The organism is Acinetobacter septicus (assembly GCF_019355975.1).
In the GTDB taxonomy this organism is placed as follows: domain Bacteria; phylum Pseudomonadota; class Gammaproteobacteria; order Pseudomonadales; family Moraxellaceae; genus Acinetobacter; species Acinetobacter ursingii.
Genome location: NZ_CP079898.1, coordinates 862459 through 977801, shown reverse-complemented (window position 1 = coordinate 977801; position 115343 = coordinate 862459). Strand labels below are relative to the sequence as shown.

The 115343-nt window shown below is 39.5% G+C and carries 106 protein-coding genes, 4 tRNA genes and 6 pseudogenes (2 of these 116 only partly in view); 59 read left to right on the top strand and 57 right to left on the bottom strand.

Features of this window, described 5'->3' with window-relative positions:
• Positions 1-1480: pseudogene (locus I6L31_RS04785) on the top strand (FdhF/YdeP family oxidoreductase); its annotated part reaches 165 nt to the left of the window's first position; the annotation flags it as partial.
• A 59-nt stretch (positions 1481-1539) separates the two neighbouring features.
• Positions 1540-2337 (top strand): formate dehydrogenase accessory sulfurtransferase FdhD, encoded by a 798-nt coding sequence (fdhD, locus tag I6L31_RS04780; protein ID WP_004986874.1) that lies wholly within the window; start codon positions 1540-1542, stop codon positions 2335-2337.
• A 53-nt stretch (positions 2338-2390) separates the two neighbouring features.
• Here fdhD and I6L31_RS04775 read toward each other — a convergent pair whose 3' ends face one another.
• The 5 genes from I6L31_RS04775 to pyrC form a co-directional block, all read right to left on the bottom strand.
• The gene (locus I6L31_RS04775) at positions 2391-3314 is read right to left on the bottom strand and encodes a lipase family protein (RefSeq protein ID WP_005004904.1); all 924 of its coding nucleotides are present in this window, start codon (positions 3312-3314) and stop codon (positions 2391-2393) included.
• Between the two features lie 130 nt (positions 3315-3444).
• Positions 3445-4863, bottom strand: coding sequence for an amino acid permease (locus I6L31_RS04770; protein WP_004986870.1), 1419 nt, complete (start codon positions 4861-4863; stop codon positions 3445-3447).
• Positions 4864-4985: 122 nt separating this feature from the next.
• Positions 4986-5061, bottom strand: a tRNA-Glu gene (locus I6L31_RS04765).
• Positions 5062-5079: 18 nt separating this feature from the next.
• Entirely contained in the window at positions 5080-5745 is a 666-nt protein-coding gene (gene rnt / locus I6L31_RS04760) for a ribonuclease T (protein ID WP_035245403.1), read from the bottom strand.
• Complete coding sequence (gene pyrC, locus I6L31_RS04755) at positions 5730-6764, bottom strand: dihydroorotase (protein WP_004986865.1); 1035 nt, start codon at positions 6762-6764, stop codon at positions 5730-5732. Before pyrC ends, rnt begins: the two co-directional genes overlap by 16 nt.
• Positions 6765-6915: 151 nt before the next feature.
• Between pyrC and I6L31_RS04750 the strand changes: the two genes are divergently transcribed.
• Positions 6916-8172 carry a GGDEF domain-containing protein gene (locus I6L31_RS04750; RefSeq protein ID WP_005004903.1) on the top strand — a complete coding sequence of 419 codons (1257 nt, stop codon included), beginning with the start codon at positions 6916-6918 and terminating at the stop codon, positions 8170-8172.
• A 37-nt stretch (positions 8173-8209) separates the two neighbouring features.
• Here I6L31_RS04750 and I6L31_RS04745 read toward each other — a convergent pair whose 3' ends face one another.
• From I6L31_RS04745 to I6L31_RS04725, 5 genes are all read right to left on the bottom strand, one after another.
• On the bottom strand, positions 8210-8608 hold the full coding sequence (locus I6L31_RS04745) for a DUF3106 domain-containing protein (protein ID WP_004986859.1): 399 nt from the start codon (positions 8606-8608) through the stop codon (positions 8210-8212).
• A complete protein-coding gene (locus I6L31_RS04740) occupies positions 8598-8918 on the bottom strand; it encodes a hypothetical protein (protein ID WP_004986858.1) in 321 nt (106 codons plus the stop codon). The genes I6L31_RS04745 and I6L31_RS04740 overlap by 11 nt, the downstream gene beginning before the upstream one ends.
• Positions 8905-9528 (bottom strand): RNA polymerase sigma factor, encoded by a 624-nt coding sequence (locus tag I6L31_RS04735; protein ID WP_004986856.1) that lies wholly within the window; start codon positions 9526-9528, stop codon positions 8905-8907. The genes I6L31_RS04740 and I6L31_RS04735 overlap by 14 nt, the downstream gene beginning before the upstream one ends.
• 169 nt (positions 9529-9697) lie before the next feature.
• The gene (locus I6L31_RS04730) at positions 9698-10474 is read right to left on the bottom strand and encodes a TrmH family RNA methyltransferase (RefSeq protein WP_005004902.1); all 777 of its coding nucleotides are present in this window, start codon (positions 10472-10474) and stop codon (positions 9698-9700) included.
• Positions 10475-10524: 50 nt separating this feature from the next.
• Entirely contained in the window at positions 10525-11496 is a 972-nt protein-coding gene (locus I6L31_RS04725) for a class 1 fructose-bisphosphatase (protein ID WP_004986849.1), read from the bottom strand.
• A 179-nt stretch (positions 11497-11675) separates the two neighbouring features.
• Here I6L31_RS04725 and I6L31_RS04720 point away from each other — a divergent pair, with 179 nt between their 5' ends.
• On the top strand, positions 11676-11867 hold the full coding sequence (locus tag I6L31_RS04720) for an NF038105 family protein (protein WP_005004901.1): 192 nt from the start codon (positions 11676-11678) through the stop codon (positions 11865-11867).
• 57 nt (positions 11868-11924) lie between these two features.
• On the opposite strand, the gene pal is transcribed toward I6L31_RS04720, so the two are convergent.
• The 11 genes from pal to I6L31_RS04665 form a co-directional block, all read right to left on the bottom strand.
• Entirely contained in the window at positions 11925-12494 is a 570-nt protein-coding gene (gene pal, locus I6L31_RS04715) for a peptidoglycan-associated lipoprotein Pal (RefSeq protein WP_004986839.1), read from the bottom strand.
• 62 nt (positions 12495-12556) lie between these two features.
• The gene (gene tolB / locus I6L31_RS04710; RefSeq protein ID WP_035272143.1) at positions 12557-13840 is read right to left on the bottom strand and encodes a Tol-Pal system beta propeller repeat protein TolB; all 1284 of its coding nucleotides are present in this window, start codon (positions 13838-13840) and stop codon (positions 12557-12559) included.
• 98 nt (positions 13841-13938) lie between these two features.
• Entirely contained in the window at positions 13939-15288 is a 1350-nt protein-coding gene (tolA, locus tag I6L31_RS04705) for a cell envelope integrity protein TolA (RefSeq protein WP_125269729.1), read from the bottom strand.
• Between the two features lie 3 nt (positions 15289-15291).
• Complete coding sequence (gene tolR, locus I6L31_RS04700) at positions 15292-15738, bottom strand: protein TolR (RefSeq protein ID WP_005004891.1); 447 nt, start codon at positions 15736-15738, stop codon at positions 15292-15294.
• Positions 15738-16436 carry a protein TolQ gene (gene tolQ / locus I6L31_RS04695; RefSeq protein ID WP_005004888.1) on the bottom strand — a complete coding sequence of 233 codons (699 nt, stop codon included), beginning with the start codon at positions 16434-16436 and terminating at the stop codon, positions 15738-15740. Before tolQ ends, tolR begins: the two co-directional genes overlap by 1 nt.
• Before the next feature lie 26 nt (positions 16437-16462).
• Complete coding sequence (ybgC, locus tag I6L31_RS04690; protein WP_004986831.1) at positions 16463-16870, bottom strand: tol-pal system-associated acyl-CoA thioesterase; 408 nt, start codon at positions 16868-16870, stop codon at positions 16463-16465.
• Positions 16871-17083: 213 nt separating this feature from the next.
• The gene (locus tag I6L31_RS04685) at positions 17084-17380 is read right to left on the bottom strand and encodes a Bor family protein (RefSeq protein WP_005004885.1); all 297 of its coding nucleotides are present in this window, start codon (positions 17378-17380) and stop codon (positions 17084-17086) included.
• A gap of 15 nt (positions 17381-17395) precedes the next feature.
• Positions 17396-17683, bottom strand: a complete 288-nt coding sequence (locus I6L31_RS04680) for a Bor family protein (RefSeq protein WP_005004884.1) — start codon at positions 17681-17683, stop codon at positions 17396-17398.
• Positions 17684-18018: 335 nt separating this feature from the next.
• Complete coding sequence (gene ruvB / locus I6L31_RS04675) at positions 18019-19020, bottom strand: Holliday junction branch migration DNA helicase RuvB (protein WP_005004883.1); 1002 nt, start codon at positions 19018-19020, stop codon at positions 18019-18021.
• Between the two features lie 6 nt (positions 19021-19026).
• The gene (ruvA, locus tag I6L31_RS04670) at positions 19027-19632 is read right to left on the bottom strand and encodes a Holliday junction branch migration protein RuvA (protein ID WP_004996820.1); all 606 of its coding nucleotides are present in this window, start codon (positions 19630-19632) and stop codon (positions 19027-19029) included.
• 56 nt (positions 19633-19688) lie between these two features.
• Positions 19689-21029 (bottom strand): deoxyguanosinetriphosphate triphosphohydrolase, encoded by a 1341-nt coding sequence (locus I6L31_RS04665; RefSeq protein WP_004986824.1) that lies wholly within the window; start codon positions 21027-21029, stop codon positions 19689-19691.
• Positions 21030-21303: 274 nt separating this feature from the next.
• Here I6L31_RS04665 and tauA point away from each other — a divergent pair, with 274 nt between their 5' ends.
• From tauA to I6L31_RS04640, 5 genes are all read left to right on the top strand, one after another.
• On the top strand, positions 21304-22332 hold the full coding sequence (gene tauA, locus I6L31_RS04660) for a taurine ABC transporter substrate-binding protein (protein ID WP_005004881.1): 1029 nt from the start codon (positions 21304-21306) through the stop codon (positions 22330-22332).
• 12 nt (positions 22333-22344) lie between these two features.
• On the top strand, positions 22345-23148 hold the full coding sequence (locus I6L31_RS04655) for a taurine ABC transporter ATP-binding protein (protein ID WP_005004877.1): 804 nt from the start codon (positions 22345-22347) through the stop codon (positions 23146-23148).
• A complete protein-coding gene (gene tauC, locus I6L31_RS04650) occupies positions 23145-24020 on the top strand; it encodes a taurine ABC transporter permease TauC (RefSeq protein WP_005004876.1) in 876 nt (291 codons plus the stop codon). The genes I6L31_RS04655 and tauC overlap by 4 nt, the downstream gene beginning before the upstream one ends.
• 15 nt (positions 24021-24035) lie before the next feature.
• The gene (gene tauD, locus I6L31_RS04645) at positions 24036-24881 is read left to right on the top strand and encodes a taurine dioxygenase (RefSeq protein WP_005004875.1); all 846 of its coding nucleotides are present in this window, start codon (positions 24036-24038) and stop codon (positions 24879-24881) included.
• Between the two features lie 422 nt (positions 24882-25303).
• Positions 25304-27739, top strand: a complete 2436-nt coding sequence (locus tag I6L31_RS04640) for a membrane-bound PQQ-dependent dehydrogenase, glucose/quinate/shikimate family (RefSeq protein ID WP_005004873.1) — start codon at positions 25304-25306, stop codon at positions 27737-27739.
• A 117-nt stretch (positions 27740-27856) separates the two neighbouring features.
• Here I6L31_RS04640 and I6L31_RS04635 read toward each other — a convergent pair.
• Together I6L31_RS04635 and cysS are read right to left on the bottom strand one after the other, a co-directional pair.
• Positions 27857-27932: transfer RNA gene (locus tag I6L31_RS04635), tRNA-Gly, on the bottom strand.
• A 64-nt stretch (positions 27933-27996) separates the two neighbouring features.
• Complete coding sequence (cysS, locus tag I6L31_RS04630; RefSeq protein WP_005004872.1) at positions 27997-29418, bottom strand: cysteine--tRNA ligase; 1422 nt, start codon at positions 29416-29418, stop codon at positions 27997-27999.
• A 211-nt stretch (positions 29419-29629) separates the two neighbouring features.
• Between cysS and I6L31_RS04625 the strand changes: the two genes are divergently transcribed.
• From I6L31_RS04625 to I6L31_RS04565, 13 genes and pseudogenes are all read left to right on the top strand, one after another.
• Complete coding sequence (locus I6L31_RS04625; RefSeq protein WP_005004869.1) at positions 29630-30607, top strand: KpsF/GutQ family sugar-phosphate isomerase; 978 nt, start codon at positions 29630-29632, stop codon at positions 30605-30607.
• 3 nt (positions 30608-30610) lie between these two features.
• Positions 30611-31150: a KdsC family phosphatase gene (locus I6L31_RS04620; protein ID WP_004986805.1), complete on the top strand. Its 540-nt coding sequence runs from the start codon at positions 30611-30613 to the stop codon at positions 31148-31150.
• A gap of 38 nt (positions 31151-31188) precedes the next feature.
• Positions 31189-31737 carry an LPS export ABC transporter periplasmic protein LptC gene (gene lptC, locus I6L31_RS04615; RefSeq protein ID WP_004986801.1) on the top strand — a complete coding sequence of 183 codons (549 nt, stop codon included), beginning with the start codon at positions 31189-31191 and terminating at the stop codon, positions 31735-31737.
• Entirely contained in the window at positions 31721-32269 is a 549-nt protein-coding gene (gene lptA, locus I6L31_RS04610; RefSeq protein WP_004986800.1) for a lipopolysaccharide transport periplasmic protein LptA, read from the top strand. Before lptC ends, lptA begins: the two co-directional genes overlap by 17 nt.
• Complete coding sequence (gene lptB / locus I6L31_RS04605) at positions 32269-33015, top strand: LPS export ABC transporter ATP-binding protein (RefSeq protein WP_004986798.1); 747 nt, start codon at positions 32269-32271, stop codon at positions 33013-33015. Before lptA ends, lptB begins: the two co-directional genes overlap by 1 nt.
• Positions 33016-33467: 452 nt before the next feature.
• A complete protein-coding gene (locus tag I6L31_RS04600) occupies positions 33468-33893 on the top strand; it encodes a hypothetical protein (protein WP_004986796.1) in 426 nt (141 codons plus the stop codon).
• A gap of 302 nt (positions 33894-34195) precedes the next feature.
• On the top strand, positions 34196-36190 hold the full coding sequence (locus I6L31_RS04595) for an Ig-like domain-containing protein (RefSeq protein WP_219349272.1): 1995 nt from the start codon (positions 34196-34198) through the stop codon (positions 36188-36190).
• Positions 36133-36771 (top strand): annotated as a pseudogene (locus I6L31_RS04590) (TolC family protein); the annotation flags it as partial. The gene I6L31_RS04595 and the pseudogene I6L31_RS04590, both read left to right, overlap by 58 nt.
• A complete protein-coding gene (locus tag I6L31_RS04585; RefSeq protein ID WP_005004858.1) occupies positions 36768-38921 on the top strand; it encodes a type I secretion system permease/ATPase in 2154 nt (717 codons plus the stop codon). The pseudogene I6L31_RS04590 and the gene I6L31_RS04585, both read left to right, overlap by 4 nt.
• Positions 38918-40108 (top strand): HlyD family type I secretion periplasmic adaptor subunit, encoded by a 1191-nt coding sequence (locus I6L31_RS04580; RefSeq protein ID WP_004988690.1) that lies wholly within the window; start codon positions 38918-38920, stop codon positions 40106-40108. Before I6L31_RS04585 ends, I6L31_RS04580 begins: the two co-directional genes overlap by 4 nt.
• A 115-nt stretch (positions 40109-40223) precedes the next feature.
• Positions 40224-40820 carry an IMPACT family protein gene (locus I6L31_RS04575; protein ID WP_005004857.1) on the top strand — a complete coding sequence of 199 codons (597 nt, stop codon included), beginning with the start codon at positions 40224-40226 and terminating at the stop codon, positions 40818-40820.
• A complete protein-coding gene (locus tag I6L31_RS04570; RefSeq protein ID WP_005004856.1) occupies positions 40813-41427 on the top strand; it encodes an acyltransferase in 615 nt (204 codons plus the stop codon). The genes I6L31_RS04575 and I6L31_RS04570 overlap by 8 nt, the downstream gene beginning before the upstream one ends.
• Positions 41428-41571: 144 nt before the next feature.
• Complete coding sequence (locus I6L31_RS04565; RefSeq protein ID WP_005004855.1) at positions 41572-42414, top strand: universal stress protein; 843 nt, start codon at positions 41572-41574, stop codon at positions 42412-42414.
• Positions 42415-42533: 119 nt separating this feature from the next.
• Here the strand turns inward: I6L31_RS04565 and I6L31_RS04560 are convergent, their stop codons facing one another.
• From I6L31_RS04560 to mutS, 5 genes are all read right to left on the bottom strand, one after another.
• Positions 42534-43202, bottom strand: coding sequence for an O-methyltransferase (locus tag I6L31_RS04560; protein ID WP_005004850.1), 669 nt, complete (start codon positions 43200-43202; stop codon positions 42534-42536).
• Positions 43203-43347: 145 nt separating this feature from the next.
• Positions 43348-44067: a D-Ala-D-Ala carboxypeptidase family metallohydrolase gene (locus I6L31_RS04555; RefSeq protein ID WP_005004842.1), complete on the bottom strand. Its 720-nt coding sequence runs from the start codon at positions 44065-44067 to the stop codon at positions 43348-43350.
• Between the two features lie 129 nt (positions 44068-44196).
• Complete coding sequence (gene fdxA / locus I6L31_RS04550) at positions 44197-44526, bottom strand: ferredoxin FdxA (RefSeq protein WP_004652744.1); 330 nt, start codon at positions 44524-44526, stop codon at positions 44197-44199.
• Between the two features lie 159 nt (positions 44527-44685).
• A complete protein-coding gene (locus I6L31_RS04545; RefSeq protein ID WP_004988673.1) occupies positions 44686-44862 on the bottom strand; it encodes a hypothetical protein in 177 nt (58 codons plus the stop codon).
• Between the two features lie 156 nt (positions 44863-45018).
• Positions 45019-47658: a DNA mismatch repair protein MutS gene (gene mutS / locus I6L31_RS04540; protein WP_035272328.1), complete on the bottom strand. Its 2640-nt coding sequence runs from the start codon at positions 47656-47658 to the stop codon at positions 45019-45021.
• A gap of 224 nt (positions 47659-47882) precedes the next feature.
• Here mutS and I6L31_RS04535 point away from each other — a divergent pair, with 224 nt between their 5' ends.
• The 7 genes and pseudogenes from I6L31_RS04535 to I6L31_RS18540 form a co-directional block, all read left to right on the top strand.
• On the top strand, positions 47883-49244 hold the full coding sequence (locus tag I6L31_RS04535; protein WP_005004835.1) for a tyrosine-type recombinase/integrase: 1362 nt from the start codon (positions 47883-47885) through the stop codon (positions 49242-49244).
• A 589-nt stretch (positions 49245-49833) separates the two neighbouring features.
• Positions 49834-52782, top strand: coding sequence for a hypothetical protein (locus I6L31_RS04530; RefSeq protein ID WP_005004830.1), 2949 nt, complete (start codon positions 49834-49836; stop codon positions 52780-52782).
• Positions 52783-52905: 123 nt separating this feature from the next.
• Complete coding sequence (locus I6L31_RS04525; RefSeq protein WP_005004829.1) at positions 52906-53145, top strand: helix-turn-helix transcriptional regulator; 240 nt, start codon at positions 52906-52908, stop codon at positions 53143-53145.
• 23 nt (positions 53146-53168) lie between these two features.
• Positions 53169-54611: pseudogene (locus I6L31_RS04520) on the top strand (hypothetical protein); the annotation flags it as partial.
• Positions 54612-54615: 4 nt separating this feature from the next.
• Positions 54616-55149, top strand: a complete 534-nt coding sequence (locus tag I6L31_RS04515; RefSeq protein WP_004988651.1) for a prepilin-type N-terminal cleavage/methylation domain-containing protein — start codon at positions 54616-54618, stop codon at positions 55147-55149.
• The gene (locus I6L31_RS04510) at positions 55143-55598 is read left to right on the top strand and encodes a type IV pilin protein (RefSeq protein ID WP_004988647.1); all 456 of its coding nucleotides are present in this window, start codon (positions 55143-55145) and stop codon (positions 55596-55598) included. Before I6L31_RS04515 ends, I6L31_RS04510 begins: the two co-directional genes overlap by 7 nt.
• Before the next feature lie 392 nt (positions 55599-55990).
• Positions 55991-56122: pseudogene (locus I6L31_RS18540) on the top strand (IS3 family transposase); the annotation flags it as partial.
• Between the two features lie 211 nt (positions 56123-56333).
• Here the strand turns inward: I6L31_RS18540 and I6L31_RS04505 are convergent.
• From I6L31_RS04505 to lipA, 3 genes are all read right to left on the bottom strand, one after another.
• A tRNA-Val gene (locus tag I6L31_RS04505) sits at positions 56334-56410 on the bottom strand.
• A gap of 18 nt (positions 56411-56428) precedes the next feature.
• Positions 56429-58432 carry a transglutaminase family protein gene (locus I6L31_RS04500; protein WP_005004823.1) on the bottom strand — a complete coding sequence of 668 codons (2004 nt, stop codon included), beginning with the start codon at positions 58430-58432 and terminating at the stop codon, positions 56429-56431.
• A gap of 251 nt (positions 58433-58683) precedes the next feature.
• Positions 58684-59697, bottom strand: coding sequence for a lipoyl synthase (lipA, locus tag I6L31_RS04495; protein ID WP_005004821.1), 1014 nt, complete (start codon positions 59695-59697; stop codon positions 58684-58686).
• A gap of 199 nt (positions 59698-59896) precedes the next feature.
• On the opposite strand from lipA, the gene sthA reads away from it, so the two are divergent.
• Positions 59897-61312 (top strand): Si-specific NAD(P)(+) transhydrogenase, encoded by a 1416-nt coding sequence (sthA, locus tag I6L31_RS04490; RefSeq protein WP_005004819.1) that lies wholly within the window; start codon positions 59897-59899, stop codon positions 61310-61312.
• Between the two features lie 149 nt (positions 61313-61461).
• On the opposite strand, the gene I6L31_RS04485 is transcribed toward sthA, so the two are convergent.
• The 5 genes from I6L31_RS04485 to map all read right to left on the bottom strand — a co-directional run bounded on the left by I6L31_RS04485 (position 61462) and on the right by map (position 66143).
• The gene (locus tag I6L31_RS04485) at positions 61462-62418 is read right to left on the bottom strand and encodes a TauD/TfdA dioxygenase family protein (RefSeq protein ID WP_004988635.1); all 957 of its coding nucleotides are present in this window, start codon (positions 62416-62418) and stop codon (positions 61462-61464) included.
• 159 nt (positions 62419-62577) lie between these two features.
• Positions 62578-62709, bottom strand: a complete 132-nt coding sequence (locus tag I6L31_RS18435) for a hypothetical protein (RefSeq protein WP_004996870.1) — start codon at positions 62707-62709, stop codon at positions 62578-62580.
• The gene (locus I6L31_RS04480) at positions 62702-63916 is read right to left on the bottom strand and encodes an MFS transporter (RefSeq protein ID WP_005004816.1); all 1215 of its coding nucleotides are present in this window, start codon (positions 63914-63916) and stop codon (positions 62702-62704) included. The genes I6L31_RS18435 and I6L31_RS04480 overlap by 8 nt, the downstream gene beginning before the upstream one ends.
• A 133-nt stretch (positions 63917-64049) precedes the next feature.
• Positions 64050-65102: an OmpW/AlkL family protein gene (locus tag I6L31_RS04475; protein ID WP_005004815.1), complete on the bottom strand. Its 1053-nt coding sequence runs from the start codon at positions 65100-65102 to the stop codon at positions 64050-64052.
• Between the two features lie 213 nt (positions 65103-65315).
• Entirely contained in the window at positions 65316-66143 is an 828-nt protein-coding gene (gene map, locus I6L31_RS04470) for a type I methionyl aminopeptidase (RefSeq protein WP_005004812.1), read from the bottom strand.
• 209 nt (positions 66144-66352) lie between these two features.
• On the opposite strand from map, the gene rpsB reads away from it, so the two are divergent.
• From rpsB to I6L31_RS04440, 6 genes are all read left to right on the top strand, one after another.
• On the top strand, positions 66353-67102 hold the full coding sequence (rpsB, locus tag I6L31_RS04465; protein ID WP_004988625.1) for a 30S ribosomal protein S2: 750 nt from the start codon (positions 66353-66355) through the stop codon (positions 67100-67102).
• A gap of 137 nt (positions 67103-67239) precedes the next feature.
• Positions 67240-68115, top strand: a complete 876-nt coding sequence (tsf, locus tag I6L31_RS04460; RefSeq protein WP_005004811.1) for a translation elongation factor Ts — start codon at positions 67240-67242, stop codon at positions 68113-68115.
• Between the two features lie 78 nt (positions 68116-68193).
• On the top strand, positions 68194-68700 hold the full coding sequence (locus I6L31_RS04455) for a DUF3465 domain-containing protein (protein ID WP_005004809.1): 507 nt from the start codon (positions 68194-68196) through the stop codon (positions 68698-68700).
• A 131-nt stretch (positions 68701-68831) separates the two neighbouring features.
• Positions 68832-69680, top strand: a complete 849-nt coding sequence (locus I6L31_RS04450; protein ID WP_005004805.1) for a helix-turn-helix transcriptional regulator — start codon at positions 68832-68834, stop codon at positions 69678-69680.
• Between the two features lie 83 nt (positions 69681-69763).
• Positions 69764-70468, top strand: a complete 705-nt coding sequence (locus tag I6L31_RS04445; protein ID WP_005004804.1) for an AzlC family ABC transporter permease — start codon at positions 69764-69766, stop codon at positions 70466-70468.
• On the top strand, positions 70465-70785 hold the full coding sequence (locus tag I6L31_RS04440) for an AzlD domain-containing protein (protein WP_005004801.1): 321 nt from the start codon (positions 70465-70467) through the stop codon (positions 70783-70785). Before I6L31_RS04445 ends, I6L31_RS04440 begins: the two co-directional genes overlap by 4 nt.
• Before the next feature lie 37 nt (positions 70786-70822).
• On the opposite strand, the gene I6L31_RS04435 is transcribed toward I6L31_RS04440, so the two are convergent.
• The 8 genes from I6L31_RS04435 to I6L31_RS04400 all read right to left on the bottom strand — a co-directional run bounded on the left by I6L31_RS04435 (position 70823) and on the right by I6L31_RS04400 (position 78131).
• Positions 70823-71275, bottom strand: coding sequence for an Mpo1 family 2-hydroxy fatty acid dioxygenase (locus I6L31_RS04435; protein WP_005004798.1), 453 nt, complete (start codon positions 71273-71275; stop codon positions 70823-70825).
• A 440-nt stretch (positions 71276-71715) separates the two neighbouring features.
• Positions 71716-72327, bottom strand: coding sequence for a septal ring lytic transglycosylase RlpA family protein (locus tag I6L31_RS04430; protein WP_004988609.1), 612 nt, complete (start codon positions 72325-72327; stop codon positions 71716-71718).
• 295 nt (positions 72328-72622) lie between these two features.
• Positions 72623-73624, bottom strand: coding sequence for a lytic murein transglycosylase B (mltB, locus tag I6L31_RS04425; RefSeq protein ID WP_005004797.1), 1002 nt, complete (start codon positions 73622-73624; stop codon positions 72623-72625).
• A gap of 33 nt (positions 73625-73657) precedes the next feature.
• A complete protein-coding gene (rodA, locus tag I6L31_RS04420; RefSeq protein ID WP_004988605.1) occupies positions 73658-74800 on the bottom strand; it encodes a rod shape-determining protein RodA in 1143 nt (380 codons plus the stop codon).
• Positions 74801-74937: 137 nt separating this feature from the next.
• Positions 74938-75588, bottom strand: a complete 651-nt coding sequence (locus I6L31_RS04415; protein WP_004988601.1) for a hypothetical protein — start codon at positions 75586-75588, stop codon at positions 74938-74940.
• A 22-nt stretch (positions 75589-75610) separates the two neighbouring features.
• Positions 75611-76426 carry an NADPH-dependent 7-cyano-7-deazaguanine reductase QueF gene (gene queF / locus I6L31_RS04410; protein ID WP_005004796.1) on the bottom strand — a complete coding sequence of 272 codons (816 nt, stop codon included), beginning with the start codon at positions 76424-76426 and terminating at the stop codon, positions 75611-75613.
• Positions 76423-77196: an ABC transporter permease gene (locus I6L31_RS04405; protein ID WP_004988590.1), complete on the bottom strand. Its 774-nt coding sequence runs from the start codon at positions 77194-77196 to the stop codon at positions 76423-76425. Before I6L31_RS04405 ends, queF begins: the two co-directional genes overlap by 4 nt.
• On the bottom strand, positions 77193-78131 hold the full coding sequence (locus I6L31_RS04400) for an ABC transporter ATP-binding protein (protein WP_004988582.1): 939 nt from the start codon (positions 78129-78131) through the stop codon (positions 77193-77195). The genes I6L31_RS04405 and I6L31_RS04400 overlap by 4 nt, the downstream gene beginning before the upstream one ends.
• A gap of 240 nt (positions 78132-78371) precedes the next feature.
• Between I6L31_RS04400 and I6L31_RS04395 the strand changes: the two genes are divergently transcribed.
• Positions 78372-78447, top strand: a tRNA-Arg gene (locus I6L31_RS04395).
• A 376-nt stretch (positions 78448-78823) separates the two neighbouring features.
• Positions 78824-79285: pseudogene (locus tag I6L31_RS04390) on the top strand (IS982 family transposase); the annotation flags it as partial.
• Between the two features lie 215 nt (positions 79286-79500).
• Here I6L31_RS04390 and I6L31_RS04385 read toward each other — a convergent pair.
• Positions 79501-80064, bottom strand: coding sequence for a TetR/AcrR family transcriptional regulator (locus I6L31_RS04385; protein ID WP_005004795.1), 564 nt, complete (start codon positions 80062-80064; stop codon positions 79501-79503).
• Positions 80065-80176: 112 nt separating this feature from the next.
• Between I6L31_RS04385 and I6L31_RS04380 the strand changes: the two genes are divergently transcribed.
• The 3 genes and pseudogenes from I6L31_RS04380 to I6L31_RS18635 form a co-directional block, all read left to right on the top strand.
• Positions 80177-80962, top strand: a complete 786-nt coding sequence (locus tag I6L31_RS04380; RefSeq protein ID WP_005004794.1) for an SDR family NAD(P)-dependent oxidoreductase — start codon at positions 80177-80179, stop codon at positions 80960-80962.
• A 27-nt stretch (positions 80963-80989) separates the two neighbouring features.
• Positions 80990-81595, top strand: coding sequence for a nitroreductase family protein (locus I6L31_RS04375; protein WP_005004793.1), 606 nt, complete (start codon positions 80990-80992; stop codon positions 81593-81595).
• A gap of 249 nt (positions 81596-81844) precedes the next feature.
• Positions 81845-81973, top strand: a pseudogene (locus I6L31_RS18635) (transposase); the annotation flags it as partial.
• 96 nt (positions 81974-82069) lie between these two features.
• Here the strand turns inward: I6L31_RS18635 and I6L31_RS04365 are convergent.
• On the bottom strand, positions 82070-82246 hold the full coding sequence (locus tag I6L31_RS04365) for a hypothetical protein (protein WP_162897700.1): 177 nt from the start codon (positions 82244-82246) through the stop codon (positions 82070-82072).
• Between the two features lie 379 nt (positions 82247-82625).
• On the opposite strand from I6L31_RS04365, the gene I6L31_RS04360 reads away from it, so the two are divergent.
• From I6L31_RS04360 to I6L31_RS04350, 3 genes are all read left to right on the top strand, one after another.
• A protein-coding gene (locus tag I6L31_RS04360) for an IS3 family transposase (RefSeq protein WP_223235881.1) occupies positions 82626-83758 on the top strand; the annotation gives its coding sequence in 2 pieces (ribosomal slippage) (positions 82626-82878 and positions 82878-83758; 1134 coding nt in all).
• Between the two features lie 126 nt (positions 83759-83884).
• Positions 83885-84748, top strand: coding sequence for an alpha/beta fold hydrolase (locus I6L31_RS04355; protein ID WP_005004791.1), 864 nt, complete (start codon positions 83885-83887; stop codon positions 84746-84748).
• Between the two features lie 204 nt (positions 84749-84952).
• A complete protein-coding gene (locus I6L31_RS04350) occupies positions 84953-85156 on the top strand; it encodes a hypothetical protein (RefSeq protein ID WP_004988443.1) in 204 nt (67 codons plus the stop codon).
• Between the two features lie 180 nt (positions 85157-85336).
• Here the strand turns inward: I6L31_RS04350 and I6L31_RS04345 are convergent, their stop codons facing one another.
• The 4 genes from I6L31_RS04345 to I6L31_RS04330 all read right to left on the bottom strand — a co-directional run bounded on the left by I6L31_RS04345 (position 85337) and on the right by I6L31_RS04330 (position 89783).
• Positions 85337-86728 (bottom strand): sensor histidine kinase, encoded by a 1392-nt coding sequence (locus tag I6L31_RS04345; protein WP_005004789.1) that lies wholly within the window; start codon positions 86726-86728, stop codon positions 85337-85339.
• A gap of 8 nt (positions 86729-86736) precedes the next feature.
• Positions 86737-87423 (bottom strand): response regulator transcription factor, encoded by a 687-nt coding sequence (locus I6L31_RS04340; protein WP_004988436.1) that lies wholly within the window; start codon positions 87421-87423, stop codon positions 86737-86739.
• Between the two features lies 1 nt (position 87424).
• The gene (locus I6L31_RS04335) at positions 87425-89083 is read right to left on the bottom strand and encodes a phosphoethanolamine transferase (protein WP_005004788.1); all 1659 of its coding nucleotides are present in this window, start codon (positions 89081-89083) and stop codon (positions 87425-87427) included.
• Between the two features lie 100 nt (positions 89084-89183).
• A complete protein-coding gene (locus tag I6L31_RS04330) occupies positions 89184-89783 on the bottom strand; it encodes a phosphatase PAP2 family protein (RefSeq protein WP_228128607.1) in 600 nt (199 codons plus the stop codon).
• Positions 89784-90068: 285 nt separating this feature from the next.
• Between I6L31_RS04330 and I6L31_RS04325 the strand changes: the two genes are divergently transcribed.
• A complete protein-coding gene (locus I6L31_RS04325) occupies positions 90069-90611 on the top strand; it encodes an undecaprenyl-diphosphatase (protein ID WP_005004783.1) in 543 nt (180 codons plus the stop codon).
• A gap of 199 nt (positions 90612-90810) precedes the next feature.
• Here the strand turns inward: I6L31_RS04325 and I6L31_RS04320 are convergent, their stop codons facing one another.
• The 4 genes from I6L31_RS04320 to I6L31_RS04305 all read right to left on the bottom strand — a co-directional run bounded on the left by I6L31_RS04320 (position 90811) and on the right by I6L31_RS04305 (position 94749).
• Complete coding sequence (locus I6L31_RS04320; RefSeq protein ID WP_005004781.1) at positions 90811-91248, bottom strand: META domain-containing protein; 438 nt, start codon at positions 91246-91248, stop codon at positions 90811-90813.
• 744 nt (positions 91249-91992) lie between these two features.
• Positions 91993-92436 carry a universal stress protein gene (locus I6L31_RS04315; protein WP_005004779.1) on the bottom strand — a complete coding sequence of 148 codons (444 nt, stop codon included), beginning with the start codon at positions 92434-92436 and terminating at the stop codon, positions 91993-91995.
• Between the two features lie 286 nt (positions 92437-92722).
• A complete protein-coding gene (locus I6L31_RS04310; protein WP_004988415.1) occupies positions 92723-93205 on the bottom strand; it encodes an FKBP-type peptidyl-prolyl cis-trans isomerase in 483 nt (160 codons plus the stop codon).
• 233 nt (positions 93206-93438) lie between these two features.
• Positions 93439-94749, bottom strand: coding sequence for a D-alanyl-D-alanine carboxypeptidase PBP6B (locus I6L31_RS04305; RefSeq protein ID WP_005004778.1), 1311 nt, complete (start codon positions 94747-94749; stop codon positions 93439-93441).
• Between the two features lie 170 nt (positions 94750-94919).
• Here I6L31_RS04305 and I6L31_RS04300 point away from each other — a divergent pair, with 170 nt between their 5' ends.
• From I6L31_RS04300 to rapA, 6 genes are all read left to right on the top strand, one after another.
• The gene (locus tag I6L31_RS04300) at positions 94920-96620 is read left to right on the top strand and encodes a M61 family metallopeptidase (RefSeq protein WP_005004777.1); all 1701 of its coding nucleotides are present in this window, start codon (positions 94920-94922) and stop codon (positions 96618-96620) included.
• A gap of 76 nt (positions 96621-96696) precedes the next feature.
• Entirely contained in the window at positions 96697-97314 is a 618-nt protein-coding gene (gene thiE / locus I6L31_RS04295) for a thiamine phosphate synthase (protein ID WP_005004776.1), read from the top strand.
• Between the two features lie 96 nt (positions 97315-97410).
• Positions 97411-98709: a glutamate-1-semialdehyde 2,1-aminomutase gene (hemL, locus tag I6L31_RS04290; protein WP_005004775.1), complete on the top strand. Its 1299-nt coding sequence runs from the start codon at positions 97411-97413 to the stop codon at positions 98707-98709.
• A 45-nt stretch (positions 98710-98754) separates the two neighbouring features.
• The gene (locus I6L31_RS04285) at positions 98755-99171 is read left to right on the top strand and encodes a GlcG/HbpS family heme-binding protein (RefSeq protein ID WP_005004774.1); all 417 of its coding nucleotides are present in this window, start codon (positions 98755-98757) and stop codon (positions 99169-99171) included.
• Positions 99172-99324: 153 nt separating this feature from the next.
• Positions 99325-99966 carry an RluA family pseudouridine synthase gene (locus I6L31_RS04280; protein WP_005004773.1) on the top strand — a complete coding sequence of 214 codons (642 nt, stop codon included), beginning with the start codon at positions 99325-99327 and terminating at the stop codon, positions 99964-99966.
• A gap of 143 nt (positions 99967-100109) precedes the next feature.
• Positions 100110-102947, top strand: a complete 2838-nt coding sequence (rapA, locus tag I6L31_RS04275; protein WP_005004772.1) for an RNA polymerase-associated protein RapA — start codon at positions 100110-100112, stop codon at positions 102945-102947.
• A gap of 82 nt (positions 102948-103029) precedes the next feature.
• Here rapA and dps read toward each other — a convergent pair whose 3' ends face one another.
• Both dps and fabR read right to left on the bottom strand, forming a co-directional pair.
• Positions 103030-103536: a DNA starvation/stationary phase protection protein Dps gene (dps, locus tag I6L31_RS04270; protein WP_005004771.1), complete on the bottom strand. Its 507-nt coding sequence runs from the start codon at positions 103534-103536 to the stop codon at positions 103030-103032.
• 155 nt (positions 103537-103691) lie between these two features.
• The gene (gene fabR, locus I6L31_RS04265) at positions 103692-104384 is read right to left on the bottom strand and encodes an HTH-type transcriptional repressor FabR (RefSeq protein WP_004996933.1); all 693 of its coding nucleotides are present in this window, start codon (positions 104382-104384) and stop codon (positions 103692-103694) included.
• Positions 104385-104524: 140 nt separating this feature from the next.
• On the opposite strand from fabR, the gene I6L31_RS04260 reads away from it, so the two are divergent.
• Together I6L31_RS04260 and I6L31_RS04255 are read left to right on the top strand one after the other, a co-directional pair.
• On the top strand, positions 104525-105586 hold the full coding sequence (locus I6L31_RS04260) for a ferredoxin reductase (protein ID WP_005004770.1): 1062 nt from the start codon (positions 104525-104527) through the stop codon (positions 105584-105586).
• Positions 105587-105599: 13 nt separating this feature from the next.
• Positions 105600-106694: a fatty acid desaturase family protein gene (locus I6L31_RS04255; RefSeq protein ID WP_005004769.1), complete on the top strand. Its 1095-nt coding sequence runs from the start codon at positions 105600-105602 to the stop codon at positions 106692-106694.
• 64 nt (positions 106695-106758) lie between these two features.
• On the opposite strand, the gene I6L31_RS04250 is transcribed toward I6L31_RS04255, so the two are convergent.
• Positions 106759-107463 (bottom strand): SIMPL domain-containing protein, encoded by a 705-nt coding sequence (locus tag I6L31_RS04250; protein ID WP_005004767.1) that lies wholly within the window; start codon positions 107461-107463, stop codon positions 106759-106761.
• 473 nt (positions 107464-107936) lie between these two features.
• Here I6L31_RS04250 and I6L31_RS04245 point away from each other — a divergent pair, with 473 nt between their 5' ends.
• The 6 genes from I6L31_RS04245 to pstB form a co-directional block, all read left to right on the top strand.
• On the top strand, positions 107937-109307 hold the full coding sequence (locus I6L31_RS04245) for a diaminobutyrate--2-oxoglutarate transaminase (protein WP_004988376.1): 1371 nt from the start codon (positions 107937-107939) through the stop codon (positions 109305-109307).
• A 4-nt stretch (positions 109308-109311) separates the two neighbouring features.
• A complete protein-coding gene (locus tag I6L31_RS04240) occupies positions 109312-110844 on the top strand; it encodes a pyridoxal phosphate-dependent decarboxylase family protein (RefSeq protein WP_004988374.1) in 1533 nt (510 codons plus the stop codon).
• Positions 110845-111133: 289 nt separating this feature from the next.
• Positions 111134-112165: a substrate-binding domain-containing protein gene (locus I6L31_RS04235; protein WP_004988371.1), complete on the top strand. Its 1032-nt coding sequence runs from the start codon at positions 111134-111136 to the stop codon at positions 112163-112165.
• A 114-nt stretch (positions 112166-112279) separates the two neighbouring features.
• Positions 112280-113659, top strand: a complete 1380-nt coding sequence (gene pstC / locus I6L31_RS04230; protein WP_004988369.1) for a phosphate ABC transporter permease subunit PstC — start codon at positions 112280-112282, stop codon at positions 113657-113659.
• Positions 113656-115053 (top strand): phosphate ABC transporter permease PstA, encoded by a 1398-nt coding sequence (gene pstA, locus I6L31_RS04225; protein WP_004988368.1) that lies wholly within the window; start codon positions 113656-113658, stop codon positions 115051-115053. The genes pstC and pstA overlap by 4 nt, the downstream gene beginning before the upstream one ends.
• Positions 115054-115064: 11 nt before the next feature.
• Positions 115065-115343, top strand: the beginning of a protein-coding gene (pstB, locus tag I6L31_RS04220; RefSeq protein WP_370684998.1) for a phosphate ABC transporter ATP-binding protein PstB. It continues 636 nt past the right edge of the window; 279 of the gene's 915 nt are visible here — the first part of the coding sequence; the start codon lies at positions 115065-115067; its stop codon lies beyond the right edge, outside the window.

Below are 115343 nucleotides of genomic sequence, written 5' to 3'. Positions count from 1 at the left end.
GAGTGGGATCAACAGGCGATTGCCAAATCGAAGGAAAGTGTATTTGATCGCTCATTTATTGTGGTGAATACGATTGGTTTTGAAGAAATGCGTGCAGAAGTGCAAAATACTTCATGGTCAGACATTCATCCGCATACGGGTCTTAGCCCTGAACATCTGGAGGCATTAGCCAAGCTTTATCTTGAATCCAAACGTGCCATTTTCTGTTGGGGCATGGGCATTACCCAGTACAGCCAATGTACATATGCTTGCCAATCTCATGTTAGCGCGGGGGCATATCGGTCGTCCTGGTGCGGGTTTGGCACCGATTCGTGGTCATAGTAACGTTCAGGGTGACCGAACCATGGGCATTAATGAACTGCCAAGTCCTAAAATGCTGGACAATATTGATCGGGTATTTGGTATTCAATCTCCGCGAGAAAATGGCATGGGTGTGGTTGAAACCATTAAAGCGATGGCAGAAGGGCGAGTCAAAGTTTTCATTGGCTTAGGAGGGAATTTTGCGGTTGCCACACCTGACACTGAATATACTCAGCAAGCCTTACGTGCTTGTAATTTGACGGTACACATCACCACGAAAATGAATCGAAGTCATCTGGTTTGTGGACAAGATGCCTTAATGTTGCCCTGTTTGGGGCGTACTGAAGTTGATATCCAAAAACATGGGCCACAGTCAATTTCCGTTGAAGATTCTATGAGTAATGTACATTTGTCTGCTGGACGCAATGAACCGATTTCATCAGATTTACTCTCTGAGCCCGATATTATCGCCAGAATTGCCGAAGCAACCTTGCCTAAGAGTCAAATCAAATGGCGTTGGTATATCGAAAGTTATGATCGTATTCGTGATGCGATTTCGGAAGTCTTTGATGAGTTTCATGACTTTAATCAGCGTGTTTATCAACCCGGCGGTTTTCATTTGGAACACCCTGCCAATCAACATATCTGGAATACGCCAAGTGGCAAGGCGCAATTTTTAATTACTCCGATTTCGGAAGTCTATGCAGATCACGAACATCGCTATGCAGATGCTTACACCGAGGCTAAAGTCTATACACTCATGACCACACGTTCGCATGATCAATACAATACGACTTTGTATGGTCTGGATGACCGTTATCGAGGGGTATATGGACAGCGCCGTGTCTTATTTATGAATGAACAGGATATTGAAGCAGCAGGTTTTCAGCCTGATCAATGGGTCGATATTGAAAGTATTTATTCAGATGGGATAAAGCGCATTGTGCATAGTTTTCGGATTGTGCCTTATAACATCCCGCGTGGAAGTTTGGCGGCTTACTATCCTGAAACTAATCCACTTGTGGCGCTGAGTAGCCATGACAAATACGCCAAGATACCAGCTTCTAAAAGTGTGCCAGTGATTTTGCATGTAGGACATGCGCCTGAACATTTTAATCTGGCGGCAGAGGTTGATCCTGAGAAAGCCGATCAAATTATTGCTACGACGAAAGTCAGTTAGTGTTCTATTCATGTGGAAATGGCGTGTCAAAAGCGCCATTTTCTGATAAGGAAAAATCGATGGATGATACCTTACAGTCGCCATTAGGTTATGAACCTTTGATCGTTCAGCGTTATAGTCATGGAAGTGTTCAGGAGCAGTTAGACGACGTCGTGCAAGAAACCCCTGTAGCACTGGTTTACAATGGGATTTCTCATGCCGTGATGATGGTGACTCCGACGGATCTTGACGTCTTTGCCAAAGGTTTTAGTTTATCGGAAGGTATTCTGCAACATCTCGCTGAACTCTACACACTTGACATTGTAGAAAATGAGCTAGGGATTCAGGTAGGCATGACGATTTCATCGCGTGCTTTTGCGGCATTGAAGCAGCATCGTCGTGCTATGACTGGTCGTACTGGTTGTGGACTTTGTGGGATAGAAAGTCTACAACAGCTTCATCAGGATGTAACGTCAGTCAGTACCAAATTTTTATCGACATGGCTCAATGATATTCCACAAGCAGTTTTACAGTTAAATGCAAAACAAAAAATCACAGCATTGACTGGAGGAGCACACGCCGCTGCATGGGTAGTGAATGGTGAAATTTGCATTTTGTTTGAAGATGTAGGACGACATAATGCACTGGACAAGTTACTTGGATATATTGCACAGCAACAATTGGATGTTTCCAATGGTTTTGTGCTCATGACCAGTCGAGCCAGTTATGAATTGGTACGAAAATGTGCTCGACTGAACATTGCCTTACTCGCATGTATTTCTGCCCCCACCAGTTTGGCGATTGAGATGGCTAAACATTCAGGTTTGGCTTTGGCTGCATTTTGTCGAGGACACGGCTATGTGCTATATAACGATTAAAATGTAAAATTTACTTTGTGCTGAATTTTCAATTTCACTGTCAAACTTGAGTTTTAACTCGCTTGTTCTGGATCTAGCCTCAAGGCTTCATTTGGACAAATCGATTCAATAATGCTTTGTACCACTAAAGGATGCTGTAAATAACCTACGATCTCATGAGGTTTATGCGCAAAAGTCGAAATTCCTTGATTGATAATCGACGGTTGAAAATTGAAAAAGCTATGATCAAGCGGAAAAGTGGTCAAATAGTCTTCATGCGAATAAAAATTATGCCAATCTCCTTGCAAGGCTTCGAGTTGTTCTGTTGGACGATTCAGTCTGGATTGCACTACTCGAAAAGCCAGTGGTGAAGCAAGAGTAATGAAGCGCTTTATTTTTACTTTCTTTGAAAGCTGTTGCAGTAAATTATAGGCAATCACCGTTCCGAGTGAATGTGCCACAATGATGTATTCTTCATCTTCGTCAAAAGATTGAATCACACGCTGATGTACATCATTCATAAAGTCTGGATTGGCGAGATACAAATACACTTCCAGAATATATCGATGCAACATATTTTCATGCAATTTGGGAAATTTGTTTAATAACATCACAAATTCACGTAATACATGATCTTTGGCTAAATGCGAAAACAAATATAAACGCGAAGTCAAACTTAATTCCTCATGGTGTTTCGCCAATAAAGGAATTAATTTTCGATCCTGATCAATCTGTTGCGGTTCAGGATTTTGTAAATAGGGTAAATGCCAGTCTTGCCATGCTTGTGGCATAAAAGCATCTAAGGGCGTATCTAATTGCGCCAATCGATGTTGATGGATTAAATCGCCATAGTAAGGAAAAGCTAGATTAAGATTTTGAAATGGAACCTGAACATCAAGATGATCTAAACCGAGTTTAAAAATATTTAACCAGTGATTTTGTAAGCCTTGAGCATCAAAGCCTTGTTGTTGTGCACCGTGTATAAAAATTAGTTTCATTTTCATGGTATCAATTATTCTTATGCTTGATTTGACTGTAGCACTGAGAGGTCTGGAGATACCAGCCATACAAATAAAAAAAGTGTAGCGATTTGCTACACTTTTGCTAGAAAAATGAAGTTATTAGCGTTTAATGATTCGAATTACGATAAAATATAAAATGGCTCACATAGCACAAAGCAATAAAAATTAGACAGCAAATAAAACCTGTCAGCATTTCAGGATCCGCCGCCATACTTAAGCAAGTAATCAGGCAGAAGAAAAACCCTAAAATCGGCACAATTGGAAAAAGTGGCGCTGCAAATTTCAAATCCTGAACTGTATGACCTGTCTTATACCATTGTCTTCTGAAATTAAACTGACTTAAACAGATACTCATCCAGACCACAACCATGGTAAATGCTGCTACACCCAAGAGATTTTTAAAAATCGTTTCAGGTGCAAATTGCTCAGATAATAGTCCTGGAATTGCACCGAACATAGTCACAATTAAGGCAACAATAGGTGTACCACTTTTGGTGAGTTTAGAAAAAATACGTGGTAAATGTTGCTGTGAGGAGAGTGACCACATCATCCGTGAAGCAGCATATAAACCTGAATTGGCTGCGGAAAGTAGCGCAGTGATAATCACGAAACGAATAATATCATCCGCATAAGGAATCCCAATGTAGTTAAATACCGTAACAAACGGACTATTACTCACACTATGACCGCCTAAACCTGCTTGTTCAAAAGGCAGTAGGGCACTGATCACAATAATTGTACCCACAAAGAAGATCAATAAACGCCAGATTGCTGCATTAATCGCTTTGGGGACATTATCCGCAGGATCTTTGGTTTCGCCTGCTGCAACACCAATCAGTTCTGTACCCGAAAAAGCAAAGTTCACAATCAGCATGGTAGCGAAAATCGGCATGAATCCCTGAGGAAACCAGCCTTGTGCAGTTAAATTACTAAATAGAGGAGCTGATTCATAACCATGAAATGAAATGAAGCCCACAATAGCCAGCAAGCCTAAAATAATAAAACTGATGACGGTTATGACTTTCACCAGTGAAAGCCAAAACTCCGATTCAGCAAAAATTTTGGTCGAGCTGAGATTGAGTGTGAAAATAGTGGCTGCAAAGATCAGTGTCCAGATCCACATCGAAATATGAGGAAACCATTCCTGCATCAGTAATGCCGCGGCGGTAAACTCGGTTCCGAGCGTTGCTGTCCATGTCAGCCAGTAGAGCCACGACACCATATAGCCTGTACTTGGGCCAATATATTTGGCTGCATACGCCCCAAAAGAACCAGAAACAGGCATATGTACAGCTAATTCGCCTAAACACAGCATCACCATGTAGGCAATCAATCCACCTAAAATATAGGCAAGAATTGCTCCAACTGGGCCTGTTTGAGAAATGACTTCACCTGAGCCTAAAAAAAGACCTGTACCAATTGCACCGCCTAAAGAAAGCATAACCAAATGGCGCGTACTCATTGCTCGTTTTAATGGAGCAGAATCACTGGATGAGGTGATATTTGAAGATTCAGATGGTTGCATACACAACGTCACGTTCAAAATGGACAAGCGCGCTATTGTAGAGAAAAATTAGAAATGTGCAATCTTGAGGCAGACAAACAATAGCCAATAGGCACAATAAAAAAGAAAGGATTTTAAAAATATGGCGTCCCTACGGGGATTCGAACCCCGGTTACCGCCGTGAAAGGGCGATGTCCTAGGCCTCTAGACGATAGGGACGTTGAGGATGGCGGTATCTTAAGAATCCGCCGGTAAAGTGTCAAGTAAGTAAGGAGCGAGTTTGTTCAAAATATAGCAAAACAGTTCAGCCGTCTTTTGTGTATCGTACAAAGCCGAATGTGCTTCTTTACCGTCAAACTCGATTCCAGCCTGAATACAGGCCCTTGCCAATACTGTTTGACCAAACATGACAGCGCTTAAAGTTACGGTATCAAACACCGAGAAGCTATGAAATGGATTCTGATTTTTGGTTGAAGTACGTGCAATCGCTGCTTGTAAAAAACCAAGATCAAAATGCGCATTATGACCAACCAGTACCGCATGGGTACATTGTTGTTGACGACGCACCTCATTGAGCGATTTAAAAATACGGCGTAGCGCTGTTTTTTCATCTTCAGCCATGGCAACACGCATGGGGTTAAAAGGATCAATCCCAATAAAATCTAAAGATCTTCGATCAAGATTAGCGCCTTCAAATGGATTGATGTGCGCATGATAAGCCTCACCAGGTACAAACTGACCTGCTTCGTTATAAACAATCGGAATACAGGCGATTTCGAGTAAAGCATCTGTTTGTGAATTAAAGCCCGCTGTTTCGACATCGACTACAACAGGCAAAAAACCACGAAAACGCTGCCCAATCACGGGTGGAGCGCTGATTTGTTGGTTCACACTTTCCTCCATTGAAGAGTTTTACCTGCATACAGCGGAATAATTTTTTCACCATCCAGATAATCGAGCTGTTCTGGAATGGTTTGTTCCTCTTTGACCAAGGTAATGGTTGTCGTATTGCGCGGTAAACCATAAAAGTCTGCCCCAAAGTGACTGGCAAAGCCCTCAAGTCGTTCAATTTTACCGACTTGATCAAATGCTTGCGCATACAGCTCAATTGCAGTGGGGGCACTATAGCAGCCTGCACAGCCACATGCATTTTCTTTAGCATTTTTCGAATGCGGTGCACTATCTGTACCCAAGAAAAACTTTGGATTACCACTGGTTGCAACTTCAATCAATGTTTGTTGGTGCGTTTGACGTTTTAAAATCGGTAAACAATAGAAGTGTGGTTTAACTCCACCGACCAACATATCATTACGATTAAACAATAAGTGCTGCGGGGTAATAGTTGCAGCCACATTGCGATCATGTTCAAGTACAAAATGTGCAGCTTCGCTGGTGGTGATGTGTTCAAGAACCAGTTTAAGCTTTGGAAATTGTTTTAATAATGGCGATAAAATTTCATCAAGAAAACGTTTTTCACGATCAAAAATATCTACATGATGATGAGTGACTTCACCATGCAGTAATAATGGAACCTGATGTTCTTCGAGTTGTTCAATCACCGCATAGACTTTGCGGATATCACTGACCCCATTGTCTGAATTGGTGGTTGCACCAGCAGGATAGAGCTTAATTGCATTGACATGTGCTGAAGCTTTAATTTTACGGACTTCATCTGGAGATGTTTGATCAGTGAAATACAACACCATACGCGGATCAAAATTTATCCCTTCAGGTACATGCGCCATGATGCGTTCACGGTAGGCCAGTGCTTCTTCAACAGTTTTTACTGGTGGAACCAGATTAGGCATACAGATTGCGCGGGCAAATTGTTGAGCTAAATCAGGAACAGTACGTTGTAGGGCTAAACCATCACGTAAATGAGCGTGCCAGTCATCGGGCTGAAGAAGAGTAATAGTATCCAAGGCGATTCAAACTGAAAAATAAAACAGATGATAATCCATATATGCTCAAAATGGTAAACAGTTTTATGGATAAAAAGCGAAATCAGGTTGATAAAAGTCATGTTAAGTGTATTATTTTTATTCAAATAAGGATGATTTCTTGCAGGGTGTAATGGATTATAAATACAACCTTGACGAGCTTCATAAAAGAAAAGAAGAAGTTGAACAGCTTTCACATGTACGTGAAAAACAGACCAATCGGGCTTTACCAAGGGTATTGGAAAAGCAGTTCTGGAATATGCATATTGAGCGTACACGGCTAAATACTATTCAATTTTTTTGGAGCGGTCTCGTCACCTATATTATTTTTATGTTATTGACGGTTCCTGGTGATTATATGGTCATCGAGAAACAATATTTTATTTCAGATTTTGTTCGATGTCTTTTAAGCGTGATCAATGGGGCGGTATGTTTATTGGTTTATGTCGCTTTTGCCAAAATTTCATCATTAAGGCCATATTTTTATCAGGCAGCCTATACGATCGTGCTTTGGGCAATTGTTGTCACATCAATTCTGATGATGACTGTACAGAGCGAGGCACTTAAAAATCAGGCGATGTTATTGATCTCATTTATATATATGTTGGGTTTTATTCTGAGTGGGCTAAAACCTATACATATGTTAATGGTCGGAATGCTATCTGCATTGATTACGTTGACGTGGCTTACAGTTTTTAATATTGATTTTCATCTGGTGATTTTAACGCGCGCTTTAATCGGGAGTTGTTTATTAGGTTTTGCCATTAGTTCAATGTTGGTATCTAAAGAAAGAATGTTGTTTTTAAATGCAAAGCTTTCTGAAATTAATGAAAATATTCAGCGCATTCATGCCTCTGAATTTTTACATCTGAGTCAGCATGATGGATTAACCCAACTTTCTAACCGACGAACTTTCGATGAAATGTTAGATGTGTTCTATTTACAGACCCGAAGGGATAACAGCTCTTTAGGAATTTTGTTTATCGATATCGATTTTTTTAAAAATTATAATGATTTTTATGGGCATCAGATGGGTGATCATGTCATAGCCAGTCTGGCAAAAGCCATAAAAAATTCGATTCGGCACATGGACTTCGTGGCTCGCTATGGGGGCGAAGAATTTGTGGTGTTATTACCTGAAACCGATACACAAGGGGCTTATGCAGTTGCATCGAATATTTATCGTTCGATTGAACGGCTTGAAATTCATCATGAAAAATCGCTAGTTTCGAAGCAAATCACGATTAGTTTAGGAATAACAGTATATCGGGGTGAAGCCAATATTGATCAACAAGAACTACTCTCGTATGCGGATCAAGCCTTATATCGTGCAAAAAAATTGGGTCGTAATCAGATTTATTATCATTCACTACGTGGTAATCAAGTTTAGTCAATAAAAAACCAGTCTTTAACGACTGGCTTTTTGATCAGTGAGATTGGGGCGTCAAATATTTTTCTATGTATTCTTCACGTATTGCAGCACGCTCCTCTAAAGGGGCCTTTTGCATACGTTTACGCAAATCATTTCTTTCCTGAGTGCTCATCTTTTGCCATGCGTCACGCATTTTTTGCTTTTCTTGCTCAGGCAATTGAGTAAACCAATCCATTCTTTGCTGTAAATCAACAGATTGATCTTTGGGTTCATCTTTTAAAGACTCATAACGTTTGATCAATGCACGTTGTTCATTTTCGGATAAGGTATTCCACGTTTCATTGACTTTGGTATCTGCACTTTTTGAAAATATCCAAAAGCGTTCAAAACCAGCAAAACTGGTTTGTAAAAAACTAAGCGCACAGAGTGCCAGCGCTATTTTTTTAGCTACCATGTGGAACTTTATCCTCACCTAAAACACTCAGCATTTCCAAATCTTCCACCATTTGTGGTGAAAGTTTTGGACTTGCCATCACCTGATTTTGTGATTGATCCGACGTATCAAAGCTAGCAGGTAAAATGACAAATCCTGTAATCGCCGCAGCGAGAGCAAAGCCAGACATTTTCCAGATATGATAAAAAGATCGTGGTTCCCGCTTAATCGTATCCAAAACGTTGGCGATGACCTGAGGTTTATGCTTATGGTGACGTGCAAGTCCATCAAGCTTGGACGTTACCTGCTTGGTAAAATCATCTCGATTCATCTGATGAACCTCCCAAAGATGGATTTAAATGAGCTAAAGCAGTACGAAGCCCTTGAATAGCGCGATGATAATGCGTTTTTACACTGCCTTCGCTACAATTCATGATCTGTGCAGTGGTTTGTGTATCAAAGCCTTCCCACGCACGTAACATAAATGCTTGCTGCTGACGTAGCGGAAGTTCTGCAATGGCTTCTTGAATTTCTTCAATGGTGACTTCCTGACTTAAAAAATCTGAAGGATTCAGTGTTGTTTCATCAACAACCTCAATGACTTCATCATTATCACTATCAAGACTCACCTTTTTAAAAAAAGAAAAAGGATTAGATCGGCGCGCTTCTTTACGTCGCCAGTCCTGTAATTTGTTATTTAAAATCGTATAGAACAGGGGATACCATTCATCAAGAGTTTTATCGGCATAAGATTTGTGTAAAGAAATAAAAGCTTCCTGTACCAAATCCATCGCTATACCTTGTTGCCCCTGTGTTGCACTTTCCATCATGACCAGCGCGCGTCCTGTGACTTCATTCATAAAATGTTTTAGGCGATGTTCAGCCGTATTCACATGAACACTATCAACTTCTGATCCAGACTGCTTTGGCGCTAAGTCCATAGAAATGGAAAATCCTGTCATTCGATCCCCATTCTTCCTTTTTTACAGTTACCTACTATATAACGCAGAAAAGAAAGAATAGGTTGACAATATAAGATGTTATTTTGACAGATTTAAGTTTAAATGATTTTTTTCAAATGATTGAGCCGCTTTAATATAAATTAACGATTTAAAGACGTTGTCGAACCATTTCAAAAAAGCAAATTGAGCCTGCAATTGCGACATTAAGAGATTCCTGTCCGCCAGGCTGTGGAATCGCGACTGCTTGCGCATGGCCGAGGGCATAATCAGAGGCCCCTTGACCTTCGTTACCTAAAATCCAGACGCAAGGCTTAGTTAAATTTTGTTCGTATAAACTATTTGAACGATGTGAACTGGTAACAAATACTGGGATGTTAAATTGATCTAGTAAGCTTTCAAGTTCAATATTTTCAAAGGTATGTAAACTAAAATGCGCACCCATACCTGCACGGAGTACGCGAGGTGACCAAAGCGATGCAGAGCCTTTAGTACAAATAACTTGTTTGATATTGGCAGCAGCAGCGGAGCGTAAAAGAGTACCTACATTACCTGGATCCTGAATATTTTCCAAAATAAGCGTATCTGCCTGAAAATCCAGTGCTGTGCTACTTTGCGGTAAATCTATCACCGCGAGACAAGCTAAACTGGTGCCCAATGTACTAATGTCTTTGTACAAAGTTTCACTAATGACAAAAACAGCGCCATTATATTGTTCAATAATCGCTTGTAAATCTGAATGCTCTAAAGCAGCTTCAGTAGTAAAAAGCGAGACAAGTTTGCCTTTTTCCTGCAACCATGACAGGCACAGATGAGTTCCATCAAGCACCGTTTGACGTTGTTTTTTTCGGTAGGCTTGTTGCTCAATGAGACTGCGCAAATGCTTAATTTTAGCGTTGTCTTTGGATTCAAGAAAAATAATAGCCATAAAAGAAAATCCACGATGATGCGGTGAAGCATCATCGCTATAAAAAATAATTAATGGTAACTGGTTACCAGCTCAACTTCTTGTTTAGAGCCAATGATCACAGGGACACGTTGATGTAATTCAGTGGGCTGAATCTCTAAAATACGGACACGGCCTGTCGTAGATGCGCCACCAGCCTGTTCGATCAGCATGCTCATCGGGTTGGCTTCATACATTAAACGTAAACGTCCTGCTTTCTTTGGATCCTTTAAATCATAAGGATAAAGGAAAATACCGCCACGACATAAAATACGATGAATATCACCCACCATACATGCGACCCAGCGCATATTGAAGTCTTTTGCACGAACTGAGGTTTTTCCTGCAAGAAGTTCATCAATATAACGTTTTACAGGCTGCTCCCAATGACGCTGGTTAGAAGCATTAATGGCAAATTCTTGTGTCTCTTCACTGACTTTGACTTGATCAGCCGTCAGAATAAATTGCTGACTTTCTGGATCATAAGTAAAGAATGCAACACCATTGCCAACAGTTAAAGCCAACATCGTAGATGGGCCATACAAAACATAACCTGCTGCAACTTGTTCAGTTCCAGCTTGCATGAAATCAGCCGCTTGAGTGACTGCATTTTTGGCAGGTAAAATTGAAAAGATGGTACCGACGCACATATTGATATCAATGTTACTAGAACCATCAAGTGGATCAAATAACACCAAATATTTACCATTTGCTTGAGCGGGTGTGAAATCATCGAGTTCTTCAGACGCCAAACCACCGACATGTGGGTGAACTTTTAATGCATCAATTAAATAATCATTTGAGATAACATCCAGTTTTTTCTGGGTTTCACCTTGAACGTTTTCATTTTCTGCACTCCCCAGAATGCCTGCCAAAGCACCTTTTTGTAATGCCTGATCAATGGTATTACAAGTAGCGGCAATGGTTTCAATCACTTGAGCAAGTTCAGGTGTCAAATGGCCTGATTGTTGTTGTAAATATTGCGTCAAATTCAGGTTTGACATACAGGAAAACTCCAAAATGAAAAGGGTCGTTTAGAAATGGCTATAGTGTAGATGAGATCGACCTAAAAGAAAAATTATATGACTTTATTTGTTGCGATTTTATGCTTGCAAGTGTTTGGCAACGTGCTATGTTGAATAGCAATAAGGACATGAAAAATCTGTACCAGAGGAGACGAGGCATGACGACCAAAACTTTCGGTGCGATGCCAACCCCAAACGAAGCGATTAGTCTCGATGAAATTTCAAAAGAGTCTGTAGATGAAGCGTGGAAGGGGTATGAGGCAAAACCTGAATATAAAGAGTTTAATAAACACGATTTAATTGAATCCATGCATCCGCCTAAGGCAGAGCAGGAACAACAAAGTCCCTAAATTAAAAAATCGCTTAGAGTCTGAGACTTTAAGCGATTTTGATGATCTAAAGAATCATTATTTCAATAGGGGTGGAACAGCTTCGTAGTTAATTTCTACACGGCGGTTTTCTTTCCACGCTGCTTCATCATGCCCTGCATTTACAGGCATTTCTTTACCATAGCTCACCGCTTCTAATTGTTGCGGATTGACACCATTGGTAATCAAAAAGCTTTGAACGGCTTTGGCACGACGTTCACCTAAAGCCATGTTGTATTCACGTGTACCACGTTCATCGGTATGCCCAGTGAGCGCAACACGTGAATTTGCATTTGCCATTAAAAACTGAGCATGCGCTTGTAGCGTTTGATAATCTTCAGAAGATAAGTCACTGCTGTCATAATCAAAGTGAACCACACGTTTTGCAAGTGCAGCACGATTTGCGGCAGTCACACCTTTTGATGACGCACCTGTTAGGTTCTGAGCATTTAATGCAGCATCGTCACTCAACCCAGATGTATTGACAGTGCCAGCACTATTTGGATTATTTCCTGCTTGAATTTCAGCAGCAGGTTTACGGCTTGCGCAGCCTGTCATAATGACAGCAGTTGCGAGTACGGGTAAAACGAATAATTTAACGGCTTTCATTGTGATCTCCATCTAATTCAGTTAAAAAATATAAGTGCTTTATCGTCATTTAGGCGACCAATTTATTTAGGTGCCCAAGCAGGTTCACGAACTTCGCCTTGTTCACTTGGTAAATTCATGCGGAATCGACCATCTGTGGACATCACAGAGAGTAGCCCACGATTACCTTCGCGAGTGGCATAAACCACCATTTGGCCATTTGGTGAAAAACTTGGCGATTCATCTAAACTGGTTGGGGTCAAAATATTTACGATGCCCGTCGAAATATTCATAATAGCCACTTTGTAATTGCTACCCGATGGGCGATGTACCAGTGCAATATTTTTTCCATCTGCACTTAAAGTTCCACGGGCATTGAAAGCACCTCGGAAAGTGAGTCGGTTAACAGAAGCATCATCAAAACTATAGCGATAAATTTGTGCTGAACCGCCGCGATCAGAAGTAAAAATAAAAGACTTTCCATCTGGCGCATAACGAGCTTCTGTATCAATCGCACTGTCATTGGTCATCCGTTGCAGTTGACGGGTTTCCAGATTCATTTGATAGACTTCTGGGTTGCCATGCATAGATGCAGTAAACAACATCGACTTACCATCAGGTGAAAAACTTGGCGCGCCGTTTAGACCTTTAAAGCTAGCCAACACTTCACGTTGACCTGTTGCCAAATCTTGTAAATAAATCGCTGGACGTTTTGTTTCAAACGAAACATACGCGATTTTTTTTGCGTCAGGTGTCCATGCAGGTGAAAGAATCGGATCACGCGAAGACAACACCGTTTTAGGCTGCTCGCCGTCAGTATCTGCGATTTGTAAAGTATAGCGCTGTTCAGGTGTGGCGGGGTTACGTAGGACATAGGCAATACGGCCACTAAAGTCACCTTGAATCCCTGTTAATGCCTGATAAATGGCATCACTGATCATGTGTGCAGCTTGACGCACACGCGAATTGGGTACGGTTAATAATTCATTCAACAAAAACTGCTTTTTTTGTACGTCATAAAGTTGATAATGCACTTCAGAGCTATTATTGGCGGCAGGCTTGATATTTCCCACAACAACATAAGGAATACCCGCCGCTTGCCATGCATCTGTCTGAATCTGATCAATGGCACCTGTAACAGGTAAATTATTGGATGCACTGGTAAAACGACCCGAACGGTTTAGGTCATTTTCAACAATAGGATAAATGGATTGATCATTGGCAAAGGGAACAATCGCAATTTTAGGTGCTTGTTCTGGTGCTTTGGCGATTTCAAGATGCAGTTGTGCAAATGCTTGGGGAACAAAAGCTGAACTCAGTGCAGTAATGATAGCGATTGATAAGAGATGTTTGCGATTCATATCCATAGTCGTATTGTGAGAGCGGCTCATTTTTGTGGAATAAAAGTATTTAGCATAATTACAGGGTCAAAATCCATTTAAACCATGTAATTATGACCAAAATATTATTTAGCAGTAAATGTTGATGTGAAAGTTCTTGCTTCACGACGTGCATCTGCATCAGAAGGCATCGGGTAAGGTGCGGCTGAACGAACAGCAGCTTCTACACTCGCTTTCATATCTGGATCACTTGCATTTACAATCACGGAGGCAACAGCACCACTGTCGGTTAAGGTGACACGAGCAGTTGCTTTTTTACCCGATGATCCCATTGGAATATCCCAAGTGCGATAGATTTTCTGCTCAAAATCACGTTTTGCTGTGGATGCAATTTTTTTAGCGTCAGCTTTTTTCTGAGCCGCTTCTTCAGTGGCTTGCTTGGCAGCCGAGGCTTTTGCTTCCGCATCTGCCTCAGCTTTTCGTTTGGCATCCGCTTCTGCTTTCGCTTTGGCATCTGCTTCATGTTTTGCTTTTGCTGCTGCATCGGCTTTAGCTTTTGCATCTGCTTCATGTTTCGCTTTTGCCGCAGCATCGGCTTTAGCTTTTGCATCTGCCTGTTGTTTTGCCTTTGCTGCCGCATCTGCTCTAGCTTTTGCATCTGCCTGTTGTTTTGCCTTTGCTGCCGCATCTGCTCTAGCTTTTGCATCTGCCTGTTGTTTTGCCTTTGCTGCTGCATCAGCTTTGGCTTTGGCATCCGCTTCATGTTTTGCTTTAGCTGCTGCATCAGCTTTAGCTTTGGCATCCGCTTGTTGTTTTGCTTTAGCTGCTGCATCAGCTTTAGCTTTGGCATCCGCTTGTTGTTTTGCTTTAGCTGCTGCATCAGCTTTAGCTTTGGCATCCGCTTGTTGTTTTGCCTTTGCTGCTGCATCAGCTTTAGCATTCGCCTGTTGTTTCGCTTTTTCCGCGGCCTCTGCCTTAGCTTTGGCATCTGCCTGTTGTTTCGCCTTTTCCACTGCTTCTGCTTTAGCATCCGCTTGTTGTTGTGCTTTAGCCGCGGCCTCTGCTTTGGCTTTCACGTCAGCTTGCTGTTTTGCTTTAGCAGCAGCTTCAGCTTTCGCGTCGGCTTGTTGTTTCGCCTTTTCTGCTGCTTCCGCTTTGGCTTTTTCAATGGCTTCAGTGGATTTGGTTAAAGCAGGGGGAGGTGTTGGACTGCTTGGAATAACAGGTGCTGTAACTTCAGGTTCTTGTGTAGTTTGAATTTGTTCAGCAACTTGGGTGCTCGTTGTTTCTGTTTCTTGAACAGGAATCGCTAAATCCGCAGGATTGACCAGCACAGTTGTGATTTTTTTAGGTGGTTCAGGCGGTTTACTTAAACCTAAATAAAGCAAGCCGACAATTGCAAGGGCATGTACGCCAAGCGTAAAACCAATTGCAATTGCTTTTTCCTGAAAAGGTGGCTTTTGAAAATTCTTCATAACTTACTTTAATGGCTCAGTGAGTAGACCAACTTGGGTTAAACCCGCTTCTTGCAAGCTTGACATTAAAGAAACCACATCACCATATGGTCTGGTTTTTTCACCGTTAACCAATACCGTTATTTTTTGATTGCTTTCGTCTGCTTGAGTTTGTGCATCACCTAAAATTTCTTTTAACTGAGATAAAGAAACTTGTTCTTCGTTATGTTCTTTATATTTCAGATAAATATTGCCGTCTTGTCCTAATGTGACAATCGCGGGTTCTTTGGTTTCAATCGGAGTATTGGTCGCTTGCGGTAAATCAACTTTGATCCCACTGGTAATCATCGGTGCTGTTACCATGAAAATCACCAGTAATACGAGCATCACATCGATATACGGCACGACATTCATATCACTTTTTAATGGTTTTTTGATACGCTCAAAGCGTCCTGAACGCTGAATGGCCATTAAACTTCTTCCTGTGTAGAACCCACAGACTGACGTTGTAATAATGCCACCATTTCCTCAGCAAAAAGCGCACGATCTGAATAAATCGCTTCGCCTTTCGCGGTATAGTGGTTAAAAGCGAGTACCGCAGGAATGGCTGCAAATAAACCGATTGCAGTGGCAATCAAGGCTTCGGCAATCCCTGGCGCAACGGTAGCAAGTGTTACCTGATCGACATCAGCCAAGCCAATAAACGCATTCATGATGCCCCAAACGGTTCCAAATAAACCGACATAAGGCGCAACTGAACCAATACTGGCCAATGCACCAAGCCCTTGTTCAAGGATACTTTGATCGCGGCTTAAACCGACACGTAAAATACGTTCAGTTCCTTCAATGGTCTGGTTTGCAGTAGCATGACGTTTTTTTAGTTTAAAAAACTCGCCTAAGCCTTGATAAAAAATATCTTCCAGACCATGACGTTTTGAATTTAACTGAGCATTGTTATAAAGCGTATTGAGTTCAGCACCCGACCAGAACATTTTTTGGAAATGCTCATCTTGTTGTGCCGCTTTCTTATAGCCCATATGTAACTTGGCGATCAGATACCAGCTATAAATTGATGCCAAAAGTAATAAAAGCATGACTGCCTGAACGACAGGGCTTGCTTGTAAAATAAGATCAGAAATATGTAGAGAAGATTGGATCTGTGTTGCCATAGTTACATGTGCCAAAGTATGTTTTTTTAATCTTGTTCCAGTTCTTGAAGAATAAGATTGCGAATTTCATCAGGGAGTCGGCGTGGCCGCATTTCTGTGTTTAAACATGCCAGTTCAACCTCGCCAGAAGCAAGCATGATTTCACCACGATAAATATTTTGTTGCAATACAAATGACGAAGCTTTACATGAAAGTACACTCGCTGTAACAGTAATCATATCGTCCATCATAATCGGACGCATGTATTTCAATGCGATTTTATGTACGACAAAATTATAATCTTTTTGATGCCAATAATGATCGATGCCAGAAGCACGTAGCCATTCTGTACGAGTCCGTTCCATAAAGCGGATATGATTGGCATGATAAACGATACCACCAGCATCTGTATCTTCAATATATACGCGAATTTTGAACTCAAAAAGATTAGCCATATTTTTAACCTATTTCTACATACTGTGAGCAATTGAGGGAATGATATTGCTTCAATGACAGGATGGAAATAGTAATAAATAACATCTTGTTGGTGGAGATGATAATTACGTCTAATAATTAAACAAGCTCGATTCAGTTGATTTTAATTTTAAGATTATCTGTGGATTAAGATGTAATAACTACCTTAGTATGATTAAGGTAGTTTTAAAAAATTATTCTTGACAATATACATTTGCTGTATGTGGTGTATAAATGCCTAAAGTAATGATTCCAAAGAATAAGTCCTTTGGTTCAAGTTTACTTTGAACTTTTGCAACTTTATCTGCTCCACCGCAGATATTTGCTGCATTAACTTGTTTTTCCTGTCCAATACCAGAAAGAAAAAATGATTGTGATTCAGAGTATTTAGGTGTTACAGATGCACTTTTATGAATTAGGCCAGTTTGTGTTGCACAGCCTGTAGTTAATACTATACTGCCAATCATTAGTATTGCCATGATATTTTTCATATTTTTTCTCCAGTGCTATTTGCAATAAACTAAGATTTGACGTGGTGTATATACACCATATGAAATTTGTCCAAGAAGACCATTCAAAAAGGTTATTTTGGTTTGAACTTTTGCAACTTTATCTGCGCCACCACAGATATTAGTTGCATCAATTTGTTTTTCTTGCCCAATGCCTGAAACAAAAAAAGCTTGCATTTTATTATATGATGGCGCGCTATTTCCTTGATTGGATAGTAAATAAGTCTGAGTAGCACACCCAGAACTCAATAAACTTATAAGGCCTACAAAAACTAGTTTTTTCATTTTTACTCCAGATTGTACTATTTTCTTTTAAAACAGGGCTTTAAAAGCGACTGGATTGTAAGTTATTGTAAAGATAATTACTAGGTTTTTGAATTTAAAAACAAAAGTTACACTTTGCTAGGGAATAACATTTTTAGTTTTGATTTCCAAAGTTACTCTTCGTTTTGCGGAAGAAAGCTTAAAGCGATGCATGAAGTTTATTTAACGCTTTTACTCAAAGCATAGCTGTTCGTCTTGCGCCGCTAAAAAGCCTTAAAAAGATGCTTGAAGTTTTCTTAACGCGTTTACTCGAAGCATAGCTTCTCGTCTTGCGCAGCGGCAAAACGTTGTTTTGCTTATCGCTGCTCAGGTGGGGTGATTCCAAATTGCGCATAAGCTTGATTGGTCGCAATTCGGCCTCGTGCAGTTCGCATCACGTAGCCTTGTTGGATCAAATACGGCTCAATGACATCCTCCAAAGTCCCACTATCTTCAGCCATTGCGGCAGCAAGGGCTTCAACTCCTGCGGGACCACCTTCAAAGCGTTCCAGTATCATACTCAGGTAACGTCGGTCGAGTGTATCTAAGCCAGATTTATCGACATTAAGCATGTCCAGTGCGCGTTGTGCCATGTCCTGAGTGACTTCACCTGTGCCTTTGACCTGAGCATAGTCACGTACACGACGTAATAAACGATTGGCAATACGTGGTGTACCACGCGAACGTCGCGCAATTTCTTCGGAACCTGTTCGGGTAATCGGTACATCCATTAAGTTGGCAGAGCGAGTGACAATATGCGTTAAATCTTCAACCGAATAAAATTCCAAACGTTGCACAATCCCGAAACGATCACGCAACGGTGAGGTGAGCAAGCCTGCGCGTGTTGTTGCAGCAACCAGTGTAAACGGCGGTAAGTCCAGTTTAATTGAACGTGCCGCTGGACCTTCGCCAATCATAATATCCAGTTGATAGTCTTCCATCGCTGGATATAAAATTTCTTCAATAACAGGAGAAAGACGATGAATTTCATCGATAAATAACACATCGCCTTCTTCAAGATTGGTGAGCATGGCAGCCAAATCACCAGCCCGTTCCAGCACAGGCCCAGAAGTGGATTTTAAATTGCCTCCCATTTCTCGGGCAATAATATTGGCAAGTGTGGTTTTACCGAGTCCGGGTGGACCAAAAATCAGGGTGTGATCCAGTGCTTCACCACGACCACGCGCAGCACCAATGAAAATTTCCATTTGCTCACGTACCACGGGCTGACCAATATAGTCTGCCAAAGAAGTTGGTCGAATGGCACGATCGAATTGATCTTCTGGTTTTTCTTTGCCACTAATTAAACGGTCATGCATGATTGGTTACTTCATCATTGATTTGAGTGCAGCACGAATTAAGTCTGCGGCTTCAGTATAATCAGCTTTCACCGCAGCCACTGCTTTTTGTGCTTCAATCGGTTTGTAGCCTAATGATTGTAATGCAGCTTCCGCTTCGGCAACAGGAGAGTTAGATACAAACTGAATTTGCGAAATACTATTGTTTGAGGTCGCACTGCCTTGATTTGCAAGTGCTTTGAAACGGTCACGAAGTTCGATCATCAAACGTTCAGCAGTCTTTTTACCCACACCCGGAACTTTCACCAAGGTATTGATATCATCATGTTCAATGGTTTGGATCAAAAGCTCAACGCTTAAAGTCGATAAAATACCCAGTGCCATTTTAGGGCCAACACCATTAACCTTCAGCAAGGTACGGAAAATGGTCTTTTCCTGTGCTTCTAAAAAACCATAAAGTTGTTGAGCATCTTCACGCACCACTAAATGCGTCCACAAGGTTGCTTTTTGCCCTTTTTGGAGTTGGCAAAATGTTGAAAGTGGCGTATCAATTTCATAGCCAACACCATTGACATTCAGGAGTACCGTAGGTGCTTCCAGTGCAAATACTTCACCAATTAAACAACCGATCATTGAAAACTTATTTCCTAAAATAATATAAAAATTAGATGTCCGAAATCATCCCGACATTACATAAAACTGGCACGACGACCTTGTAGTACCTGAGCGAGATCATAAGCTTGGTGATCTGAAAATTTACTAATAATATCCAATATTTGCATAATATTTTGGTAGTGATTGTCCTGAAAATTGGCACCAAATTGCTGCAAAATGGACATCAGCCGTTTCTCTTTAAAACTCAAAGCTTTTTGCGGTACGGACAATGGAATAAATGCATCCAGAATCGATTGCAAACTACTATGTGCAATTATTTCCAGATCGGACTTTTGCCGATGCTCAAAAATTTTATTGCGCGCCAAATCTTTGGCTTTTTCGATTCCCACGCCAATATCCGCAGGGCAATATTCTAAAAGTGTTCCCTGTAATTGTCCTGATAATATTTCAACATGATGTCGGGCAAAGGCACTGGAAACCTCAGCAACCAGGCGTTTCATGACTCGTCCACGCAAAGCGGCAATTTTTTGTTGCCAAGTGGTATTACGTTGACCCAATTCGTCAGGAATCCCATAATCTGCAATTAAATTTAGAAAAATAGGCTCAACTTCTTCATAAGTCAGCATATTTAAAATAATACCATCTTCCAGATCAATCAGTGCATAACACATGTCATCTGCTGCTTCGAGCAAATAAGTCAGAGGATGACGACAGTAATGATATTCACCCAATTGAATCAGTCCAAGCTGATCAGCAATTTCGACCAAAATTTCTTTTTCAGTCTGATAGCAACCAAATTTTGCACGTTGGTTGGAAGGACGGTCGCCTTGTGACTCAATGGTTTTAGACAACCAAGGATATTTTAAATAAGCACCTAACGTAGCGTGAGTCAGACGCATACCGCCATCATCAGGATGATAATCAATACGTGTTAATAAGCGTAAACCTTGTGCATTGCCCTCAAACTGGCGCACATCAGCTTCTTCTTCGGGGCTAAGTTCTTTTAAAAAATCATTGTGAGAGGCGTCATCAAACCATTCGCGAATCGCATATTCGCCTGCATGTCCATAAGGTGGATTGCCAATATCATGGGCTAGACACGCAGCTTGAATAATGGCACCGACATCAGAGGGTGAAATCCACGCGGGTAAATCGTCTTTTATTTTTTCGGCGGTCATCATGCCTAGTGAACGACCAATGCAAGATACTTCAAGAGAATGGGTCAGGCGAGTATGGATACCGTCTTGCAGTGCAAAGGGGTGAACCTGCGTTTTACGATTAAGCTGACGAAAACTTTGCGAAAATATGATCCGATCATAATCTTTATGAAAAGGGCTTCGTCCCAGTTCTGTTGTACTTTTTTTACTACCTAAACGAACTGCTGAAAGCAGCTCCATCCAACGCATTTGTTCCATTTATAACTGTTCTTGAGAGATCTACTTTGCATCATGCCAAAAAAATATTGAAAGCACTAGGGTAGTGCGACATGATTTGTCTGCTATCTGTATTTTTATCAATTTATCCAAATACTTTATAGACATTTTATAAGCTTGGGAAGAATGATTGAATCGAGCCATTTTTTATAATTTCTATTTTAAAAATATTTATAAGTAATCCATTTTTTATTATTTTAAATTATAAAGTAGAGTGCCATACCATTGATAACAATAGCGACTTTTATCAAATGTTATGAGTAAGAAAAATTCTAAACCTTTATGGATTACAACAATCGTCCTAGTGGCGATTGTTACATTTATTATTTATCAAAATCGTAAAGGTCAAGATCAAACATCTGCTGCGCAAACTGTCGGTGGTCAATCGGTGATTGTTGCCTACCAAACTGGTGTTGATCCGAGCAAAGTTGCACAGGCAAACGGTGATTATGAAAAAGACAGTAATCAGCACATTCAATGGAAAAAATTTGATGCAGGTTCAGATGTCGTCAATGCGCTGGCTTCAGGCGATGTGGTGATTGGCAATATTGGATCAAGTCCCTTGGCTGCGGCAGCCAGTCGAAATGTCCCTATTGAAGTATTTTTAATTACTGCAAAATTGGGTGGATCAGAGGCATTGGTGGTCAGTCAAAAATCTAATATTCAGTCGCCACAGGATTTAATAGGTAAAACCATTGCAGTGCCTTTTGTTTCAACCACCCATTACAGTTTATTGTCTGCGCTGAAACATTGGGGGATTCCTGAAAATCAGGTCAAAATTATTAATTTACGCCCACCAGAAATTGCTGCGGCTTGGGAACGTGGCGATATTGACGCTACTTATGTCTGGGAACCCGCTTTAAGCAAAGCCAAAGCAACAGGGAAGGTACTTACTGACTCTAAACAAGTGGGGGAATGGGGTGCACCGACTTATGACCTATGGGTCGTGCGTAAAGACTTTGCAGAAAAGAATCCAGATTTCATCAAATCTTTTGTTAAAACCACATTGAAACAAATCGATGCTTATCAGCAAAATCCACAAGCATTTGTGCAAGATCAAGCAAATATCGACAAGATTGCCAAACTGACAGGTTCAGATCCAAAAGATATTCCATTGTTATTGTCAGGAAATGATTATCTCAATCTCGAACAGCAACAAAAAACATTATCAGGTGAGTTTGCTAAAAATATTTTCGATACAGCGACTTTTTTGAAAAGTCAGGGCAAGGTCGATCAAGTTAAAGCAAGTTATGCCGAAAATGTCACGACCGCCTTTTTGCAATAATTGGAGTGTGCCATGAGTACCTTGAAAGCTGAACATGTGCAATTACAGTTTCCAAAGCAATCATTACCTGTTTTGCAGGAAGTCAATCTCTCGATCGAATCGGGCTCTTTGAATGTAATTTTGGGCGAATCTGGCTGTGGTAAAACCACATTGCTCAATATTTTGGCGGGCTTCCAAAAAGTAGATGCAGGCCAAGTCAAAATTGATGATGAAGTTTTGAACGGCCCTGATGCACGTCGTGCGGTGGTCTTTCAGGATCATGCCTTATTGCCTTGGCTCAATGTCGAGCAAAATGTTGGTTTTGCTTTGGAGCTTAAAGGGTTAAGGGAAAGTGAAATCGAACAACAAGTGACTTCGATTTTAAACATTGTGGGGCTGTCTCACGTAGCCAAAGGCAATATCTGGGAGCTTTCAGGGGGCATGAAGCAGCGTGTGGGGATCGCGCGTGCTTTGGTCAGTCATGCGCCTTTTATTCTATTGGATGAACCTTTTGCAGCGCTGGATGCCTTTACACGTGAAACTATGCAACAACTGGTTTTGGATTTATGGATTCAGCAAAATAAGGGCTTTTTCCTGATTACGCATGATATTGAAGAAGCCTTATTACTGAGCCAACAGTTGGTGTTGATGACCGCTCATCCTGGAAAAATTGTGCAGACATTGCATTTAAATTTTGCGGAGCGTTATCGGGCAGGAGAGTCGATTCGTTCGATTAAATCTGATCCTGAATTTATCGCTTTGCGGGAACAGTTGTTTGAGCGACTACGCGAACAAAAGCAACAACGAAAACAACCTAGCTATGAGGTGTTGACATGAATATTCGAACTGAGTCGGTCAGTTACAAAAATCAGATCGCAAAGAGTAATACGACAGCACGTCCAACACAGCGTTCTTTCGGAAATTTTCGCGTGTGGTTCACTCGACATCATCGTCTGGCATTAAGTGCGCTAAGTGTTTTTAGTGTGTTATTGCTGTGGTTTTTGATTACTGCTTTACATCTTGTGCCTGCATTATTTTTACCGAGTCCCCAAGCAGTCTGGCAAAAGTTTTTGGAAGTCAGTCAGCAGGGATTTATGAAAGCCACACTTTGGCAACATTTGGCGGCCAGTATTTCTAGAGTTTTATTTGCTTTGCTTGCTGCGATTGCAATCGGTGTTCCCGTTGGATTATGGATGGGGCTGAATAAATATGCGCGAGCGGTGCTTGATCCCTTGGTTGAATTATTACGACCTATCCCACCTTTGGCATATTTACCATTACTCGTCATTTGGTTTGGTATTGGCGAAACCACCAAAATTTTACTGATCTTTTTTTCGATTTTGGCACCTGTGATTATCAGTAGTACACATGGCGTGATCAGTCATCAGCTGAATCGTGAACGTGCTGCTTTGTCACTCGGTGCAACACAGGCACAAGTGTTTTGGAAAGTGATTTTACCTACAGCCTTACCACACATTTTAACAGGAATCAGAATTGGACTTGGTGTGGGTTGGTCAACATTGGTCGCAGCAGAATTGGTGGCGGCTGATCGTGGTATTGGCTTTATGGTGCAATCGGCTGCGCAATTCCTGATTACCGATACGGTGATTTTAGGGATTATTGTGATTGCTGTGGTTGCGGTCAGCTTTGAATTATTTTTACGTTGGTTACAACAGCAATTATCTCCCTGGTATGGCCAGCAGTTATAGGGTATAGGCGATAAAATGAGTTTAATTATCGAAACAATCAAACCAGCCATTGGCGCAATCATTACTGGCGTTGATTTAAATCATTTGAACAAACAGCACACCACTGAAATTCAACAGGCTTTATTAAAACATCATGTGATTTTTTTTCGTGAGCAGCAATTAGCACCACAAGCTCAGGCAGCATTGGCACGTAGTTTTGGTTCTTTGCATATTCATCCGATTTATCCTTCCATTGAAGGTGTACCTGAAGTGTTAGTTTTAGATAGTTGGCAACAGGATTTACGCGATAACGAGCTTTGGCATACCGATGTCACTTTTAGTCAAACTCCGCCATTAGGCTGCGTACTGCAAGCCATCAAAATCCCCGCAACAGGTGGTGATACACTGTGGTCAAGTGGCGTTGCTGCGTTTGCTGGACTTGATATCAACTTGCAGCATAAGCTGAGAGGATTAACGGCAACTCACGATATTCGAAAATCCTTCCCGATTGAACGATTTGCAACCAATGAGATAGAACGTGAAAAACTGCTACAAACGTTTAAACGTAATCCACCTGTTGTTCATCCGGTCGTGAGGACACATCCTGTGACGGGACAATCGGTTTTATTTGTGAGCGAAGGTTTTACTACCCGAATAAATGAGTTAAGCCAACAGGAAAGTGATGAATTATTAGAGTTTTTATTTGAGAACTCCACTCAGGAACAATTTCATTTGCGCTGGCAATGGCAAGAAGGTGATGTCGCGATTTGGGACAATCGCTGTACACAGCATAAGGCATTGTTTGATTATGGAGATGCACATCGAATTATGCATCGCGCAACCATAAATGGCGATACACCTTATTATCAACAAGCCAGTTAACCTTATAAAAATAGCAAATAGCCCTATCTGAATGATGGGGTTTTTTATTCACATCATAATTTTAATGGATGATTAGACTTCTTTCATAATTGTTTGAACTCTCTTTATTTTTCCTCCAAAGGAAGAAATAAAAAGAACTGATGAAAGAAGGCTATTAAACTTTGCGAAAACATATTTATGGCCTGTGTCATCCTATTTTATTGCAGATAAGATAAAAGGCTTAAATGAGTGTTTTTTGGATAAATGTTTTTAATTTTTTGAATATAAAAATATTTTTTATTTTGTAGCTGAAGTCATTTTATTTTTTAAGAAAAATTTAAGTTTCAGAACACATTTAAGCAACGATACCATGAGCGTTTTTAATTTTTAAAATGATGTAATAGCCACTCCCATACTAAATAAAATTAATAAGGTTTAAAGCTATGGTTCATTCTTCCATCTATAGAAAAAACAGCAGTATACCCGTAAAAATATTTTCGGTGATCTTACTGTTATTTGCCCTTACATTATTCATTGGCGGTATCTATTTAGCGTATTTAGGAGGTTCGTGGTACTACGTCATCAGTGGAGTGATCTTAATCGCTTCTAGTGTTTATTTGCTTAAAAATGATCAATTAGGTGTAAAACTTTTTTGGCTGTTCTTCTTCTATACGCTGATCTGGACAATATGGGAAGCGGGTACACGCTACTGGGGCTGGGTGCCTCGGCTCGCGATAGTGGCTGTTTTTGCATTTTTTATGAGCTTACTTATGCCAAATATTGGTTCAGGAGCAAGTAAGAAAATTTCATATAGTTTAACTGGCTTTATTATTCTATGCTTTGTTATTGCAGGCGGTCTGGCCTTTTATCCCCATTCATCTTATGTTTCTGGAGAGGAAATTTCAGCGCAGTCTTTTAGCACCAATTCATCAAATGCTGCAATAATTCAACCTGACACTGACTGGCAATATTATGGTCGTGATGAAAATGCGACCCGCTATTCACCGCTTAACCAAGTTACTCCAGACAATGTCAATAAACTTGAGGTGGCATGGACGTATCGGACAGGTGATGTGCCTCAGGCAGGTCAAACCAATAAATGGGCTGCTGAAACCACGCCAATTAAAGTGGGTAACGCCGTATATTTATGTAGTGCGACCAATAATATTATTAAATTGGATGCAGCTTCAGGCAAAAAAATCTGGGAACACAAGTCTGGTGTGAAATATGAAAATATTCCATATACCGCTGCGTGTAAGGCCGTTACTTTTTATCAATCAAAAACTATTCCCGAAGGACAGGCTTGTCACAACAAACTTATTGTTGGTACTTTAGACATGCGTTTGCTGGCGGTTGACGCTGAAACAGGTGAGTCGTGTCAAGGTTTTGGTCAGCATGGTCAAACTGATTTATCTGTAGGTATTGGTAAGTGGGTACCTGGTCAACTTGCGGTTACTGCGCCTGTACCAATCATTAATGGTGTAATTGTAGTCAATCATCAGGTTCTTGATGGACAGCGTCGATGGGCACCTTCTGGTGTAATCCGTGGCTATGATGCAGATTCGGGTCAGTTTAAATGGGCATGGGATGTCAATCGTCCAAATGACAACACTGAACCTAAAACAGGTGAGCAATACAGTCGCGGTACACCAAACTCATGGGCTGCCATGATTGGCGATGAAAAATTAGGATTGGTTTATGTTCCAACAGGCAACTCGGCTGCGGATTATTACAGTGCGATGCGCAGTGCGAATGAAAATCGTGTGTCTTCAGCAGTTGTTGCGCTCGATGTAAATACGGGACGTGAAAAATGGGTCTTCCAGACTGCACATAAAGATGTGTGGGATTATGATATCGGCTCTCAGCCAACATTGGTGGATTATCCAGATGCTTCAGGGAAAAAAGTTCCAGCCTTGATTATGCCAACCAAGCGTGGTCAGACGTTTATTCTTGATCGCGCTACTGGTAAAGCTTTAACCAAAGTTGAAGAGCGACCAGCACCTGTACCAAGCGATGCAAAGGCTTATCATGCTGTGCCAAATGATCCTCGTGCTAAAACTCAACCGTGGTCTGTCGAGATTCCACGTTTAGGTTTGCCTGATCTTCAGGAAAAAACCATGTGGGGAATTTCTCCAATTGATCAAATGCTATGTCGTATTAAATTTAAACAGGCAAATTATCTTGGAGAATTTACACCCCCAAGTATCGATAAACCATGGATTGAATTCCCTGGCTACAATGGTGGAAGTGATTGGGGCAGTGTAGCGGTAAATCCTCATTCTGGTTTAATGATTGCAAACTGGAATGTGACACCAATGTACGACAAATTGGTTACCCGTACAGAAGCCAATAAGCAGGGCTTAAAGTCAATTGATGATCCAAGTTATAAATCAGGTGGCGGCGGTGCTGAAGGAAATGGTGCGATGGCTGATACCCCTTATGGAATTAATGTATCACCATTTTATGCTCCAATTTCTCAAGTCCTTTGTAACGAACCACCTTATGGCATGATTACGGCTATTGATTTACATAGCAAAAAAGTGCTCTGGCAACATCCATTTGGTAGTGCTGAACACAATGGCCCATTTGGTTTGCCAACTTACTTGCCAATTAATATTGGTACACCAAATAACGGCGGTCCAATTATTACAGCAGGTGGTTTAACATTTGTTGCTGCTGCAACAGATAATAAATTACACGCCTTGGACAACCGTACAGGTAAACTCGTCTGGACTGCAAATTTGCCTGCGGGTGGTCAAGCAACACCGATGACTTATGCCATCAATGGAGAACAATATATTGTGATCATGGCGGGTGGACATCACTTTATGAAAACACCAGTAGGTGATTATGTAATTGCCTATAAACTGAAAAAATAATCGTATTTTACATGGAAAACGGGCTGTTGATCAGCCCGTTTTTTTATTTTAGTCTGCATGGTTTTGGTATAGATAAATAAAAAGCCCAAATCTTTTGATTAGGGCTTTTTAAAATTTTGGAGCGGGAAACGAGACTCGAACTCGCGACCCCAACCTTGGCAAGGTTGTGCTCTACCAACTGAGCTATTCCCGCAATGTGAGATGCATTATAGACAGTTTCATTTAACTGTCAACATCCATCCATTTTAATTGTCGATTTAATCAGCACGTCGCCAAACAGTTCCTTGACGGGTATCTTCTAGTGCAATACCTTTTTCAAGTAAAGACTGGCGAATACCATCGGCTTTGGCAAAATCTTTTGCTTTTTTTGCGTCATGACGTTGTTGAATCAAAGCTTCAATTTCATCGTCATTCAAGCTGAGTGCTTGTTGGCCAATATCTGATTTTAAGAATTCATCAACATTATGCTGAACTAAGCCTAAAATTGAAGTTAAATGGCGTAAAGTTGCATAATAAAGCGCCGCTTGTTCAGCGCATTGCTCTTTCACCGCTCGATTGAGTTCACGATTCAAATCAAACAGAACCGCCATGGCTTCTGGTGTATTAAAGTCATCGCGCATGGCTGAGTTAAAACGTTCTATAAACTCATGATCTAACTGGTCAGAATGAATTTGACCATAGGTTTGTTCATAAGCTTTAAAAGCATGATAGAAGCGAGTGAGTGCAGTTTTCGCTTCTTTTAACGCAGTATCTGAAAAGTTCACAGGACTACGATAGTGCGAAGACACAATAAAGTAGCGAATCACTTCAGGATGAAACTTTTCCATTACATCACGAATGGTAAAGAAATTGCCCAAAGACTTTGACATTTTCTCGCCATCGACATTGATAAAGCCCACATGCATCCAATAATTCACATACTGTTCGCCTGTTGCAGCCTCGCTTTGCGCGATTTCATTTTCATGATGTGGAAATAATAAGTCTGATCCACCACCATGAATGTCAAAGTGATTGCCTAAGCAGCAAGTTGACATGGCCGAGCATTCAATATGCCAACCCGGACGACCATTGCCCCAAGGGGATTGCCATGACGGTTCGTTGGCTTTGGCATGTTTCCACAGCACAAAGTCAAACGGATGTTTTTTCTCGACTTCGACATCAACACGCTCACTGGCTCCTGCTTGCATATCATCCAGTTTACGTCCAGATAGGCGACCGTATTTGGCAAATTTAGTGACTTCATAATAAACATCACCATTGGAGGAAGGATAAGCGGTGCCATTTTCGACCAAAGTCCCAATCATATTTTGCATTTGGTCGATGTATTCGGTGGCTTTGGGCGATTCATCAGGTTCAGCACAACCGAGACTGGCTGCATCTTCATTCATAGCAGTGATAAAACGCGCGGTTAGTTGCTGAATCGTTTCACCATTTTCATTGGCACGACTGATAATTTTATCGTCAATATCGGTGATATTACGGATATACCGTACTTTCCAGCCCTGACTACGCAGAAAACGAATAATATAGTCAAAAGCAACCATGACTCGAGCATGTCCAATATGACAGTAGTCATACACCGTCATGCCGCAGACATAGATATCTATCTGGCCATCAACACGTGGGACAAATTCAACTTTTTTACGTTGCTCTGAGTTATATAAAACGAATGGTTGCATAAGACTCTTAAAAACATTCACCAAAAATAGTGTTACATCTTAACGTAAGCCACATATTTCACAAAGGTTTATCCATAATTTTTATAAGTAAGTGAAAACTTGTACATTTAAAAACGTGACAGGAAATGAGATGTGCTAGAATAGCGCAAATTTTTTAGTTAAAAAGTCTATTGTCGGTTTGGCAGTAGCGAATTGTTTGAGCTCATATTTTATGACCAGTACCACCGATTTTAAGAAAATTGCACTGGAAACCATTGCGATAGAACAACATGCCCTAGATGTATTGGCAAGTCAAATAGACGATCGTTTTGATCAGGCTTGTGAAATTATTTTACAGTGTCAGGGTCGTGTAGTGGTGACAGGTATGGGTAAATCTGGTCATATTGGTCGAAAAATGGCAGCCACTTTTGCTTCCACAGGTACACCTTCGTTTTTTATGCATCCTGGTGAAGCGGGGCATGGTGACTTGGGAATGTTAGTACGGGGTGATGTACTCATTGCCATTTCCAATTCAGGCAAAAGTGATGAGATCATGATGCTGATGCCTTTGATTAAACATCTGGAAGTACCATTGATCACCATTAGCCGTGATGATACAGGTCCAATGCCAAAAAATGCAGATGTAGCTTTAACTTTGGGTGAGTCAAACGAAGCTTGTCCATTAGGGCTTGCACCCACCTCAAGTACCACTGCGACATTGGTATTGGGTGATGCGCTCGCGGTTGCATTGTTGGAAGCGCGAGGCTTTACTGCCGACGACTTTGCTCGCTCGCATCCAGCAGGTGCTTTAGGTAAACGTTTACTTTTACATGTAAAACATTTAATGCATACCGGTGAGGAGCTTCCAAAAGTATCTCCTGATACCCCAATGAATCAGGTCCTTTACGAAATTTCAAACAAACGTTTAGGTTTGACGACCATTGTTGATGAACAAGATCATTTATTAGGTATCTTTACGGATGGTGATTTACGTCGTCTAATTGATAAGCAACAAGGTTTTGATGTCAAATTTCCTGTGTCTGCGGTGATGATTGAACATCCTGCGACGATTTCTCAGGAAGCTCGTGCAGTAGAAGCATTACAACAACTGAATGCTAAAAAAATTAGTCAGTTTGTCGTTGTTGATGATCAAAATAAGGTGATTGGTGTGATCAGTATGCATGACCTAATTCAGGCAGGGGTAAATTAATTCATGGCATCTTATGCATTACTTGAACAGGCTCGTCATATTCAGGCACTGGTTTTAGATGTGGACGGTATCTTGAGTGATGGATTTGTGACATTGACCAATAGTGGTGATGAAATCAAATCTTTTGATATTCGTGATGGTTTGGGGATGAAACTGGTTCAGCAAGCTGGTCTTAAAGTCATTATCATTACAGGTCGTAAAAGTCAGATCGTTGAAAAAAGGATGTCTGATTTAGGCGTCGATCTGATCTTTCAAGGCCGTGAAGATAAAGGCGTGGCATTGCGTGAAGCATGTGCGCAATTTAATTTAGCACCTTCTGATTGTTTATATATGGGTGATGATTGGCCTGATTTATCGGCTTTTTCACTTGCAGGAATGTGTGTGACTGTTCCAAATGGACATGTAGAATTACGCCGTCGTGCTCATTTGGTAACTCAAGCGATGGGCGGTCGTGGAGCAGTGCGTGAAGTCTGTGATATGTTACTGAATGCAAAAGGAGTTTACGAAGAACTTCTTGCAAAATATCTGACTGTACCCCATTAATATTCTAAGCCAGAGAAAAAGGTGATATTACGCCGCTTATGGATACTAGAGTTTTATATATCGTGGCGATTGCAATCGCAGCTGTAAGTGGTGGCTATTATTACTACAGTGGCAGTGCGAACAAACTGGATGCTGATGATAGTCGCAATATGACTTATACAGCAAATGATATCAATTTGACTCAGACGAACGATCTTGGTCATTTGTATATTCGTGCAAAGGTCGATCGACTTGAACAGGATATGCAGAAACAAACGTCAAAACTTGAAAATTTACATGCGTCAATGTATGAAAATGGACAAGTGAATGCTACTTTTTCTTCAAAAGTTGCAAATGGTTATGATGATAACGAAAAGGTTATTCTTTCAGGTGATGTCATTGCAACAAGACTTGCTGAAAAAGGTGAAATTGTTTTTCGAACGGATGAGCTGACGACCTATCCGAAAACAAAAAAAATTGAAACGACACATCAGGTGGATGTGCAATCACCACAGGCTTCTTTTGTCAGCAATGGTTTAAAAGCAGATCTGGAAAATAGCCAATACGAATTCTTTAATATTCGAGGAAAGTATGCACCAAACTCTTAAATCGATTTCTTGTTCGACTTTCCTGAAACAAGTAACAGGTTTCACGATCTTTGCCGTGATGTCTGCATCTGCATTGGCGCTCCCTTCAGATCGTAGTCAGCCTATCTCATTGGTCGCTGACAAAGCTACCTATAATGATAAAACAGGCATTACAACCTATACCGGAAATGTGGTGATCGAACAGGGCACTATGAAATTACAGGCGGATTCGATTGTTGCACAACTGAATTCCAAACGTGAAATTCAAACCATTACTGCCAATGGTCGACCATCCAAATTTCAGCAACAGATTAGTGCTGAAAAAGGGGTCGCACGTGGTGAAGCACAGAAAATTATTTATAACGCAGATACAGGCATTATTACTTTAACAGGCAATGCTTATTTATTTCAGGATGGAGCCAGCATTCGAGGCAATAGCTTAAAATATAGTATGAATAAAGGTGATATTGAAGCACAAGGTTCAAGTTCAAATCGTGTTCAACTGATTATTCCACCATCAAGTTCTAAAAGTTTTCCGGGAGCACGTGATTAATGGAGCAAACACGTCAAAAACCACAAACCCTTTGTATCAAACACTTGGCAAAAAACTATAATAAACGCTGGGTGGTTAAAGATGTGTCCTTTCAAATGCAAAGTGGACAAATTGTGGGATTGCTTGGTCCAAACGGTGCAGGGAAAACGACCAGTTTCTATATGGTGGTTGGCTTGGTTCGTATGGATAAAGGAGAAATTCATTTAGACAATGAAGACTTATCTCACCTTGCCATGCATGAACGTGCTAGAAAAGGTATTGGTTATCTACCACAAGAAGCCTCTATTTTTAGAAAACTCACCATTGCCGAAAATATTATGGCAATTTTGGAAACTCGTAAAGATTTAAATAAACAGCAACGTCAACAGCGTTTAAATGAATTATTGGCGGATTTTAAAATTGGTCATATCAAAGATTCGCTTGGCATGAGTGTTTCTGGTGGTGAGCGTCGCCGTGCTGAAATCGCTCGCGCTTTGGCGGCTGATCCAAAATTTATGTTGCTGGATGAGCCTTTTGCGGGGGTTGATCCTATTTCAGTGGGTGATATTAAAGAGATTATTCGTAATCTTAAAGAACGAGGGATTGGTGTTCTGATTACGGATCATAATGTACGTGAAACATTGGCAATTTGCGAGCATGCTTATATTGTGAGTGAGGGATCCGTCATCGCAGAGGGCTCTCCGCAGGATATTCTCGAAAATGAACAAGTTCGCAAAGTCTATTTAGGTGACGATTTTACAGTTTAACTTTTAAATAACTGCACTTGTTGGATTGAAATAATCCTCTTTTTGTTGAAAAACAGAAAGGGGATTATTTTTTAATATAAAAACACCATGATTATTAAGATTATATTAATGATGAATTGTATATTTATTCTATGCAATTTTTTAGTTAAAATGAATGTAATTCAATTTTTATATTATATTTGAATAATCATATAAATTTTAACTAAATAAAAAATAATATTTGTTTATAAAATAAAGACTCATCTTTTTTTTAAAATAAATTTTTGTAAAAAATATTCGAAAATAAATCCTACATATCAATAAAACTTATAAATAAAAGTGATGACTTTTTAGTCAGATTATAAGCGTATCACTGTTAGTCTTTTTTTAAAAAAATGTGATTAATTTATCTTTTTATTGTAATTTTTATGTTGTAATATCTATACAAAATTTAACATTTTATGGGGGTTCTTATGATTCGTAGCGGTAGTCTTGTTCTTCTTAGCCTTTTACTCACGGCTTGTGGTACACCTTTAAGTACATATAACAAGCCTTCAAATTTATTATTTCAACAAAAAGATGGAAATAGTAATCAGGTTATTCATGTTTATCGTGATAATAAGCTTTGTTTAAACGATGATAAAAATAGACAGGTCTGTCCAATTAATTTTTATATCGATGATTTTAAGGCTGGAACTTTCTATATTAATAATAAAGCGAATTATTATTTAAAACCTGATGCCTATGTCCTAAAAGTTAAGAGTTGTAAAACAGAATGTGCAACTTATGTATTCAAATTGGATTTAAATAATCAGCTTAAAGCTCCAGATTTTAAAATTTCAATTGATGAAAATGACAAGCCATTTATTACGCAAATTAGCACTCAAGGAGTTAGCTGATTTCTATAAGTATATCTAAATTTTGATGCAAAAAATCTTATCTATAGATATGAAATTTTGAAGTAAGTGCTTTATTTGGCTGCAAATTTTAAAAAATCAGATTCAATTTTTCAAAAGAATGATTGTATCTAAAAAATGTAATCGTTTTTAAGTGAAATTTGGCGGCTCAAAAATGGTTAATGGACGAATTCGAGCTTTCTTAAGCAACTCATGTTCAGAAATCTGAGCCGTTAAAAGAAAGTAAATCATAAATTATTTATCAAGGGTTTAGTAATGGGTTTACTCATTATTGGGGATAAGACATGACAAAATTTGTAGTAACTGAAAAAAAATCTTTAGTAAAGAATACGATAGATAATTCGCAAGTCATATTAAAAGCGGCGGCTATTGTTCAGGTTAACTTACATCGAGAAGATGTTGCTGAGTTTATTCAAGATGGTAATAATTTAATTTTAAAACTGCAAAATGGCGATGTCATTACCATCCAAAATTTCTTTGTACAATATGAAGATAAGATCGTTTCAGATTTAGTTTTTGAAGATAATGATTGTGCTTTCTTGTGGTTTGACTGGAACAATGGTGCTCCATTATTTAAAGATATTTCTGGTTTAGAAGTTCTTTTGCCGATTGCGAGTGGCAGTAGCTCAGGTGCGCTTCTTCCATGGATTGCTGGTGGACTCGCCGTGATAGGTGGAACTGCTTTGGGAAGCAGTGGAAGTAGTGGGAAAGATAATAATGAATCAGTCAATAAAGCACCACAAGTTCTCGAAATTAATAAACAACAACCTATAAGTGTCATTGAAGATGTACCTAAAACTGGTGTAATTATCAATGTCACTGATCCAGATGGTGATCATCTTACTTATAGTGTTTCAGAGAAGCCGACGCACGGTACCGTCAGCATTGACTCAGCAACAGGTGGTTATACCTATACCCCGAATGCCAACTACAACGGTTCAGACAGCTTTGAAGTGACGGTTGCTGATGGCAAAGGTGGCAGCACGACAGTAACTGTTCCAGTTACCGTAACTGCGGTGAATGATGCACCGACAGCGACTGCCAATTCAGTGACTACAGATGAAGATACCGCAGTGACTGGCAATGTGGTTGGACAAGATGTTGATGGAGATAGCTTAACCTATACAGTAAGCACCAATCCAAGTCATGGTACCGTCAGCATTGACTCAGCAACAGGTGGTTATACCTATACCCCGAATGCCAACTACAACGGTTCAGACAGCTTTGAAGTGACGGTTGCTGATGGTAAAGGTGGCAGCACGACAGTAACTGTTCCAGTGACGATTGCCGCAGTAAACGATGCACCGACAGCGACTGCCAATTCAGTGACTACAGATGAAGATACCGCAGTGACTGGCAATGTGATTGGACAAGATGTTGATGGCGATAGCTTAACCTATACAGTAAGCAGCAATCCAAGTCATGGTACCGTCAGCATTGATCCAGCAACAGGTGGCTATACCTATACCCCGAATGCGAACTACAACGGTTCAGACAGTTTTGAAGTGACGGTTGCTGATGGCAAAGGTGGCAGCACGACAGTAACTGTTCCAGTTACCGTAACTGCGGTGAATGATGCACCGACAGCGACTGCCAATTCAGTGACTACAGATGAAGATACCGCAGTGACTGGCAATGTGGTTGGACAAGATGTTGATGGAGATAGCTTAAGCTATACAGTAAGCACCAATCCAAGTCATGGTACCGTCAGCATTGATCCAGCAACAGGTGGCTATACCTATACCCCGAATGCGAACTACAACGGTTCAGACAGCTTTGAAGTGACGGTTGCTGATGGCAAAGGTGGCAGCACGACAGTAACTGTTCCAGTTACCGTAACTGCGGTGAATGATGCACCGACAGCGACTGCCAATTCAGTGACTACAGATGAAGATACACCAATCAATGGCAATGTGGTTGGACAAGATGTTGATGGAGATAGCTTAACCTATACAGTAAGCACCAATCCAAGTCATGGTACCATCAGCATTGACTCAGCAACAGGTGGCTATACCTATACCCCGAATGCCAACTACAACGGTTCAGACAGCTTTGAAGTGACGGTTGCTGATGGTAAAGGTGGCAGCACGACAGTAACTGTTCCAGTTACCGTAACTGCGGTGAATGATGCACCGACAGCGACTGCCAATTCAGTGACTACAGATGAAGATACACCAGTCACTGGCAATGTGATTGGACAAGATGGACGATTCCAGAAAATCTGGTGCAATCCTCTGATCTCTTTAGAGACCCGGAATTTAACACCATCCCAAAAATGATTTCAGCACAGGCAGAAGTAGAAGTTGCCAAATCCCAAAAAAAACAAACTCAGCTCAGCCTCTATCCGACCTTATCTGTCAAAGGTTCACTGAGTCAGGCCCTAAATGGGGTCAATCCCAATAACAACAAAGACGATGGCTTTTATAACAGCATCATGCTGGAAGCCTCCAGTAACTTCTTTCAGGGGGGTGCAGTGGCTGCCCAAGTAAAATTTGCCAGCTATGCAGAAGAAGCGGCACGCTCCAAAGTCAACACCGTGTATCTAGATGTACTGGATCAACTGCGTACCACACGCGAAAACATCGAAAACAAACAAAGACAAATACAAGTATTGTCAGAACGACAAGCAACCACGGTCAGAACCCGTGAGCTATATCAGGAACAATATAAACTGGGGACGCGCTCAGTACTGGATTTGCTCAACGCAGAAATGGCTATTCATGCGGCCAACAACGAACTTGAAACTGCACGTTATGACATTTACAACAGTTTGGTGCAATTTATCCAGACCACGGGACGGACTCGTCAGGCCTACCAACTAAACCATCTTTCAATTCAGGGATTTGAGGTGCAACCATGAGTCAAGCATTCAATTATCAGCCGTGGTTACAATCCGTCCTTGTGATCGCCAAACACTATCGGATCGAACCGTCAGAAGAACGCATCCGCCTTCAACTGGACTGGAACCAGAACCACACGGTGGATGACGTACTATTACTGATTTGCCGACAAATGGGACTGAACTATCGCAAACTTACCTTTTCAGGCGAACTCTTAAACCCATGGCGCTTGCCCGTCATCGCAGAATTTCATGATGGACAAGTCGGGGTTATAGACAAAGCGGATGGAGAAGGACAGGTCAGCATCCAGCTCAGTGGAGAACAAGGCTTAGCCCAAAGCTTTCGGCTGGATCAACTCAATAGCCTGATCAAAAACATCTATATCGTACGTCCAGAAAGCTCAATTCCTGATGCACGCGTCGATGAATACATCAAACCCTATGAACCGAGCTGGTTCTGGTCGATTGTTCTCAAAGACTGGAAACGCTATATCGATATCATGTTCGCCTCACTGATTGCCAATATTCTGGCATTGGCGACCATTATCTTTTCCATGCAGGTGTATGACCGTGTGGTTCCCTCCCAGTCTTATCCAACCCTATGGGTCTTGGCAGGTGGAGTATTACTGGCAGCGATCTTTGAATTTGTATTACGTGTTGCCCGAATTTATCTGTCCGATATCATTGGAAAACGAGCGGATCTGAAAATCTCAGATCGGGTATTTGGCCATGCACTACGCATCAAAAATAAAGAACGCTCCAAATCAACAGGGACTTTTATTTCACAAGTTCGTGAATTAGAAGGAGTGCGTGAACTGGTGACCTCAACCACCATCAGTGCCATTGCTGATTTGCCATTCTTCTTCCTGTTTCTGGTGATTTTCTGGTTGATTGGCGGAAACTTATTCTGGGTGATGGTCTTGGTGGTGCCATTGATGATTGTGCCAGGACTGCTGGTACAAAAAAAATTAGCCAAACTGGCACAAGAAGGCATGCGCGAATCCTCAATTCGTAATGCCATTCTGGTGGAAGCGGTACAGGGCATTGAAGACATCAAACTACTGCGCGCTGAATCCCGCTTTCAAAACCAGTGGAACCACATGAATGAAGTCTCTGCTGATATCAGCATGCGGCAGCGGAAGATCGTGGGGATACTCACTGCCTGGACCCAAAAAATACAGGGTCTGACCTATGCGATAGTGGTATTAGTGGGATGCTTTGCTGTGATTAAAGGAGACATGACCACAGGTGCATTGGTGGCCTGTTCGATTCTATCCTCTCGAATGCTGGCACCGATTTCACAAATCACGGGGGTATTGGGACGTTTACAACAAGCCAAAGTCGCAAAAACCAGTCTGGATGAACTGATGAAAAAGCCAGTAGATCAACCAGATCAGGCACATCTGATTCATAAACCTGTGATCTATGGTGACTATGAACTTAAGGGCGTAGTATTTCAATATGGACAGGATGATCCCAAACCGACCTTGATCATCCCGAATCTGAGCATACAGGCAGGAGAAAAGATTGCGGTACTTGGGCGCAATGGCGCAGGTAAATCGACCTTATTACAACTGCTGTCTGGCATGCAATTTCCACTACAAGGCAAAATCAGTCTGGATGGTTTGGACTTAAGCCTGATTGATCCATCAGATATCCGTCGTGACATGGGACTTTTAAACCAAAATGCTCACCTGTTCTACGGCACCATACGAGAAAACTTAACCCTTGGCGCACCTTTGGCCAATGATGAAGACATTCTCAAAGTTCTGAAAATGACAGGTGCTTTAAGCTTCGTTGAAGAGAAAAAAGAAGGACTGGATCATCTGATTTTAGAGGGAGGTGTGGGTTTCTCTGGTGGACAACGACAAGCCTTATTGTTGGCACGACTACTGATTCGACAACCGAACATCTTACTACTGGATGAACCAACTGCATCAATTGATGATGTTTCAGAAAAAATGTTGATTGATCACTTAAAAACATGGCTCGGGCATCGTACCTTAATTGTGGCAACACATCGACGTGCAGTATTGGAGCTGGTTGATCGGATTATCGTGGTCAATGAAGGCAAAATTGTCATGGATGGACCGCGTGACCAGATCCTCAATGGCCAGAACGCCGCCACAGCAGCCCAACAGATTCAAACAGGACCAGGAGCACGTTCATGAGTGACGCACTACAACACCCAAAACGCGCGACAAAAGTGTCCTATAAAGAACCGCCTTTACCGCGCGCCAGTTTAGTGATCTGGATTATCGGTATCGGCTTGCTGATATTATTGCTTTGGGCAGGACTATTTCAACTTGAAGAAGTCTCTACGGGTACAGGCAAAGTCATCCCATCTTCTAAAGAACAAGTGATTCAATCACTGGATGGTGGAATCCTGACCAAGCTAGATGTACAAGAAGGTGATATTGTCGAAAAAGGACAAGTGCTGGCACAGCTTGATCCGACCCGCTTTGAATCGAACGTAGGCGAATCGCAATCCTTACTGATTTCAGCACAGGCAACAGCAGCGCGATTACGTGCAGAAGTAAATGGTACCCCATTGGTGTTTCCCGATGAGGTGAAAAAAGATCCGAAACTGGTACAAGAAGAAACTGCCTTATATAATTCCAGACGCGAAAATTTGGAACAGTCAATTTCGGGTTTAAAACTGGCTTTACAACTGGTTCAGCAGGAACTCACCATGACCGAACCCTTAGTTGCCAAAGGCGCTGCCAGTGAAGTAGAAGTATTACGCTTAAAACGTGAAGCCAATGACCTGCAAAATAAAATCAATGATGCACGTAACCAATATTACGTCAAATCACGTGAAGAATTATCAAAAGCCAATACCGATACCGAACAACAAATGCAGATTGTACGTGGTCGTACTGACACTTTAAACCGCACCACATTTAAAGCCCCGGTACGTGGTGTGGTCAAGGAAATTGCGGTGACCACCCAAGGTGGGGTGATTCCACAAAATGGCAAGTTGATGACCATTGTGCCACTGGATGAACAACTGCTGATTGAAGCACGTATTTCTCCACGAGATATTGCCTTTATCCATCCGGGTCAGGAAGCACTGGTCAAAATCACCGCCTATGACTACTCGATTTATGGGGGGTTAAAAGGCAAGGTGACGGTGATTTCGCCAGATACGATTCGAGATGAGGTGAAGCAGGATCAGTTTTATTATCGGGTGTATATCCGTACCGATTCTGACAAGCTTTATAACAAAGAAGGCAAGTCGTTTAGTATCACGCCGGGGATGGTGGCAACGGTAGATATTCGTACGGGTGAGAAGACGGTACTGGATTATTTATTAAAACCGTTTAACAAGGCCAAAGAGGCGTTAAGAGAGCGGTAAATAGTAATAAAGAATTGAAGAGATGCTTAAATCCCCGCTATTGCGGGGATTTTTGTCATTACCAACTTTAATTCAGGCTATAATGTTAATTTTATGATTGATCTTTTTTGCTGCTATGCCTTTTACCATCGCACAACTGGTTTGTTTTGAAGAAGAAATCAAAAAAAGTCGATTTCAGGCATTTGCAACTCCTGTTGAAAACGAAGAACAGGTTAAAGCTTTTTTGGAAAACTATAAAGATATCAGCACGACTCATCAGTGTTGGGCTTGGAAAATAGGGCATCAGGTACGCTTTAATGATGATGGTGAACCTTCTGGCACAGCCGGTCGACCGATTTTGGCAACCATAGAAGGCAATGAACTGACCAATGTTTTAGTTTTGGTTAATCGTTGGTTTGGTGGCGTAAAACTCGGAACGGGTGGTTTGGTACGCGCCTATGGAGGCTGTGCAGGACAATGCTTAATACTCGCAGAAAAAATAGAACTCATTGAAAAAAAACAGGTTATTTTCTCTTGTTATTTTAATGAATGGCCAATTCTTCAATATGAATTGAAACATCAGCAAATGGAATATACTGAAAATTACACGGCTGAAGGTGTCATTGTAGAAGCTGCTTTACAGATTCATCAGATTGACCCATTAAAATTAAAACTTCAGGATATCACCCGTGGGCGAGAACAATTAAAAATTGTGGAGCCTGAACATGAATGATGAACGCTTGCTGAAATATCGGGAACAGCATAAGCACCGGCTCAACTATATGCCATGGCTTTATTGGTCATTAAAACCCAAACACCGTGAATGGGCAGAAGCATGGCAGATGGAATATCAAACCTATTTGATGGAAATGGAAACTGTTGAAATTGGGAAAAACTGTTTTATTTCTCCATTGGCACATATCTTTGCGGAACCTGGACGCAAAATTAGCATTGGTGATAATACCTTTATTGCAGCCGATTGTACCTTACATGGGCCTTTAAGCATTGGCAATGAAGTGGCGATCAACCATCATTGTATATTGGATGGCGGTCGTGCAGGGATTGTGTTGCATGATCAAGTGCGAATTGCCGCGTATTGTCATCTCTATGCTTTTGATCATGGTATGGAATTAGATCGTCCAATTTATCAGCAACCTGTGACCTCCAAAGGCATTGAAATTGGTCAGGATGTCTGGCTTGGCGCGCACGTCGGTGTCAAAGATGGCATTTCAATAGGGCAAAATGCCGTCGTGGGTATGAATAGTATGGTGACGAAAGATGTAGAGGCTTATCATGTTGTTGCAGGGAATCCTGCACGCTGGATTAAAAATAGAAAATAGCTGGTTTTTTAATCATTTAATTGTTTTATATACAAAATAATTTAAACCATATAAAAAATTACCGTAGTTTTAGCCGAATTATGCTAAGTTAAAAGTAACAAACAAAATCTCCAAGGCATCAGACCTTAATGAAGAGAGGCTATTATGAGTCGTGTTATTGCATGTATTGATTCTTCACCTTGTATTAATGCAATTGCAGAAGCTGCCGCTTGGGTGGCTAAACAAACCAAGCGTGAACTGGTGTTATTACAAATTCTTGACTACTATCCTGCCAGTTATCATCTCGGTGAAATTAGTGGTGTCATTGGTTTTGAGAGTAATGCCATGTTGCTCAAAGAACTTGCCGAGCTAGAGCAGAAACAAAGTGAACTGGCTTTAGACTATAGCAATAATTTACTTAAACATATCTCTGAAATGATAGAAGAAAAATATGGTTTAAGCAGTTCAAAGATTCAGGAAAAGGGGGACTTTCTTGAACAAAGTTTTAGTATTTTAAAAGAAGATGATTTTGTGGTGATTGGTCGCGTGGGGGAGCGTGCAGCAGAAAAAAACAAACCCATTGGTAGTAATGTTGAAAATTTTATTCGCGGTGCAAACTGTACTGTCATGACCGTTGGTGAAACTTTTAAAGCGCCAACCCGTTTTATTTTTGCTTATGAATACTCTCCAACTTGCGTCAAAATGATGCATCGGATTGCGCAGAGTGATTTGCTTAAAACTTTACAATGTCATTTACTTTATGTGGGTGATCATCCTCAAGTCTTAAAAGATCCAGAAGAATTTTTAAGCCATGCGGGCATCGAGGTGGTCACGGTTTATCGTTATGGCGATGTGGCAGAAAATATACTCGAATATCAACGTGAACATGGTATTCAGATGATCGTGCTAGGTGCATTTAGTCACAGTAAAATCCACCAGTTCTTTTTGGGTAGTATTGCCACCTCGATTTTCCGTAATGCGACGGTACCACTCTTGGTCGCGAAATAATGTAATGCCTTATCCATAGTTATCCGCAAATCTTGTGGATAACTATATGGACAAGCAATGTAAATAAAAATAGGTTATTGTTTTTAAATAAAAAATAAATAAAGCATATTTTTTGATCATCATTTTACAATGGCAATTGCAAAGCCATCATGACCTTTACTGCCTACTGTTTGTAAAGCGGTACAGGATAAAATTCGAGGATGATTTTGCAAAGCTTCAAAGGTCTGACGAATACCTTCAATACTTGGTTTTTTATTATTTTCATCCAGAATATCACCCGCACGGATCACATTATCCAGTACCAGAATCGTACCCGAATGTGAAAGATTCAAGGTTAATTCTAAATATTCAGGATAACTTTGTTTATCTGCATCGATAAAAATAAAATCAAATGGTTCAAATGTCGTAGGGTCTATTTCACGTAAAATATCTGCGGCACGTCCGACTTTGAGTTCAACAGGCATTTCGAATTGAGCATGATCAATATTTTGTTGTGCCAGTGCTGCATGGCTATCTCGTCCTTCAATGGTAAGTAAATAGCCATCCTTAGGTAAAGTGCGCGCTAGCCAGACTGTACTATAGGCCGCAAATGTTCCTAACTCCAAAACACGTTTACACTGATTCATCTGAATCAACATTTGTAAAAGCATACCCTGATTAGGTGCAACGGCCAAATGATCTGGAAATCCCTGATTGGCAGTATTCTCCAGTGCAAATTGCAGGTTTGGATCTTCGGGAATTAAATGTGAATCGATATAGTGATCAATGTCTGTCCACATCTGTTGCATAACGGGTGTTACCTATACTGAGATAGCAGCATTTTAACCATTTCTATTCGATGTGCAATTTTAAGTGACAGGAAAATCAAAACTTCACTCTCTAATATTGAAAAAGAGACTCATATGGTCTCTTTCAAACAAAATAAAGATATTTTTAATAATTACACATTGAACTATTGCGACTATGATCGGGTCCCCAAGTTCGATAGCCTTGAGTATCAATATGAATCTGTCCTGAAGCATAAATACCGATGCCCATATCCAGACTTTGTCCATGTTGTGCCCAGAATTGGCATAACTTAAATTTGGTATTTTCAATGAAAGCGTAATCTTGCGACTCTGGATACTCAGGGCCAATACGAAAATCGATGGCTGAATTAAATAAATGTCGCGAAGAGTTCGCTCCGCCTGCACATTGATTCAAAGGTAAATCCCGATAAACGGAAGTGACTTCAAAATCAGTGAGAACTTTTTGGGCGACTAAAGCTTTGAAAATGCGCAAGGTTGGGATGGCATTGTTCCAGAGTTCACGATTGGGAACTGCATATTGTGAACGGCCACATTTTTGCCAGTCCCGTGCCGTTTTTAATAATTCAAAATTAGGGACAACATTAGCGACATTATTACGCTCAAGAAAACGTTCATATTCTTGAACACGTGAACGATTATCACCCATGCTTAACCATGCTAAATAGGCGGCAGGAACGGTTTTCACTGGAACAGGACGTTCAAGTATGACTTTTTCCTGCGGAATATAAATACGATGTCCCGTGGAAGGTGTGACTTTTCCAGTTTTTTGAGGGGAGGTGGTACAAGCAACCATGAACATAGGTGCAAGGCTTATCGCAAGCAACCCCTTCAAAAATTTCGGCATAATACAATCAATTGCTTACTTTAAATTGGGCTTATTCTAATCGAAAAGGATGGATAAAATGAGGAAAAATTGCAATGAAATGTGTGATTCAGATACAAAAAGACCAGCTTTTGCTGGTCTAATGTGCAATTATTTCTCTAAATACTGAAGCTTATCTGGTTTACCGTTCCATTCTTCACGGTCAGCAGGTTGTTCACCAATTTGAGTAATATTATTGCCTGCCCATTTTTCAGACAGTTCAGCATTAAGTTCAATAAAGACTTCCTGACCTTCTGGTAATTCATCTTCTGAGAAAATTGCATTGGCAGGGCATTCAGGTTCACATAGCGCACAGTCAATACATTCATCAGGATTGATCACCAAAAAATTTGGGCCTTCGTAGAAACAATCAACTGGGCATACTTCTACGCAATCTTGGTATTTACATTTAATACAGTTTTCAGTGACAACGAAGGTCATGGCGACAGCTACCTAAAAAATATGGTTCTAATTCCGAATGCTGTATTTTAGGCAAAAAAGGGGGCGACTAACAATTCCTTTTATTGATATTTATTATTCGGATTGATGAAAAGGACTGATTTATATCACTGTAGTTGATAGTAACTCTCAATTAAACCATTATTTACTGGTTTTATGTGAGTTTTTTAGACCACCGCCATCTTGTTTATTTACCGTTGCCCATGCAATTCGTTCAGCTTCTTCTTGAGAATGTCCACGTTCTCGTTCACTTTCTTCAATATGTTGAGCTTGGCGTTTTTGTTTATCGGTATAGGCTGATTTATCTCCGCGTGACATTTTTATTTTCCTATTTTGAATATACGTTTATTTTTATCATTACCTCGTTATAAGCGGGTAAAAAGTTGTCAAAGATTTGTCCTTGTATGTAAATTGAAATGAATAAGATAAATGATCAGAACAGACCACTATGTGTGATCTGTTCCATAAGCTATTTCAAGAATTGAGAGTCGCTTTTAATGAATAAAGCTGTTCAAGTGCCTGACGAGGTGTCAAGTTATCGACATCAATTTGTTTCAGCATTTCAAGTGCAGGCGATTGAGCTTCAACTTCGATGACTTTTTCAATCACTGGTGTTTCAATTTCATGTTCAACCGCATTAAATAAATCATTTTGTACTGCGGATTGAATATGTTGCTGCTGCTGTTTTTCCAGTATTTTTAAGCGTTTCTGTGCTTCTTTAATCACGGCTGCTGGGATACCCGCTAGTTTTGCGACTTGTAAACCATGACTTTGGCTAGCGGGGCCATGTTGTACTTTATGAAGCAAGATCAAATTGCCATTCATTTCTTTAGCCGTCACATGATAATTATCAATCCCTGCTTCGCTGCCAAGCTCAGTCAACTCGAAATAATGCGTCGCAAATAAACATAAACATTTGATACGTTTAGTCAGGTCTAGCACACAGGCCCAAGCTAAGGACAAACCGTCATAGGTACTGGTACCACGCCCGACTTCATCCATCAAAACTAAAGATTGATGGGTAGCATGGTGTAGAATCTGTGATGTTTCGGTCATCTCCACCATAAAGGTCGATTTACCGGTCGATAAATCATCTGCTGAACCAATACGGGTAAAAATTCGATCAATCGGACCCAATTTGGCTGATTGAGCAGGCACATAACTACCACAATATGCCAATAAGCTAATCAATGCGGTTTGACGCATAAAAGTAGATTTACCCCCCATATTCGGCCCTGTGATGATCGCCATACGATGATGACTATCTAAAAAGGTATCATTAGGGGTATAGGGTGTTTTACTTAATGCTTCGACCACTGGATGACGCCCTGCATGAATTTTAATCCCGATCTCAGGGCTAAACTCAGGACGATTCCAGTGTTGCAAACGTGCTTGATGCGCAAAATTTGCCAAGACATCAATCTGGGCAATCGCTGCACTCATCATTTGTAAATTGGCAATATTCTGCCTAAGCGTTTCAAGCAAGTTTTCAAATAGTAGTTTCTCGCGGGCAAGCGCGCGGGATTCACTGGAAAGAACTTTATCTTCAAAACCTTTAAGTTCTGGTGTGATATAACGCTCGGCATTTTTTAGGGTTTGGCGACGAATATAATGCTCTGGAGCTTGCTCTGCCTGCGCGCGTGTCAATTCGATATAATAACCACTGACCCGGTTATAGCCAATTTTTAACGTCGGGATACCACTGAGTTCCCGTTCTTTAATTTCAAGATCAATCAGAAATTGTCCTGCATGATCACGTATTTTGCGTAGCTCATCCAGTTCACCATCATAACCTTCGGCAATCACATTACCATCACGCAGTAATACGGGCGGATTTTCGACAATTGCAGATAAAAGTAATTGATGGAGTTCTTTGAAATCGCCCAATTGCTGGTCGAGGTCAGCGAGTAAGGTCGAGGATTTTGCCTGAATTACAGGCAGTAATGCATGTCTCAGAAATGGAATTTGAGCACATGCATGACGTAATTGCACTAGATCACGTGGACGCGCACTGCCCAATGCAACACGACTTAGCACACGTTCAATATCACCAATTTCCTTTAATACTAAGCGCACGGGTGATTCGTGATAACCGGTTAATAACTGCTCCGTCGCGTCCAGTCGCGCATCTAGAAGTGCAGTATCACGGATGGGTTGCATTAAGGTACGACTGAGTAAACGACCGCCCATAGCAGTTTGGCAGTCATTGATTAAATTGAACAAAGACATCCCATGTTCAAATAGCGGGTCGATAATTTCCAGATTGCGGCGAGTGATCGGATCAAGAGCAATAAAATCTGAACTTTGTTCAAGTTGAATCGAGCGAATATGTGGCAGAGCAGTTTTTTGGGTTTCTTTGGCGTAGTGAATTAAGGCCGCAGCAGAGGCTTTGGCAAGGGGTAAATGATCAATTCCAAAGCCAGAAAGTGTTGCAACAGCAAACTGATCACATAAGGTCTTTTGGGCATTATTTAAATTAAAATCAACATTAGGGCGCTTGGTAATCGGGCAGTCTAATTGTTTTTTGATCTGTTCCAAAATATTCTGATCGACTAAATCTTCATCAACAACAATTTCACTCGGCATTAAGCGTGAAAGCTCAATTGCTAATTGTTCAGTTTTAAATTCGTGTTCCTGAACCTTAAAAATACTGGCACTTAAATCTAGTAAAGCCAGTCCAATTTTATTTTGTTGAATACACAGCGCGACCAAATTTGAAGATTGATAACTGCCTAGCAATGCATCATCAGTAATGGTCCCTGGCGTAATAATACGAACGACTTTACGCTCAACAGGTCCCTTGCCTGTAACTTCTCCCACCTGCTCACAAATTGCAACCGTTTGTCCTGCTTTGACCAGACGTGCTAGATAACCTTCGGCAGCATGATAAGGTACGCCAGCCATAGGAATAGGTTCACCATTGGTTTTACCGCGATGGGTCAGGGTAATACCTAATAACTTGGCTGCCTTACGTGCATCGTCAAAAAAAAGTTCGTAGAAGTCACCCATGCGATAAAAAAGTAAAGCATGCTGATGTTCCATTTTAACTTTTAGATATTGTTGCATCATAGGGGTATGGCTAGATAGGTCTGCTATGCTATTATTATCTTTCATCATCATTAAAGCCTTTATATTCAATAAGTTTGATAGTGTTTAACATAAGCAGAGTATCCAAGGGAGTAGTATAAAGTCTAAACAAATCTAACTTAATCTAAAACGTTAGTGTAGGTTTTAGTGTAGGTTGTTTTAGTCTAAACTAGGCATCATTCCCGATCAATATTGAAAAATAGACAGCTTGAAAGGATAACAAATAATTTAGTATGCCTGTGAGGATTAAAATGGCTCATTCGAGAGAGCAACAGACGATTATTAAAAAAGCGCTTTCAGCCAAAGCGATTGAGAAAATGAAAATAGGTGATCCTGATAAAGCGGATATTGGAGAATATGTAGGGCTACGTGTACATTGTGGCAAAACGGGAATGAAAACCTTTTTTTACCGTTATCGCAGTCCTGTTGATGATTCCATCAAACAATACAAGATTGGTACTTTTCCTCAAGTTTCGTTAGCTGAGGCAAGAATAGAACTTGGTCGTTTAAAAGCTGAAAGAAGTCAAGGGGTTTGTCCAAAGCAAAAAAAAGAGCAGGAGAAATTGCAGCAACAAATCGAACAAGAGCTTGCACAAAAAAATATGTGCCAACTCACTGTACATCAAATGATAGAAATGTATTTGACTGAGGTGATCGAAGACCATTGGATTACTGATCCCAAAACAGGTGAAAAGAAAAAGGTTTTAGGGGTACGCAAGCCAAAAGGTCAGGCTGAAACACGGCGAACTCTTTATGGTGACGCAGTGAGGGTTTTGGGGAATCTAGTCGCGTTAGAGGTTACTCGAAAAGATGTGGTAGCTTTAACCAAAGAAATTATTAATCGTGGGTCTAATGTGCAGGCTGGACGAGTATTGTCTGAGCTAACGTTGGCTTATGAGTATGCAATCGGCTTAGAGCAATTTCCTTCAAATTTTGCCAATCCAGCCTTATTGGCGAAAATGAGCATCAAGCAGTCAAGACTGAAAGTTACCTGTAAAAAGGGTACACGAGTTTTAAATGATCAGGAATTAAAACATGTATGGGCTTGGCTGCCAACATCAGGATTTACAACACATCAAAAGCATATCCTATTTTTGACTTTGTGGACGGGATGCCGTACAGGAGAGTTATGTGATGCACGGTGGAGAGATTTTAATTTAGATCAAGGAACATGGCATCTAAAAGCTTCAAAAAATAGTACCGAGCGTTATGTGCAGTTATCAAGGCAATGTATCAATTTTTTACTAAATTTATATCGCCCAGATCAGGAATATTTATTTGCATCGTCTCGAACTGGGTTGCCTATTCAGCAGAAATCTCTAACAGAAATAAAGTGGCAAATGAAAAATCCAGACAAAGTTCAGGCGAATTTTCGTCCTGAACAACTTTGGTTAGATAATATGGATGACTGGAATCCGCATGATTTGCGACGGACGGTTAGAACAGGTTTGTCTCGATTGGGGTGTCCTTCGGATATTGCTGAAGCAGTTCTGGGGCATTCCAAAAAGGGTATTGAAGGTACGTATAATTTACATAATTATGAAAAAGAATGCGCTGAATGGTTGCAAAAATGGGCAGATTATTTAGATGAGATAATTGAAAATAAATTTTAGGGTCAGTTTATGTGTTATTACAGAAAGTAAAAAACATAGTTTTTATAATAGGATTTTAAAAATGTAAATATATTCTAAAACTCATATCAAACTAGCTTCTCATTATTATGTTAATACAATAATTGAACCTAATACTACTACATATTGGCATAAAGGCATCGAAATTTCAGGATAGTATTAATACTAAAATTATAATTATTTAGAGTTTTTATATATCCATTTCTCTTTGTGATGTTGAAAAAACTTAGTAATTTTTAGCACGTCTCTCGTCTTTTTTTCACATTTCTCTGAAGATATGTCTCAATTTGAAATCTTAGTTCATAGCCGATTTAAAGTGTACTCCCCCTTACTAAAAGTAGCGGGGATAGGTGAAGTTTATGGAAATTAATTACTAAAAATACGTTTTATAATTGATCATATTATGGAATTTTAATATAAAATAACAAATGTTTGTCGGGGGCTATGTGCCGTTATTTGGTGGTTTAAATTAAACTTAAGGTACAAAATCTACTTGTACTTGTAAAAAAATACGATGTTCAACATATATAGTGAACCTCAACGAATAATTTATTTTTCTGAGAACTTAAAAATGCATCATGATCAGCAAGAATTAGCAAAGCAAAGAAGACATGATAAGCAAGTTAAAAGGGATGCTGAGATAAAAGATAGAAGGCAAAAACAACGTGAAATTGATGATGAAGAAAAATATAGGCTATGGCAAAACAAAATAAAAACAATGAGGCGTCTTGGCGAGAATGTAATTAAAGATGAAGATCTTTTTAAATTACTAAAAAAAATATACAACAATAAATATGATTATGTAAAAGCTAATGTAGATTACGTAAGGGGAGGAATATTTAATGAAACAATATCCGTGATTGTAAATCTTGAACAGAAACTATTATCAATTCATAAAAAGGCTTATCCGACAAAAGAAGAGTTTTTACTGGCAAAACAAAATAATGATCAAAGGACCTTAGATAAAATTTTGAAGTTTTATTGGTCTATGCGTGTTGATCTTGAGTTGTTGCGTTGCGGTTTGGGTACTCATCAGTTCAGCCAAAATATTAGAGTTTATATTCTTTCTTTACAAAAATCTAAATATGGAAGGCCTTTATTGATTGAAGCGGATGAATGGAATATTGATACATTTCCAGCAGATGATATTTTTAAGTTTATCGATGAGTTGATAATTTTTACTTCGAATATCGCATTGAAACAACGTCAGCGAGAAGAGAAGGAGAAGCAAGAAGAAAATGAAGCAAGTCATAAAGCGTTGGGTGGTGTTAGTGGACAGTATGAAGAAAAATCATTATTTGAATTACAAAATCAATTTTCACTTAATGAAATAGCTTGCGAAGCTGGAGTACAGTTAGATCCAGAAAGAGGCTTAACTCTCTCTTTTCTAGAAAGATTTGCTAGAGAAAAGGAAAATTTTAGAGAAAATCTATTAAAGTATAAAAAGTTACAAGTCCTATTTCTTGAGATCACATTGCAACCACAGGAATGTATAGCAGAGAAAAGACGTATTCTTTTATTGGAGAATCGGTTTAAATTAACGGGTTGTTGTAATGCCATTTTAGCTTCGTATGACTTATTAACCAGTTACTCTACACTTGAGCTTGGAGTAAATTTCTGTATTATTTTGAAAGTTGTATTGATTTTTAGAGAAAAGCGAAATTTAAATTTTGATGTCCTCAAATTGTCTATAAAAAATAACTTTATAAAACAAATGAATGATACACATGAGGGTAAGGAACAGGATTTCAAGATCGCAATTCGAGATATGGGAGAGCTAATAAAATATTTGGATGATCGATATTCTGACGTAATTTTGTATCGATCAACGGCTGCTAGAAACGCATTTGAATATTGGCTTCTTGGGTATTTCTATCGAGCTGACTATTTTCTAAAACCAGAGCTAGGGTATATTGGTGATACGCTATTTATAGATAATCATATAGACAATATTTTTTTGTATTCATCTAAGCTTGTGCCTGATGAGAAAAAAGCACTAAAACAAAAACAAAATTCAACTGTCCAGCAAGATGAATTCTTTTCGCAACTTGATTTTAGTAAACAGCAAAAACACATCTGGAGAATAACTGACCTTCCAAAGCATGTAGAAGAGGAGCTAAGGCTCATCACATTCATGTATTCCCAAAAATATATACAACGGGATGATCAAGCGAAACTGAGACTATTAACGTCAATTGAACATTTTATGCGCTTGTTACAGTACAAGTCTGATTCAACTTGTATTGGATTGCATCCAAATACTTCTGCGCTTGAAGTTTCAAAAAATCCATTAAAAAAATTATCTAAGCAAGCTAAACAATATTTAACTATCTTTAATTCGATGCCACAAGAATCAAGATATTTAAATGAGATGCTTATATCACCTGAGATTGGTTGGCGTGTAAAGTTTTTTGTGACTATTTTTAAAAAAAATAATGATGAAATTCGATTAAATATAAAAGGTGTACATGAACTAGAGCGCCGATTAAAGCGGTTTAAGGATTTGACACAAGATACGGTCGACCAACAGACCATTCCTGAATTATTTAAAATGGAAAAATTAGCAGCTATCCTGCTTCGAAGGAACCGGCAAGAGGCTTTAGGTTATTTAAAGAAGTCATTGGTTGAAGATGTGTTTGCCTTCCGTTTGCAGCTTTCATACGATCAAGCTGAGGATAAGAGTAGTGATTTAACTTTTGCTGAAGAAAAAATTGCCTTTAATGAGTTATTAACTCATTTTTTAAAAGATTTAAAACGAACTAAAAAAAATAGTAATGCTGTACTTCTTGCCTTCATTGGAACGCGTTTGCTTAAAGCAAAACGTTTGTCTGCCGATATCACGTTCTTTTTTAGTGCTAAAGAGTTATCAGACTATGATGATGAAGAAAACAAAACGCGCATCAACGAAACGATTGAAAAGGTACAATCTTATTGGAAAGAATACATAAAAAATAAGCAGATAAATAGAAAACAGACTAGTCAACAGTCTGAAGGTGAAAATGTTGAAAACATTGCTGAGCAAAATAAGGTCAGTCAACATGCCCCTGAGATGTATGATTTAAGCAATTTTGTTTTTCAGGCGATATCTAAATATGTAACTATTTCAAAAGAAAAGCAGTTCTCTACTATTTTAAAATTATACGAAGATAAGACGTTAAAACAATTACAATCATCAATTGTAGATTTCTATGTTGCTCATGCTTTGTTGTGTACATGGGAAACCCCATTGCCAGCAGAGACGATTACACAAGGTACAGAAACGAATAAACAGGATATAAAAGATTCTAATAAAGACAACTCTAATGAAGAAAAGGGTAAGAATGGACGCCCTAGAAGAATTGATCAATTTATTAAAGGACATGTGATTTCAGCTAAAAAGCAAAAAGATAAAAACAACAAGCAGAATAAAAAATCAATACCGGTGAAGAGACCTACTCAAGTTAAATACATTAAGTTCTGGTTTGAGATAAAACCGGATACTCTGGGTCAATTCGTATGGAGTGTTCGGCAGCAAAGGTAATAGAACATAAGCTTATTTTATGTTCTAAAAATGATTGAAAATTAGACTGAAATTATAAATTTACGGAATTCCCAAATTATTCGAGCGAAATCAGCTCAATTTAATCATTGAGGAGAATTCCAAATGAATAGTGCAAATCATGCATTTGTAGGTCAAACTTTTACCATGCATCAGATCATCGGCCTGAAACAAGTTGTGAATTTTACGGGAATAGGTAAAGCCACGATTTATAATATGATGAATCCTAAAAGTAAATATTACGATGAGGCTTTTCCGAAACAGGTCAAACTGACAACAGGTCGGGTAGGATGGCTCGCTTTTGAGATTCATCAGTGGATAGAAAGCAAGATGAAAAATCGGTAATTTAATGGGGACTTTGGTCCCCTCCAAAGGGTAAATCATTCCCAGAAATTAAAAATATGGGACAAAGTTGGTCCAAACCAAAATTAGATTATGTGAATTGGAAAGGTAAACGCAAATTAGTCATGTTGGTCAGCGGTGGCTACGATGCTGGCGGAGAAAATGGTGATGGCTTATGGACGCATGGCAAGCGTACTGGTTTTGCAGGTTATGAATATTTTAATTTTCGACAAGGACAAGCGGAATCTGACTGTAAGCCGGAAGGTGAATCGGAAGACATCACCTGTAGTACTAAAAACATAGGTTCTGGCGTTTATATGTTCGATGCGGACAATGGCGATTTGCTATGGTTTGCAGATAGTAGACCTTCTACTGGAATAACCCAGGATGTAATTCATTTACAAAGCAAAGACTTAAGCTATAGTACAGTCACTGATATCAAAACAGTCGATCGTAATAATGATGGAATTATCGATCATCTCTATTTGGGTGATTTAGCGGGTCAGGCGTTTCGAATAGATCTAAAAAATAATGGTCTTAAATCAACATATGATACTCAGATTACTAAAATTTTAGACTTACATAAGTCTAACGGAACAAGCCCAAGATTTTATATGTCTCCAGTATTTACTGCACATCGAAGTGGAGGTAAAGCTGAAGGTGGAGATATTGTCACTGTCACATTTATATCTGGCAATAAAAGCTCGCCACTTCTTGCAACGAGCGATTCTTTAGAGTCGACGGGTCAAGAGAACTCTAATAATCTTGAGTATGATGCAGTTTATGCGATTTATGATTACGACATTTATCCTAATGGTTATTATTATCCCGATCATACTAAAAGTTTGGGGGCTAGAACTTTATCATCCCAAGCTTCAGATACGATGAGTATTACCAAGTTAAAACTAATCGAGAACACTGCAAAAAGTAATGCAACGATTACGGGGGCTCAAGTTGGTAAATTTACCCAAGAAAAAGGCACAGATAATAAGTTGATTACTTCGGTAGATAAAAAAACGGGATGGGGAGGATGGTATTATCCATTCAAAAAAACATACTTAAAAGCAAGCGCTAATCCTGCGGTGATTAAAGGTTTGACGCCCTTAATCGCAATGCAAAATAGCTTATATGTCACCATGTATGACGCTGCCCTTGCAGGTACAACATCGGGTTGTGGTGCGGGAGTGAAGGGACAAAGTTTTACGAAGAGATTATGTCTGCCAACAGGTGTCTGCCCAGAGGATGCTGACTATACTTACAATCTTGGTTCTGGAATTGTTAGTGTCACCGTTGGGCCAGATGGTAAGGGTGGAAGGGTGATTATAGTACCTGAGCCAAATCCTGATTCAAATATGACTAAGCCTTGTGAGGGGGCAGGCTGTAAAGAAGGAGAAGATTTAGTTCCTGCTGGAGGAGCAATCAGATTTATTCCAAATCGATGGTATGAACGTTATGCAAAAACGAGTTGATATCATGAAAAAAGAAACTGGGAAAATACGCTCTCACCACGGCTATGGTTTTACTTTAATTGAGCTGATGGTAACAGTTGCAATTGTCGCGATTTTTGCTGCAATTGCATTCCCAAGTTATCAAGCTTATACAAGAAAAGCTTATGCTGCACAGACTCAACAGGAAATTGAAAAACTGGCTGAGCAATTAGAACGACACAAAGCCCGTAACTTTAATTATAAAGGCTTTGATGCAAGTTTTTTGTATAAAGATGCAAGTGGTGTTTTAATTTCAAATTTTAATAACAATAAACAAGAGCTTAGTCTTCCAGTGGATGGCTCTTCTACGAAATACATACTTTCTATTGTAGATCAAACGGAGGGGAATCCTCTGTTGATTAACTCAACATCTTTGGGGCAGGGCTGGGCAATTAAGGCATTAAGCACTGATGATAAGAATGATAGTTTTTTAAAAACTAGCAACGGTATTCAATGTAAAAATAAAACCAAAGCAAATATCACTTTTTCGGGATGTGGTGTGGGGAGCGAGATATGGTAGCACATCATCAATTTTCAATAGATCGCGGGTTTACTTTAATCGAGCTCATGGTGGTGGTCGCTATAGTGGCCATCTTAGTGTCGATAGCTTATCCAAATTATCAAAAGTATGCACAACGTACTAAAAGAACAGATGCGCAGGCGGAAATGTTAAATATAGCTAAAAGCATGATGCAATATAAAAACAGCAATTCATCTTTTGCAGGAGCAACGGTTGCTAACGTATATGGCGGAACTGTCACACCTCAACAAGGGACTGCTTTATATCGTTTAACATTTAATCCTAGTCCTGCTATTGCAACTGGATGGACATTAGTCGCTACGCCAATAGAGAATACGTCGCAGGATGGTGATGGAATCATTTGTCTCAATGATCAAGGTCAAAAATATTGGACCAAAGGTGCGACTACTTGTGTTCTTTCAGCGATCTCTACGTGGGACGGTCGCTAAGATAATTTGTGGACAGTAAAATGGCTGCGCTTAACAAAATTTGAATAAAATGGTCATTTAAAATTCGTAAAAAGTGTAGGGTTGAAAAGATTATCGCCGTATTCGGGACGCGTTTAAGCTTTTTACTGCATGAGTGCTGCGGTTTTACGATCGTATGTACTCGGCTTGGCTTTTCACAAATGACCCTAGATTAAACGTTCAATCTTTTATAGAAGCTTCTAATTATATAAAGAAAGGAGTAACAATATTACAGATTTTAAGTAATAATGAAAAAATGCAAAAAGAGATTTTTATTGATTAGTCGTTATTAATATAAGATCAACAGGTAATCCTCATGTAAAATAATTGAATTCAAAAGTAGGAAATCGCATAATCCTGTTAAAGAATTTTTTTTGAAAATATCTAAATATTCAGACAGCTTAAACATAAGTATTTTAAAGTAAGCTGAATCAGGAACACTTGCTCCTAACTTATGCCGTGAACTTGGCATGAGTTCTACTATAAAGTTCAATTGGATGAGCAAAATGAGACTATTGCCGGCTTGCCACATGAAGCTTACCAATGGAAATAGGACTTGAGGCTTTCAGCAATTATAGAGGCGTTAAAAAATATAAGTGAAGTCTAATCAAACAACTCTAAAGCAGTTAGAGTATGATTTCGTCAATTCCAAATACCACCAATAAAAAAAGCCCACTTTATAGGTGGACTTTAATCTACTGATAAATCAGTATATCTTGGTAGGCATATCCAGACTCGAACTGGAGACCTCTACGATGTCAACGTAGCGCTCTAACCAACTGAGCTATACGCCTAAGTGTGAGCAATCATATTCAGTTTTCAGCAGGATGACAAGTTTTTTCTGCACGCTTTAATTCAGATGAACAGTCTTTAAGCAATTGCTTGAATTTTATATGGTCTTCAGGTGTAGATTGCCCAGAAAAGGTCAGTTTTTCATATGTTTTTATAATTTCATCAAAAGACTCTTGTTGTTGAACATTTTGCGCTAATCTAAACATCCAGCGTTTAAAGGTTTCACTAGTGCGTCTTTTGAGAGATTGTGGTAACTTTTTCTGAAACTTTAAAATGTCACGCTCAATTCTAGACCTTTGCTTTATGTTTCTAAACCAAAGCCACACGGCAAACAGCGCAACCAAAACGATAATAGTTATTATCATAATCAGTGCATAAGTATAGATAGAAAAAATACCTAATTTCGATAAAAAACTTTTCTGACGATCGACATCATAACCGACAACTTTACTTTGCCATTGATAGCCTAAGTAATCACTCCAAACCCTTAAGTTTTTAACAAAGTTAAAATTCTGTTGCTTCCAAAAATGATTTGTTTGCTCACCCCAAATATGATCATTTTGTTGTAGGTATTGTTGCATGCCTTCATCTACACGCTGAGGCGCAATGGCAGCTGTTGGATCGACACGTTGCCAGATTCCATCGATATAAACTTCGCTCCACGCATGAGCATCCAGCTGTCGAACTTCCCAACTTTGACCATCAGGTGCCATTTGCCCTCCTTGATAGCCAATGACAACTCGAGCGGGAAGACCTGCATAACGCATCAGCAATACAAAGCTTGAAGCGTAATGTTCACAAAATCCTTTTTTTGTTTCAAATAAGAATTGATCCGTTCGATTTCCACTTAAAATTCCAGGTGATAGGGTATAAACGAAGTTTTGTTGTCGATACCACTGTAAAACATTCTTGATATAAAGTTCAGATTGCGCATGACTTTGTTGCCATAGCTGTTTTGCCAATATTTGAGTGTTGGGTTGGAGTGGAAAATTAAGCTGTTGTGTATGTTGAAGGTTAGTTTCAGCATTTTGATATTTAAGATCTTTTGAACCTATCCAACTCAGATGAATAGGCTGATTGCTTTGAACCATTCGACGTGCTTTTATGCTGCCATCCGCATACATTTGATAAGTTGACTCAGCAGGGACAGAGTGTTCCAGTGACATGATCCATGTTTGTTGAGGATCAGCTGACAAATATTGATAATCTATGGCTTTTAAGCGTTCATTATCATAATGAACAGGTGTTTGATTGATCGCGTTATTTGTCCAAACTGCACCGTCGTAGTCATCCAGTACCATCGCTCTCCAATACATATCCTGCCGTTGTGGAAGTTGCTTGAGATCACCAAGAATCCGAAAAGCCAATGCCGAAGATTGTGATAATTGAGCAATATCCCCTGGAGACATACGATCACTCATTCCTGTGACAGCTTGACCAGATGCTATAGGAACTCGCCAAAGTGGGGGGAGGCGCGGGAAGAAAATAAAAAGCACAATAAAAAAAGGAATTGCGATGGTTAAAAATTTTGTCACAAGTTTTAAATCGTTTTTTATGGATATTTTTTTATTGTGTTGCGATAAAAATTTTGTGGTCTGAATTCGATATAAACCAATAAAACAAAAAATTAAGCAAAAAAGTACTGCACATGTCATTACAAAAGACTGACTATGTAAAAATAAACTTGCGCTAACAAATAATCCAAAGTTAAAGGAAATTAATAAATCTCTAATATTTTTACTTTCCAAACACTTTGCAAATAAACAAGTACTAAGTAACGCGACGCCTGCCTCTACACCCCAAAAACTTTTAAATTTTATATAAATCGCAGCAAGACAGCATAAGACAAATACAGCAGTAATCCATTTTGAAACGGGTACAATTTTACCTTGTGAATAACGCCAAATCATGGTGACAAGCATGACGCCCCATACACTGAGCAAAGTGAAGGGCATATAAACCAATTGCGTGGTAAAAATCAGTACCAATAATGGGATCAGACAAAAATAAACAACAGAGGTCATGATGTCAGCTTTTGAAATATAGAATGAAACAGCATCTTTAATGATCTCTTGTACTGTGTTTTTACTATACCATTTCAAATTTATATTTAAACAATAAGATCAATGATGCTGGCTCGCTCTTTTAATCCATCACTTTGCAATCGCATCGTCTTATGCCAAAAGTCGTTATCAATCCATCATCCTTTTAAAATTTCAGAGATGAAAAAAAGACCTCTCATTTATGAAAGGTCTTTATCTATTAGATTAAATGGTTAAGCTTCGATCGCTTGAACTGCAATCTTTTTGGCAGGATCCACTTTACGACGTACAGCAGGAACAGGCTCACCATAATACTGACGGTCTGCAAAATAGCTCGAACGTACCATCGGTGCCGACCAAATATTTCTAAAGCCGAGTTTGCGACCATGCTCTGCATAGCGTTCAAATTCTTCTGGTGTTACGAAACGATCAATTGGTGCGTGTTGTTTAGAAGGCTGTAAATATTGACCAATGGTGACATAGTCGACATCATGTGCGCGTAGATCATTCAATAAAGAAATCACTTCTTCTTCAGTTTCACCAATACCTACCATCAAGCCACATTTAGTTGGAATGTCAGGACAATATTCCTTAAACATTTTGAGCAAGTTTAAAGAGTGCTGATAATCTGAACCCGGGCGCATGGCTTTATAAAGACGTGGTACCGTTTCAATATTGTGGTTAAACACATCGGGTGGGCATTCGGTCATGATACGTAGCGCAATGTCCATACGCCCACGAAAATCAGGAACTAAAATTTCTAATAAGGTATTTGGACTTAAAGCACGTGCTTCTTTAATACAATCCACAAAATGCTGAGCGCCACCATCGCGTAGATCATCACGGTCAACAGAGGTAATCACCGCATATTTTAGTTTTAAGTTCGCAATCGTTTCCGCCATGTGACGCGGTTCGTCTGCATCCAATGCATTCGGACGGCCATGTGCTACATCACAAAATGGACAGCGACGAGTACAAATATCGCCCATAATCATAAAAGTGGCAGTACCACCACCAAAGCATTCTGGTAGATTTGGACAAGCAGCTTCTTCACAAACGGTATGTAATTTCTGCGAACGAAGCGTGGTTTTGATACGTTGCACCTCTTCAGGCGCGGTCATTTTTACGCGGATCCAGTCAGGCTTACGCGGGACTTCAACCGTAGGGACAACTTTTACAGGAATTCGGGCAACTTTTTCTGCGCCACGTAGCTTTACACCCTGTTCTGGTTTACGGTTTTCAGACATAGTCAACTGTTCCACTGTGATTCGAGAGGATTTCATTTGACTATTATAACGGACTTAGCGGTAAATTGGGCAAATTCACTATTCATTTAAAAAATGTCGTTATGCAAAGATATTGGCTTGAGAAATACATTATTGCACAGCATATTAGCTATAGTTTGTTATAAAATAGCAGCATAATTAGATTGCACAGGAGCTTTAAATGCCACGTAAGAAAGAGGTCATTAGTGGGAATTTCGTTAGATATGATGCGGTAGTTCTCGGTTCAGGACCTGCGGGCGAAGGCGCGGCAATGAAGCTTGCAAAAGCGGGTAAGCGAGTTGCAATTGTGGATATTCGAGAGCAACTGGGTGGCAACTGTACCCATGTTGGTACGATTCCAAGTAAAGCACTTCGTCAAACTGTTTCTAGTATTATTCGTTATCAACGTGATCCAATGTTTCAAAAAGTCGGTGAATGGAAAAAGTTCACCATGAAACAGGTGTTAAGTAATGCACATCGCGTGATTCAACAACAAGTTGCGACTCATACACGATTCTACGATCGCAATAATATCGATGTATTTCATGGGCGCGCGTATATTCAGGATAAAAATACAGTCATCGTTTTTAATCCTGAAGGGGTCAAGGAAACGATCGTATTTGATCAATTAGTCATCGCAACGGGTAGCCGCCCATACCAGCCACAAGGTTTAGATTTTAAACATCCACGTGTGTTTGATTCGGATAAAATTCTGGATCTGGATTTCACTATTCAAAAAATCATTATTTATGGTGCGGGGGTGATTGGCTGTGAATACGCTTCTATTTTTATTGGTTTAAATCACAAAGTCGATTTAATTAATACGCAACAAAAACTACTAAGTTATCTAGATGATGAAATTGCAGATGCATTGTCTTATCACTTGCGTGAACAAGGTGTATTAATTCGCCATAATGAACAAATTGATCATTTGGAAACTCATGATGATTATGTGGTTCTGCATTTACAAAGTGGCAAGAAAATCAAAGCTGATGCAATTCTCTGGTGTAATGGGCGTTCAGGCAACACAGATGGTTTGGGGCTTGAAAACGTGGGTGTGACTCCGAACAGTCGCGGTCAGCTCGCAGTCAATGAAAAATATCAGACTGAAGCTGAAAATATTTATGCAGCGGGTGATGTTGTCGGCTGGCCTTCGCTAGCTTCTGCGGCGTATGACCAAGGTCGTTGTGCGGGTGCCAATATGAGTGGCGAGGAAAATGTAAAACCTGTAACCGATATTCCGACCGGGATTTACACCATTCCAGAAATTTCATGTTTTGGTAAAACTGAGCAACAGTTGACTGAAGAAAAAATTCCTTATGAAGTTGGTCAGTCATCGTTCCGTCATTTGGCACGTGCGCAAATCACGGGTGATACGGTGGGCGAGCTTAAAATTTTATTCCATCGCGATACTTTGGAAATTTTGGGTATTCACTGTTTTGGCAATAATGCTTCTGAAATTATTCACATCGGGCAGGCCATCATGCAAAGTCCAAATAATTCGATGAAGTATTTTATGGAAACTACATTTAACTATCCAACGATGGCAGAAGCCTATCGTGTGGCTGCGTTGAATGGTTTAAATCGACTGTTCTAAGATCGAATATTTAGAAAATATTGGTCTGGATAAAATTAAGCCCGTCATTTGACGGGCTTTTTTGCGATGACCTCTGATTATTTTTGTTTTGTTTTTCTTTTTATTAAAACAGACAAATTTGATCGTTTTATGACAATTTAGATTTTTTATTAAAAGGGGCGACTGCCTGCCAAGCTAATTCTTTTTAACAAACGTCTTTGATCGGCTGGAAAGGGTTCTCTGGCATGCAACGTCACTTGATTGTCCCAAAAGACAATATCTCCAGTTTCCCATTGATGTTGATAGCGAAACTCAGGTTTTTCTAGATGTTGACGTAATTCTGCAATTAATTTTGCACCTGCCTGATCATCATAATTGACCAATTCAACTTCACTTTTGCTATTCAGCCATAATGCTTTACGTCCAGTCTCTGGATGGGTGCGTACCAATGGGTGAGGATACGCATGTCCTAAAATGGGTTGATCCTTGAAACGATACAAAGGACTATTGCTATAATTACCTGAGCCTTTATTGCTTTGCGCACGAACAAAAGGATTATAAGTAATCAGTTGTAATTGATCGACATGAGCTTGGGTTGCTTTATCCAAAGCATCATAAGCAGCAATGGTATTGAACCATGAAGTTTTTCCACCATCTTGAGGTAGTTCAATTGCATACAGTAAAGAGCCAAACGAGGGAAGTGGTGTCCACTGATGATCGGCATGTGGAGCAAGTTCGCCGTGACCAGTATAATCACCCTGACCAACTGCATTGGAAACTGGAACAACATCGGGTGGAACACCTGTTTCTAAGTCATAGCCTAGCACTGGGTTATCTTTACTCGGGCGGAAAATTGAACCAAAGTAACTAGCAAAAGCCAAAAATTGTAAATCATCTAAACGTTGATTTTTAAAAATAAGAATTAAATGTTCGGCCAATGCGCGTTTAAGTTTAAAAATAGTTTCACCAGATTGAGCCTTGCTTGCATCAAGTCCTGTCACTACTGCGCCCAACGCTTGGTCTTTCTGAGCCACAATTTGGATTTCATCTGTATGTTGAAAATATTCTGGCTGATGCCAACGTGGTGCATCATGAATGGCTTGTGAGAGTTGCGTTAGGCTGCTCATCTAATATCGCTCTAATTATTTGGGAATTATCCAAGCATAGAAAAGACCCGCAACATATTAAAATGAGAAAAAAAGCAAAGCTTATGATGGATTATTTTTTTTGATCTATCCATTTGTTTTATATATTTTTAAGTGTTTGTGATAAACAAATATCCGATTTTAATGAGGACAAAATGCCTGATTGAAATAATGAAAAAGTTCAGGTGTTTTTGACCACATATAAATTGCCATCACCAAAGCAGTCAGTACAAAGAAAGCGACCAGATATTTAAGTGAATTTAGACTAATCATCAATCACACTCTCCTCAGTGACAAAGAAGTGTACGCATACACCCACTATACTCAATGCAATTGAAATCATCCAGATTGCATTGTAGTTTCCTGTCATATCGTGATTGAGTCCGCCCAGATAGCCACCAAAAAATGAACCGACCTGATGCGTGAAAAATACAATACCACTCAGCATAGATAAGTATTGAACACCAAACATATTGGCAACAATACCATTGGTTAAGGGTACGGTGGATAACCAGAGTAGCCCCATTACAATACCAAAAGCATAAACGGTGATATTGGAAAGCGGAATTAACAGAAATGCGATAATCGCGATGCCGCGTAAGCCATACAGAAGCATTAATAATTTAGGCTTTGAATAACGATCGCCGAGCCAGCCAGCGCCATAAGTTCCAAAAATATTAAAAAGTCCAACCAAAGCTAAAAAGACAGTTCCTGTTGTGGCATCGAACCCATGATCAATCAAATAACCCGGTAAATGTACACCTAAAAATACGACTTGAAAGCCACAGACTAAAAATCCTAACGCTAACCACCAAAAGGGTCTATGATTTTTGGCAAGCGTTAAAATTTCTTTAAATGTTTTACTGGGTTGAATGGCACTAAAGCTAGGCGCTCGATAAGCAGGGGCATTAAGTGTCAATGCGAGCGGTATAATCAATGCAATTAGAATGGCACTAATAATTAAAGTTGCTGACCAGCCAAAATGTTGTAATAACAAAAGCGTGGTTGGAAGCATAATGAATTGACCGAAAGAGCCTGCGGCACTGGCAATTCCCATCGCCATACTGCGTTTTTCTGGAGCGGCTGCTCGTCCAACGGCAGAAAGAAGAACAGAAAAAGAGGTTGCGGAGAGCGCCATTCCTAAAATCAGTCCTAAGCTGAGATTGAGAAATAATCCAGTCGAACTAAAAGCCATCAATAATAAGCCAAGCATATAAAGAACCCCGCCACAAGCAACGACTTTCTTGCTGCCGTATTTGTCTGCCAAAGCCCCAGTAAAAGGTTGAACTACACCCCAAATTAAATTTTGCATGGCGATGGCGAGGCTAAAGACTTGGTGACTCCAGCCGAACTGGTGACTCATGGGAACTAAATACAAGCCAAAAGAATGTCGTACACCCAATGACAATGCCAAAATACATGCACTTCCAATGAGCATATAAATCATGGTCTTAGAAAATGTAGTATTTGGATTAGACATATTTATCGACGAAGAAATAATAGTTTGGCGCTATTGTAGATCACGAATCTACAAAATTCGATACAGCCTCTCTATTATTTGAAAGTTACACTAATAAAAAAAGCAGCCTAAGCTGCTTTAATCGTAAAATAGATTAAAAACGATAACCTACACCAACATAAGTAATGATGGGGTCAATATCGATTTTGGTTTTAGCATTGATCAACTCTTTACCTGTATTATTGTCAGTGACGCTAATTTTGGCTTCATTATTCATTTTTGAATAAGACACTGAACCCGCAGCAAACCAATTTTCATTAAAATCATAGGTTGCTCCTAAAGTTGCAATTGGTGCAAAAGTATCGGTAGTTTTGACTTTTACTCGTGGATCGGCAGAGGATGTCTTACCATCTAATGCTGCACCAGCTTGTCCATCGTGAATATTTTGAATCATGTGACCTGCGGCAACCAAATCTGATTCAATCCCTGAGTTCAGTTTTACATCATTAAAATAGGCATACATCACCCCAACACCTACATAGGGACGGAATTTATTTACACCAGATTTACCAAATTGGTAATGTAATTCTGCGGCAGGTAACCAAGCGCGTACTGAGGCTGCCTTACCACCCTGAGTTAAATCAGTGATGTGAATGTCTTTTTTAAGATCTATTGAACCCAATGGAGTATCCGCTGATCCTGACAAGGGTGCATAAATATCGCCTTTACCTTTTATATCCACTTTGGGTGGAATACCTGCTTTAACCTCAAGAGAGACATGATCGGTAAAATGGTAATTCAACATCATGCCGACAGTATCAACATCATCTGCTTCGAGACCAGTTCCATCCGCCTGCCAATTAGACAATCCATTAATAGTTGATGTTCCAGATAAACCGCTCGGTAAAGTTTCTAAAGGCAGAAGTTGCAGAGCACCATAAAGTACAGGATTTGAATCTTTTACCGCAGCATCAAGTACAGCATCTTTTGAAACCTCTCCGACTTTTGCGGTAGTTCCTTCAGCAATACTGGTATTCACATTGACATTATTGGCTTTTCCTTGTGGCATGGCATGTAACCAACCAATTGAGGCGGAAAAACGCTTAAAGCCATCGCCATCCTTAAAACTAAAATAAGGTGAATCGGCATAAGATAAAGTGGGTAGTACAATAAGACTCGTCGCTATTCCTAGCAAAGACTTTTTCATGAGGGGACTCCATGTCCAATTTACGTTTGTAGATAATTTTTATGCGCCCACCATAACGCTTTTTTATTTTTTACAATGTTCAAAAAAAATTAATAAATGTAATGAAAATGAAATACTAGGTATGTTTTTTGAAAATATGCATAATAAATACTGTAAAAATACACAAAAAAGGCCACAAAATGTAGCCTTTATGAAGAAAAGATGAGGATTCAACTATTTTTGAAAACGTGATAAGTCTTCTTCTGGACGTGCAGTTAAAACTTCAAGACCATTTTCAGTCAGCAAAATGGTATGTTCGTATTGTGCAGATAATTTATGATCTTTAGTGACCACCGTCCATTTATCGCCTAAAAGTTTCGTCTGCCAGACACCCGCATTGACCATAGGCTCAATGGTAAATGTCATACCTGCTTCAAGTTGCATCCCCGTACCTTTTTGACCATAGTGCAAGACTTGTGGTTCATCATGAAAGACAGTTCCAATGCCATGTCCACAATATTCACGTACGACGCTAAAACGTTCTGATTCCACATATTTTTGAATCGCATAGCCAATATCACCAATATAAGAACCTGCTTTTACAGTCTCCATACCGCGATACATAGCTTCCTGAGCCACTTTACATAGGCGATTTGCCAGAATAGAAGTTTCACCACCGACCACATACATCATGTTGGTATCACCGTGATAACCATCTTTAATCACCGTGACATCAATATTTAAAATATCGCCATGTTTTAACACTTTGTTTTCAGAAGGAATGCCGTGACAAACCACATGGTTGACCGAGGTGCAAATGACATGCTGAAACGCTGGACGACCAGGCGCTGCTCCATAACCCAAACATGCCGGAATGGCCTGTTGAACATTGACGATATAATCATGACAAATGGTGTCGAGTTCAAGCGTGGTTACACCCGGGACAATATGCGGCTTAATCATGTCCAACACTTCAGCCGCCAGCTTGCCTGCGATGCGCATTTTTTCAATTTCATCAGGAGTTTTAATTAATCGGCGAGGGGCTGTATAAGTACTATTCATGATCTCTAAAAACTTTTGGTAATTTGTAGGTGTCTATGGTATAAATAGCCGCCCATTTTATCAAATGCTTTTCGTGAATATCCTTTACGAACAAATTTGATGGACTGGAAAAATCCGCACATATGTCGTCACGTTACTCTGGGTGCCTTTTATAAAGGTGGAGAATGCTGGACATATGGAGGCCTAACCCAACTTTAAGGTAAAGAAAAATGGCAGAATACAACGTAAGCATGCGTGACCTTCTTCAAGCAGGCGCGCACTTTGGTCACCAAACTCGTTTCTGGAACCCAAAAATGCGTCAATACATTTTTGGCGCGCGTAACAAAATTCACATCATCAACCTTGAGCATACTGTTCCTGCGTTAAATGATGCTTTGAACTTCGCTAACCAGTTAGCAAGCAAAAAGAACAAAGTTTTGTTCGTTGGTACAAAACGTGCTGCTTCAAACATCATCCGTGAACAAGCTCAACGCGCTGGTCAACCCTATGTAGATCACCGTTGGTTAGGTGGTATGTTGACGAACTGGAAAACACTTCGCCAATCTATCAACCGTTTAAAAGACCTTCAAACTCAATCTCAAGACGGTACTTTCGCTAAGCTGACTAAGCGTGAAGCGTTAGAGCGTACTCGTGAGATGGATAAACTTGAGCGTTCTTTAGGCGGTGTGAAGAACATGGGTGGTTTACCTGACGCATTATTTGTAATTGACGTTGACCACGAAGCAATTGCAATTAAAGAAGCTAAAAACTTAGGTATTCCTGTTATCGGTATCGTTGATACAAACTCAAACCCAGACAATGTTGATTACATTATTCCTGGTAATGACGATGCGATCCGTGCAGTAACTTTGTATGCTTCAGCAATGGCTGATGCAATTCTTGCTGGTAAAGAATACGCTCAAACTCAAGCAAATGCACAAGCAAAAGGCGAAGAAGCGAAAGAAGCTCCTGAGGCTTAATGCGTTTTGACGCAAGCTTGTCATTTTTGCGACATGTAATGGTGGCAAATTAAAGCGTCGAAAAGCAAACGGCCCAGGTTTTACTTAGGGCCGTTTTTGTTGAACAGATTTATTTTCTACCGATTTAGGAGAACAACATGACTGCAATTACTGCAAGCATGGTAAAAGAATTACGTGACCGTACTGGTCTTGCAATGATGGAATGCAAAAAAGCATTAACAGAAGCGAACGGTGACATTGAGCTTGCGATTGATAACCTTCGTAAATCTGGTCAAGCAAAAGCTGCTAAAAAAGCGGGTAACATTGCAGCTGATGGCGCGATCACGATCGTTCAGGAAGGTAACAAAGCAGTATTGCTTGAAGTAAACTGCCAAACTGACTTCGTTGCAAAAGACGAAAACTTCGCAAATTTCTCTAATGCCGTTGCTCAAGCAGTTTTGGCTTCAGGTGAAACTGATCCTGCTAAAATTGCAGAATTAAAATTAGCTGATGGCCAAACTGTTGAAGAAGCTCGTATTGCGCTTGTTCAAAAAATTGGTGAAAACATTCAAGTTCGCCGTGCCAAAATCGTCACTGGTGATGCACTTGCAGTATACAAACACGGTCTTCGTATCGGTGTTGTGGTTTCTTATGCGGGTGATGCTGAAACTGGTAAAGGTATTGCAATGCACGTTGCTGCGTTCAATCCAGTTGCAGTAAATGCTGAAGCGGTTTCTGCTGACCTTATCGCGAAAGAGAAAGAAATTGCTGAAGCAAAAGCAATTGAATCTGGTAAGCCTGCAAATATCGTTGAAAAAATGGTATCTGGTTCAGTTGAAAAATATTTGAACGAAGTTGCACTTGATCGTCAAATGTATGTTATCGACAATGACAAGAAAGTTGCTGATGTATTAAAAGCATCTGGTACTAATGTTGTTGAGTTTGTACGTTTCGAAGTGGGTGAAGGGATTGAGAAAAAAGCAGAAATGAGCTTCGCTGAAGAAGTTGCTGCTGCTCAAGCCGCTGCAAAATAATTTTATTTTGCCAAGAAAAGCCCCGTTTGGGGCTTTTTTTATATTTAGATGATGCATAACAAGTAGATGAGAACAACAATGAGCAAGAAACAAAACTATTTAATGATCGCTATCATTGCATTTATAGCGGGTTATTATGCGTATTCCTTTATAAAGCCAAATTCACGATTAAATAATGACACTACCCACCATGAAATGCAAAATCAAGTGGTGCTGGGTCAGAATCAAGATAACCAAACTCAAGCACAACAAGGTTTACAAGCTATTTCAGATGCTTTTGCACAGCATCGAAGTCATATTCAGGTGCAGACTAGCGGTAAAGTTAAAGCAGTTCTGGCTGATGATCATGAGGGTTCTCGTCATCAAAAATTTATACTGAGTTTAGCGAATGGTTTAACGGTTTTAGTTGCGCATAATATTGACCTTGCGCCTCGCATTGAGCATTTAAAAAAAGGCGATACGGTTGAGTTTAATGGTGAATATGAATACAACCCAAAGGGTGGAATCGTTCACTGGACGCATCGTGATCCTCGTGGTACCCATGAAAATGGTTGGTTAAAGCATAATGGACAAACTTATCAATAAGTGTTTAATGTTTGGGAATAGTAAAATATCGAGTAAATCAAATCGCAGTGATTTGTGATTTACAGCAATTTTATTCTAGACAGTTTGTCTGTACATGCTAAGGTTGCTTGTAGATCAGAATGAGGCAAAATATGCAGCAAGAACAAGCCAACTATTTACATGTTCGTGAATTAGGTGGCTTAGAATTACTAAAAGCACATTATCATCAGACACAATTTTCCAAACATGTGCATGAAGGCTATTGTATTGGCGTAATTGAAGATGGCGCACAGTCTTTTTTTAGGACGGGTGAGCTGCATATCGCGCCCAAAGGCGATATTATTTTAGTCAATGCCGATGAAATTCATACAGGCTCATCCGCTGTGGAGTCGGGTTGGCGTTATCGTGCGATTTATCCAACCCCTGAAATGTTGAGTGAAATTGGCAGAGATGTTTTTGTAGATCGGCACGGAGCGCCGTGGTTTCCGCAAGCTGTAATACGCGATGAAGGGCTGGCCCAGCAATTGTGTTTACTTTTTGATTTGCTTGAGCAAAAAGAGAATGTTTTGCTGAAAGAAAGTATGTATTTGTCTACTTTAACTTACCTTATGTCGCGTCATGGACAATATCAGCGTAACTTGGTCAATGTACCAGAAGCTCAGAGAAAAATATTAATGATTAAGGAGTTATTGGCGAGTACTCCTGAAAATCATTATAGTTTAACTGAATTGGCGAATTTGGCAGGTCTGAGTGCGTGGCATTTCTTACGCCAATTTAAAAAATACGTAGGATTGCCACCGCATGGTTGGTTGGTACAAGTACGATTGCATAAAGCAAGACAAATGCTTAAAAAGGAACATTCAATTGCGGCTGTTGCAACGCTATGTGGCTTTTCTGACCAAAGTCATTTTAATCGACATTTTAAAAAGGCGATGGGTGTAACACCTGCTCAATATATCGCCAATCTAAGATACTCAAACTCAGTTAATCTCACTGAATAGCAATTTTATACAAGGCAACAACTTTAAAATCGTCCATAATTTGTATTTATTCACCTTCAAATCAAAATTTGGATGAGTATTCAATGTCTTTACCTGATTCTTCATCATTTAGGACGCGTCCTTTTTTTCAGGGCGTCATGGCAATTATGCCACTTTCCATAGCAGTTATTCCGTGGGGGATTCTGGCAGGTTCGATGGCTGTCAATGCAGGTTTGTCTTTTGCTAAAGCCTTTGCGATGTCTTCGTTGGTTTTTGCTGGGGCGGCTCAGTTGGTGAGTTTAAGTTTGGTGATGGAGGGGGCATCAACACTGACTATTCTCATTACAATATTTTTTCTAACCTCTCAGCATTTTATTTATGCGTTGACCTTTAGAAATAACATTTCAGTGTTACCCGTTAAACAGCGACTTCCTCTTGGTTTTTTACTAACTGATGAATTATTTGCAGTGAGTCTGTCGCCAGAAAAACGTCATCCAGATTATATGTTAGGTGCGGGGTTATGTTTTTACCTGTTTTGGGTGGTGTTTAGTGTGGTTGGAATTTTGCTTGCACATATGGTTCCAAACTTGATGAATTATCATCTGGACTTTTCAATTGTGGCGATCTTTGTGGCAATGGTTATTCCATTAATTAAAAACTTCCGAGTTGTGACGGCGGTTTTGGTGACCTGTCTGAGTGGTTTTATTTTGCGAATGTATCAGGTAGAAGGTGCAATTTTGATTTCAGGTTTGCTGGGAATGGTGACTGCTGTTTATTTGGAGCGCTTTGCAGAGGAGAGCAAAGAATGACATGGCTCATGATCTGTGCGTTAGCTGCTATCGTATTTTTTAATCGTTATATCTTTTTATCGCCCAATATTCATATTCGACTACCAACCTTTATTGAACGAATGTTGAAATATTCAGCACCCTGTTTGTTGACTGCGATTTGTTTGCCAATCGTATTTTTTGAGGGTAATCAAATTAGGGCGCTTCCGACAAATGCTTATCTATATGCCGCTATTTTGTGTGTGGTATTGGCTTATTTTCGCATAAAAATTATCTATAATGTAATCATTAGCTTACTGTTCTTTTATGCGCTAAATTTTATGTTTCATACGCTATAAGCTTTAGGCGAAATCAGCCTAAAGCTTAAAGGCTAGTTTATGAATTGGATAAACCTAGCTGACGACTTTTCCAGTTTGGAAATACTTTTGCGAGATAAGCATCCATACACCAGACTGGTCCAATCAGTAAAAATTGTAAATCTTTGAAAAAAGATGGTTTTTTTCCTTCAACTTTATGGCCATAAAACTGACCCATCCAGGCAACGATAAATACACCGATATAGAATCCAACTCCTACAGGAAGGATGTAAATTAACCATGCCATGATTGCAATCAAGACCATCATTGCAATGGCCAGTACAAGATCAAGTCGAGCATAAAAAACTAGGGTAAGTACTAATAACAGTGCTGTGAGTAAAGCACTAAAATGGGCAATGATGCCAATAATCGAAAAAAGGATAGCGGGAACGCAGACCCAGTGAATGGCTTTGTTGGTTTTATTTTGATGACTATCGCTGTATTCATCAAACCATTCTGTGATGGTTTTCATGATGCACTCCCTGCATGTTAAAAACGGTTCTAAAATTGAATATAGACCAGAATTTTAAATGCGTCAAAAGTCATATTGAATGTACCAGTCATCTTGTCCAATTGAACGTTCAAAATCATGCAATTTTAAAGAAAAATACAACACAACGTAAAATTGCTCATAATATTTGGCGTATTAGCGCCTTTAAAACGCGTATAAACGTAATATTTGATAAAAACAATACTAGGGTAGCTTTTTTAAATTAAACGGCTCTAATCGCAAATGGTGAGCAAATAGAAAAATAAAATTAAATATAAAAATAATCTGTACAAAAAACGTCAGAATTAAGCGTTTGAGAGATGAAAAAAACAACGCTTGTCGAGATAATTTTCATCTTAGAAAATGAAAAAAAGAGCCACATGAAGCGGCTCTATAAAAGCAGTGAATAGGAGTGCTAAGGATTAAGAATTTGGACCATCAACACGTTCAATGCTGACTTTAGCAGTACCTGCACTGGTAATGCCAATACGTTTTGCTGCGCCATAAGATAAATCAAGCACACGATTACCATGGAAAGGACCACGATCGTTGACTTTCACAACAACGCTTTTACCATTGTCTTTATTGGTCACTCGAATGTAGCAGTTTAACGGCAAGCTACGATGGGCAGCTGTTAACTCATTCATATCGAATGTATCGCCACTGGCTGTTTTACGACCGTGAAACTGACGACCATACCAAGATGCAACACCTGTTTGCGTAAATTTACGAACAGTGTTTGATGCAACTGTATTTAATTTTTCAATCACTGAAGGCTCATCTTCAGGAACTTCAATTTTTGCCGCAATGGTTTGACGACGAATTTTGTCACCAGAACTTTCGGTGATTGAAAGACTATTCAAATTTGAAAAATGTGAATTGAAACTTTGAGACTGTTTGTTTAGCACACGTGCTGCAAGGCTTGAACTTTCAGTATCATTTGAAAGAGGGCTTGCTGGCATCATTTCAGCCTGTGACTGCGTAACTGCCAGTCCGACTGTGAGCGCTAAGGCATATTTTAGCGAAAACTGCATTACTTAAACTCCTACAGACACAAAGAACGCTTTTTAATTCAGGCGGATTCCTAAAAAAATAAAGCGAAAAGTGTCTAAATTATTCACTTTTGCAATTGCTTTATGGTGGAGGATAATATTCAGCGCTCAATCATGGTGTCTAGTCTTTGCTAGAAAAAAGTTACAAAAAGGACAAAAACTCACAAAAAATGGTTAATAAATAATCAATATTGTAACAAGATATTTAAAAAGCGTTTTTTGTGAGCGATTGCTCAAATTTTTTTATTGACTTTTGTATTTTATTTAAAAATTAGTGTTAACGGCTTGCAACTTCAGTACCCAATAACCACACAGCAGTCGCATACATTCTGCTTCGATTGTAGGTCGTGATCACTTGGAAATTTGGGTAAGTGATATAGTACATAGGCCCATAATTTTCTTGAAGTTGAATGACATTTACCAGATCTAGATTATCGATTTTGATAATCGGATTAAGTGGGGTTACGCCCTGATCTTTTAATGTGCCATAGGGAACAGGCTGGGTCAGATCTTTGGCGATCACACTATCGGGATTAGAACCTGTATAACGTGCTGCAAATCCGATCGGTCGGTTACGTTGCCAGCCATTTTGAGCCAAATAATTTGCAATAGAGGCGATGGCATCTTCTGCGGAATTTCTTAAATCAATATGTCCGCTGCCATCGTAATCCACGCCGTACTTGGTAATATTGCTTGGCATAAATTGTGGATAGCCAATCGCACCTGCATAAGAACCTACAATATTATTAGTTGGATAGCCTTCTTTATACGTCCATGCTAGTAAGGAGCTCAGTTCATCACCAAAATACTCAGCACGGCGTGGGTATCCAAATGCCAGTGTCGCCAATGCATCTCGGGTGATGAAAGAGCCTTTATTGGCGCCATAACCCGTCTCAACCCCTAAAATGCCCAAAATAACGGACTGAGGGACGCCAAATTGCTGTTCAGCGCGATTGAGAACATCTGCATACTGATTTTTAAATCGTACACCGCGTTGAATCGTTCCTTCGCTGAGAAACATTGCTTTATAGTCATACCACGGTTTGCTTTCACCAGGGCGGGTCATAATGGTTAAAATATTGGGTAAGTTTCGCGCGCCATTCATCGCACTATCAATTTGTTCGGCACTTAGACCATATTTGGACATGGTTTTTTGTTTAAATGCTGCGTAATTGGGATCATTTATAAATTCATTGGCTTCAGCACATACTGCTGCGGCAAGAAAACCGCTAAAAAGACAAAATTGTTTCAATGGTTTTTTCAATACCAGTTTCAACATGATTTAAAGTTTTCCTAATTATAGAGTGACCCATCAACGATGAGTGTGAATGGACATCACCAGTCCAAAAGTGGCCATTAAGGTAATAATTGCCGTTCCGCCATAGCTCATAAAAGGTAAAGGCACACCGACTACAGGTAAAATACCACTGACCATGCCTGCATTTACAAATACATAAACAAAAAAGGACAAACCTAATGCACCAGCAACCAAACGCCCATAGTTATGGAAGCAGTTCATACCGATCTGGAAAGTTCTAAAAATAATGGCAAAATAAAGAAGGATTAAAATAGTGACGCCGATCAGACCAAACTCTTCTGAAAATGCCGCGATAATAAAGTCAGTATGACCTTCAGGTAAGAAGTGTAAATGTGATTGAGTGCCTTCAAGGAAGCCTTTTCCTGAAAAGCCACCAGAACCGATGGCTGTTTTAGACTGGATAATATTCCAGCCTGTACCTAGAGCATCCGCTTCTGGATTAAGCAAAGTGAGTACGCGCTGTCTTTGGTAGTCATGTAGTAAAAATTCCCATGCAATTGGAATAATAATGCCAGCACCAATCAGCGCAGCACCAATCATTTTCCAAGATAGTCCACTGAGAAAAAGTACAAACATACCACTGGCCAAAATGAGCACAGAAGTTCCCAAATCAGGCTGTTCAGCGATTAGTAGAAAAGGGATACCAATCAACACTAAAGAGAGGATGACATTCATAAAACTTGGGGGCAGTGGTTTACGTGATAAAAACCACGCAATCATCATCGGCATGCCAATTTTCATAAATTCGCTGGGCTGTACACTTCCAAACCCTGGAATATCAATCCAGCGTTTTGCACCCATACGAATTTCGCCAAATACCATGACGGAGATCAGTGATAAAACCCCAAACGCATAAAAATACGGTGAAAAGGCTTGATAAACTTTGGGTGGGATCTGAGCCAAGGTGATCATCACGGCAAATCCAATACCAAAACTCATGGCTTGCTTGGTGACCAGTCCAACATCCTGTGCGGAGGCGCTATATAAAACGGTCAATCCCAGACAGGCGTTGAGAATTAAAAAAGTACATAGCCAAGGGTCAATATGTAATTTTTGAAAGCGTGAAGGTTGCATGGCTGTGCTTAAGCCATCACGGGGAGCTTGACGTAAAAATTTGTATTGAGAACTTGGAGACATGCGATTTTATACAGGGTCAATCAATGCTTGGCGCATGCTAACATAACTGCTGTTTTAGGCAATGTATATCCATATTTTGCAATAAAAAAACCCGACTTTTGCCGAGTTTTCGATGAAGATTCTATTATAACGATCAATCAATTGAAAAATAATGTGTCGTGATATTCTGCCAAGGCATTAATTTCCTCTTTGTGCAAATGAGGAATGAGCTTATCGATGGCAATATGTACGGCCTTTGTTACCGCTGCTGCGCCAATATCGGCACCTTTTCGTTTGATCATACCTAAATCTAGAGTTTTATTGAAATCAATCATGAAATGACGAATTGTAGCATCAGCAAATTGTTTGTATTGCTCAGACAATACGCGACGATCGACCTCGTTTCCTGCTTTGATTTCAGCAAAGCTATTTTTAAGATTGGTCACCAGTGTCGGATCAAGATCTTCACCGACACGATAACGACCTTCTGGGTCTTTATGTAAACTATGTTCAGAAAATTCGATGGACTGTTTAACCACATCGTTCGGTGCTTTACTTAATAGTTGTTTAAGTAGAACAGCAACTGTTGATTTGACATAGCCTGCCAGTTTTTCGGCTGTTTCACGCTTATCACTTTCAGGAAAACGACGGACGAGCTCAAGCAAAATTGCATCCAGAATTTCATCATTAATCTGTAAAGCAACTTCATCACGTAATGGATAAAGCGGTTCACTTGAATTTTTTTTCTGAATACCTGTTTGAATATTGTTGAGCAATGATTCAGACGGGATAAAACCAAAAAATGGCATATAAGTTCCTCAATTATTCGTTTTATTGTCGAGCCAATCGGATAGGGTTTGGCATCCATGACAAATCCGATACACGACATGGATTGATATCCAGTCCTCCACGACGTGTATATGTTGCATATACCATCAGCTTTTCGGGTTGCAGGTGAGTCCAGATATCGGCAAACATCTGTTCTACACATTGCTCGTGAAAGCCATTGTGCTGACGGTAGGAGATAATATACGCCAAAACACTACGATAACAAGGCTTAAGCCCTTGAAAACGTATAAATACCGTGCCCCAGTCGGGTTGTCCTGTCACAGGACAATTACTACGCAATAAATGTGAAAATAGTGTGACATCCACATGATCTTGCTGTTCTGCATCTAGTTTTAAAAGTCCAGCATTTGGATGATTTTCCAGATGCTCAGGAATTAACTCGTCGATACAGATGCCTTGAGGTTTGGTAATTTCTAGCGCATCTACATCAAACAATTCAAGCGTCACTTTTGCATTGGCAGCTTGGCTTAAATCTTGTTCTACAAGGTCAATTAAATCCTGTTTTGAATCGAGCCGATGAAAATTTAAACTATTAAAATAAAGTTTAAGCGATTTAGACTCGATCAAATTGGTTGAAGTCGCGGGTAGCGTAATACGACCAATCGCAACTTGTGGAATACCTAAGCCATTCAACCATGACAATTCAAAAACATGCCACCAGTCTAAACCCTGAGTAATGCCTTTCAAGTCAGCATAATTTTCACGCGAAAGGGCACGGGCAATTGGAAATAAAACACTGGGCTGATATTCAGTAGGATATTCAGTTTCTTTACCCAATAAAGATTGTTCAACACTCATTCACGCATTCCTGAACCACGAGCTAATAAATAGTAAGCGACCGCATATAAAACGGCACAGCAAATTGTTACGATGACAAGGGAAAGCATCACATTGACATCACTTTGCCCTAAAATTCCATAACGAAAGGCATTGACCATATAAACGATTGGATTAATTAATGATAAATGTTGCCAAAATGGAGCCAAAGCACTAATCGCATAAAATACACCGCCCAAATAAGTCAGCGGAGTAAGTACGAAAGTCGGGATAATCGAAATATCATCAAAGGATTTGGCATAAACCGCATTAATAAAGCCGCCAAGCGAAAATAAAAAAGCGGTCACTAAAACGGTATAGATCGTCACGAACCAATTGTGGATATAAAGGTCTGTGAAAAACAAACTCATAATGGTGACGATAATCCCGACAAGTACACCGCGACACACCCCACCAATCACATAGCCCCATAAAATAAGATGTAATGGCACTGGACTCATGATTAATTCTTCAATGCTTTTTTGAAATTTAGCACTAAAAAAACTGGAGGAGACGTTGGCATAACTGTTGGTAATAATTGCCATCATAATCAAGCCAGGGACGATAAATTGCATATAGCTAAAGCCAGCCATTTGTCCCACACGCGAACCGACGAGATTACCAAAAATAATGAAGTACAAACTCATGGTAATCGCAGGTGGCAATAGGGTCTGAGGCCAAATCCGCATGAAACGACGAATTTCTTTACGAACTAATGTCCAGAGTGCGGTTTGTAATTGGGTGAAATTCATGATGCTGCTCCCTGAAGATTCTTTTCGACCATTTTGACAAAGAGTTCTTCAAGGCGATTAGATTTGTTACGCATGCTTCGAACAGTGATTCCTTGAGCTTCTAAAAGCTGGAAAAGATCATTGAGCGAATGAGCTTTATCCATAGTGACTTCTAAAGTCATTGGATCAATCTGGTTAAATCGAACGCCAATAATATTAATGTTATCTAAGGGTTCAATTGGATAAGCGAGATCAAAAATAAAAGATTCTTCACTGAGTTGATTCAAGAAGTTTTTCATCGAGGTGTCTTCTTTGATTGTACCGCGATCAATAATTGCGATCCGACGGCAGAGCATCTCAGCTTCTTCAAGATAATGGGTCGTCAAAATGATGGAGGTACCATTATTATTCATTTCGACCAGAAAATCCCACATGGAACGTCGAAGTTCAATATCAACCCCCGCAGTAGGTTCATCTAGAATCAATAATTTGGGTTCATGCATCATGGCGCGGGCAATCATCAAACGGCGTTTCATACCGCCAGAAAGCATACGTGACTGGATATTACGCTTTTCCCAAAGTCCTAGTTTTTCCAGATAAAGTTCTGCACGTTGTTCTGCTAGTTTTTGCGGAATGCCATAATATCCCGCTTGAGTGACGAGAATATCAAAGGTTTTCTCAAATTGACCAAAGTTAAATTCTTGGGGAACCACGCCTAAGCATTGTTTGGCATGAGAAGGATGAGTGTCCAGATTATGTCCAAAAATCTCGACTGTGCCAGAGGTTTTTTTGGTCAATGAACTAATAATACTGATGGTGGTTGATTTGCCTGCACCGTTTGGTCCTAAGAGTGCATAAAATTCGCCTTCAGGAACAGTTAAATCAATTCCTTTAAGTGCCTGAAATCCATTGCGATATGTCTTGGACAAATCGTGTAACTTCAATGCATCAGTCATGAAAATCTCACAATACGAAATAATAGCGGTATTTTGATCGATCTGAAAACATAAGCCAAGTGTATTAATAGGATTTAATCAAACTAAATTTGCAACGATAGTCATTCACTTTATAGGGTGCAAAAGATGTATGGAGCACTTAAATTTATTTTAAAGTGATGATTAATTAAACATAAATGCAATTAGTCTTGCTTATTTACTTTACCCCATGCGTTTTTTTGCCTATGATGTGCCACGCATGCGCTCATAGCTCAACTGGATAGAGTACAGGTTTCCGAAGCCTGTGGCGTGGGTTCGAGTCCCGCTGAGCGCACCATCTCTCTATTTGACCTTTTCCGATGAAATCTTAAAAACATTAAAAATCATTAGGTTTAAACTCTCCCCATTTGTGTCCGATATCGTTTTAGGATGTCTTTATTTTTAACGGCATATTTTACGGTATGTTAATTAGAAATGAAAATATACCGTAAAATTATGGCTAAATTTGTTATAAATCTGTCTGATAAGCATATTAAAGCTGCGATCAGTCACCGTAGAAAAGAATACGACAAGACATGAGTTAACCCGAATCGCGGATAAGAAATTGACTTCAAAAATAAGAGAATTTGAGTCATCAGTTGAGTTACCACACCAAAATCACAATTCTAGTCCTAATGTTGAATAGTACTGCATTATTCTGTATTGATGTTTGATACAAGTGTTCTCATTTCAATAATTTCAAAGCATTTTTCCCATAGTTGAAACAGGATAAAAGATATTTATTTAAAAGCTTGCCCTGTTACCAACGGATGATCCATCTCATCAATATGCATCAATTGGCACTGCACGCTTTACATGTAGCTTTAACGAAAGACCAGCATAGTCACTATTTATGGATTGATTTAACCACTCTTCCTGTTTGTAAAAATTAAAGGATTCAACGTCATAAATCATTAGCCAGAATTGCGTCTCGCGGTAAAAGCTCAATGGGATGGTTCTATGGCTGTAAATTACATATTGTGATGAATCAATTGGGAGAAATCGCTTGTTCTATTTTATCCAATTGGCATGTCGCTGACATTAAGATGGTTGAGAAATTGGTCAGCGTTATGGAAGCAAAGCTGTATGGGGATCGATGTTATATCAGTGAGGAACTGAAGAATAGATTAAAAGATTAAGGTATTGATTTGATTACCTATCATCGAAAAAGCATGCAGTTTTCAGTGTCAGAGCTGTGGTCAGTTGTTTTATTGATCATTAGATCAAATAAGCAAATGAATATAGAGCAGGGAGATAGATTCTCCCTGTTTTAAACTAAATGAGTATGGATTATATGTAACTCTTAAGTCGCAGAAATTAGATTTGAGAGCATGGGGGATAAATTTAAGAATTAATTCTGGGTTAATAAATTTGCTCGACATGCGTCCAGAATTTCATTAGACAAACCGGAATCATCTAGACACGCCCTTGAAAGTACAATAGCACCTACAGATTCAGCGAGAATACTGATGGCTTTTTCTCGTTGTCCTTCTACATTGTCTTTTTGATTTTTTTGCAGATTGTCAGTAATAAACCTGATTAATTGCTCTATACCATTCTCAAACTCTATTTTCACTTCATCAGGTTGTCTAGCTGCATCACAGGACAAGGCAGTTAAAGAACACCCCTGATCTCGATGATCCCTGTGAGATCTAGAAACATAAAGATGAATAAACTGATCTAAGTCAATGTTATGAATACGATGCAGTAATTGCTGTACACCATGTTTGACCGTAATACTAACCAAATCAGTTTTTGAGTCGAAATGTTTATAAAAACCACCATGAGTAAAACCCGCACCTGACATCAAATCTGCAATCCCGATGCCGTCATAACCGTGGTTCCTAAAAAGCTGAGTCGCTTTTTCAATAATTTTTTTACGATTTTCTTGCACCTGAATTTTGCTTACTTTCATGGTTAAAACCCTTATGCATAACGTGATTTCTAAATAAATTATACATTGATTACGATTGACATCAAAATTTAAATATTTTAGATTATAAATAACATCAAAAAGAGCAATTCAAATGACTACACCATCAAAAGTACTCATTACAGGAGCCTCATCAGGCATTGGAGCTGTATATGCAGATCGATTTGCACAGCGTGGATATCATCTGATTCTGGTTGCACGTGATCTTCAGCGTTTAAACAGTCTTGCCGAACAACTTATACAAACCTATCAGGTTGGGGTCGAAGTGATTCAGGCTGATTTAACACAAGATCAGGATATCAGTAGGGTTGAGCAGATACTTCAGCAAGATACTGATATTGAGATTTTGGTCAATAATGCAGGAATGAGCCTGAATGGAGCATTCAGTCAACAGGATTTAAAAAATATAGAACAACTGCTTACTCTGAACATAATGGCTGTGGTTAGGTTAAGCCATGCAATCTCTCAACAATTTATCCAGAAGAAATCAGGAGCCATTATCAATCTTGGTTCAGTGGTCGGTCTTGCTCCTGAATTTGGTTTAACCTTATATGGTGCCAGTAAAGCGTTCATTCAATATTTTAGTCAAGCACTCAGTCTCGAACTTCAAGATAAAGGGGTATATATTCAGGCAGTACTTCCATCTGCCACCAAAACAGAAATCTGGGAACGTTCAGGCTCGGATGTTAAAACTTTACCTCCAATGATGGAAGTAAGTGATTTGGTCGATGCCGCACTTGTAGGTTTTGACCAGAAAGAAAATATCACCATACCAGTGCTTCAGGATGAAAACCAATGGAAGGATTACCAGCAATTACGTATGAAATTATTACCTGAGTTTTCAACAGCTAAAGTTGCTACTCGTTACAAAGTCTTGTGATCTAAAACTAATCAAAAAGGAAATAAAATGAATGTTCTTGATGCCATCCAGCAGCGCCGGGCAGTTAAACATTTCGACCCAGAGTTTCAGTTATCTCAAAAAGATAAAAAACAACTTATAGAAAATGTCATGCAAAATGCACCGAGTGCATTTAATTTACAGCATTGGCGACCAGTTTTAATTGAAGATCCAGAATTAAGACAACAGATTCGTAAGATTGCTTGGGATCAACCACAAGTCACGGATGCTTCATTACTGATCGTATTGTGTGCCAAACAAGATACATGGGAAAAAGATGCGAGTCTAGTTTGGACTGGTGTTCCAGATCATATTCAGAAAATGATGGTTGGTGCAATTGATCAATATTATCGTGGGCGTCCGCAAACACAACGTGATGAAGTCATGCGAAGCGCAGGAATATTTGCTCAGACCTTAATGCTGCTCGCTAAAGATCAAGGTTTAGATAGCTGTCCTATGGATGGTTTTGATTTTGAAGAAATGGCAAAACTCATTCAACTCCCAGAAGATCATGTGATTTGCCTGATGATTGCTGTAGGTAAGGGGGCCAGCCAGCCACACCCTCGAATTGGTAAAATTTCGTATGATGAGTTAGTGAAATATAATCATTTTTAATCAAAATTTGAATATTTCATAATTTATAGTAATTCTTAAATTATAAAATGACTCTCAACTGAGGGTCATTTTATAATGATGATGAGGTGATAAGACCTTGATTTTTTAGTTTAAAATATTAATATGCACAAATTTTAAAATCATTACCTAACAAGCAAGCCTTTTGTGAATAGTTACCGATTTTTTAGACATCTTTAAGTTAGATAATATTGCTAATTAAAGAGGTGTTTTATGACTGGGAAATGATATATCGATAAGTTCAAGATTGAGGCTGTTAAACAAATAACTGAGAAAGGTTACAGCATTGCCGAGGTTGCTGATCGCCTTGGGACAACAACTCATATTCTTTATGCTTGGGTTAATAAATATGATGCTAAATCCAGTCAAATTGTATTAGCCCAGATTGAGCGAGTTGAAGAAATTGAAATCCTCAAAAGAACAAAGTATTAGGCTTAATTAAGTGTACTTAGCAATTCAGGAAAGCCGTTTAGGTTGTGGTTCTACGGATTGATCTGTACCCATAACAATATAGATAACTTTAATCCCGTCTTGGGTAAATTCATATTTCGACAATTTAAAATGTAGGTTTTCATTAAAGAATTCCCACATGGCCATAATTGAAGGGAGTTGTGTACTAAGTTCTGTTTTCATGATGATTTCATTGTTGTAATGATGAATGAGGGCAAATATAACAATGATTAAAAAAATGAAATATTGGTGAACTGTTGTTGAACTAATACAGTTCGCAACGAAATGTAGAGGTTGCATGAATTATGTGGGTGAATCATGAGCATAGCATTTGATTGTTTCTTCTATATATTTACTGCATCAGGCTAATTTATTGATGATCTCTGGTTTTTCATGAGAGTAAGTGTTTATGGCATAAAAACGTAAAGTCTACACAGTTTCACGTACTGTATAAAATATCAACATTTTAGCTTTAGAGGTGGATCAGGAAATTTGAACAACACTTATAAGTGATATTTTGCTCCCCAAATGATGTTATAAACATCAATATATGGAGTATTTTATGGCACGTAGACCAAGAAGAAATCATTCAAATGATTTTAAAGCTAAGGTAGCACTTGCTGCGATTAAAGCAGAAAAAACACTTGCTGAATTGAGTGCTGAATTTGATGTTCATCAAAACCAAATTATCGACTGGAAAAATCAACTGATTTCAGCTTCCTCGCAAGCTTTCGATCAATCAAAAGCTCCAACAGAACCACCCATCGATCTAAAAAAACTACATGCAAAAATCGGTGAGCAGGCATTAGAAATTGATTTTTTAGAAGGTGTGTTGAAGAAACTGGGCCGCTTCAACCACAAAAGTTAATCGATGACTCACTTCAGATTTCAGTATCTAAGCAAGCTCAGCTGCTGAAAGTCTCCCGTGGTTGTTATTACTATCGCCCAAAACCTGTGAGTGCATCAGATCTGAAGCTAATGCGGTGTATGGATGAGTTACATATGCAATACCCTTTTGCAGGTAGCCGGATGATGCGTGATTTGTTGAATCGTCAAGGACATCATATAGGACGACGTCATACACGTACTTTAATGAAGAAAATGGGCATTAATGCGTTATATTGCAAACCAAATTTAAGCCAGGCTAATCAAGCTCACCGCAAATATCCATATCTGCTCAAAGGATTGGCTATTCAGCGCAGTAATCAAGTGTGGTCTACGGATATAACGTATATCCCTATGGCAAAAGGCTTTGTTTATTTATGTGCTGTGATTGATTGGCATAGCCGCAAGGTACTTGCGCATAGAGTATCGATTAGTATGGAGGTTACATTTTGCATAGAAACATTAAATGAAGCTATTGAAAAATATGGTCGACCTGAAATATTTAATACAGACCAAGGCAGTCAGTTTACCAGTGATGCATTTATTGATGTATTGAAATCAAATGGCATTCAAATCAGTATGGATGGTAAAGGTCGATGGGTTGATAATGTGATGGTTGAACGATTATGGCGGAGCGTTAAATATGAAGAGGTGTATCTCAAAGCCTACAGCAATGTTTTGGATGCGAAGAAGCAATTAAACGCATATTTTGAATTTTATAATTTGAAACGACCTCATTCGAGTCTGGACAAAATGACTCCAGATGAGTTTTACTATGACCAGCTACCACAACAAAATAAGGTAGCTTAACTAGAGCAGAGTATCACTTATAAATAAGCTTTTAGTTGTTCAAACATGTGGGACCACCTCTTTTATCAATTTAAACTGATCACACGTAGATTCAAAAGGGTATGCCATCTTAAAGGAATAATACCCATGTCAGTCACTGAAAATGAATATGAAACACTCGATGTAAAAGCACAACTTTATATAAAAGACTGGGGACAGGGCGCCCCTGTTATTTTAATTCATGGCTGGCCTTTATCCTCTGATAGCTGGGACTGGATTGCGATGAAAATTGTCGACGCTGGCTATCGTGTCATTCATTATGATCGACGTGGTTTTGGGCGCTCTGAACAAACATGGTCTGGGTATCAATACGACACATTGGCAGACGATTTGCGCGCTATCATTGAAGATAAACAATTAACAGATGTTACGTTGGTTGGTTTTTCAATGGGAGGTGGAGAAATCGCGCGTTACTTAAGTCGCTATCAGGCACAAGATATTAAAAAAGTTGCCCTGATTTCATCCGTTGTACCCTTTCTATTAAAGACTGATGATCATCCAGATGGTGTCGATGGGTCAGTTTTTCAGGAAATGATCGAAGGGTTATTAGCTGAACGTCCAAAGTTTTATAGCGATTTCTTTAAAGACTTTTATGGTGTTGGCTTACTCAAACATGCTGTTAGTGATGAGTTCCTCAAATGGAATACACAAGTTGCCATGCAGGCAAGCCTTAAAGCCACAGTAGATTGTGTTCGAGCCTTTGCCTATACTGATTTTAGAGCAGATCTTGCTGCTTTTACCGTACCTTTATTGGTGATTCATGGCACCGCAGATAAAACAGTACCGATTGAAGTCAGTGCGCATGCGGTGAAAAAAGCGATACCAAATGCGACCCTGATCGAATATGAGGGAGAACCGCATGGCGTCCTAGCCACCCAACAGGAGCGGGTTGCACAGGATTTACTTCACTTTCTGGCAGATGAACAAACGCATTTAACCAATCCATTTTGATTTAAAGTTTAAGGAAAATGAGCCACGATATTATTTACAGTGATGCTTCATTTTCTGCATGAAAACTTATTTTGAAATGACTCACTCTAAAATTCATGTATTAGACTTCTTTCATCAGTGTTAAAGCCTTTTTATCTTTTCCTCATTAAGGAGAAATAAAAGGGATTTATGCAAGAAGTCTATTTCTATTAAGGATAAAGACTCATGATAGACGAAGAACAACCTTTAAATTTCGATGATGATAATGAACCTTTGGATTTTGAAGATGAAGAATTCATCGATGATAAAAAAGAAGATGAATTGTACAATGCAATTACCAAAGATGGTTCAAGTGTTGATCCAGCAGAGGATGGTGAACGTCATATTCGTCCAGAAGATGGTGATCCTATCGAAGTTGAAGAAGAGTAATGCCATAATGAGTCCAATGAGTTGTTGGGCTCATTTAGAATCTAATTTGTATTATCCAAATACGCCATGACTTTCCTTGAAAGCTGATCTAACTCCATAAACTCATGGAGTTAGACAGAACTCATGAATCAGGCGGGATAATTTTTGAATGTTTGTGCAAGTTAGTTGTTGTTTATAAAACTATGTGTTGGCATCTCTATTTTGTTTAAAAGTCAGGACGACTTTCAAACCTGTTAATCGCTCTGAACTACTAAGTTGCATCGTAGCATCAATGGCTTGTAGGGCTGATTGCACAATGGAGAGGCCAAGTCCACTTCCTATAGCTTGATGCTGCGTTTCAACCAGTCGAACAAAGCGCTGCATAACATATTCATATTGCTCTGGTGCAATTCCACTACCACTATCATGAATTTCCACCTGACAATGCTCGTTTTCTGCACAGTATATTTTAATCAGAACCAGACTTTGTGCGGGGCTATATTTGATCGCATTATCAATCAAGTTAATCAAAATACTATCTACGGTATTGCGAGTTGCCCATATATTTAATTCTTCCGGCGGACTGTGAATGTCGACTTGTACATCCATATTTTTATGATGTGCCTTGGCAAGCAATTGACCGACATTACGACGCGTTGCGTCTACAAGATTCAATTTTTCGAGAGGTTCATGTTGTTGAACCTCTTGATGTGCCAAAGCCATTAACTGTTCAACTAAATGAGTCATTCGATCTAGGCTGTGTCTTAAGTCTTGCAAATTTTCATGATAGGTTGAGCTATTGCGTTGAGTTTTCATCAACAGTGAGCTTTGCAGATTCAAGGCAGTAAGCGGGGTTCTTAATTCATGTGCAGCGTTCGCAACAAAAAGTTGTTGTTGTTTTTGTGCGTTTTCAATCCTTTTAAATAAATAATTTAACTCATTGATCGCAGGGGTAAGTTCAACGGGTAAATCCTTAACATGAATCTCGGATAAATCATGATAATCCCGTTGTGCAAAAGTCACACTGAGTTCATCAATCGATCTTAAGTGATGGCGTATGAGTCGATAAACTGCATAAATCGCAAATGGCATGAAAAAAAGATAAGGAATAAGCATATTAAATGCCAGTTCCTCGGCCAGATGACGGCGGACTTTGATGAGCTGGCTAATTTGGATTTGCTTATCTGCAAGTGGTAATACATAAATCTTTAATTCACCCCGAGAGGTTTTATGTTTGGAGAAATGTGCTGAATTTGAATACGGCAAAATATAGTTATGATGCTGACTGATGTACTCAAGTTCATTTTTAGGAATAATGTCGATAAAGACATCGGTTTCATCATATTGTTTGTGAGGATCAAAGCTAGAAAGACGATTTGAAAGATTATTTTTACCCAGAAATTCTGCCATTTCCTGCATTTGGCGATCAATGACTTCCTGTGATTCTTCAAGAGCGATCCGATAGGCAGCTATACCAATGATAATCAGCAAAATAATACTAAAAATCGAGATGCTCCATGACATTCTCGAACTAAGTGGCAGGTCACGATAAATTTGCTTGAGTCTGTTGTAATTATTGTAAAAAGGGGGCATCTCAGCAGCTACCCTGAAACTTTTGGTGTATCTATACAATAACCCAGACCACGAACGGTACGAATAAAATCTTTGCCTAATTTATATCTAAGATTATGAATGTGTACTTCAATGGTATTACTGCTGATGTCAGTATCCCAGTTATAAAGTTTTTGTTCGAGCATTTGTCGGGAAAAAATCTGATTGGGATACATCATCATGGGTTCTAAAATTGCCCATTCTTTGGCTGAAAGTTCGATTTTCTTTTTTCCTTTTATGACCCGATGCGTATTTGGAAAAAGTTGAACATTGCCCACTTTAAAATGAATTTCTTCGAGTGAATTGTAGTTTCCACGCCTTAAAACAGATTCAATTCTGGCAATTAACTCATCAAAATCATAGGGTTTAACAATATAATCATCAGCCCCCAGTCGGAGTCCCTGAATCTTGTCACGACTTTGGTCACGCGCACTGATAATAATCACCCCCATCTTATTCATATCGACTTGTTTGCGAATATGTTTAAGGACTTCCAACCCTTCTAGTTCTGGCAATCCAAGATCTAACAGTACAATGTGATAAGTTTGACCGAACAAATAATCGAGGGCTTCTAAACCTGTTTTCGCCCAATCGATTTCAAATTTTTCGTGTTGAAACAACTGGTAGGTTGATTTGCCTACCATTAAGTCATCTTCGATATATAAAATACGAATCACTTTAAACACTACCTCCACATTGTGCGAGTAAATCGAGTTGGCGATTGAGTACTTTGGTTTGAATATTTAAAAAGCTCAATAAAGTTGGAAATAAATTATCCTGACTCACTGCATGATCCTTTTGTTTACTTAAACAATTCTGAATTTTTTGATGTTCTGGCCATTGTTGTGAAGTCCAAAATAGCATGGGAATATGAGTTTGTTCTTTAGGTGCCATAAAATAAGGCGTTCCATGCAAATATAAACCGCTTTCTCCAGTCGATTCACCATGATCAGATAAATAAATTAATCCAGTAGGCACACCTGTTTGTTGTAATACACGAATCGTACTGGCCACAATATGATCAGTATATAAGATCGTATTATCATAAGTATTAATCAATGACTGATGATCACAATTTTGAATATTATTGGTTTCACAAACAGGTAGAAATTTCTTAAATTCATCAGGATAACGCTTATAATAGGCTGGGCCATGACTCCCCATTTGATGTAATACAATGAGTTGATTTTGCTTCAAATGCTGAGTATCAAGTTGTTTTAAATAATCAGAAAGTGCTGCCAATAAAGCACCATCATGACATTCACCATTTCCACACCATTTCTTATAAGCAGGCTCATCTTTGGGCACGATATAATTTTTTATGCGATCACAAGTGCCTTTGCATCCAGAATTATTATCAATCCATGTAACTTGATAACCTGCTCTTTGAGCGATATCCAGTAAACCTTCACGGTGTGAGGCTAAAGCAGCGTCATAATTCTTGCGAGGCATACCAGAAAACATGCAGGGTACAGACACCGAGGTTTGTGTTCCACATGAGGATGCCTGATTAAAATTGACAATATCCAACTGACTGAGTTCAGGATTCGTCACTTTGGCATAGCCATTTAAACTAAAATTTTGCGCGCGCGCAGTTTCACCGACCACCAAAACCATAATTTTAGCGGGTTGTTGGATCGCATGATTGACTTGATGCGCATCTTCACCATAAGGTATTAAGGGTAGATTTTGTTCTTTTGTACTTTTATGTGCATAACTCCAACTACTCGACAAAATATTTAAAGGAGAAATTTGGGCTTTTAATTCACGATTTTCCCGAAAAATAGGCGCGTATTGACTATAGAATGAAAACAAACCAAGACCCATAATAAACAAAGCAATGATCAAGCTGATTGATTTATCAAGAACAAGGCTTCTAATACTCTGAATGGGTTTGATTTTTATATAAAATACAACGATTAATGGTAAAACAACGGTCTGAATGATCCACAATAAAAAGGGAACAGATAATAAATCAAATGCTTCATCGACATCTGTTTGCATGACATTCTGAATTTGATCAGGATTAATGTTTACACCCAGTTGATTGACAAAATAAGATGAAAGTCCTGTCAATACAATTAAGATTACGGCGAGTGCTTTGGCTGAATGCTGCCAACTAAAAATCTGTAAGACAAAGAAATAAAATCCGCTTAAGATTAAAAAAGTCACAAAAATAAAAGAGTATTGAATAAATCCTGAAAAAGAACTGAAAGAACAAAGATGTTCATAGAAACCAATATTGGTGAAACTGGCCAACCAACTGGCGACCAGAATATTAAACATTCTTAGAGAGACGGAGATTCGTTTAAGCTTAAATAGAGTAGCCATACGCATAATTTCAGCTAATTGATGCAGATGTTCTATTTAAAACTGATAAGATTAAGAAATAATTAGATTAAATTTGATTAAAAATCAATAACTAATATTAATTTACTTAATTCTTGTTATAAATTGAGAGGGTCTTTAACTGATAAGACCAACGTATTTCCCATACTTTATACAAGATAAAATCAATGAGCCATGACCACCAGAGTGCCCATAAGTTATGACTTAAAAAATGAGCACCGCGTACCATTTGAACCGCACTCATCACTATACCCATGATCAAAGCGAATGCGAGTCCATATCGTGCCAGTTTGGGATAAAATGGACGATAAGCAAAATATAAAATGAGTAAAGAAAATCCAGCAGACGCATGACCGCCTGGGAAACACTTACCTCGCGAGCTTAATGGTCTGAGCCAGTCGACATGTTCTTGATTGATTTGTAAAAGTGCCCAAGGGCAGGCATGTATTGATTGGGATTTGAGTAAACCGATTACTGCAACCGAAATCATCATTCCCAGTACCACAACGCCACTGATCGAACGCCACGGTGAGCGTGATTTTTTAATTAATAATTTTAGCCAGACAACAGCATGTATGATTGCAATCACAATCACGAGATTTTTTAAAAATTCATGTCCAACTTTAACTAAAAACCAGTTTTCCCTTAAGTAATATCCCGAATGATCTACCCAAGGAAGACTGAGCATTTGATCTACTGACCCAGCAACAGGTATGAAAATTAGCATCAAGAGGGCAGTAGAGAACAATAAAATAAGATTTAAACAGTCAAATTTTTTTAAATGCAAAGCCACTTTTACTAGATCCAAAAGTATATCTATCTAAAGAATAAATAACCAAGATTAAGTGTTTATTAGGAATTAATTGATTTTTTCTAATTTATTTTTCAATAACTTATTGTGAATTAAATCTAAGAAACACTTAATCTAAAATGAGTCTAATAAACGAAGTGATTTGGCTTTTATGACCGACTTATGTTTCTTTCCACTGTTAATCATCGTGTATTTTTATGGATCAATGCATCTGCCACACCAGCACCATTTTTATTAAAAATGGCTATTTTTATCTCGCATGACCTGATTGGTATTTATCTACTTTTATGTACCGTTTTATTGATTAAAGGGAATTCAAATTATAAAAAAGCCTATTTACATAGTTTGCTGCTGGTTCTGATCGGTGTGTGTATTGCCGCTATGATTGATCACTTTTATTATCATGCGCGACCATTTGCATTGGGATTAGGGCATTTGCTGATTGCTCATAAAGCAACAAATTCTTTTCCAAGTCATCATATGCTAACGATTAGCATATTGGCATTTTCTTTTTTATATCAAGGCTGCCAAAAACTAGGGGCTATTGCTATTCTGATTGCAGCTTTGGTTGGATGGTCACGTATTTATTTGGGGGTACATTTCCCTTTGGATATTGTTGGAGCAATGATTTTGGCATTTGTTCTTGTGAATTTTTATATGCGAAGCAGAAACATTTTATTTTTCAAGATGAAACAAACGGCTTAACTTCAAACTAAAGTCAGCGAAGGATTTCGCTAGATAAGATAGGCTGTGATAAATAGTTTAAATCACAAGACTTTTTCATAAGCCTCTTTTATTTCTGTTTGTAGGAGAAAAAAGAAAAGGATTTAAACAATGATCAAAGAAATCTAATACTTACGATTAAATTAAAAGCTCCCAACTTATCATTGGGAGCTTTACTTATTTATTTACTTTTTAATTCAACTAGAACTTTTCCGTCTTTATTTAAAAGTTCTAATTTTTTCTCAGAAACTTTATAGCTTGTAGTTTGCTCTAAAGCATTAGAGAATTTTTCTGGAACATCTGTTGCAGATAAACAAGCCATTTGAGTTTTTGCTAACTGAGTGAAAGCAATTTGGGTACCTTTGACGGTGTATCCGCCCATTAGACGATTACAACCATCAGAACCACTCAAGGCACTATTGTCAAACATTAGGGCAGCAACATTAGTCGTCTGAGCTGGATTGACTTTGTATTCTACGCCATTGATTTCAGTCACTAGCCACAGTTTATTTTGTAGCATTGCTAGATTTCGGTCGGTAGATGGATTGGACATTGTGGCACAACCTGTCATGGCTAATGCAGATACAATACCAGTCGTCATCAGGATTTTTTTTAACATGTTTTTCTCCAATTCAATTTTATTCAGTTCGTAAAGATGAGTGATTTATTTTTGATAATGAACGTGGAACAAACCAACTTAGGCATTCTAAGATAAAAATATGCTTTTAATTCATTATTTTACTGTTTAAGTACAATTTTAGAATATTTAATAAGAATTGCTGCAAAAGCTCACAGTTTATTTCGTTTGTTTACATAAGTTGTGTCTTTAAATGAAAATATTAAAGAAAGGCAAAAGGATATACTTCGATTCGGATTTTGATTGAGCATCATCACTGTTTTACATTTTAATTATGTGTAAATTTTTTTCTTATTAAATTTTGGGTATCTCCTATGCGTCACTTTTATCTCGGCTTTTTAATTTGTGCTTTGCTTGGTCTGTTTTCCTGTATATTTTTGATTTTGGGAATTTTGAATATGGATAAGATTCTTCTTGTAGTGGGGTTACTGTGTATTATGGCAACATGGTTAGCCTATAAGGAATTTGATGTAGCATTCCATTTTCGTCAAAGAGACTAATAAAATAATTGAGTAAAACTTGACCGATTTAGCAATAAGTGCTATATTAAAAATAAGGTATTCATATACTGCTTGGTCTATAAGAGTTCATTCTCGGCCAAGATAAACCAGATATGGTAACCTCGATTTGTAATTAGCTAACAACAAACAATATTTGAGGATATTCACTCAAGTTGTTTTGGTTCTAGAAAAGCCCGTAAAAACGGGCTTTTTAGTGGCTGTAAGATTATTTTTTTACAATTAAAACAGGTAATTCTGTATTTCCAAGTACATCTTGCGCAAAGCTACCCAAGAAGAATTTTTGGAATCCTTTACGACCATGTGAACCCATCACAATCAAGTCAACTTTTAAGTCTTCCGCTGCTTGTAAAATACCTTCTGATGAGACTTCACCTTTGATAATTTGAGTCTCAATCTCAATACCTAATTCAGTTCCAATAGTTTCAGCTTTTGCCAGAGTTTCCTCTGCTTGTGCATGAGCTTCTACAAAGTAATCTTTCATTACAGGGGAAACATAATAAAAATCGACACCGCTAAATGGATCAACGGCCAATAAGCTGATTGCTGTAATTTTACTGTTAAATGCTTTTGCAATAGAAGCGGCTTGTTTAAGCGCAGCGAGAGAGATGTCAGAGCCGTCAACTGGAACTAAAATGTGTACATATTTCATGATGTATTATTCCTATGTAAATCAATCATTGTTATAAATCTAAAGTGCAATCTCTGTTGAAATAGAAACTACGTATGCACCTTTAGTCTTCATCATAAAAATAAATGAAAACAACTACAAGGCGAATTACAAATCAGAAGGCATCTTTTGTGAGTTTAATGAATAAAGAAAATAAAATTGATGATTAAATTTACAATTGATGGTTTTTAATATTGATTGGGCATTATGATTTAAAAAATAAAGCAAAGTCGAAACTTTGCTTTATTTGAATCGGTAAATTAACTGATTAGTGGTGATGACCACCCGCGCCATGAACATGACCATGATCAAGTTCTTCTTGGGTTGCATCACGAATTTCAACGATTTCAACTTCAAAAGTTAAATCTTGACCAGCAAGTGGGAAGTTTGCATCAACGACAACATTATCGCCTTCAACTGCTTTAACAGTAACGATTTGCACGCCATCATCAGTTTGAGCTTGGAATTGCATACCTGGTTGAATGTTTTCAACACCTTGGAACATTTGAGCTGGTACTTCTTGTACAAGATCAGGATTATATTCGCCATAACCTTCAGCAGCAGGTACATTGACTGTAAATTTTTCACCTACAGTTTTACCAGCCAAGGCATTTTCTAAACCTGGGATAATATTACCTGCGCCGTGCAAATAGGCAAGTGGTTCACCTTGTGATTGGTCAAGAGTTTCACCCTCTGCATTAGTCAGCGTGTAGTGGAATGAAACCACGTGGTTATTTGCAATAGCAGTCATGTTATTTGATCCATTCAATCAATTTAAGTACACATGATAAAGTGAAAAACTGGTTTTGTAGATGAAAAATCGTAAAAAACCACAAGTTTTCACATTTAAACACTCATTTTTTCATTAATAAGGGCAATTTTCTCAATTTCAATGCAAAATTGAATTTTTTATGCTGTAAATCTCGCCATTTAACTCTACAAAAAAGGTAGCTTAAAAGCTACCTTATTATCGACGAAATAATTTTAGTTCAGTGGGTAGAGTTTGACACTTCGATCATCATGACCAAATAGCGAAAACAAACCTTTGAACCACATAAAGAATCGTTCAAAAATATTGGCTTCCTGAATTTGAACATTGTCATTAATTTGGATGCTTTGAATCAATTGATTATTTTGGTAAACCTGAACCGTTGCAAGATGAACTGCTTTCATCAGCGGCGCAGTCAATTGTTTCTCGTTGAGCTCGACATTGACATGGGTTTTCGTGGTTTGTAAAGGTTCAATTGTGGTCATTATGCCGTTGGCGTAGGTGACATGTAAACGTTGAGTCTGCATATCAAACTGATTGAGATCAATCGGTTGTGATAAATCATATAATGATGTAGTGACTATTGTCGGTTGTCGAGTCTCAACCTTAAACATTTTCAAGGTAGATTTGACAACTGGCAGTTCAGCAATGAGCTGTTTATCTTTAATAACTTCTTCATCACGGGTATAAGCATAAGCCAGATTCATTAGTTTATGCGCAACTTCAGCTCGTTTTACTGCACTTTTAGTCCCTAAAACCACCACAATCAGACGACGCTCTGGTAAATCTGGATTTAGGGTTGGACGTTTCGCCGTTAGCGCAAGATTATAGCCCGCTGCTTTGGTAAAGCCTGTTTTTAAACCATCCACAGTTGGGTCATTTTTTAGTACCAAATTGGTTGCGCGATGAAAACGTTGGTTATAACTGAAACTGGGTAATTTTGAATAGCTTAAATAGTCAGGAACTTCATTGACCAATGCTTTGGCGAGTAAACCCAGATCATGTGAAGTCGAATAATGATCTGGCATGGTGACGCCAGCAGGGTTGGAGAAATGTGTATTCTGCATGCCCAAAGCTTGAGCTTCCTGATTCATGCGTTTCAAAAATGCAGGAACATTGCCTGAAATCCGTTCGGCCAAGGTTACCGCAGCATCATTGGCTGACATCACAATCAAACCTGCTAAAAGTTGATCAACAGAAATCTGTTCACCTTCTTTTAAATACATTTGGGATTCATCCCACTGAACCATTTTAACCACAGGAGTTGCAGTCAAAATTTCATCTTTACGTAGTTTGCCTGCCTTAATTTCTTTAAGGGCAATATAAGCTACCATCATCTTGGTTAAAGAGGCAGGAGCGCGTTGTGCATTGCTATTATATTCAGCAATGGTCTGGCCTGATTGTGCATCGATGATGCTCCAAGCCTGCGCTTCGACACTTTCAGGTGCAATATTCAGGAGTTGTGCATTGGCAAGCGTGGTACAAAACAAACTAAAAAGCGTAAAAAGTGAAAGGAAAAATCTCACGTGTTCACCTGCATGACCATCCTGTGGTGTGAAATGCTAAAAATAGTTGCATGCTATGCCTTTTTTTTCTTGGTGGCTAGTGACTTTTGTAGACAAATGCGACAACTACTCATGCGCTGTTAAAAAAATGTTAAGCTAGATGAAATTGATTGATTTGATATCCTGAAAATATGTTGCATTACCAAATTGAATTTGATGATTATCGCCAACACCTGATCCATGTCACTATGCGTTTTCTAGCCAATCCCAATCAGGAACTCTGGCTACCGACGTGGATTCCTGGAAGTTATTTGATTCGTGAATTTGCAAAACATATTGAATCAGTCAAAGCTTACGATGAAGCGGGTCGATTATTGTCGATTCGAAAAGATCAGAAAAATACATGGCAATTATTCAATACAGATCATGAACTGATTACAGTTGAGTATGATGTTTATGCTTATGATTTATCGGTTCGTGGTGCTTACGTCGATCAGACCCGTTTATATGTTAATCCTGCATGTGTCTGTCTGGGATTAAAAGATCAGGAACAATCCGCTTGTGAAGTCGAATTGTTTTTGCCAGAAGAACTGAAGCACTTCCAGCTTGCAACAGGTTTAACATCAAAAAGTTTAGTGAAAGGGCGTTTTACCTTAAAAGCAGAAAGTTATGATCAACTGATTGATAGTCCTTTTGAACTTGCAGAGCAAACCCGATTTAGTTTTGATGCAAATGCAATTGCACATGAATTTGTAGTATCAGGTCAGCATCACACCAATGTTGAACGCTTAAAGTCTGATTTAACTAAAATTTGTGAAACCGAAATTGCAATTTTTGGTTCTGCGCCATTTAAAAATTATACGTTTATGACGATGGCAACGGGCAATAGTTATGGTGGATTAGAACATTGTAATAGCACCAGTTTGATTACACCACGCAATGATTTGCCTAAAGCCAATGAACCTGAAGAACCATCTGAAGATTATCAGCGTTTCTTGGGTTTATGTAGTCATGAGTATTTTCATTCGTGGCTGGTGAAATTTATACGTCCTGAAAATTTTGCTCAATATAATTTACATCAAGAATCTTATACCTCTTTACTGTGGATTTTTGAAGGTTTTACCTCGTATTACGATGACCTAATTTTGCTACGCAGTGGCGTGATTTCACAAACATCTTATTTGAAATTATTGAAAGCCCAGATGGATCGTTATCTGCAAAATCCAGGACGATTTATTCAATCTGTGTCTGAGTCGAGTTTTGACGCATGGATCAAGTTTTATCGTCAGGATGAAAACTCAAATAATGCAGGAACCAGTTATTACAATAAAGGTGCTTTGGTCGCCTTATGTCTGGACCTCGGGTTACGCACTTATGACTCTAGTCTGGATGCATTATTGCGTCGCTTATATGAAAATACGCAAAAGGGCATTCAGGTCAATGAGCGAACCATTTTTGATCTTTGCAAGGAATTGACAGGACAAGATTGGACAGAACGTTTAAGTTTCTTGATCAATACTACAGAAGAGCTGCCAATCAATGAGTTACTGCCATCGTTTGGACTAAGCTATGAGTTTAAACACGATAAAGCATTGCCTTTTGGTCTAAAACTGCAAGATAAGCCTGAAGGTGTCCTGATTCAGCAAGCGAATCGTGCAGGTGAGGGTGCAAAAGCAGGTTTGTCTGCGCAGGATGTGATTGTTGCCATTGATGGACTTAAGGCGTCTGAAAAATTATTGGCGCAATATGCAAGACAACAGGGACAGTTCACCGTATTTGCATTCCGACGTGATGAGTTCATTCAGTTCACTGTAACCGGTGGAGAAATTCCATTACAAACTGTTGAATTTAAGATTGAAGACCAAGCCAAACTGGATTTATGGCTTAAATAGATCATAGGTATCTATAGGAAAACTTATATCGTTTTTGATATTCCATTTAATAAAGCAATAAAGAGATATAAATGTAATGCGTGGTTTATATTTAATTACCAATGATGATCCAATCGAACTCTTATTGGAAAAATTAGAAGCAGCTTTGGCTACGGGTCAAGTGGCGATTTTACAATATCGTCGTAAAAAAGTACCGCCACTCAATCAACCTGCCGAGGTCGATGCGATCAAATGGCTCTGTGAGAAATATCAGGTACCTTTAATCATTAATGATGATTTGATTTTGGCAGCGCAGTTTAAGCTGGGTGTGCATTTAGGTCAGTCGGATGGTGAAATTACTGATGCCAAAGCCAGATTGGCACCCAATGCGATTATTGGTCGAACCTGTGCCAACTCGATTGAACTGGCTGAACAAGCGATTATTGACGGTGCAACTTATGTGGCTTTCGGTGCAGTCTATGCAACGACGACCAAACCCGAAGCAGGTAATATTGGTTTGGAAACATTGAAACAGGCACGTTCAAAAGTCAATGTTCCGATCTGTGCCATAGGTGGTCTAACTGTTGAAAATTCCAAAGCAGTGATTGAAAGCGGTGCTGACTTGTGTGCTGTGATTAGTGATATATTAGGCCTTCCAGTTCCAGAGATTCCTGCGCGTGTTCATGCGTGGGCTGCGTTATTTGCAGATGCCTGATCTAAAGAATCCATCGGTTTTTGATTAAAGCCTGATTCAAAGAAAAATATTCTGCATTCTGATTTTTAACTGAATTTACAAGTATCGAGAGTATTCATGAGTTTATCTCCAAAACAAGTGCAATTATTTGAGCAAGCCAGTAAACATATTCCTGGCGGTGTCAATTCTCCTGTTCGTGCCTTTAATGGCGTTGGTGGAACTCCGGTATTTATTAAAAAAGCCAAAGGCGCTTATCTCTGGGATGAAGATGATCAGTGTTATGTGGATTATGTCGGTTCTTGGGGGCCTATGATTTTGGGTCATGCGCATCCAGACATTATTCAGGCAGTCCAAAAAGCAGCTGAAGATGGTTTAAGCTTTGGTGCGCCCACTGTGCATGAAACTACTTTGGCCGATATTATTTGCGACATCATGCCTTCTATTGAACTGGTACGTATGACCAATTCAGGGACAGAGGCGACTATGACCGCAATCCGTTTGGCACGTGGCTATACGGGACGTGACAAAATCGTGAAGTTTGAAGGCTGTTATCACGGGCATTCGGATTCATTACTGGTTAAAGCGGGTTCAGGTCTACTCACTAAAGGTGAGGGTGAGCCAACCTCTAAAGGTGTGCCTGCTGATTTTGCGAAACATACCTTAACCCTTCCGTATAACGATATTGCTGCATTAAAAGAATGTTTTGCCAAATTTGGACATGAAATTGCTGGTGTGATTGTAGAGCCTGTGGCAGGTAATATGAATCTGGTAAAACCAATCGATGGTTTTCTTCAAGCGATTCGCGATGTCTGTGATGAATACGGCGCTGTATTTATTATTGATGAAGTCATGACAGGGTTTCGCGTGGCTCTAGGCGGCGCGCAAGCGTATTATAACGTCAAACCAGATTTGACCACTTTGGGTAAAATTATTGGTGCAGGTCTTCCTGTCGGTGCATTTGGCGGTAAACGTGAAATTATGGAGTGCATCGCACCCTTAGGTGGCGTATATCAGGCAGGAACTTTGTCAGGAAATCCGTTGGCGATGCGCGCAGGTATTGAAATGTTTAAGCATTTGCGTCAGCCAGATTTTTATCAAAACCTGAATGTAAAACTTGAAAAATTGCTCGCAGGTTTACAAGCAGCGGCAGATGAAGCAGGGATTCCATTTAAAACCCAACAAGCAGGGGCGATGTTTGGTTTGTACTTTACCGATCAAGACGACATTACCAGTTTCGATTCTATGCTTGCGTGTGACACTGAAGCTTTCAAAAAGTTTTTTCATGGCATGTTGGATCGTGGAGTAAATTTTGCTCCTTCAGCTTTTGAAGCAGGATTCATCTCAGCTGCGCATAGTGATGAGGACATAGAATTTACGATTCAAGCTGCAAAAGACACATTTCAATCGATGAAATAATGACACTAAAGCCCGTTTGACGGGCTTTTTTAATGGAGCATAACCATGAAAACTAAACACTATTTGACGTTGGCTGATGCTGAAATTTTAATGAATCGTGCTGTTGAGTTATCGATTGAGCGCAGTTTCAATATGAGTATTTCGATTGTTGATGAAGCTGGTGCTTTGTTGATTATGAAACGCATGGATGGTGCAACACCATTAACGGCTCATTTGAGTCTGGAAAAAGCGAAATGTTCAGCCATGAGTCGCCGTCCATCCAAATTTTATGAAGACATTATTAGTAATGGTCAAATGGGATTTTTAACGCTTGAAAGTGTCACGGGTATGCTTGAAGGCGGTGAGCCGATTATTTATGAAGGGCAATTGATCGGAGCGATTGGTATCTCTGGTGCTAAATCTTTTGAAGATGCTGAAATCGCACAGACAGCAATCCACGATTTCTTTCAGCAAATTTCATAAATACTGAATATAACTGTCTTTATTATATGAAAACTCAATGCTGACACCCAGCTTAAATAAAAACTTTAGGAAAAATGCTGTTTTTGCATTGTATTTCTGCCTTAAGATTTTTATTATTGCCCGCTGATTTAAAAATCACTTCCGGAATAGATTTTGAGTAATTTTCTAAGCGATCACCTGATTCATCGTGATGACGATTTTATAGTCGTTCATAAACCAGCAGGCATACTTAGTGTTCCAGGAAAAGGCGATTTACATGATAGTGTCTTAACGCGATTAGTCGCAGAAGAGCCACGTACCTTACTGATTCATCGTCTGGATCGTGATACTTCTGGCATTTTGGTATTTGCTTTATCGAAAGCTGCGCAAACTCATATTTCAAAGCAGTTTCAGGCGCGTGAAACTGATAAAATCTATCAGGCAGTGGTCGCGGGCAATTTGACAGGTGAAGGTTCGGTTGATATTCCAGTGATCTATGATCCTGAACGTCCGCCGTTGCATATTGTGGATCCAGCACATCATAAACCTGCATTAACGCACTGGAAGGTCATTGAACATCTTGAATGGCAAGATCAGCCTGTAACGCGAGTACAACTGACTCCAATTACAGGTCGTTCGCATCAATTACGTGTGCACATGCAATATTTAGGTCATCCGATTGTGGGTGATACTTTATATGCAGATGAAAAATATCAGCAACTTATGCCTCGCTTGTGCTTACATGCGATGAGCTTAAGTTTTCATCATCCTAAAACGGGAGAGCTACTGACATTTCATTGTCCTGTTCCGTTTTAGTGTCAAAACTTTTTTAACAATCGTGAAAAGCTCATTTTTTTTAATGAGCTTTGTGTCAAAATATGTGCTTAAAGACTACACAAAAGGACTGACATTTAATCAAATGAACAGCGTAAAATGTGTGGTGCAAATTTGAGATAAAGGTGGAAAAATTGCAGCAGTTTGCTATTGGTCAACGTTGGTTATCAGATACGGAAACTGAACTCGGCTTGGGTGTTTTAATTGATGTTGATGAACGTTCAATCAGCATTTTATTCCCAAAAAGTGATGAAACTCGTGTCTATGCACGCAACAATGCACCTTTATCGCGTATTATTTTTAATATCAATGATGAAGTGCAGGATCAAGAAGGCAGTAAATGGCTGGTTGAATCCATCGAAAATCGTCATGGGGTGTTACGCTACAATGTTGTACGTACTCTAGAAAGTGGTGAACAAGAGCGCAAAGCACTGAATGAAACCCGTATTGGCGCTCAAATTCAGTTATCTAAACCTGTAGATCGCTTGCTGGCAAGTCAAGTCGATTATAAGGAATGGTACGATTTACGCATAGAAGCGTTGATCATGCAGGCACAAATGCAAACCAGTCCTTTGCGGGGTTTAATTGGTGCGCGTGTTGGCTTAATTCCACATCAGCTTTATATTGCACATGAAGTTGGTCAGCGTTTTGCACCGCGTGTACTGCTTGCAGATGAGGTCGGTCTGGGGAAAACCATCGAAGCAGGCTTGATCATCCACCAACAACTCAAAACAGGTCGTTCAGAACGTATTCTGATTCTAGTTCCTGATTCTTTACAGTATCAATGGATGATTGAAATGCGTCGCCGTTTCAATCTGCATTTTTCTTTATTTGATTTGACGCGTACTGCGTCGATGAAAGAACATGATCCAGACTTAAATCCATTTTCGACTGAACAATGCATTATTGCTAGCGTTGACTTGATGATTGATCATGAAGATTTGCGTGAGCAGGCGCTTGAAGCAGGTTTTGACTTGCTTGTGGTCGATGAAGCACATCATTTGATGTGGAGCGAAGAAGAAGGTGGTAATGACCGCTACGATCTGGTTGAAGAATTTGCTCAGCAAACTGCGGGTGTACTGCTACTCACTGCAACGCCTGAGCAACTGGGTGTAGAAAGTCATTTTGCCCGTTTACGTTTACTCGATCCACAACGCTTTAGTCGTCTGGATCGTTTTTTGGACGAAGAAGAGCAATATCAGCAAACTGCGAAAGTTGCTGAAGTACTCATGTCAGATGAAGCATTAACCGATGAACATATTGATGCTTTAGAGGGTTTATTGGGTCATCGTATTGATGATCAACCTGAACAGCGTTATCAAGCCATTCAAGAATTATTGGATCGTCATGGAACGGGTCGTATCTTGTTCCGTAATACCCGTGAAGCGATTCAGGGTTTCCCTGGACGTGATTGTCAGCCTGCCGCTTTGCCAGCACCCGCAGATTGGTCAATGGATGGTAAGTTGCGTGAGCAAATGTGGCCAGAAGAAGGTCAACTGGATGGTGCGTGGATGGAAATAGATCCACGTGTCGCATGGCTCATGGAAATTTTGCGTAAAGATTTAAAACATAAAAAAGTGTTATTGATCGCGCGTAGTGGGCCTGTGGTTGAAGCACTGGAAAATGCATTACGTTTACACGCAGGTATTCGTACTGCGATGTTCCATGAAGGGATGAGTTTGTTGGAGCGTGATCAGGCTGCCGCATACTTTGCGGAAGATAGTTATGGTGCGCAGATTTTGCTCTGCTCTGAAATTGGTTCCGAAGGTCGTAATTTTCAGTTCGCCAGTGATTTGATTTTATTCGATCTACCCGCAAATCCTGATGTATTGGAACAACGTATTGGTCGTCTCGATCGAATTGGTCAGGAAAATCGTATTCAGATTCATGTGCCTTATTTAATTGGAACTGCACAAGAACGTATGTTCCGTTGGTATAACGAAGCATTAAATATTTTTGGTAGCATTTCGCCAACTGCGCAAACCTTACAAGAAAATTTTATTGTCGATCTAAAAGAATGCTTACTGGCTGATCTTGGGCAACGTTTTGAAGATTTACTTGAAGAAGTGAATGTTCAGCGTCAGGCATTGGAAGCTGAGTTACAAGCGGGTCGTGATCGATTGCTGGAGTACAATTCTTGTCGTCCTGTCGTTGCACAACAGATTGTAGAAGCACTTGAAGATTATGATGACAATACCACGCTGCCGATGTTTATGAAGCGATTTATGTCATCCACCAATATCGACTTTGATGAGCAAAGTAATGGTACGGTTATTATCAAACCGACTGATCAAATGCAGGTACAGGGTTTAACCCTAGATGAAGAGGGCATGACCGCGACTTTTTATCGTGATCAGGCGCAAATTCGTGAAGATGCACAATACCTGACATTGGAACATCCTTTTGTTGAAAGTGTCATGGAGTTGATCAATACCCAAGCCTTTGGTAGTACCAATGTGGCGGTATTAAAGTCTAATGCACTTAAACAAGGTTCCGTGCTGATTGAAGTCTGGTTCAAAGTAGATGTGGTTGCCCCTAAAGCTCTTAACCTTCCGTCAAGCTTACCAAAACAGTTGATTCGTGTATTGCTCAGTGAAACGGGTCAGGATTTGTCTGAAAAGATTGATCCAGCGATTTTGAAGCCTTATTTGCATCATCTGGATGGTAATAGCTGCCGTCAAGTTGTGAAAGCGCGTCGAGAAGTGATTGAACAACGCTACACTCAGGCACTTGATATTGCAAAAACGTCTTTACCGAGCTTGATTGAACAAGCCAAACAACATTATGGTCAAAAATGGCAATATGAAATTGAACGTTTAAGCTATTTAAAACAGTTCAATCCAAGTATTCGTCCAGATGAAATTGAACGTCTGCAAAAATTGCAAAAAGAAGGTTTAAATTTACTGGATGGATTAGCTGTGACTCCAGAAGCCATTCAAGTAATGGTTGTAGTAAAACCATAAATTTTTGAATCAGTTGAAAATGCAAAAGGAGGAATTAATTCCTCCTTTTGTGTTTTAAAAGCGTATAGCATCAAGATTTAGATTAAGCCGTCTTGTCCTGATCGATATTGGCTTCAAGGAACCATAAATATTGATCCAGATCCTCTAGAGCTGCATGAATAATATCCTCAGAAATGGGATCTTCAATTTCATCAATCGTATCGCGTAAATGATTCGCTACAATCGCGTAACGATCGGCCAACTCTTTTAAGTGATCCTGCACATCGTGAATTTCAACTGGATAAGCTTTCAAATGCGACGTGTTACTGACGGCTTGAGTCGTCCCCAATGCAGTTCCACCAATCTGAACTGCGCGTTCAGCAACATTATCCAAGTGCGTGATGAGCGAAGTTCTAAAGGTATCCAACATTTCATGTACGGCAATAAAGTTGCTGCCACGCATATTCCAGTGCGCTTGTTTGGTCAGCAATGAAAGATCAATCAGATTCGCAAGAATTTGATTTAAAATTTTAACCGTAGCTTCTTTGACTGACGCATCTAAATTATTTCGTGTATAGACTTTTAATACTTTTGAAGTTGCTTTACTCATGATAACCCCGTATTGAGATGATATTAACCAATTAAAATTGGTCTGACTTAATGTTGTATTTTTAAGCTATCACAATATCTAATTGAGAATTGTTTTTATTATTCAAGTTTTGTATTAGAATTTTTTATTTGACTTTTATTTGTAAAGTCAAAGAATTAGCGTATTTTTGATTCATCTAGATGACGCGCACCCTCTAAAATCATACGAATCATCACCATCGTCTGTTCCGCAACTTCTTCACGCTGTTCATGAGGTAAATCAATGACTTTTGCCCCCATATTAAACACCAATTGAGTAATGGCTTTGGCAACAAGGTCTGGATGAAAAAGTTTGCTACGGTTTAGTCGTTCTAGACGAATTAAATCTTCTTGCAATTCTTGTTGAAAGAAAATGAGTTGACGTTCTACGGCTTCTTTATAGGATTTGGAACCAGTAAAACCTTCTCGCAGTAATAAGCTTAAATTGCCTTCATCGGTATCCAGTTGTTGAATAAATACTTCGACTGAACTGCGAATGATGCTGTTTTGCTTAGATGCTTGTAATCGAGATTCGCGAATAATTTGACGTAACACAATTCCTGAACGATCAATCAGTGCAATTGCCAGTTCATCAATGTCCTTAAAATGGCGATAAAAACTATTCGGGGCAATACCAGCTTCGCGTGCAACTTCTCTTAAACTTAAAGATGCGATACTTTTTTCTGGTCCAATCAAGTTTAACGCGGCTTCAAATAATTCCTCTTTGGTAATGGTTGCTTTACGACCTACGGTACGGCTAGGTGTTTTCTGATCAAATTCAGGAGTGTCAGAATGAGAAGCAAGCGTTGAAGAAAGGGAAGAAGCGGTCATATTTTTCAATACATTGTCGGTATTGAATCATTATAACCATAGAGCTAGGCCATTGGGAAATGCAAATAAAAGTACAAGTGTATATACAAATTTATATACATGTGTATAATAATTAAAAAGCAACCTAGAGTGGCATTACTATGCAAGCAATTCAAAAGAGTCCATCACTCTTTCGTACATTGACGCAATCAGTGTTCGATCCGCATGCAGCTGATTTTTGGCTACAAAAAGTTAATCCAATTTGGTCGACATCACGTGCCTTGGCGCAAATTATAGAAAAAAAACAAGTTGCAAAAGATACGATCAGTTTAACTTTGCAAACCAATCGCCATGTGAAGTTGGGCAAGGCAGGCCAGCATCATCCAGTGAAAGTTAAAATAGACGGTCGTTTATATGAGCGTAGCTATAGTTTAACGGAGCGCAATGGTGATCTGATTTTGACGGTAAAAAAAATTGCTGATGGTAAAGTCAGTACTTGGTTACACGAGCAAAGCCAAGTGGGTGATATTGTCGAACTTGGTCAGCCTTTTGGCGATATGCAACTAGATGATCAACAAAATGTGGTCTTACTGGCTGCGGGGAGTGGTATTACTCCAATGTATAGCCTGATTGAACAACTGAAACGTAATCAGCAATTGACTCAAGCCCAAGTCAAACTTTTATATTGGGTTAAACATCGTAATGAAGCCGCTTTTGCCTCAAAATTTGAACAACTTGCATCTCAATATCCACAATTTGAGTACAAAATTTTTAGTACGCAAGATGTGCAACACGATGACCGTTTAAATGTAACGCATTTGGCTGCAATCGAAAATCTGGAAAATACAACCGTCTACGCTTGCGGACCATCAGGTTTTGTGCAAACCGCAGAAGAATTGTTTGGTCATGCTCAATGCTTTATGAGTGAAGCATTTAGTTTGACTCAAATCTCTGACAATGACACAGGTTTTGTCAATGTCACTTTAAGTCGTTCCAATAAAACAGTCGCTATTCCAAAAGGACAATCCATTTTAGCGGGACTTGAACAGGCCAATATCAAGCCTACTTACGGCTGCCGCATGGGCGTCTGTCATAAGTGTGTCTGCCAAAAGACGCAAGGCACTACTCAAGATTTGCTCAATGCCAGTGAAAATAGCGAACCAAAAAATCACATTAAAATCTGTGTTAGTTCAGCCAAGTCTGATCTTGTGATCGACCTTTAAAGAGAGAACTCCCATGAATATGCCTGTCAAAGTTGAATATTTTAAAAATCCAAAAAATAGAGAATTAACCCAAGCTGAGTTAGATCAATTTGCCCAAGAGTTGGATCAAATCAAGCAAGAAGTCTTGGATGATATTGGTGAAAAAGATGCTGCCTACATTCGCCGTGTCTATAGTGCAATTCGTTATACCAGCGTCTTAGGGCGTGCCTGTTTATTTGCAGGTTGGTTTCCGCCAGCATGGGTTTTGGGAACTGGTCTATTGGGTGTTTCCAAGATTCTGGAAAATATGGAAATGGGTCACAATGTGATGCATGGACAATACGACTGGATGAATGATCCCAAATTTAATGGACAGACCTATGAATGGGATACCGTAGGAACAGCCGATAACTGGCGTCAAACCCATAATTTTAAACATCATACCTATACCAATATTAAAGGTATGGATGATGACATTGGTTATGGACTGTTGCGTTTATTTCCAGAACAACGCTGGAAACCAGGGTTCTTGTTGCAACCTATTTATAGCATTCCTTTTTGTTTGTTATTCCAATGGGGTGTTGCTATTCAAAATCTGGAAATTGGTAAAGTGATCTATAAACGTAGAACATGGAAACAGTTTATGGCAGATTGGAAACCTGCACAGAAAAAAATGGGTAAGCTCCTGTTTAAAGATTATGTATTTTTTCCATTGATTGCTGGGCCTGCGGCTTTGCCTGTATTTACGGGAAATCTGGTGGCCAATGGGATTCGTAATATCTGGACATTTAGTATTATTTTCTGTGGTCACTTTACCAAAGATGTCGAAGTTTTCCCAAAAACGGTATTGCAAAATGAAAGTCGTGGTCATTGGTATATGCGTCAAATTCGTGGTTCTTCAAACCTGACAGGTTCGGAAGTTTTTCATATTTTGACAGGACATTTGAGTCACCAAATTGAGCATCATTTATTTCCAGATGTACCTGCACGTCGTTATCGTCAAATGGCACCCAAAGTTGAAGCGGTGTGTAAAAAATATGGCATTCATTATAACAACGCGAGTTTGGTAAAACAGTATGGTCAAGTGCTTGGACGTATTGTGAAATATGCGTTTCCGTTTAAGAAATAGTTTTTGCGTCATTGTGATGAAAAATAGAGAGATTAAAGCTCTCTATTTTTTCGTAATTAGGTAGTTATTTAAACTGAATCGTACCATTTGCACTGACTGTAATTTTAGATTCACCTGCTGCCACATCTTGTGCAGGAGCAGCTTCAGCCGTTGCAAATTTTGCCATACTGGCGCGCATCATAATGGGCTGTGGGAAATAATTATTGGTATTTAAATTGAGATTGACCAGATTATAACTACCTTTGTTCCAAGCTTGTGTAATCACCTGCGCACGTTGCTGGAAGTTTTTGGATGCTTCGACCATGAGCTCATTTTCAACTTTTTTACGTTGTTCATCCGAGACTGTAAAATTGATCGATTGGGTCTGGAAGTTTTGCTGTAATTCACTGATCAACTGACTTGCAGCTTTAAAGTCTTTACTTTCCAGACGGATTTCAGCACGTCCACGCCATTCCTTAAATTTGCTGCTGTCATTATCATAAACTGGATAAGTGCTTTGCGCGCCCGTTTCAACTTTAACCTGCGGATATTTACGCGAGACTGCCATCGCTTCATTCATCAGTTGATTAATTTGTGTAGCTAACGCAGCAGGTTGTTTATTACTTTTTTCAATATAAAGTGTGGCATGCATTTCATCATTGGACACTTGACGGGATGCTTCTGCCTGAACGTTCACGACATTATAGTTAAGCGACTCATTTTCTGCTGCAAATACAGCAGGACTCATGCTCGCAGAAAGTAATACACTGCCCAATAATAAATGACGCATAACATCTCCTTAGAATATAAAATAAAAAATTGTTTTTATCTCAATCTATCTTAATGATCAGTGATGTAGAACTTAAACATCTTTTGTGGAGAGTTTGTAATAATTTAGATGTAATTAGAATCTATATATTGACAGATAAATTATTAAAATCATATGCTTAATTATTCTTGGCGATAAAATAAATGTTAAATTTATCAAAAGCAAAATAGTAGATAAAAAAAGCGTATTTTCTTTCGCTTGTCACATAGTATGATTATAAATTGTTCAAGGAGTTAGGCATTTATTTTTTTTGATCTATCTGCATGAAATTATAGACCAAAAGGTCTTTATTTTTATACAAAAAAGGGTATCATCGCCCTCCTAGTGATAAGAAAGCAAATGTTGCCTAACTAGAATCCTACAAGCACCGAGTCAAAGGACCGCAAGTCACCAGACTTATTTCTTTCAACCCATATCAGAGATGGTAATTCGATATGAGCGTTAATTCCGTAAATCCTGCCACCCATTCAACTAACGAATACTACTTGACTCGCCAAAGTCAGATGGAATCGAATGTTCGTAGTTATCCGCGTAAATTACCGTTAGCGATTGCCAAAGCGCAAGGCTGCTGGGTTACAGACGTCGAAGGTACTCAATACCTTGACTGTTTAGCGGGGGCGGGGACACTGGCTTTAGGCCACAATCATCCTGCGGTGATTCAAAGTATTCAAGACACTTTAGCAAGTGGTTTGCCTTTACATACTTTAGATTTAACAACTCCTTTGAAAGATGCATTTACTGAAGCATTACTCTCTTACTTGCCTGGCGGTCAGGAAGAATATTGCTTACAGTTCTGTGGTCCATCTGGTGCAGATGCGACCGAGGCAGCGATTAAACTTGCCAAAACTTATACTGGGCGTAGCTCAGTCATTAGTTTCTCTGGCGGTTATCATGGTATGACGCATGGTTCTCTTGCAATGACTGGGAATCTCAGTGCTAAAAATGCCGTGAATAATTTAATGCCGGGCGTACAGTTTATGCCATATCCGCATGAGTACCGTTGTCCATTAGGACTTGGCGGTGAAGCTGGTGTTGATGCATTAACTTATTATTTTGAAAATTTAATTGAAGATGTTGAAAGCGGTGTCACCAAGCCTGCTGCCGTGATTCTTGAAGCAATTCAAGGTGAAGGCGGTGTCGTGACTGCGCCAGTGAAATGGTTGCAAAAAATCCGTGAAGTGACTGAAAAGCACAATATCGTTTTAATTCTGGACGAAGTTCAGGCTGGTTTTGCACGTTCAGGCAAAATGTTTGCTTTTGAACATGCAGGTATTGAGCCTGATGTAGTCGTCATGTCAAAAGCTGTGGGTGGTGGTTTACCGCTTGCTGTATTAGGTATTAAACGTAAGTTTGATGCATGGCAACCTGCGGGTCATACCGGTACTTTCCGTGGTAACCAATTGGCAATGGGTACAGGTTTAGTGGTGTTAAATACCATTAAAGAACAAAATCTAGCCAAAAATGCACAAGAGCGTGGTGATTACCTGCAAGCTGAATTGAAAAAATTGGCTCAGGAATTTCCATGTATTGGTAACGTGCGTGGTCGCGGTCTGATGATTGGTGTCGAAATCGTAGATGAACGTAAACCAGTAGATCGTATTGGCTCACGTCCAGCTGATGCACAATTGGCTGCTGCCATTCAAACCGCTTGTTTCAACAATAAACTATTGCTTGAAAAAGGCGGTCGTAACGGTACCGTGATTCGTTTACTTTGCCCACTGATCATCTCTCAGGATGAATGTGTTGAAGTGCTTGCGCGTTTCAAAAAAGCAATGGGTGAAGCACTTAAAGCAGTTCGAGGCTAATCGCATGGTTGATTTTGCAGAACATCGTAAAGCGTTACTCTGCAATGATGCTGGTTCCATTGCTGACTATCAGTCAGCAATGGATGAAGCGGTGAAAGCCGTTGCTGCATGGTTGCAAAATGACAAAATGTACACGGGTGGTAGTATCAAGGAATTGCGCTCGGCGATTTCTTTTAATCCTTCAAAAGAAGGGATGGGCTTACACCAGTCTTTAAGTCGTATGGTTGAGTTATTTCTTAACAAAAGCTTAAAGGTACATCATCCATATTCTCTCGCACATTTGCATTGTCCAACGATGGTGACCAGTCAGATCGCTGAAGTGCTCATCAATGCGACTAACCAGTCGATGGATTCTTGGGATCAAAGCCCTGCGGGTTCTTTGATGGAAGTGCAATTGATTGACTGGTTACGTCAAAAGGTTGGTTATGGGTCTGGTCAAGCCGGTGTGTTTACCTCAGGTGGTACGCAGTCAAATTTGATGGGTGTCCTACTGGCGCGCGACTGGTGTATTTCCAAGAATTGGAAAAATGAAAACGGTCAACCGTGGTCAGTCCAACGTGATGGTATTCCTGCGGAAGCCATGAAAAACGTTAAAGTCATTTGTTCTGAAAATGCACATTTCTCTGTGCAAAAGAACATGGCGATGATGGGCATGGGCTTTCAGTCGGTAGTGACCGTTCCTGTGAATGACAATGCCCAAATGGATGTGGATGCGCTTGAAAAAACCATGGCGCATTTGCAAGCGGAAGGCAAAATCGTGGCATGTGTGGTGGCTACTGCGGGTACAACCGATGCAGGTGCGATTGATCCACTCAAGAAAATCCGTGAAATCACCCATAAATATGGTGCATGGATGCATATTGATGCCGCTTGGGGTGGTGCATTGATTTTATCGAATGCACATCGTGACATGTTGGATGGTATTGAACTCTCCGATTCGATCACTTTAGACTTCCATAAGCATTATTTCCAAAGCATTAGCTGTGGTGCATTCTTATTGAAAGATGAAGCCAATTATCGCTTTATGCATTATGAAGCAGAATATTTAAACTCTGCTTACGATGAAGAACATGGTGTACCAAATCTGGTCTCTAAATCATTGCAAACCACTCGCCGTTTTGATGCCTTAAAGCTCTGGATGACCGTGGAAGCATTGGGTGAAGAACTGTATGGTTCCATGATTGATCATGGTGTGACGCTAACTCGTGAAGTCGCTGATTATATTAAAGCAACAGATGGGCTTGAGCTTCTGGTAGAACCACAATTTGCTTCAGTATTGTTCCGTGTTGTGCCTCAAGATTATCCTGTTGAATTTATCGATAGTCTGAATCAAAATGTTGCAGATGAATTGTTTGCGCGTGGCGATGCCAATATTGGTGTGACTAAAGTTGGGCAAGTTCAGTCTTTAAAAATGACGACACTTAGCCCAGTGGCAACACTGGATAATGTGAAAAGCTTATTGGCACTGGTGCTTGCTGAAAGTGATCGTATTAAAGATGACATCGTTGCAGGAACTTATACACCCGCAATTGATTAAGTCTTATGATTATGAAAAGGTCACTTCGGTGGCCTTTTTTATGACAGAATAATGAAATATTACATTTTAATGGATAAATAAAAATACAAAGCTTATATTGAAAATTGAAGTTACATATTGAAATTAAAAGAATTTTATAAAAATCAAAGTTTAGGGTTGAATTATCACAAAAGCGTCATCAAGTTGTCACCTAATTGTCATATTTTAAAATCAAAATGCATGTATCGAAAGTACACACACTCACTTACCCAGTGATGTACCCACTTAAGCTAAATAAAGAGAGAAGAGCATGCGCTTAAATCCACGTCAACTTGCCATTGCACTTGCAGTTTCTGGGGCCGCTATCGCGACAACTGCGAATGCAGCCCGTGATACGATTCAGATCGCTGGTTCATCCACTGTTTTACCTTATGCAAGTATTGTTGCAGAAGAGTTTGGTAATACTTTCCCACAGTTTAAAACTCCAGTAGTCGGTTCTGGTGGTACATCTGGTGGTCTAAAACAGTTCTGTCAAGGTGTTGGCGATAACACGATTGATATTGCAAACGCTTCACGTAAAGTTAAAGATACAGAATTAGCTGCATGTAAAAAAGCAGGCGTAAACCAAGTACAAGAAATCAAAATTGGTTATGACGGTATTGTATTTGCATCAAACTCAAACAAAGCAGCTTATAAATTAAAACCAGCCTTTGTTTTTGCTGCGCTTGCTGAGAAATTGCCATCAAATGGCCAGCTTGTACCAAACCCATATACACGCTGGAACCAGATTGATAAATCACTTCCAAACGAGCCAATTACACTGGTTATTCCAGCTTCTAACCACGGTACTCGTGAAGTATTCCAAGAAAAAATGGTAGAAGCGGGCTGTGAAGCTTACGATTACTTCAAAAAAATGGACAAAGAAGAACAGAAAAAAGCTTGTTCAGCATTTCGTAAGGATGGTCGTGTGATTGAAATCGCAGGCGACTATACTGAAACTCTGGCACGTTTAAAAACATCTCCTAGCGCAGTTGGTGTATTTGGTTTAGGCTTCTATGACCAAAACCGTGACAAGCTTCGTGTTGCAACTGTAAACAACGTAGCACCTTCTGAAAAAACGATTTTGAATGGTAGTTACCCTGTATCTCGTCCTTTATTCTTCTATGTGAAAGGCGAGCATGTGAAATCAATTAAAGGCTTACCGCAATATGTAGAATTCTTCCTGAACAAAAAGACTTCAGGTAAAGGTTCTAAACTTGAAAAAGCGGGCTTGATTTCAATGTCTGATTCAGAACGTGCAAAAGTACTGGCAGACTTTAAAGCAGGTAAATCTGTTAAATAATAGATTGAAAATGAGAGCTGATGTGGGTGTGATACCTTCATCAGCTTTTTGTCTAGCAAGATGTTTAACTGGGTTTTTTCAAAGAATGAAAATTGAGAAAACGGTGGAGATTACATGAATCTGCTATTGATTGGCGTGCTATTGGCACTCATTGCCATAGCTTATCAAATTGGGTTGAGCAAAAGTCGCAGCCTAGCAGGTAAGGGAAATAACTCTGCATTATTACATTCACGACCGGGCTATTATGGCGCATTGGTCGCGTTATGGTGTGGTATCCCTGCTTTTTTAATTTTGATTGTTTGGAATTTGGTCGAACCCAATATTTTAAAGCATGTCGTTTTGGATCAAGTTCCGGCCGCAACTTTGGCAGGAATGGACCAAGCCAGCATTGAAGTATTGATGAATCGTGTTAAAGCGATTGCTTCTGGTTTTGGTGTTACCGATCAACCCGCTGCTTACGAACTTGCTGCCGCAGCGCAACTCGCTAAAGTACAGACCATTGGGTCATATGCCAAACTTGCGGTAGTGCTTTGTGCTGCGATTGTTGGTTTATTGATTGCAAAAAAACGTGTTGCAGAAAATTTTAGAGCACGTAATAAAGTTGAAAAAATTATTAATATCACGCTTGCACTCTGCTCGGGTGTAGCGATTCTGACGACACTTGGCATTGTGATGTCAATGTTTAGTGAAGCCTTAAGATTTTTCTCTTTCGTGAGCCCACTCGACTTCTTCTTTGGTACTGAGTGGAATCCAGGTTTTAGTACATCAGGTAGTGCAGAAGGTAGTTACGGTCTATTACCACTACTTTGGGGTACCCTCATGGTGAGTGGTATTGCCTTACTGGTTTCAGTGCCGATTGGTTTGATGATCGCAATTTATCTGGCTGAATATGCTTCTCCTACGTTGCGTTCATGGGCAAAACCAGCCATTGAAATTTTGGCGGGTATTCCGACCATTGTGTATGGTGTATTTGCCCTGATGATCATTGGCCCATTCTTTAAAATGGCAGGTGAATTGGTTGGCATTAATATCAATGCCACCAGTGCGCTCACCGCGGGTTTTGTGATGGGCATTATGATTATCCCATTCGTATCTTCACTTTCGGATGACATCATTACTCAGGTTCCACGTGCACTACGTGATGGTTCACTTGGACTTGGCGCGACTAAATCTGAAACGATTCGTCAGGTGGTGATTCCAGCAGCATTGCCCGGCATTATTGGTGCATTCTTATTGGCTGCTTCCCGCGCCATTGGTGAAACCATGATCGTGGTACTGGCAGCAGGGAATAGTCCTTTACTTCATGTCAATCCATTAGAAGCAGTGTCTACTGTGACAGTCACGATTGTCAACCAATTAACAGGTGATACAGATTTCGCAAGTCCTCAGGCGCTGGTTGCATTTGCTCTAGGTTTGACGCTGTTTGTAATCACTTTAGGTCTTAACATTGTTGCACTTTATATTGTGCGTAAATATCGCGAGCAATACGAATGAGTACATCAAATACTTCTACACCTTTGGATCAAAATAGTTTTGATCCACAAGTTGCCGCGGAATTACGCGAAAAACGTAAGAATACGATTCAAAAGTCTTTGGCAAAACGCCATCGCAAAGAAACGACATTTCGATTATTTGGTTTTTCTGCGGTTGTGATTGGTCTGTTATTTGTTGCCCTGTTATTTGGTAGTATCTTGGCAAAAGGTTTACCTGCTTTTTGGCAAACCAGTATGACGGTTCCTGTTTATTTCGATCCGACCCTCATTGATGCAGGCCCTAAACCTGTTCAAGCGTCAGGTGAAACACCAGCCCATTTTCAGGAACGCTATATTGAGTGGCAAACCAAAATGGGTATGGTCGATTGGGATGCATTAATCGTAAATGGTTTGATTGCCAAAGATCCATCTTTAGCTTCAAAACGTGATGATTTAAGTAGTTTGTATACTAGCTCTGAATCTTATCGCTTACGTGATATGGTCTTTAAGGATCCATCATTGATTGGTAAGCGTGAAGATATCAAGTTCCTTGCAGATGCCAATGTCGATGTCTGGTTAACAGGTAAGATCGATCGTAGTTTGCCAGATGATCAACAACAATTGAGTCCAGAAGTGCGTCAATTGGCCGATCAATTAGAAAAAAATGGCGTACTTACACATTCATTTAATACCAATATTTTCACCAATCCAGACTCTCGTAGTTCGCCTGCAACCAGTGGTTTAGCCGGTGCATTTATGGGCTCCCTGTTTATGATGTTGATTGTGATCTTTATTTCGATCCCAATTGGTGTTGCCAGTGCGGTATATCTGGAAGAGTTTGCGAAACAAAACGTGATGACCGATGTCATTGAAGTCAATATTAATAATCTGGCTGCGGTTCCGTCGATTGTATTTGGTTTGCTTGGCGCTGCGATCTTTATTAACTGGATGCATTTACCTTTATCTGCCCCATTGGTTGGTGGTCTGGTCCTCAGCTTGATGACGCTTCCAACCGTTATTATTACGACGCGTGCTGCCCTGAAAGCTGTTCCACCATCGATTCGTCAAGCTGCGCTTGGTTTAGGAGCTTCACGGGTGCAAGTGGTATTCCATCATGTGTTGCCATTGGCATTGCCGGGTATTTTAACTGGTGCGATCATTGGTGTAGCTCAGGCTTTAGGTGAAACTGCGCCGTTACTTTTAATTGGTATGAGTGCTTTCGTCGCAAGTATTCCTACCAGTCCACTGGATCAATCAACAGCCCTACCTGTTCAAATTTTCTTATGGCAGGGTAATGAATTACGTAACTTCTTTGAAGGACGTACCGCAGCAGCCATTATTGTACTCTTGGCAATGATGATTGGTTTAAACAGCCTCGCAATTTGGTTACGTAAAAAATTCGAAGTGCGTTGGTAATAGAGGGTGAGATGATGAATACTATTGATACAACAAATGCCTTAGAAAAGGATAAAACAGTGAATTCTGATCAAAAGCAATTTACCAGTGCTGAAACGGAACCAAAACGTCAGACTTCATTTGTTTCACAGTTTGATACTCAGACGAGTCCCAAAAAAGAAACGAAGCAAAACGTTAAGCTCAGTGCTAATGATGTGCATGTCTATTATGGTGATAGCGAAGCGATTAAAGGCATTGATATCAGTATTTATGAAAATGAAGTGATTGCTTTTATTGGGCCTTCTGGTTGT

What these genes read in the sequence shown, in the direction of transcription:
- fdhD (WP_004986874.1), top strand. Translation starts at nt 1,540, where the DNA reads ATGGATGATACCTTACAGTCGCCATTAGGTTATGAACCTTTGATCGTT.
- I6L31_RS04775 (WP_005004904.1), bottom strand. Translation starts at nt 3,314, where the DNA reads ATGAAACTAATTTTTATACACGGTGCACAACAACAAGGCTTTGATGCT.
- I6L31_RS04770 (WP_004986870.1), bottom strand. Translation starts at nt 4,863, where the DNA reads ATGCAACCATCTGAATCTTCAAATATCACCTCATCCAGTGATTCTGCT.
- rnt (WP_035245403.1), bottom strand. Translation starts at nt 5,745, where the DNA reads ATGGAGGAAAGTGTGAACCAACAAATCAGCGCTCCACCCGTGATTGGG.
- I6L31_RS04750 (WP_005004903.1), top strand. Translation starts at nt 6,916, where the DNA reads ATGGATTATAAATACAACCTTGACGAGCTTCATAAAAGAAAAGAAGAA.
- I6L31_RS04745 (WP_004986859.1), bottom strand. Translation starts at nt 8,608, where the DNA reads ATGGTAGCTAAAAAAATAGCGCTGGCACTCTGTGCGCTTAGTTTTTTA.
- I6L31_RS04740 (WP_004986858.1), bottom strand. Translation starts at nt 8,918, where the DNA reads ATGAATCGAGATGATTTTACCAAGCAGGTAACGTCCAAGCTTGATGGA.
- I6L31_RS04735 (WP_004986856.1), bottom strand. Translation starts at nt 9,528, where the DNA reads ATGGACTTAGCGCCAAAGCAGTCTGGATCAGAAGTTGATAGTGTTCAT.
- I6L31_RS04730 (WP_005004902.1), bottom strand. Translation starts at nt 10,474, where the DNA reads ATGGCTATTATTTTTCTTGAATCCAAAGACAACGCTAAAATTAAGCAT.
- I6L31_RS04725 (WP_004986849.1), bottom strand. Translation starts at nt 11,496, where the DNA reads ATGTCAAACCTGAATTTGACGCAATATTTACAACAACAATCAGGCCAT.
- I6L31_RS04720 (WP_005004901.1), top strand. Translation starts at nt 11,676, where the DNA reads ATGACGACCAAAACTTTCGGTGCGATGCCAACCCCAAACGAAGCGATT.
- pal (WP_004986839.1), bottom strand. Translation starts at nt 12,494, where the DNA reads ATGAAAGCCGTTAAATTATTCGTTTTACCCGTACTCGCAACTGCTGTC.
- tolB (WP_035272143.1), bottom strand. Translation starts at nt 13,840, where the DNA reads ATGGATATGAATCGCAAACATCTCTTATCAATCGCTATCATTACTGCA.
- tolA (WP_125269729.1), bottom strand. Translation starts at nt 15,288, where the DNA reads ATGAAGAATTTTCAAAAGCCACCTTTTCAGGAAAAAGCAATTGCAATT.
- tolR (WP_005004891.1), bottom strand. Translation starts at nt 15,738, where the DNA reads ATGGCCATTCAGCGTTCAGGACGCTTTGAGCGTATCAAAAAACCATTA.
- tolQ (WP_005004888.1), bottom strand. Translation starts at nt 16,436, where the DNA reads ATGGCAACACAGATCCAATCTTCTCTACATATTTCTGATCTTATTTTA.
- ybgC (WP_004986831.1), bottom strand. Translation starts at nt 16,870, where the DNA reads ATGGCTAATCTTTTTGAGTTCAAAATTCGCGTATATATTGAAGATACA.
- I6L31_RS04685 (WP_005004885.1), bottom strand. Translation starts at nt 17,380, where the DNA reads ATGAAAAATATCATGGCAATACTAATGATTGGCAGTATAGTATTAACT.
- I6L31_RS04680 (WP_005004884.1), bottom strand. Translation starts at nt 17,683, where the DNA reads ATGAAAAAACTAGTTTTTGTAGGCCTTATAAGTTTATTGAGTTCTGGG.
- ruvB (WP_005004883.1), bottom strand. Translation starts at nt 19,020, where the DNA reads ATGCATGACCGTTTAATTAGTGGCAAAGAAAAACCAGAAGATCAATTC.
- ruvA (WP_004996820.1), bottom strand. Translation starts at nt 19,632, where the DNA reads ATGATCGGTTGTTTAATTGGTGAAGTATTTGCACTGGAAGCACCTACG.
- I6L31_RS04665 (WP_004986824.1), bottom strand. Translation starts at nt 21,029, where the DNA reads ATGGAACAAATGCGTTGGATGGAGCTGCTTTCAGCAGTTCGTTTAGGT.
- tauA (WP_005004881.1), top strand. Translation starts at nt 21,304, where the DNA reads ATGAGTAAGAAAAATTCTAAACCTTTATGGATTACAACAATCGTCCTA.
- I6L31_RS04655 (WP_005004877.1), top strand. Translation starts at nt 22,345, where the DNA reads ATGAGTACCTTGAAAGCTGAACATGTGCAATTACAGTTTCCAAAGCAA.
- tauC (WP_005004876.1), top strand. Translation starts at nt 23,145, where the DNA reads ATGAATATTCGAACTGAGTCGGTCAGTTACAAAAATCAGATCGCAAAG.
- tauD (WP_005004875.1), top strand. Translation starts at nt 24,036, where the DNA reads ATGAGTTTAATTATCGAAACAATCAAACCAGCCATTGGCGCAATCATT.
- I6L31_RS04640 (WP_005004873.1), top strand. Translation starts at nt 25,304, where the DNA reads ATGGTTCATTCTTCCATCTATAGAAAAAACAGCAGTATACCCGTAAAA.
- cysS (WP_005004872.1), bottom strand. Translation starts at nt 29,418, where the DNA reads ATGCAACCATTCGTTTTATATAACTCAGAGCAACGTAAAAAAGTTGAA.
- I6L31_RS04625 (WP_005004869.1), top strand. Translation starts at nt 29,630, where the DNA reads ATGACCAGTACCACCGATTTTAAGAAAATTGCACTGGAAACCATTGCG.
- I6L31_RS04620 (WP_004986805.1), top strand. Translation starts at nt 30,611, where the DNA reads ATGGCATCTTATGCATTACTTGAACAGGCTCGTCATATTCAGGCACTG.
- lptC (WP_004986801.1), top strand. Translation starts at nt 31,189, where the DNA reads ATGGATACTAGAGTTTTATATATCGTGGCGATTGCAATCGCAGCTGTA.
- lptA (WP_004986800.1), top strand. Translation starts at nt 31,721, where the DNA reads ATGCACCAAACTCTTAAATCGATTTCTTGTTCGACTTTCCTGAAACAA.
- lptB (WP_004986798.1), top strand. Translation starts at nt 32,269, where the DNA reads ATGGAGCAAACACGTCAAAAACCACAAACCCTTTGTATCAAACACTTG.
- I6L31_RS04600 (WP_004986796.1), top strand. Translation starts at nt 33,468, where the DNA reads ATGATTCGTAGCGGTAGTCTTGTTCTTCTTAGCCTTTTACTCACGGCT.
- I6L31_RS04595 (WP_219349272.1), top strand. Translation starts at nt 34,196, where the DNA reads ATGACAAAATTTGTAGTAACTGAAAAAAAATCTTTAGTAAAGAATACG.
- I6L31_RS04585 (WP_005004858.1), top strand. Translation starts at nt 36,768, where the DNA reads ATGAGTCAAGCATTCAATTATCAGCCGTGGTTACAATCCGTCCTTGTG.
- I6L31_RS04580 (WP_004988690.1), top strand. Translation starts at nt 38,918, where the DNA reads ATGAGTGACGCACTACAACACCCAAAACGCGCGACAAAAGTGTCCTAT.
- I6L31_RS04575 (WP_005004857.1), top strand. Translation starts at nt 40,224, where the DNA reads ATGCCTTTTACCATCGCACAACTGGTTTGTTTTGAAGAAGAAATCAAA.
- I6L31_RS04570 (WP_005004856.1), top strand. Translation starts at nt 40,813, where the DNA reads ATGAATGATGAACGCTTGCTGAAATATCGGGAACAGCATAAGCACCGG.
- I6L31_RS04565 (WP_005004855.1), top strand. Translation starts at nt 41,572, where the DNA reads ATGAGTCGTGTTATTGCATGTATTGATTCTTCACCTTGTATTAATGCA.
- I6L31_RS04560 (WP_005004850.1), bottom strand. Translation starts at nt 43,202, where the DNA reads ATGCAACAGATGTGGACAGACATTGATCACTATATCGATTCACATTTA.
- I6L31_RS04555 (WP_005004842.1), bottom strand. Translation starts at nt 44,067, where the DNA reads ATGCCGAAATTTTTGAAGGGGTTGCTTGCGATAAGCCTTGCACCTATG.
- fdxA (WP_004652744.1), bottom strand. Translation starts at nt 44,526, where the DNA reads ATGACCTTCGTTGTCACTGAAAACTGTATTAAATGTAAATACCAAGAT.
- I6L31_RS04545 (WP_004988673.1), bottom strand. Translation starts at nt 44,862, where the DNA reads ATGTCACGCGGAGATAAATCAGCCTATACCGATAAACAAAAACGCCAA.
- mutS (WP_035272328.1), bottom strand. Translation starts at nt 47,658, where the DNA reads ATGAAAGATAATAATAGCATAGCAGACCTATCTAGCCATACCCCTATG.
- I6L31_RS04535 (WP_005004835.1), top strand. Translation starts at nt 47,883, where the DNA reads ATGGCTCATTCGAGAGAGCAACAGACGATTATTAAAAAAGCGCTTTCA.
- I6L31_RS04530 (WP_005004830.1), top strand. Translation starts at nt 49,834, where the DNA reads ATGCATCATGATCAGCAAGAATTAGCAAAGCAAAGAAGACATGATAAG.
- I6L31_RS04525 (WP_005004829.1), top strand. Translation starts at nt 52,906, where the DNA reads ATGAATAGTGCAAATCATGCATTTGTAGGTCAAACTTTTACCATGCAT.
- I6L31_RS04515 (WP_004988651.1), top strand. Translation starts at nt 54,616, where the DNA reads ATGAAAAAAGAAACTGGGAAAATACGCTCTCACCACGGCTATGGTTTT.
- I6L31_RS04510 (WP_004988647.1), top strand. Translation starts at nt 55,143, where the DNA reads ATGGTAGCACATCATCAATTTTCAATAGATCGCGGGTTTACTTTAATC.
- I6L31_RS04500 (WP_005004823.1), bottom strand. Translation starts at nt 58,432, where the DNA reads ATGACCTCTGTTGTTTATTTTTGTCTGATCCCATTATTGGTACTGATT.
- lipA (WP_005004821.1), bottom strand. Translation starts at nt 59,697, where the DNA reads ATGTCTGAAAACCGTAAACCAGAACAGGGTGTAAAGCTACGTGGCGCA.
- sthA (WP_005004819.1), top strand. Translation starts at nt 59,897, where the DNA reads ATGCCACGTAAGAAAGAGGTCATTAGTGGGAATTTCGTTAGATATGAT.
- I6L31_RS04485 (WP_004988635.1), bottom strand. Translation starts at nt 62,418, where the DNA reads ATGAGCAGCCTAACGCAACTCTCACAAGCCATTCATGATGCACCACGT.
- I6L31_RS18435 (WP_004996870.1), bottom strand. Translation starts at nt 62,709, where the DNA reads ATGATTAGTCTAAATTCACTTAAATATCTGGTCGCTTTCTTTGTACTG.
- I6L31_RS04480 (WP_005004816.1), bottom strand. Translation starts at nt 63,916, where the DNA reads ATGTCTAATCCAAATACTACATTTTCTAAGACCATGATTTATATGCTC.
- I6L31_RS04475 (WP_005004815.1), bottom strand. Translation starts at nt 65,102, where the DNA reads ATGAAAAAGTCTTTGCTAGGAATAGCGACGAGTCTTATTGTACTACCC.
- map (WP_005004812.1), bottom strand. Translation starts at nt 66,143, where the DNA reads ATGAATAGTACTTATACAGCCCCTCGCCGATTAATTAAAACTCCTGAT.
- rpsB (WP_004988625.1), top strand. Translation starts at nt 66,353, where the DNA reads ATGGCAGAATACAACGTAAGCATGCGTGACCTTCTTCAAGCAGGCGCG.
- tsf (WP_005004811.1), top strand. Translation starts at nt 67,240, where the DNA reads ATGACTGCAATTACTGCAAGCATGGTAAAAGAATTACGTGACCGTACT.
- I6L31_RS04455 (WP_005004809.1), top strand. Translation starts at nt 68,194, where the DNA reads ATGAGCAAGAAACAAAACTATTTAATGATCGCTATCATTGCATTTATA.
- I6L31_RS04450 (WP_005004805.1), top strand. Translation starts at nt 68,832, where the DNA reads ATGCAGCAAGAACAAGCCAACTATTTACATGTTCGTGAATTAGGTGGC.
- I6L31_RS04445 (WP_005004804.1), top strand. Translation starts at nt 69,764, where the DNA reads ATGTCTTTACCTGATTCTTCATCATTTAGGACGCGTCCTTTTTTTCAG.
- I6L31_RS04440 (WP_005004801.1), top strand. Translation starts at nt 70,465, where the DNA reads ATGACATGGCTCATGATCTGTGCGTTAGCTGCTATCGTATTTTTTAAT.
- I6L31_RS04435 (WP_005004798.1), bottom strand. Translation starts at nt 71,275, where the DNA reads ATGAAAACCATCACAGAATGGTTTGATGAATACAGCGATAGTCATCAA.
- I6L31_RS04430 (WP_004988609.1), bottom strand. Translation starts at nt 72,327, where the DNA reads ATGCAGTTTTCGCTAAAATATGCCTTAGCGCTCACAGTCGGACTGGCA.
- mltB (WP_005004797.1), bottom strand. Translation starts at nt 73,624, where the DNA reads ATGTTGAAACTGGTATTGAAAAAACCATTGAAACAATTTTGTCTTTTT.
- rodA (WP_004988605.1), bottom strand. Translation starts at nt 74,800, where the DNA reads ATGTCTCCAAGTTCTCAATACAAATTTTTACGTCAAGCTCCCCGTGAT.
- I6L31_RS04415 (WP_004988601.1), bottom strand. Translation starts at nt 75,588, where the DNA reads ATGCCATTTTTTGGTTTTATCCCGTCTGAATCATTGCTCAACAATATT.
- queF (WP_005004796.1), bottom strand. Translation starts at nt 76,426, where the DNA reads ATGAGTGTTGAACAATCTTTATTGGGTAAAGAAACTGAATATCCTACT.
- I6L31_RS04405 (WP_004988590.1), bottom strand. Translation starts at nt 77,196, where the DNA reads ATGAATTTCACCCAATTACAAACCGCACTCTGGACATTAGTTCGTAAA.
- I6L31_RS04400 (WP_004988582.1), bottom strand. Translation starts at nt 78,131, where the DNA reads ATGACTGATGCATTGAAGTTACACGATTTGTCCAAGACATATCGCAAT.
- I6L31_RS04385 (WP_005004795.1), bottom strand. Translation starts at nt 80,064, where the DNA reads ATGAAAGTAAGCAAAATTCAGGTGCAAGAAAATCGTAAAAAAATTATT.
- I6L31_RS04380 (WP_005004794.1), top strand. Translation starts at nt 80,177, where the DNA reads ATGACTACACCATCAAAAGTACTCATTACAGGAGCCTCATCAGGCATT.
- I6L31_RS04375 (WP_005004793.1), top strand. Translation starts at nt 80,990, where the DNA reads ATGAATGTTCTTGATGCCATCCAGCAGCGCCGGGCAGTTAAACATTTC.
- I6L31_RS04365 (WP_162897700.1), bottom strand. Translation starts at nt 82,246, where the DNA reads ATGAAAACAGAACTTAGTACACAACTCCCTTCAATTATGGCCATGTGG.
- I6L31_RS04355 (WP_005004791.1), top strand. Translation starts at nt 83,885, where the DNA reads ATGTCAGTCACTGAAAATGAATATGAAACACTCGATGTAAAAGCACAA.
- I6L31_RS04350 (WP_004988443.1), top strand. Translation starts at nt 84,953, where the DNA reads ATGATAGACGAAGAACAACCTTTAAATTTCGATGATGATAATGAACCT.
- I6L31_RS04345 (WP_005004789.1), bottom strand. Translation starts at nt 86,728, where the DNA reads ATGCCCCCTTTTTACAATAATTACAACAGACTCAAGCAAATTTATCGT.
- I6L31_RS04335 (WP_005004788.1), bottom strand. Translation starts at nt 89,083, where the DNA reads ATGCGTATGGCTACTCTATTTAAGCTTAAACGAATCTCCGTCTCTCTA.
- I6L31_RS04330 (WP_228128607.1), bottom strand. Translation starts at nt 89,783, where the DNA reads ATGCTCAGTCTTCCTTGGGTAGATCATTCGGGATATTACTTAAGGGAA.
- I6L31_RS04325 (WP_005004783.1), top strand. Translation starts at nt 90,069, where the DNA reads ATGTTTCTTTCCACTGTTAATCATCGTGTATTTTTATGGATCAATGCA.
- I6L31_RS04320 (WP_005004781.1), bottom strand. Translation starts at nt 91,248, where the DNA reads ATGTTAAAAAAAATCCTGATGACGACTGGTATTGTATCTGCATTAGCC.
- I6L31_RS04315 (WP_005004779.1), bottom strand. Translation starts at nt 92,436, where the DNA reads ATGAAATATGTACACATTTTAGTTCCAGTTGACGGCTCTGACATCTCT.
- I6L31_RS04310 (WP_004988415.1), bottom strand. Translation starts at nt 93,205, where the DNA reads ATGACTGCTATTGCAAATAACCACGTGGTTTCATTCCACTACACGCTG.
- I6L31_RS04300 (WP_005004777.1), top strand. Translation starts at nt 94,920, where the DNA reads ATGTTGCATTACCAAATTGAATTTGATGATTATCGCCAACACCTGATC.
- thiE (WP_005004776.1), top strand. Translation starts at nt 96,697, where the DNA reads ATGCGTGGTTTATATTTAATTACCAATGATGATCCAATCGAACTCTTA.
- hemL (WP_005004775.1), top strand. Translation starts at nt 97,411, where the DNA reads ATGAGTTTATCTCCAAAACAAGTGCAATTATTTGAGCAAGCCAGTAAA.
- I6L31_RS04285 (WP_005004774.1), top strand. Translation starts at nt 98,755, where the DNA reads ATGAAAACTAAACACTATTTGACGTTGGCTGATGCTGAAATTTTAATG.
- dps (WP_005004771.1), bottom strand. Translation starts at nt 103,536, where the DNA reads ATGAGTAAAGCAACTTCAAAAGTATTAAAAGTCTATACACGAAATAAT.
- fabR (WP_004996933.1), bottom strand. Translation starts at nt 104,384, where the DNA reads ATGACCGCTTCTTCCCTTTCTTCAACGCTTGCTTCTCATTCTGACACT.
- I6L31_RS04260 (WP_005004770.1), top strand. Translation starts at nt 104,525, where the DNA reads ATGCAAGCAATTCAAAAGAGTCCATCACTCTTTCGTACATTGACGCAA.
- I6L31_RS04255 (WP_005004769.1), top strand. Translation starts at nt 105,600, where the DNA reads ATGAATATGCCTGTCAAAGTTGAATATTTTAAAAATCCAAAAAATAGA.
- I6L31_RS04250 (WP_005004767.1), bottom strand. Translation starts at nt 107,463, where the DNA reads ATGCGTCATTTATTATTGGGCAGTGTATTACTTTCTGCGAGCATGAGT.
- I6L31_RS04245 (WP_004988376.1), top strand. Translation starts at nt 107,937, where the DNA reads ATGAGCGTTAATTCCGTAAATCCTGCCACCCATTCAACTAACGAATAC.
- I6L31_RS04240 (WP_004988374.1), top strand. Translation starts at nt 109,312, where the DNA reads ATGGTTGATTTTGCAGAACATCGTAAAGCGTTACTCTGCAATGATGCT.
- I6L31_RS04235 (WP_004988371.1), top strand. Translation starts at nt 111,134, where the DNA reads ATGCGCTTAAATCCACGTCAACTTGCCATTGCACTTGCAGTTTCTGGG.
- pstC (WP_004988369.1), top strand. Translation starts at nt 112,280, where the DNA reads ATGAATCTGCTATTGATTGGCGTGCTATTGGCACTCATTGCCATAGCT.
- pstA (WP_004988368.1), top strand. Translation starts at nt 113,656, where the DNA reads ATGAGTACATCAAATACTTCTACACCTTTGGATCAAAATAGTTTTGAT.